The organism is Photorhabdus sp. RW14-46 (genome assembly GCF_963887965.1).
Lineage (GTDB): Bacteria > Pseudomonadota > Gammaproteobacteria > Enterobacterales > Enterobacteriaceae > Photorhabdus > Photorhabdus laumondii.
In genome coordinates, this window is the sequence record NZ_CAWPHH010000011.1 from 57,672 (window position 1) to 141,644 (window position 83,973).

The 83,973-nt window shown below is 42.7% G+C and carries 78 protein-coding genes and 2 pseudogenes (1 of these 80 cut by a window edge); 41 read left to right on the forward strand and 39 right to left on the reverse strand.

All coding sequences use genetic code 11. The features are described 5' to 3' along the window. Positions 1 to 1,124, reverse strand: the beginning of a protein-coding gene (gene hrpB, locus AACQ38_RS11515) for an ATP-dependent helicase HrpB (RefSeq protein ID WP_165578173.1). It extends 1,315 nt beyond the left edge of the window; only the first 1,124 of its 2,439 coding nucleotides appear in the window; it begins with the start codon at positions 1,122 to 1,124; its stop codon lies beyond the left edge, outside the window. Positions 1,125 to 1,463: 339 nt separating this feature from the next. Between hrpB and AACQ38_RS24085 the strand changes: the two genes are divergently transcribed. The 13 genes from AACQ38_RS24085 to panD all read left to right on the forward strand — a co-directional run bounded on the left by AACQ38_RS24085 (position 1,464) and on the right by panD (position 10,800). Continuing rightward, positions 1,464 to 1,730 carry a carbapenam-3-carboxylate synthase domain-containing protein gene (locus AACQ38_RS24085; RefSeq protein WP_165578209.1) on the forward strand — a complete coding sequence of 89 codons (267 nt, stop codon included), beginning with the start codon at positions 1,464 to 1,466 and terminating at the stop codon, positions 1,728 to 1,730. A 2-nt stretch (positions 1,731 to 1,732) separates the two neighbouring features. After that, positions 1,733 to 2,548, forward strand: a complete 816-nt coding sequence (cpmF, locus tag AACQ38_RS11520) for a carbapenem biosynthesis protein CpmF (RefSeq protein WP_242685572.1) — start codon at positions 1,733 to 1,735, stop codon at positions 2,546 to 2,548. After that, the gene (gene cpmG / locus AACQ38_RS11525) at positions 2,538 to 3,074 is read left to right on the forward strand and encodes a carbapenem biosynthesis protein CpmG (protein ID WP_165578175.1); all 537 of its coding nucleotides are present in this window, start codon (positions 2,538 to 2,540) and stop codon (positions 3,072 to 3,074) included. Before cpmF ends, cpmG begins: the two co-directional genes overlap by 11 nt. Then, positions 3,071 to 3,619, forward strand: coding sequence for a carbapenem biosynthesis protein CpmH (gene cpmH / locus AACQ38_RS11530; protein WP_165578176.1), 549 nt, complete (start codon positions 3,071 to 3,073; stop codon positions 3,617 to 3,619). Before cpmG ends, cpmH begins: the two co-directional genes overlap by 4 nt. A 63-nt stretch (positions 3,620 to 3,682) precedes the next feature. Next, positions 3,683 to 4,078: a hypothetical protein gene (locus tag AACQ38_RS11535; protein ID WP_165578177.1), complete on the forward strand. Its 396-nt coding sequence runs from the start codon at positions 3,683 to 3,685 to the stop codon at positions 4,076 to 4,078. A 45-nt stretch (positions 4,079 to 4,123) separates the two neighbouring features. Continuing rightward, positions 4,124 to 4,831, forward strand: coding sequence for a DNA/RNA nuclease SfsA (gene sfsA, locus AACQ38_RS11540; protein ID WP_165578178.1), 708 nt, complete (start codon positions 4,124 to 4,126; stop codon positions 4,829 to 4,831). A gap of 195 nt (positions 4,832 to 5,026) precedes the next feature. Beyond that, positions 5,027 to 5,482 (forward strand): RNA polymerase-binding protein DksA, encoded by a 456-nt coding sequence (dksA, locus tag AACQ38_RS11545; protein WP_011145244.1) that lies wholly within the window; start codon positions 5,027 to 5,029, stop codon positions 5,480 to 5,482. A gap of 62 nt (positions 5,483 to 5,544) precedes the next feature. Then, on the forward strand, positions 5,545 to 6,495 hold the full coding sequence (gene gluQRS / locus AACQ38_RS11550) for a tRNA glutamyl-Q(34) synthetase GluQRS (protein WP_165578179.1): 951 nt from the start codon (positions 5,545 to 5,547) through the stop codon (positions 6,493 to 6,495). Between the two features lie 90 nt (positions 6,496 to 6,585). Beyond that, positions 6,586 to 8,088: a polynucleotide adenylyltransferase PcnB gene (gene pcnB, locus AACQ38_RS11555; RefSeq protein ID WP_228957153.1), complete on the forward strand. Its 1,503-nt coding sequence runs from the start codon at positions 6,586 to 6,588 to the stop codon at positions 8,086 to 8,088. A 5-nt stretch (positions 8,089 to 8,093) separates the two neighbouring features. Then, positions 8,094 to 8,609: a 2-amino-4-hydroxy-6-hydroxymethyldihydropteridine diphosphokinase gene (folK, locus tag AACQ38_RS11560; protein ID WP_058588552.1), complete on the forward strand. Its 516-nt coding sequence runs from the start codon at positions 8,094 to 8,096 to the stop codon at positions 8,607 to 8,609. 70 nt (positions 8,610 to 8,679) lie between these two features. After that, positions 8,680 to 9,471, forward strand: a complete 792-nt coding sequence (panB, locus tag AACQ38_RS11565) for a 3-methyl-2-oxobutanoate hydroxymethyltransferase (RefSeq protein ID WP_058588551.1) — start codon at positions 8,680 to 8,682, stop codon at positions 9,469 to 9,471. Positions 9,472 to 9,497: 26 nt separating this feature from the next. Continuing rightward, on the forward strand, positions 9,498 to 10,352 hold the full coding sequence (panC, locus tag AACQ38_RS11570; protein WP_011145239.1) for a pantoate--beta-alanine ligase: 855 nt from the start codon (positions 9,498 to 9,500) through the stop codon (positions 10,350 to 10,352). Positions 10,353 to 10,419: 67 nt separating this feature from the next. Further along, positions 10,420 to 10,800: an aspartate 1-decarboxylase gene (gene panD, locus AACQ38_RS11575; RefSeq protein WP_011145238.1), complete on the forward strand. Its 381-nt coding sequence runs from the start codon at positions 10,420 to 10,422 to the stop codon at positions 10,798 to 10,800. A gap of 78 nt (positions 10,801 to 10,878) precedes the next feature. On the opposite strand, the gene AACQ38_RS11580 is transcribed toward panD, so the two are convergent. Continuing rightward, positions 10,879 to 11,649: an ABC transporter permease gene (locus AACQ38_RS11580; RefSeq protein WP_011145237.1), complete on the reverse strand. Its 771-nt coding sequence runs from the start codon at positions 11,647 to 11,649 to the stop codon at positions 10,879 to 10,881. Positions 11,650 to 11,660: 11 nt separating this feature from the next. Continuing rightward, on the reverse strand, positions 11,661 to 12,572 hold the full coding sequence (locus AACQ38_RS11585; RefSeq protein WP_011145236.1) for an ABC transporter ATP-binding protein: 912 nt from the start codon (positions 12,570 to 12,572) through the stop codon (positions 11,661 to 11,663). A 187-nt stretch (positions 12,573 to 12,759) separates the two neighbouring features. Between AACQ38_RS11585 and can the strand changes: the two genes are divergently transcribed. Beyond that, on the forward strand, positions 12,760 to 13,413 hold the full coding sequence (gene can, locus AACQ38_RS11590) for a carbonate dehydratase (protein ID WP_011145235.1): 654 nt from the start codon (positions 12,760 to 12,762) through the stop codon (positions 13,411 to 13,413). A 596-nt stretch (positions 13,414 to 14,009) separates the two neighbouring features. On the opposite strand, the gene AACQ38_RS11595 is transcribed toward can, so the two are convergent. After that, positions 14,010 to 14,138: a hypothetical protein gene (locus AACQ38_RS11595; RefSeq protein ID WP_255563026.1), complete on the reverse strand. Its 129-nt coding sequence runs from the start codon at positions 14,136 to 14,138 to the stop codon at positions 14,010 to 14,012. An 870-nt stretch (positions 14,139 to 15,008) separates the two neighbouring features. Here AACQ38_RS11595 and AACQ38_RS11600 point away from each other — a divergent pair. Together AACQ38_RS11600 and AACQ38_RS11605 are read left to right on the forward strand one after the other, a co-directional pair. Next, complete coding sequence (locus tag AACQ38_RS11600) at positions 15,009 to 15,290, forward strand: type II toxin-antitoxin system RelE/ParE family toxin (protein ID WP_109791351.1); 282 nt, start codon at positions 15,009 to 15,011, stop codon at positions 15,288 to 15,290. 10 nt (positions 15,291 to 15,300) lie between these two features. Beyond that, positions 15,301 to 15,579: a HigA family addiction module antitoxin gene (locus AACQ38_RS11605; protein ID WP_011145233.1), complete on the forward strand. Its 279-nt coding sequence runs from the start codon at positions 15,301 to 15,303 to the stop codon at positions 15,577 to 15,579. 108 nt (positions 15,580 to 15,687) lie between these two features. Here AACQ38_RS11605 and hpt read toward each other — a convergent pair whose 3' ends face one another. The 5 genes and pseudogenes from hpt to cueO form a co-directional block, all read right to left on the reverse strand. Further along, positions 15,688 to 16,224, reverse strand: coding sequence for a hypoxanthine phosphoribosyltransferase (gene hpt, locus AACQ38_RS11610; protein ID WP_011145232.1), 537 nt, complete (start codon positions 16,222 to 16,224; stop codon positions 15,688 to 15,690). Between the two features lie 608 nt (positions 16,225 to 16,832). After that, a pseudogene (locus tag AACQ38_RS11615) lies at positions 16,833 to 16,970 on the reverse strand (ClpX C4-type zinc finger protein); the annotation flags it as partial. A gap of 285 nt (positions 16,971 to 17,255) precedes the next feature. Beyond that, positions 17,256 to 18,077, reverse strand: a complete 822-nt coding sequence (locus AACQ38_RS11620; protein ID WP_165578180.1) for a hypothetical protein — start codon at positions 18,075 to 18,077, stop codon at positions 17,256 to 17,258. 6 nt (positions 18,078 to 18,083) lie between these two features. Then, positions 18,084 to 18,254: a hypothetical protein gene (locus AACQ38_RS11625; protein ID WP_207631840.1), complete on the reverse strand. Its 171-nt coding sequence runs from the start codon at positions 18,252 to 18,254 to the stop codon at positions 18,084 to 18,086. A 322-nt stretch (positions 18,255 to 18,576) separates the two neighbouring features. Beyond that, positions 18,577 to 20,121 (reverse strand): multicopper oxidase CueO, encoded by a 1,545-nt coding sequence (gene cueO / locus AACQ38_RS11630; RefSeq protein WP_165578181.1) that lies wholly within the window; start codon positions 20,119 to 20,121, stop codon positions 18,577 to 18,579. On the opposite strand from cueO, the gene AACQ38_RS11635 reads away from it, so the two are divergent. From AACQ38_RS11635 to speD, 4 genes are all read left to right on the forward strand, one after another. Next, a complete protein-coding gene (locus tag AACQ38_RS11635) occupies positions 20,116 to 20,352 on the forward strand; it encodes a hypothetical protein (protein ID WP_165578182.1) in 237 nt (78 codons plus the stop codon). The two genes, cueO and AACQ38_RS11635, sit on opposite strands and share 6 nt — an antisense overlap. A gap of 95 nt (positions 20,353 to 20,447) precedes the next feature. Continuing rightward, positions 20,448 to 20,795: a YacC family pilotin-like protein gene (locus tag AACQ38_RS11640; RefSeq protein WP_011145216.1), complete on the forward strand. Its 348-nt coding sequence runs from the start codon at positions 20,448 to 20,450 to the stop codon at positions 20,793 to 20,795. 112 nt (positions 20,796 to 20,907) lie between these two features. Further along, complete coding sequence (gene speE / locus AACQ38_RS11645; protein WP_165578183.1) at positions 20,908 to 21,777, forward strand: polyamine aminopropyltransferase; 870 nt, start codon at positions 20,908 to 20,910, stop codon at positions 21,775 to 21,777. 38 nt (positions 21,778 to 21,815) lie between these two features. Next, a complete protein-coding gene (gene speD / locus AACQ38_RS11650) occupies positions 21,816 to 22,610 on the forward strand; it encodes an adenosylmethionine decarboxylase (protein WP_011145214.1) in 795 nt (264 codons plus the stop codon). Positions 22,611 to 22,701: 91 nt separating this feature from the next. On the opposite strand, the gene AACQ38_RS11655 is transcribed toward speD, so the two are convergent. The 10 genes from AACQ38_RS11655 to agaR form a co-directional block, all read right to left on the reverse strand. Beyond that, positions 22,702 to 23,241, reverse strand: a complete 540-nt coding sequence (locus AACQ38_RS11655; RefSeq protein WP_165578184.1) for a cysteine hydrolase family protein — start codon at positions 23,239 to 23,241, stop codon at positions 22,702 to 22,704. Positions 23,242 to 23,328: 87 nt separating this feature from the next. After that, on the reverse strand, positions 23,329 to 25,233 hold the full coding sequence (locus AACQ38_RS11660; RefSeq protein ID WP_339367043.1) for an enterotoxin: 1,905 nt from the start codon (positions 25,231 to 25,233) through the stop codon (positions 23,329 to 23,331). A 39-nt stretch (positions 25,234 to 25,272) separates the two neighbouring features. Continuing rightward, on the reverse strand, positions 25,273 to 26,133 hold the full coding sequence (locus tag AACQ38_RS11665) for a tagatose bisphosphate family class II aldolase (RefSeq protein ID WP_011145211.1): 861 nt from the start codon (positions 26,131 to 26,133) through the stop codon (positions 25,273 to 25,275). 9 nt (positions 26,134 to 26,142) lie between these two features. Then, positions 26,143 to 26,577, reverse strand: a complete 435-nt coding sequence (gene agaF, locus AACQ38_RS11670) for a PTS galactosamine/N-acetylgalactosamine transporter subunit IIA (RefSeq protein WP_011145210.1) — start codon at positions 26,575 to 26,577, stop codon at positions 26,143 to 26,145. A 22-nt stretch (positions 26,578 to 26,599) separates the two neighbouring features. Further along, on the reverse strand, positions 26,600 to 27,493 hold the full coding sequence (locus AACQ38_RS11675; RefSeq protein WP_011145209.1) for a PTS system mannose/fructose/sorbose family transporter subunit IID: 894 nt from the start codon (positions 27,491 to 27,493) through the stop codon (positions 26,600 to 26,602). Beyond that, positions 27,483 to 28,280 (reverse strand): PTS N-acetylgalactosamine transporter subunit IIC, encoded by a 798-nt coding sequence (gene agaW, locus AACQ38_RS11680; RefSeq protein ID WP_011145208.1) that lies wholly within the window; start codon positions 28,278 to 28,280, stop codon positions 27,483 to 27,485. The genes AACQ38_RS11675 and agaW overlap by 11 nt, the downstream gene beginning before the upstream one ends. A 10-nt stretch (positions 28,281 to 28,290) precedes the next feature. Continuing rightward, positions 28,291 to 28,773 carry a PTS N-acetylgalactosamine transporter subunit IIB gene (agaV, locus tag AACQ38_RS11685; RefSeq protein WP_165578185.1) on the reverse strand — a complete coding sequence of 161 codons (483 nt, stop codon included), beginning with the start codon at positions 28,771 to 28,773 and terminating at the stop codon, positions 28,291 to 28,293. Beyond that, complete coding sequence (locus AACQ38_RS11690; RefSeq protein WP_165578186.1) at positions 28,739 to 29,956, reverse strand: AgaS family sugar isomerase; 1,218 nt, start codon at positions 29,954 to 29,956, stop codon at positions 28,739 to 28,741. Before AACQ38_RS11690 ends, agaV begins: the two co-directional genes overlap by 35 nt. Beyond that, positions 29,953 to 31,248, reverse strand: coding sequence for a D-tagatose-bisphosphate aldolase, class II, non-catalytic subunit (locus tag AACQ38_RS11695; RefSeq protein ID WP_165578187.1), 1,296 nt, complete (start codon positions 31,246 to 31,248; stop codon positions 29,953 to 29,955). Before AACQ38_RS11695 ends, AACQ38_RS11690 begins: the two co-directional genes overlap by 4 nt. Positions 31,249 to 31,283: 35 nt before the next feature. Then, a complete protein-coding gene (gene agaR / locus AACQ38_RS11700) occupies positions 31,284 to 32,057 on the reverse strand; it encodes a transcriptional repressor AgaR (RefSeq protein WP_011145204.1) in 774 nt (257 codons plus the stop codon). Positions 32,058 to 32,456: 399 nt separating this feature from the next. On the opposite strand from agaR, the gene ampC reads away from it, so the two are divergent. From ampC to fbpC, 14 genes are all read left to right on the forward strand, one after another. Continuing rightward, complete coding sequence (ampC, locus tag AACQ38_RS11705) at positions 32,457 to 33,614, forward strand: class C beta-lactamase (protein ID WP_165578188.1); 1,158 nt, start codon at positions 32,457 to 32,459, stop codon at positions 33,612 to 33,614. A gap of 244 nt (positions 33,615 to 33,858) precedes the next feature. After that, positions 33,859 to 35,073: an ADP-ribosyltransferase gene (locus AACQ38_RS11710; protein WP_278249241.1), complete on the forward strand. Its 1,215-nt coding sequence runs from the start codon at positions 33,859 to 33,861 to the stop codon at positions 35,071 to 35,073. A gap of 609 nt (positions 35,074 to 35,682) precedes the next feature. Beyond that, on the forward strand, positions 35,683 to 35,943 hold the full coding sequence (locus AACQ38_RS11715) for a hypothetical protein (RefSeq protein WP_165578144.1): 261 nt from the start codon (positions 35,683 to 35,685) through the stop codon (positions 35,941 to 35,943). 42 nt (positions 35,944 to 35,985) lie between these two features. Continuing rightward, complete coding sequence (locus AACQ38_RS11720) at positions 35,986 to 37,344, forward strand: VRR-NUC domain-containing protein (protein ID WP_165578189.1); 1,359 nt, start codon at positions 35,986 to 35,988, stop codon at positions 37,342 to 37,344. Positions 37,345 to 37,358: 14 nt separating this feature from the next. Further along, entirely contained in the window at positions 37,359 to 38,504 is a 1,146-nt protein-coding gene (locus tag AACQ38_RS11725) for a DUF3396 domain-containing protein (RefSeq protein ID WP_165578190.1), read from the forward strand. 36 nt (positions 38,505 to 38,540) lie between these two features. Beyond that, positions 38,541 to 39,686: a DUF3396 domain-containing protein gene (locus AACQ38_RS11730; protein WP_165578191.1), complete on the forward strand. Its 1,146-nt coding sequence runs from the start codon at positions 38,541 to 38,543 to the stop codon at positions 39,684 to 39,686. 3 nt (positions 39,687 to 39,689) lie between these two features. Then, complete coding sequence (locus AACQ38_RS11735; protein ID WP_109791345.1) at positions 39,690 to 39,962, forward strand: PAAR domain-containing protein; 273 nt, start codon at positions 39,690 to 39,692, stop codon at positions 39,960 to 39,962. A 141-nt stretch (positions 39,963 to 40,103) separates the two neighbouring features. Further along, positions 40,104 to 40,283 carry a hypothetical protein gene (locus AACQ38_RS11740; protein ID WP_125026214.1) on the forward strand — a complete coding sequence of 60 codons (180 nt, stop codon included), beginning with the start codon at positions 40,104 to 40,106 and terminating at the stop codon, positions 40,281 to 40,283. Positions 40,284 to 41,863: 1,580 nt separating this feature from the next. Beyond that, positions 41,864 to 42,496, forward strand: coding sequence for a response regulator transcription factor (locus tag AACQ38_RS11745; RefSeq protein ID WP_011145189.1), 633 nt, complete (start codon positions 41,864 to 41,866; stop codon positions 42,494 to 42,496). Beyond that, positions 42,493 to 44,037 (forward strand): MASE1 domain-containing sensor histidine kinase, encoded by a 1,545-nt coding sequence (locus tag AACQ38_RS11750; RefSeq protein WP_165578192.1) that lies wholly within the window; start codon positions 42,493 to 42,495, stop codon positions 44,035 to 44,037. The genes AACQ38_RS11745 and AACQ38_RS11750 overlap by 4 nt, the downstream gene beginning before the upstream one ends. Before the next feature lie 73 nt (positions 44,038 to 44,110). Then, entirely contained in the window at positions 44,111 to 45,451 is a 1,341-nt protein-coding gene (gene uhpC / locus AACQ38_RS11755; protein WP_082303107.1) for an MFS transporter family glucose-6-phosphate receptor UhpC, read from the forward strand. Between the two features lie 16 nt (positions 45,452 to 45,467). Continuing rightward, on the forward strand, positions 45,468 to 46,499 hold the full coding sequence (locus AACQ38_RS11760; protein ID WP_041379924.1) for an ABC transporter substrate-binding protein: 1,032 nt from the start codon (positions 45,468 to 45,470) through the stop codon (positions 46,497 to 46,499). Positions 46,500 to 46,620: 121 nt separating this feature from the next. Then, the gene (locus tag AACQ38_RS11765) at positions 46,621 to 48,687 is read left to right on the forward strand and encodes an ABC transporter permease (RefSeq protein WP_011145185.1); all 2,067 of its coding nucleotides are present in this window, start codon (positions 46,621 to 46,623) and stop codon (positions 48,685 to 48,687) included. A 15-nt stretch (positions 48,688 to 48,702) separates the two neighbouring features. Beyond that, positions 48,703 to 49,758 carry a ferric ABC transporter ATP-binding protein gene (fbpC, locus tag AACQ38_RS11770; protein ID WP_011145184.1) on the forward strand — a complete coding sequence of 352 codons (1,056 nt, stop codon included), beginning with the start codon at positions 48,703 to 48,705 and terminating at the stop codon, positions 49,756 to 49,758. 66 nt (positions 49,759 to 49,824) lie between these two features. Here fbpC and AACQ38_RS11775 read toward each other — a convergent pair whose 3' ends face one another. The 9 genes from AACQ38_RS11775 to AACQ38_RS11815 all read right to left on the reverse strand — a co-directional run bounded on the left by AACQ38_RS11775 (position 49,825) and on the right by AACQ38_RS11815 (position 62,909). After that, positions 49,825 to 50,169: a type II toxin-antitoxin system HicB family antitoxin gene (locus AACQ38_RS11775; protein WP_236548230.1), complete on the reverse strand. Its 345-nt coding sequence runs from the start codon at positions 50,167 to 50,169 to the stop codon at positions 49,825 to 49,827. After that, positions 50,166 to 50,420 carry a type II toxin-antitoxin system HicA family toxin gene (locus AACQ38_RS11780; protein ID WP_046395863.1) on the reverse strand — a complete coding sequence of 85 codons (255 nt, stop codon included), beginning with the start codon at positions 50,418 to 50,420 and terminating at the stop codon, positions 50,166 to 50,168. Before AACQ38_RS11780 ends, AACQ38_RS11775 begins: the two co-directional genes overlap by 4 nt. A gap of 39 nt (positions 50,421 to 50,459) precedes the next feature. Next, on the reverse strand, positions 50,460 to 50,588 hold the full coding sequence (locus AACQ38_RS11785; protein ID WP_278249242.1) for a hypothetical protein: 129 nt from the start codon (positions 50,586 to 50,588) through the stop codon (positions 50,460 to 50,462). Between the two features lie 48 nt (positions 50,589 to 50,636). Next, the gene (locus AACQ38_RS11790; RefSeq protein ID WP_165578193.1) at positions 50,637 to 55,052 is read right to left on the reverse strand and encodes a Tc toxin subunit A-related protein; all 4,416 of its coding nucleotides are present in this window, start codon (positions 55,050 to 55,052) and stop codon (positions 50,637 to 50,639) included. 48 nt (positions 55,053 to 55,100) lie between these two features. Further along, entirely contained in the window at positions 55,101 to 58,046 is a 2,946-nt protein-coding gene (locus tag AACQ38_RS11795; protein ID WP_165578194.1) for a Tc toxin subunit A, read from the reverse strand. Positions 58,047 to 58,307: 261 nt separating this feature from the next. Continuing rightward, complete coding sequence (locus tag AACQ38_RS11800) at positions 58,308 to 60,617, reverse strand: hypothetical protein (RefSeq protein ID WP_165578195.1); 2,310 nt, start codon at positions 60,615 to 60,617, stop codon at positions 58,308 to 58,310. A 474-nt stretch (positions 60,618 to 61,091) separates the two neighbouring features. Then, the gene (locus AACQ38_RS11805) at positions 61,092 to 62,060 is read right to left on the reverse strand and encodes a threo-3-hydroxy-L-aspartate ammonia-lyase (RefSeq protein ID WP_109791339.1); all 969 of its coding nucleotides are present in this window, start codon (positions 62,058 to 62,060) and stop codon (positions 61,092 to 61,094) included. A 140-nt stretch (positions 62,061 to 62,200) separates the two neighbouring features. Further along, entirely contained in the window at positions 62,201 to 62,764 is a 564-nt protein-coding gene (locus AACQ38_RS11810; protein ID WP_339367044.1) for a helix-turn-helix domain-containing protein, read from the reverse strand. Next, entirely contained in the window at positions 62,733 to 62,909 is a 177-nt protein-coding gene (locus AACQ38_RS11815; RefSeq protein WP_339367045.1) for a hypothetical protein, read from the reverse strand. The genes AACQ38_RS11810 and AACQ38_RS11815 overlap by 32 nt, the downstream gene beginning before the upstream one ends. Before the next feature lie 272 nt (positions 62,910 to 63,181). On the opposite strand from AACQ38_RS11815, the gene AACQ38_RS11820 reads away from it, so the two are divergent. After that, entirely contained in the window at positions 63,182 to 64,393 is a 1,212-nt protein-coding gene (locus AACQ38_RS11820) for a Tm-1-like ATP-binding domain-containing protein (RefSeq protein WP_165578197.1), read from the forward strand. A gap of 347 nt (positions 64,394 to 64,740) precedes the next feature. Here AACQ38_RS11820 and mtr read toward each other — a convergent pair whose 3' ends face one another. The 3 genes from mtr to tnaC all read right to left on the reverse strand — a co-directional run bounded on the left by mtr (position 64,741) and on the right by tnaC (position 67,717). Then, entirely contained in the window at positions 64,741 to 65,985 is a 1,245-nt protein-coding gene (mtr, locus tag AACQ38_RS11825; RefSeq protein WP_011145174.1) for a tryptophan permease, read from the reverse strand. Between the two features lie 110 nt (positions 65,986 to 66,095). Next, positions 66,096 to 67,496: a tryptophanase gene (gene tnaA / locus AACQ38_RS11830; protein ID WP_011145173.1), complete on the reverse strand. Its 1,401-nt coding sequence runs from the start codon at positions 67,494 to 67,496 to the stop codon at positions 66,096 to 66,098. Positions 67,497 to 67,618: 122 nt separating this feature from the next. Next, positions 67,619 to 67,717, reverse strand: a complete 99-nt coding sequence (gene tnaC / locus AACQ38_RS24090; protein ID WP_113026027.1) for a tryptophanase leader peptide — start codon at positions 67,715 to 67,717, stop codon at positions 67,619 to 67,621. Between the two features lie 1,152 nt (positions 67,718 to 68,869). Between tnaC and AACQ38_RS11835 the strand changes: the two genes are divergently transcribed. The 6 genes from AACQ38_RS11835 to AACQ38_RS11860 all read left to right on the forward strand — a co-directional run bounded on the left by AACQ38_RS11835 (position 68,870) and on the right by AACQ38_RS11860 (position 75,647). Continuing rightward, positions 68,870 to 70,210 (forward strand): MATE family efflux transporter, encoded by a 1,341-nt coding sequence (locus AACQ38_RS11835; protein WP_011145172.1) that lies wholly within the window; start codon positions 68,870 to 68,872, stop codon positions 70,208 to 70,210. Between the two features lie 910 nt (positions 70,211 to 71,120). Then, positions 71,121 to 71,897, forward strand: a complete 777-nt coding sequence (locus tag AACQ38_RS11840; RefSeq protein ID WP_011145171.1) for a HisA/HisF-related TIM barrel protein — start codon at positions 71,121 to 71,123, stop codon at positions 71,895 to 71,897. Between the two features lie 2 nt (positions 71,898 to 71,899). After that, positions 71,900 to 73,102 (forward strand): phosphoribosyltransferase, encoded by a 1,203-nt coding sequence (locus AACQ38_RS11845; RefSeq protein ID WP_165578198.1) that lies wholly within the window; start codon positions 71,900 to 71,902, stop codon positions 73,100 to 73,102. A gap of 2 nt (positions 73,103 to 73,104) precedes the next feature. Continuing rightward, positions 73,105 to 73,764 carry an HAD family hydrolase gene (locus tag AACQ38_RS11850; protein WP_165578199.1) on the forward strand — a complete coding sequence of 220 codons (660 nt, stop codon included), beginning with the start codon at positions 73,105 to 73,107 and terminating at the stop codon, positions 73,762 to 73,764. A 178-nt stretch (positions 73,765 to 73,942) separates the two neighbouring features. Next, a complete protein-coding gene (locus AACQ38_RS11855) occupies positions 73,943 to 75,202 on the forward strand; it encodes an adenylosuccinate synthase (RefSeq protein ID WP_165578200.1) in 1,260 nt (419 codons plus the stop codon). A 16-nt stretch (positions 75,203 to 75,218) separates the two neighbouring features. Then, positions 75,219 to 75,647: an NUDIX domain-containing protein gene (locus AACQ38_RS11860; protein ID WP_011145167.1), complete on the forward strand. Its 429-nt coding sequence runs from the start codon at positions 75,219 to 75,221 to the stop codon at positions 75,645 to 75,647. 122 nt (positions 75,648 to 75,769) lie between these two features. Here the strand turns inward: AACQ38_RS11860 and AACQ38_RS11865 are convergent, their stop codons facing one another. The 8 genes and pseudogenes from AACQ38_RS11865 to AACQ38_RS11900 all read right to left on the reverse strand — a co-directional run. After that, the gene (locus AACQ38_RS11865; RefSeq protein WP_165578201.1) at positions 75,770 to 76,924 is read right to left on the reverse strand and encodes a hypothetical protein; all 1,155 of its coding nucleotides are present in this window, start codon (positions 76,922 to 76,924) and stop codon (positions 75,770 to 75,772) included. 92 nt (positions 76,925 to 77,016) lie between these two features. Beyond that, positions 77,017 to 79,659 (reverse strand): fimbria/pilus outer membrane usher protein, encoded by a 2,643-nt coding sequence (locus AACQ38_RS11870; RefSeq protein WP_165578202.1) that lies wholly within the window; start codon positions 79,657 to 79,659, stop codon positions 77,017 to 77,019. Between the two features lie 82 nt (positions 79,660 to 79,741). Next, positions 79,742 to 80,584, reverse strand: a complete 843-nt coding sequence (locus AACQ38_RS11875) for a fimbria/pilus periplasmic chaperone (RefSeq protein ID WP_165578203.1) — start codon at positions 80,582 to 80,584, stop codon at positions 79,742 to 79,744. A 30-nt stretch (positions 80,585 to 80,614) separates the two neighbouring features. Next, on the reverse strand, positions 80,615 to 81,295 hold the full coding sequence (locus AACQ38_RS11880) for a fimbrial biogenesis chaperone (protein WP_242685573.1): 681 nt from the start codon (positions 81,293 to 81,295) through the stop codon (positions 80,615 to 80,617). A 102-nt stretch (positions 81,296 to 81,397) separates the two neighbouring features. Continuing rightward, positions 81,398 to 81,970 (reverse strand): fimbrial protein, encoded by a 573-nt coding sequence (locus AACQ38_RS11885; protein ID WP_011145162.1) that lies wholly within the window; start codon positions 81,968 to 81,970, stop codon positions 81,398 to 81,400. Continuing rightward, entirely contained in the window at positions 81,970 to 82,686 is a 717-nt protein-coding gene (locus AACQ38_RS11890; RefSeq protein ID WP_165578205.1) for a fimbria/pilus periplasmic chaperone, read from the reverse strand. The genes AACQ38_RS11885 and AACQ38_RS11890 overlap by 1 nt, the downstream gene beginning before the upstream one ends. 101 nt (positions 82,687 to 82,787) lie before the next feature. Beyond that, positions 82,788 to 83,348 carry a fimbrial protein gene (locus AACQ38_RS11895; RefSeq protein WP_165578206.1) on the reverse strand — a complete coding sequence of 187 codons (561 nt, stop codon included), beginning with the start codon at positions 83,346 to 83,348 and terminating at the stop codon, positions 82,788 to 82,790. Positions 83,349 to 83,671: 323 nt separating this feature from the next. Then, a pseudogene (locus AACQ38_RS11900) lies at positions 83,672 to 83,973 on the reverse strand (hypothetical protein); the annotation flags it as partial.

Here is an 83,973-nt window from a genome sequence, read left to right on the forward strand (position 1 = left end):
AATTGAGAAATATCATGACACCCCCACTGCAATAAGGAGAGCCATAAGCTACTGAGATCAGCATTCAGAATTTCGGGCTCACTATGCTCTACCGCTCTTTCTGCCTGTTCTTGGCTGAATAGATGCCAACACACACCGGCTTCTAACCGTCCTGCCCGACCAGCTCGTTGTGTCATAGAAGCTTGACTGATACGTTGAGTGATCAGGCGAGTCAGACCATTTTTGGGTTCAAAACGCGTCGTGCGTTCAAGACCACTATCAATCACCAACCGAATACCTTCAATCGTTAAACTGGTTTCTGCAATATTAGTCGCCAAAACAACTTTACGGCGTCCAGATGGTGAAGGTTCGATCGCTTTTTGTTGCTCAGCCAATGACAACGCACCGTATAACGGGCACAAATCGGTATCCTCAGCCACTCTCCCGCTAAGCAGTCCAAACACCCGTTGAATTTCCCCGCTACCCGGCAAAAACAACAGCACAGAACCTTGCTCCTGTTGGAGTAACCGCAATACAACGGTGGCGATACTCTGTTCAAAAGGTTGGTGAGCAGACAAAGGACAATAATGTCTGGTCACAGGAAAGCTTCGCCCTTCTGAAATAATCACTGGTGCATCAGGTAATAAAGAACAGAGCCGCTGATTATCCAGCGTCGCTGACATGATCAAAATGCGCAGATCATCCCGCAGCCCTACCTGTACATCCAGCAACAATGCCAACGCCAAATCAGCCTGCAAGCTGCGCTCATGGAATTCATCCAGAATCACCAGAGAAACCCCTGTCAGCATAGGGTCCTGCTGTAATATTCGGGTTAAAATGCCTTCTGTTACCACTTCAAGGCGAGTAGTTACACTCACTTTTGTTTCTGAACGCATCCGGTAACCCACGGTCTGTCCGATATTTTCATTCAGTTGAGCGGCAAGGCGATTAGCAACACTGCGAGCGGCAATCCGCCGTGGTTCTAACATTATGATACGCCCGGAAAAAGCGGCTTTTTTCAAAATTTCCAATGGCAAAGCCGTCGATTTCCCTGCACCGGCCGGAGCATGAAGCAGGACCTGTTGTGAATTTTTCAACGCACTCAGGACAGGTTCGACGATCTCATATACAGGCAATAAAGACACAAATACTCCATACAAAGAAAGTTAACTTTCAACCGCCTGCATTGTAGCATTGCCTGCTTCAATCTTATGCCATCCGTCATTAAGGCGTTTTTATGAAATTCTATCCACTGTGCCAATACAGGGTACAGAGAGAATATAATCATGCATAATTGCCATTGATACAGTAATATTGCGGTTTCTGTTTTTAAAAACAAATAGTTAGATTGGATATATAAATAATTTTAATGTCAAATACATTGATAAATTCATTTAATGTACTAATATTTTAATTACCTAGATTCTTAATTATTTTTACAAAGTCATGAAAGGAGTTTAAAATTAGGCTTTGAATTTTGCTTTATAAAATATGGTTTTGATAAAAATTTAAATGAATTAACAAATGAGTTTCAATTTGATGAGTTATCTACCGGAAGAATACTCTTCCGTAATACAACAAATGTATCTAAATTTAAAAGTGAAAGATATACCCAATGGATTTCAAGATGCATCGCGACGGCAAGGGAGCGAATCCCCGGGAGCATAGATAACGATGTGACTGGGGTGAGTGAGTGCAGCCAACAAAGAGGCAACTTGAAAGATGACGGGTATATTTGTTTTTATCTATAATAATGTCATCAAAAGCATATTCATTTGATAACATGAAACTCAGCTTTGTTGAAGGCGGTGATTTTTACGTTGGTAGTGTGTTTGGCGCTCAAAATTATGAATCTCATTCTAATGTTACATTAAATTCTTTTTATATCATGAAGAATGAAGTTACTTATTCAGAATATAAAGAGGTATATGAATGGGCTATATTAAATGGTTATGATTTTGATGATGGATGTAATGGGGCACATTATGAAGATTGCCTTCCTCCTGAGCAGGATGAAGGCAGGCATCCTGTGACTAGTATTAAATGGTTAGATACCATTCTTTTTTCAAATGCATTAAGTGAGAAATTAAAACTCACTCCAGTATATTTTCAAAAAGGAAATAAAATTATTAGAAAAAAAGACAAAAACTTAGAGATCTTTATAAATACAAACGCTAATGGCTATCGTTTACCTACCTTAAATGAATGGCATGTTGCAGCAAGGGGCGGAAAGCCTGCCTTACGATTAGGAAGATATGGATACTATCACTCTGGAAGCAATGATTCTAAGAAGGTGGCATGGTATCCAGAGTTTAATACAAGTAATTTTGGAACACAGGTTGTAGGTAAATTATCTCCAAACGACTTAGATTTATACGATATGAGTGGAAATGTTTCTGAATGGGTCTATGATAGTTATGAACTTGGTACAGTTAAGTTGTACTATTTTTGTGGTGGAAGTTATCTTTCCCATGCAAACAGCTTATCCAGTTGTGATAACCATAGTTCAGGATATATTATGCCAGATGTTGGATTTAGATTAGTTAGGAGCTATTTAAATGAAAAATAAATTTTACCTTATTTTTATTTTACTTTTCTCGTTTGAGGCATTTTCTCATTGCGGAAATAAGGTAAATCTAAAGGATGGAATCAATCTTATAGATTTGAATGGTGATGGAAAAAAAGATGTAATTTTTTATGCCAAATTTGAAAACAATACATCTCATCCAAGTAACACATTAACTGTTTTTATAAAAAATAAAAATGGGAAATTTAATATAGTTCCACTCCCAAATGATACTGGTTTTACTTGGTTTGATTTTAAATTATCTGCTTCTGAAATAAAAATACAAGATTACGAGCTAAGGGTAAAAAATGGAGTTTATTATATTACTTTTTTTCGCAAAAAAAATAATGATGATGACATATTTGGAGAATACCCAGTAGAATTTATTAAATATGATATAAAATATAACAATGAAGTGCCTGGTATTTCAAATTATTATTGGGATTATACTAAATCCTATCTTACAAAGAAAAAATATAAAAATGTTAGTGATGCCATGACAGAATATAATATGGAGTGTAGTTTATGAAATTTTTTTTATTTTTTTTTTTTGTTTTTTTATCTTTTTTTTGTCATTCAGGAGAAAATGAATCTTTTAGAAAAAAAATACAAAAAAAAATTGACGATAAAATATTATTATGCCTAGGTGAAACTGAATGGCCAGTATCAATTAATGAAAATTCTATATGGGTTAATGCGAACATGGAATCTCTTGTTGATGCTGGATTAGTGAAATTGGATTTTAAAAGAGGAAAAAATAAATTATGGAACTTAACCAAGTTAGGAAAAAAAGAATTTAATAAAAATGGTGATTTTTGTTACGGTAGAATGATGTTAAAAGACATTCTAAGTATAACTTACATAAATAAAAAAAGAGGGTTTATAGTTTTTAACTACTATGTGCATTTATTACCTGAATGGGCTAAAAGCAAATCAATAAGATTCGCATATTCTTATCTAGATAATATTATTACAGGCATTGACAATGAAAAATATCAAATTGAATTTGAAAAATCTGACACTGGGGTTATTAAAATAATAAGTGATCCTGTTCAACTTGAAATTCTTTACTAATTTTAAGCGATAATAGGGGTTTCAAAAGCAACGGAATAATACACTCCGTTAAATAACTATTTAATGGCAGATTCGACTAAATATACATTACACCTGCTGGATAGTCTTGGTATTCAGCATAAAAACAGTTTTATGAAACATCGTTCAAAAGCAGTTATTTCGGATAAAGATTACTCCAGCCAATCATTACGTAGCCGATTAAAAAAATCAGGGAATAAAAGTGATAATTCCGTATATACCCTATGGATTTCAAGATGGATCGCGACGGCAAGGGAGCGAATCCCCGGGAGCATAGAGAACTATGTGACCGGGGTGAGTGAGTGCAGCCAACAAAGAGGCAACTTGAAAGATGATGGGTATAAATCAAACGAAAAATCCCGGTCAGATAGACGGGTAAAATTCGACCATAAGACGAAATGTTGTGGAAAGATGTTTTGGTCGACTGAAAGAACATTGTAGCATTGCCTGCTTCAATCTTATGCCATCCGTCATTCAGGAGTTTTTATGGAATTCCATCCACCTTTACAATCTGCCACGCTAATTCGTCGCTATAAACGCTTCCTGGCTGATGTCATCACACCGGAAGGTGAAACACTGACTATCCACTGTGCCAATACAGGTGCCATGACTGGCTGTGCGACACCGGGAGATACGGTTTGGTATTCCACCTCCGATAATCCAAAACGTAAATACCCAAACAGTTGGGAATTGACAGAAACACCGGCTGGTCACTGGATTTGTGTCAATACGCTCAGAGCAAATGATTTAGTCGCCGAGGCTATTGCACAAAATGCCATTCCAGAATTTTCTGAATATAAAAAAATCAGCCGGGAAGTGAAATATGGCGAAGAGAACAGTCGGATAGATTTACTGTTACAAGCAGAACAGCAGGTTAATTGCTATATTGAAGTGAAATCAGTGACACTGCTCCAAGAAAATTGTGGCTATTTCCCAGATGCTGTCACGACCCGCGGACAGAAACACTTGCGGGAATTGCAGCACATAGCAGAACAAGGGCAAAGAGCTATTTTATTTTTTGCTGTTCTGCATTCTGGGATCAATCAGGTCGCGGCGGCTGCACATATTGATCATAATTATTCATCTCTTTTGGAACAAGCGCAAAACTCTGGGGTCGAAGTTATCTGTTACCAGGCCAACATGACGGGAAAAGGGATGGTTTTAGGCGATAAGTTAACTTTTTTACTGAAATGATTAACTTACCGACTCACCTAATATTTGCAGCCCGGTTGTACAAGGTGTAAAGGCGTGCAATACATTTGCTTTCACACCATTGTGAAACTAATGGCAGGAACAATTGCCAACCCATGCTCCATCTGCTATTTATAGCGGCCTGTTTTTTTCCCCCGCTAGGGGTTTGTTTGATAGTGCGTGTGTAGGAGAAGTATTATGCAAGAAGGGCAAAAACGTAAAACCTCGTCCTTAAGCATTCTCGCCATCGCTGGGGTAGAACCTTACCAAGAAAAGCCAGGTGAAGAATACATGAACGATGCCCAGTTGGCGCATTTCAAGCTAATTCTTGAAGCATGGCGCAATCAGCTCAGGGATGAAGTAGATCGTACTGTATCTCATATGCAAGATGAGGCAGCGAACTTCCCTGATCCAGTTGACCGTGCGGCGCAGGAAGAAGAATTCAGTCTTGAATTACGTAACCGCGATCGTGAACGTAAATTGATTAAGAAGATCGAGAAAACCCTGAAAAAAGTCGAAGATGACGATTTCGGTTTTTGTGAATCCTGTGGCATCGAGATCGGCATCCGTCGTTTGGAAGCCCGTCCAACCGCAGATTTGTGTATTGATTGTAAAACCCTAGCCGAAATCCGTGAAAAACAGATGGCTGGCTAATTAATGGTGTTCCGAATACGGCGTCTTTATGACGCCGTATAAACAACCCCGCTGATCTCCATATGATAAAATCTGAACGTCCCCAGGCTTATATTGGGCGTTTCGCCCCATCACCTTCTGGTGACCTGCATTTTGGTTCATTAATCACTGCCATTGGCAGCTATTTGCAGGCCCGTGCTTGTCAGGGAAAGTGGCTGATACGTATTGATGATATTGATCCGCCTAGAGAAGTTCCCGGTGCTGCCGGCCGTATTCTTCACGCACTTGAGCATTACGGTTTACATTGGGATGGTGAAATTCTCTATCAATCTCAGCGCCATGAGGCCTACTGTCATGTCCTTAATCAATTGCAACAACAAGGTTTAAGTTATTACTGCACCTGTACCCGTCAACGTATTCACCAGATTAATGGTCTTTATGATAGAAACTGCCGTGAATTAAATTTACCCATTGATCATGCAGCAATTCGATTCAAACAGCGTCATCCGGTTTACGGTTTTGAAGATAAATTGCAAGGATATCTGAACGCCGATCCGGTCATGGCTGAAGAAGATTTTATTATTCACCGTCGTGACGGTTTATTTGCCTATAATTTAGTGGTTGTTATTGATGATGATTACCAAGGGGTGACCGAAGTGGTAAGAGGGGTTGACTTGATTGAACCAACCGTCCGTCAGATTGCGCTTTATCGGCAGTTAAATCTCAAAATACCTGACTATATTCATTTACCACTCGCTCTGAATAAGGATGGCAATAAACTTTCCAAACAGAATCATGCTCAGCCGATCCCATTGGATGATCCCCGACCATTACTGATTGAGGCATTATCTTTCCTTAATCAATCTGTTATAGAAAACTGGCAAGATCTTTCTCGTGATCAATTGTTGCAAAAAGCAACAGCACATTGGGATCTGGACCGAATTCCACGACAAGGTAAAATACACATAGATAACATGAATAAAGTTACGGTTAGTCATAACAACCATTCTCAAAAAATACACAGTAGGCTATGATTAGCCGCTGTTTTTTATTTGTTTTACATGATTAGTTACTTATCGAGGTGTACCATTTTTAACCGAGTAGCAAATTTCTGCCGTAACTTATTGATCCGCGAAGGGAAAAATAACCGCGAACTACAGGCAGCCAGTGAAAGGCCAGTCACCGGATCTGACCGTTCTGCTCAAGAAGAGTACGTAACTCTTCACTCTAATCGCCAAGCCCCTTATCAACCCTTATCTAATGTGGAGATACCAAGGGAGGTTGAACAGGAGAACCCTCATTCGGATTTATCGATAACGATAATTCCACGGGAACAACATCGTATTTCCCGCAGAGATATCAGTGAAAATGCACTGAAAGTCCTTTACCGTTTGAATAAATCCGGTTTTGAAGCCTATCTGGTTGGCGGTGGTGTCCGTGACTTATTACTCGGTACGAAGCCGAAAGATTTTGATATTGCCACCAATGCCACGCCAGAACAGGTGCGTAAATTATTTCGCAACTGCCGTCTGGTTGGACGCCGCTTTCGCTTAGCTCATATTATGTTTGGTCAGGAGGTGATTGAAGTCGCAACATTCCGTGGTCCACATGAACAAACGGGTTCTGATGATAAAAATCAGTCACAACAAGCACAAAGCGGTATGCTACTGCGGGATAACATCTTCGGTTCAATTGAAGAAGATGCTATGCGCCGCGATTTCACCATAAACAGCCTCTATTACGGTATCAATGATTTCTCTCTGCGTGATTATGCCGGTGGCCTTCATGATCTGGAAACCGGTGTTATCCGCTTGATTGGCGATCCTGAAACCCGCTATCGAGAAGATCCAGTAAGAATGCTGCGCGCGATCCGTTTCGCTAGCAAACTGAATATGACCATCAGCGAAGGTACCGCCGAACCTATTTCTCGTTTGGCTTTTCTGCTGAGTAATATTCCACCTGCCCGTCTGTTTGAAGAATCTTTAAAACTTTTACAAACCGGTCAAGGCTACAGCACTTATCAACTTCTGCGCGAATACCGCCTATTTCAACCACTTTTCCCATTGATTCAACGCTATTTCACCGAAAATAACGATTCACCAATGGAACGTATAGTCAATCAGGTTTTGAAGAATACCGATTACCGGTTACAAAATGATAAACGGGTTAACCCGGCGTTTTTATTCGCCGCAATGCTCTGGTATCCACTGATCGAACATGCGGAAAAGCTATCTCAAGAAGGTGGTCTGGCTTACTACGATGCTTTTGCATTGGCGATGAATGACATTCTGGATGAGCAATGCCACTCCATTGCCATTCCTAAGCGCCTGACAACCATCATGCGTGATATCTGGCAATTACAGTTACGTCTGCCACGCCGTCATGGTAAGCGGGCAAATAAGCTGATGGAACACCCTAAATTCCGTGCTGCCTATGATTTGCTGGAACTGAGAGCCAATGTTGAAAATCGCAATGAGCTCAAAGAGCTTGTCCATTGGTGGGGAGAATTTCAGCAAGTCAATGCATCACAGCAACGGAGTATGATTTCCGAACTGGGCAGTGAGATTGTCCGTCGTCGTACACGACCACGCCGTCACTATAAACCAAGACTGAGCAGGAACGGCTGATAATTATGGCTCGTGTTTATATCGCTGTTGGTAGCAATCTGGCAGAACCTATGCAGCAAGTAAAAAATGCACTTGCTGCATTAAAAGATTTACCGGAAACAGAATGTATTGCCTGCTCCTCACTGTATCGTACTAAACCGATGGGGCCGCAGAATCAACCTGATTTTCTGAATGCGGCAGTCGCACTGGAAACCACGCTAACACCGGAAGAATTACTCAATCACACTCAGGCGATTGAACTGACCCAAGGACGGGTAAGAAAAGATGAACGCTGGGGGCCAAGAACACTTGATCTGGATATCATGCTATTTGGTGATCAAGTGATTAATACCGAACGCTTAACGGTACCCCACTACGGACTAAAACAGCGCGAATTTATGCTCTACCCGTTAGCTGAAATTGCCCCTGATCTTATATTTCCTGATGGGGAAGCTTTATCTGAAAGACTGAAACACATCCCAGAAAACGGCTTGGCACTCTGGCTGCAACCGCAGTCCTCTGATTCTAATCACTACATATAGGGATCTCAGTTCAGTCCGTGGCCGATTTCTGTACATAACAAGAAAAATTGCAGGAGAAGGAAGATAGATAATGAAACCAATGACCATGACTGATCTGAATCAGCTCAAGAAAGAAAAACGTAAATTCGCGACTATTACCGCTTATGACGCCAGCTTTGCCCACCTGTTTGCCGAGCAAGGTATCGATGTCATGCTGGTTGGTGACTCACTGGGTATGACTGTGCAAGGGGCTGATACCACCATTCCAGTGACGGTTGAAGATATTGTCTATCATACTCGCTGTGTCCGTGCCGGAGCACCTTATACTTTTATCATTGCCGATATGCCCTTCATGAGTTATGCCACGCCAGAGCAAAGTTGTGAAAACGCTGCCAAGCTTATGCGTGCTGGCGCTAACATGGTGAAACTTGAAGGCGGTAGCTGGTTATACGATACCATTAACATGCTTACCGAGCGTTCGGTACCCGTTTGCGCCCATTTAGGGCTAACTCCTCAATCAGTCCATATTCTTGGCGGTTATAAAGTTCAGGGACGTGATGAAGTATCAGCGAATCAATTGATAAAAGATGCCATTACCTTAGAAAAGGCGGGCATACAACTGCTAGTACTAGAATGCGTACCCGTTGATTTAGCTAAACGTATCACCGATGAATTACAGATCCCGGTAATTGGTATTGGTGCCGGTAATGTGACTGATGGGCAAGTTTTAGTGATGCATGACACACTGGGCATTACCGTAAGCCCCCCTAAATTTGTGAAAAACTTCCTTGAAGAAGCAGGGAATATACGTGATGCCATTCGCCTATATAAAGAACAGGTGGAAAGTGGTATTTACCCTGGTAAAGAACACTCATTTTATTAATAAATCCCCCTAAGGAGTATTAAGCAATGCTGATTGTCGAAACTGTACCGATTCTACGCCGTGAAATCCGCCGCTGGCGTCAGGAAGGAAAACGCATTGCACTAGTGCCAACAATGGGTAACTTGCACGACGGCCATATGACGTTAGTCGATACAGCCAAAGGGCAAGCAGATATTGTGATCGTCTCTATTTTCGTCAATCCGATGCAGTTTAATCGTCCAGATGATTTGGCAAAATATCCTCGTACCTTACAGGAAGATTGCGAAAAACTTCATCAACACGGTGTCAATCTGGTATTTGCTCCTGCTGATAAGGAAATATACCCTGATGGTATGGAACATCAGACTTATGTTGATGTTCCTGAGCTTTCTACCATGCTGGAAGGGGCCAGTCGTCCCGGTCATTTCCGTGGTGTTTCAACCGTAGTGAGTAAACTGTTCAATCTGGTACAGCCAGATTTAACCTATTTTGGCGAAAAAGATTTTCAACAATTACAACTTATTCGCAAAATGATTGCCGACCTGGCTTATGATATTACGCTGGTTTCAGTACCCACGGTGCGTGACCAAAATGGCCTGGCTCTCAGTTCACGTAATAACAATTTAACCGCCGATGAACATCGAATCGCCCCAGAACTCAGCAAGATCATGCGATCTATCGCTGAAAAAATGGCACAGGGTGAACGTCACACAGAACAGTTGCTCACTCAAGCTTCTTCACAGCTACACGAAGCGGGCTTTGTACCTGATGAGTTGTTTATCCGTGACGCTGAAACATTGGCACCGTTAAATACCGAAAGCAAAAAAGCCGTTATTCTAATGGCTGCCTGGTTAGGGCAGACCCGTATGATCGATAATCAGCAGGTAGATTTAACGCAATAATCGCCGTTGTATCAGGCGTTATTGATGCAAAAAGGTTCTAATTTGTCATCGAATCAGGAGAAAAACCATGTTGCGTACGATGCTACAGGGGAAATTGCACCGGGTGAAAGTCACTCAGGCAGATTTGCATTATGAAGGTTCCTGTGCAATGGATCAGAATTTCATGGATGCAGCCGGTATTCTGGAATATGAAGCTATTGATATCTATAACGTAGATAACGGTGAGCGCTTTTCCACTTATGCTATTGCCGCTGAACGTGGTTCTAGAATAATTTCAGTTAACGGAGCAGCCGCACGCCGTGCTGCGGTAGGTGATAAGCTAATTATTTGCTCATATGTACAAATCCCTAACGAAGATGCCCGTCACCATAAGCCTAATATCGCTTACTTCGATGGTGATAATATTATGAGGCGGATCGCCAAAGCCGTGCCGGTTCAAGTGGCTTAAATTAAATTTAGTCCCCTAAAATTAGCCAGCAAAATTTAGGGGACTTCAAAAATAGAAACCGTTAATAAATTACCGAATTTAAGTCCTCAATCCCCGCCCTGTTTCAATTAAATACCAGGCAACAAGATAAAAAGCCACAATAAATGCAGTCAAAACACTCAACGTAATTATCAAAGAAACATCAGTAATCCCCAGGAAACCATAACGGAAACCACTAATCATATAAACGATCGGATTCAACTTGGAAACCGCTTGCCAAAATGGGGGTAATAATGTCAATGAATAAAACACCCCACCAAGATAAGTCAGTGGCGTTAATACGAAAGTCGGAATAATGCTGATATCATCAAACGTTTTAGCAAAAATCGAATTCAGCAACCCCCCTAGTGAGAACAAAATGGAGGTCATCAACAACGTGACAACAATCATCCACCACGCATGAATATGAAGCGGCACAAAAAATAGAGAAACCAATGTCACCAGAATACCGACGCAGACACCACGGGCAACACCACCACCAACAAACCCCACAATAACTATATGTGTCGGAACCGGCGCTACTAATAATTCCTCAATACTGCGCTGGAATTTCGCACCAAAGAAGGAGGAAGAAACATTGGCATAAGAGTTAGTAATCACCGACATCATAATAAGGCCAGGGACAATAAACTGCATATAATCGACACCGCCCATTTCCCCAATACGCGAACCAATCAAGCTACCGAAGATAATAAAATAGAGCGACATGGTAATAACCGGTGGTAATAAAGTCTGTACCCAGATACGACCAAAACGGGTAATTTCTTTAATCCAGATAGTTTTTAGCGCCACCCAGTACAACTGAATCATTTACTATCTCCTTACTTATTGTTCACCAAGCTGACAAATAACTCTTCCAGACGGTTCGCTTTATTACGCATACTTAAAATATGAATACCCTGAGCACTTAATTGGGTAAATACGCTATTTATTCCCTGACCACGCTGAACATCCACTTCCAAAGTAGAGGCATCCAGCAGTCGATAATCATATCCTACTAGTTCAAGAATTGGGTTTTGTGTCGCCAGATCGAAGAAGAATGTTTCAGACTCCACCCGACTGAGTAAATTTTTCATACTGGTGTTTTCCACCAATTCACCATGCTGAATAATACCAATATTACGGCACAGCATTTCTGCTTCTTCCAGATAGTGAGTCGTTAGAATAATTGTCGTTCCTTGGGCATTCAGCTCTTGCAAAAAATTCCACATAGAGCGACGAAGTTCAATATCAACACCAGCAGTCGGTTCATCAAGGATCAATAACTTAGGCTGATGCATCAACGCTCGTACAATCATCAAGCGTCGTTTCATCCCACCAGACAGACGAATCGCCCGTTGGTTGCGTTTTTCCCACAGATCTAACTGCAACAGATAAGTTTTCGCTCTGGCTTGCGCTACTTTTCGCGGTACACCATAGTAACCGGCCTGATTGAGAACAATCTGCAACACCGTCTCAAACGGGTTAAAGTTAAATTCCTGCGGAACAAGACCTAACTGGCGTTTAGCATTGACAATATCAGTATCAATATCATAGCCAAACACCTTAACCTTACCGCTGCTTTTGTTTACCAGAGAGCTAATAATGCCGATTGTGGTGGATTTCCCTGCACCATTCGGACCTAATAATGCGTAGAAGTCTCCAACTTCCACATTCAGATCTATCCCACGCAGTGCCTTAACACCATCAGTGTAAGTCTTAGTAAGCTGCGTTAACTCCAATGCATAAGTCATAAATTACAAAACACCTTTATTATCTGGTCGCTTTTGCGTGTAATGTGGAAACATAATGCTGTTTTTCTGCCTGACTTGCTTTACAAAAACAGTAGAAAGATTAAAAACAAACAGCAATAAAATATTAAAATTTCAATTGATGTTGTATATGATTCTATCTTAAAGAAACACTACCAGGCTATGAATCATGATGAAAAAAATAGAAGAGCTGCTTGCCAATAACAAGCAGTGGTCAGAATCGGTTAACGAAGAAAATCCAATTTTTTTCAAAGAATTAGCAAAATCACAAAAACCTCATTTCTTATGGATTGGTTGTTCAGACAGCCGGGTACCAGCAGAAAAACTAATTGATGCCGCCCCCGGTGACTTATTTGTTCACAGAAACGTTGCAAACCTAGTTATTCATACTGACTTAAATTGTCTTTCAGTTATTCAATATGCAGTAGATGTACTGGAAGTTGAACATATCATTATCTGCGGACACTATGGTTGTGGTGGTATCGAAGCTGCAATTGATGGCACCGAACTGGGATTGATTAACAACTGGCTGCTACATATTCGTGATCTTTGGTATAAACACAGTTCTATGCTAGGTGAATTACCCCCTAATGAGCGTCTGAACCGTCTGTGCGAAATTAACGTTGTTGAGCAAGTATATAACCTTGGTCACTCAACCATTATGCAAGCAGCATGGAAACGAGGCCAAAAAGTGATGATCCACGGTTGGGTTTACGGTATCCATAATGGTCAATTGCAAGATCTGGAAGTCACGGCTGACAGCCGTGAAAAACTGGAGCTTGCCTATCGCCAGACAATATCCAAACTGACGCATAAGAAGTGATTTTTTAGATCATTCATAAAATACGCTGTAGAAAAGGTTATATTTAACTTTTTCTATAGTGTAATTAAACGAAGATTTTCAATTTATAGATTATAGATTATAGATTATAGATTATAGATTATAGATTATAGATTATAGATTATAGATTATAGATTATAGATTATAGATTATAGATTATAGATTATAGATTATAGATTATAGATTATAGATTATATTAAAAATATATTTTAATTTTTTCTCAGACTTAAAAATTATATTTTACCCTTTAAACTCATGATAATATTTTTCTCCAGAGATATTATCTAAACTAGAGTGGAAAGTTTACAACATAGGTTCGCGAAGCCTTTTGCCACTCTATCTATTAAATCCCGATCCTCTTGCCTAATCCTCAAGTTGAGTGTCTTATTTTTACGATTCTCACTTATTACGTTCATTTCAAATCTCCTTATGCTATAGGTGAGCTAAATAATACACAAACGTAACGCCATTATCATCACATTTCTAGAGGAGAGAATTCCCATTAGGCATAGAGGCTTACATCGGCTTTCGCTAATACAAATGCAATATACCGAATGAACTTCAAGATGCTTGAGCCGTCAGACATAAAAACATTTAAATTCAACAACATAATCGTTTTTCAAACATGCACTTTGAAGTATCTTGAGTATATACCCGTTATCTTTCAAGTTGCCTCTTTGCTGGCTGCACCTATTCACCCCAGTCATATAGTTCGCTACGCTCCCGGGGATTTGCTCCCTTGCCGTCACGATGCATCTTGAAATCCATAGGGTATAGCCATTTAAACCTCAAATAGCTATTTTAATTTTTCGAATGGATGCATGAGGTAATAAGAAGAAAACAAAATAACCCATGATAAACATAATATAAACATTCATCATGATATATAGTCATTGAATTAATAAATATCCATCCGATGTATTAAAATATTATTTTCCAATTAAAACTGACATATTTCATCTTAAAGTTTATTTCTATATGAACAAGAAAAAAAATATAAAAAACTGGAATAAACAAACTAACATAATTACTGAAAATATTTTCATAAAATGGACAATATGACGATACCACACCTATTCCCCCAAGAAAATAGGTATTAATGAGCTCCTAAAGATCAAAAAACAATGGAATATCTGAATGAAAATAAACGATAGTAAGTTAAAATGAATATGAAAAATGATTTTATTAATATTAAGATGTAAGAAATTTTTAATTTATTTTCATAAGGTTATAAAAAATCATCATCAATGTAAAATTCAGTATTTTTTTGATTGAGTCAACACACTAAAGCATAATAGTAAAAACTTTTAACATACAGAAATAAAACACCCAAAAGTTAATTAATCCATTAAATTAATCAGGTGAATCAGACTACTTTTATAATATTTTTGACAATTTTTACAATTATTTTTAGAATAAGAAAATTACTTATCCTCAATAATGTAAAATGAGTAATTAATCTAAATACTAATTAATTATCATTCATTGAATACTTAAATATTACAGAAATTATATGTATTTGTTGACATGCCATGACGACCTCCGCATAGTGTGCATATACAGTATACGAGACTAGTATGATTAAAAGCTTCAAACACAAAGGATTGGAAAAATTTTTCAAAACTGGTTCTACCGCTGGCATTCAGCCTAAGCATGCCCTAAAGCTGCAAATCCAGCTAACTGCATTGAATACGGCTAAAAAACCAGAAGATATGAATGCCCCTAGCTGGAAACTTCACCCACTAAAAGGAGCAAATCTTAGCGGTCACTGGGCAATATCTGTTAACGGTAATTGGCGTTTAACATTTAGATTTGAGGGCGAAGATATAATTCTCGTTAATTATCAAGATTATCACTGAGGGCAACGAAATGAAAATGCATAAACCTGCACACCCAGGCATAGTTTTGCGTGAATATCTTGGTGACATATCTGTCACGGAAGCAGCAAAGGCTCTCGGTATAACCAGAGCTGCACTATCCCGCATATTAAACGGCAATGCAGGAATATCTGCTGATATGGCCCTGCGACTGGAAGCCGCATTAGGTACTAGTGCCGAAATGTGGACAGGAATGCAGTCCCAATATGAACTGTGGATTGCCTCACAGCACAAAAGACCAGAAATAAAACCAATACTGGCTCACTCCTGATAGCGTAATAAGAGGGCTTTACTTAGCCAGCTACAACACTACACACCATGCCTGAATCACAAAGCAAAAACGGCAACCCGAAAGTTGCCGTTTTCAAATACGAGAAAACTACTCTTCTAGCAAAACCACATGGCCGATATAAGGCAGATGACGGTAAAGTTGCGCATAATCGATACCATAACCCACCACAAATTTATCCTCAATTGAGTAACCAATCCACTCCACCGGAACATCAACTTCACGGCGGGAAGGTTTATCCAGCAAGGTACAGATTGCCAGTGATTTTGGCTCACGCAACGCCAAAATTTCACGCACTTTATTCAGGGTATTACCTGAATCAATAATATCTTCCACAATCAGTACATGCTTACCACGAATATCCTCGTCCAGATCTTTCAGGATTTTCACATCACGAGTGGAATTCATACCGCTACCGTAACTGGAAGCCGTCATAAAGTCGACTTGATGAGGGATCTGAATTTCACGGCATAAATCAGCCATAAAAATAAATGAACCTCTCAGCAACCCGACCAATACCAGCCCACTACCACTGTCACAATAGTGTTCAGTAATCTGTTTTCCCAGTTCAGCAATACGTTGTTTAACCTCCTGTTCGGAGATCATAACTTCTACAGTGTGTTTCATTATAAAGTTAACCAATTGTTTTTAATGATAATAATCAAGATAAAGATCAGTGAAAATCATGATTATTAGTATGTCGATTGATACACCGTTCTTTTGAACGGATAAAATAACACTTAGAAGCATCATTACAAATAAAATTGAAACAGGAAACTTTACGCCCCCTTTCAGTAATGCATAAATTCCGAACAACTACAATCGAATGGTAATTATCAAAAGTTCTTCGAAAATATGGGGTATCTCAAACAAAGATTAAAGATGGTTTCTGATGATCACTATGTCTATGGCAACATCTTTAATTTGGGATTAGGTTGTAACAAAACATTAGCGGCAACTCTGTAAAGCTTAGTTTCTTCATCATAAGTTTTACTTATATTTTTCCCACTCACAAAATATAACGTCATCCCATCAGCACAAGGTAGAATTTCTATTAATTTTTTCCTTTTAAGAGTTCTAAGAGCCTTATGTAAATCATCAATGCTTATTTCCAATGTTTCTGCAAGGATTTCATCGGAACAAATAACCGAACTTTCAATAAAACAGCCAGAATTATATGCCAAAAACGTATACAGTGAGGCTGAGTGAGGATGACTTACTGCTAAAACTTTAAGCTTTTTTTCTTCATCAATGATTCCCTGACTCAAAGCAACACATTCATTGCAGATGTAAACGCTTGGACCAGCAATTAATTTAGCTACTTCATCTTGCTTTTTCCCACAAAAGGAGCAGTACAAACATTTTTCAGTCATGATGCCTCCACCATTCAATAACTCATGACAAACTGAAATACTCCAGGTAGCGCCAGTTGTTACTGCTATTCTTTACTCATAGAAAACGCAAAGTTTCTATATTCTATCTGCCATGTATTGAACAACATTAAAAAAAGAGACTACCAAGTCTATCTTGTTAAATTTCTTCGGACTGATGAACTACAAAACCTATTTGAGACGTTTTACCTCAATTAGATTTATACCCGTCATCTTTCAAGTTGCCTCTTTGTTGGCTGCACTCACTCACCCCGGTCACATCGTTATCTATGCTCCCGGGGATTCGCTCCCTTGCCGTCGCGATCCATCTTGAAATCCATAGGGTATATCTTTAATAACTTCCTGGAACTTATCATAGGTTTCAGGATTAAAAAGCGATAGAGACTCTATCTGCTCAAGCGGAAGAACATGACGAAACTGATACACACTCAAAGGCTTTGAAGTTAGTGTAATACCTTCATTCCTGTAATGATCAGCATAATTATGCTCGGCACAAAATGTCAGCGTATCTTTATCTCTGTAACCACTCATAAAAGGAATGATAACGATAGTATCGGTATCCAAATGATGAAATCTCGCTTCATCAACCATTCCAACATAAACTTTTCTCGACTTTAAAGTAATTAACAGCAACAGACCACTTTCAATTGATTCCAAAAGAAGGCTTTCAATAGCACTATTAGATGCAATTTCTTTAAAAATACCATTGCGCTTTTCAGGATTTCTAAAATCTTTCTCTGCGTTATAGGATGCACTGATACTGATCAACACGGTAAAACTTAAGATGAGAAAAGAAAAAATACTCGTCCCCACTAACCGAGAGTTGAATAAATCATGAGCAAAAGTAAAAGGGATATATTTTGCACCAAAATATACAGGGATGTTCAGTAGCATCATAACAGCAAAGATTAAACAACTCAGTGTTAAAGCCAGACAAAAACCTGTAATAAGAAAAAAACCACCTTGTCGTGCTACTTCAAAGTAAGCGTTCCAACCAATGGCTTTATTTTGCTTAAATCTAGAGGGTAGATGACTATTTGTATAAACATAACCACATACTAAAACAACAATAACCACAGCTGCCCACATTGATAGCTATCCCTCTTTTTTAGTACTCAACCACTCAACGTTTAAAGCGAAAGCCCGTTGAACATCAGGATTACAACGATTCAGAGTAACTGTTCCAGAACGATTAATGATGAACTTTTCATCTTTCTGATCAGCATCAGAACAAGTTTCTTTATGTGCGCCAACGAGGCGTGCCATCACCCTTTCCGGAGAAACAAGAGCATATCCCATATTCTTGAAAAAACTAGACATTTCACCGCTCCTTCACTGAGTAACAAACAACCAACTGTATCATAGTCTAATACCTGCGGTAATCACTAACAATACTTTGTTGTGTCCATTTACTGCTGATTAAGCATCTATCAACACCAGTTCATAGTAGAAGCAATTGCGTATAACCTTTGTTCTATAATGTACATCCTATAACAATAATTCATTGAAAAGACTACATAACTACGGACTATAAGGCACAGTGAGGCCGACTCTGATAAGCCAAACCAGAGTCAATCTGTTAACAAAATTATTTACTAACAGTAAAACCCAGCATCATACCGGTATCTTCATGTTCTAGTAGATGACAATGCGCCATAAATGGATGCTTCACTCCCGCAGTATGCTTGAACTGAACCAGCACTTCACTCTCCTTGCCTTCCACATGAACAATGTCTTTCCAACCGCTACGGTGAGCCGCAGGCTTGCGGCCATTTTCACTCAAAATACGAAAACGGGCACCGTGGATATGGAACGGATGCAGCATCATATCGCCAACGCCCGAAATCACCCAACGCTCATATTGCCCCTGTTTCACATCAAAAGCGGGTTCTGTTATGGAGAAAGCCTGCCCATTAATGGTGTTCGCACGATGGAAATTTAATTCACTACCATGATGCATATCTCCGTGGTTCATATTCCCATGATCCATCCCCATACCCGGCATAGCCTGCTCACCATAGCGCTGAGACATCATCATCATTCCCTGCATATCCAGACGACTGTCCATCGCCAGATGTAAACGACGCCGATTCAAACCGGTAAAAGAGGGTAATGCAGGAAGCGTGGCAAGCTGCTCCGACAGTATTGTGCGGCTAGAAAAAAGCTGAGGTTGAATACGTAAAACCGGCAACGGTTGATCAAATGGCGGTAATGTCATTCCTATCTGAACCACAGGTAACGTCACCAGATCGAAAGATTTGCCATCCGAAGCGTCTATCACCACCTCAAAACGCTCTCCCGACAGAATCGGTAACTCATTAACCGCAACCGGTTCTGCTAACAAGCCACCATCACTGGCAACAACATACAATTGACGGCCATCACTGGTCGCAATATTGAGGCTACGAGCGTTACAGCCATTTAGCAAACGCAAACGTAACCAGCCGCGTGGTGCAGTATGTTGGGGTAAAACAACACCGTTGGTCAGCATCATATCGCCAAACCAACCAACAGCGGCACTCATCACATCCAGTTGATAATCAACCTGACCCTCGTTATTCAAGCGCTTATCCTGCAATATCACCGGAATATCATCCACGCCCCACTGATTTGGCAAACCCGTATTAATACTGTTCTCATCTTCAATCAGTACTAATCCACCAAGCCCCATTGCAACCTGATAACCCGTTTTGCCATGCGTATGTGGATGGAACCAACAAGTCGCTTCCGGTTGTTCAGGCGTAAAACTGACCGTCCGGCTCCCGCCGGGCGCAATCATCGCATGCGGGCCACCATCGGCTTCCCCAGTAATCTCCAGACCATGCCAATGAACCGTGCTCTCTTCCGGTAGATGATTACGAATATCAATAGTGACAGGTTTACCTGACATCAATTTCAGTGCCGGACCGAGTAAATCACCGTTGTAACCCCAAGTTTTAGTCACCACTCCTGCTTTAAAACTGGATTTTCCCGCTTTGATTTCAATAGCAATTTTACCTGCCGCATCTGGCTCTAGTTGTGGAGGAATAGGTAATACCGGATAAAATTCAGCAAAGGAGAAACGACTCCATACAGGCAACATACTGGATAGGCCCATAACGGCACTTAATCTGATAAAATCACGTCGTTGCATATTCACCTCCTAGTCAAATCAACCAAAAAATCGCTAAAAAACATCCCATATACCCTATGGATTTCAAGATGCATCGCGGCGGCAAGGGAACGAATCCCCGGGAGCATAGAGAACTATGTGACCGGGGTGAGTGAGTGCAGCCAACAAAGAAGCAACTTGAAAGATAACGGGTATAAAAGAAACATAAGGGCTACCCTTACAGGAAGGTCAAGCGAAGGGAATGTGATTTAAGTCGATCTTTACAGTAATTTTAAAAAATAAATTTTTCCTAACAAAGATATTAATATGTTAACGTACTATGACACTGGTTGATTATAATAATACAAATGCGAAAATTAGCTCTCTTGACTTACATACTCGTTCTTTTCGGTCTTTCCCACCCCGCAAAAGCGCTGACAGAAAATGAAGCTGAAGATCTAGCCGATCTGACAGCCGTGTTTATCTACCTGAAATATGACTGTGGTTACAGCCAAATTCCTGATCGGGAAATTAAACGAGCCATTATTTATTTTGCTCAACGCAATAAGTGGGATTTAACTAATTACAACAGCCAATTGATGGACAAGCTCAATGAAGAAAGCTACCAAGATCTCAAAGGAATTTACCTGTCCAATGCGATAAAGTGCCATGCTCTCGCCAGAGATTCGCTGAGTTTATTCGCCTACGTTAAATAGTGCTTTTCCTCATCCCCCTAAAGGGGTAAATTTCACCGTGCAACTGTGAGAATTGTTGGCTATTATGTGCACACAATTTTCATGACTGTCACAGTGGAGGAAAAGCCGGAATATGTCACAAAAAGAAATTTGGTCCGAAACCCTGCACGCCAACTTTGGTCAGTATTTTTCTGTCGATAAAGTGCTTTATCACGATAAAACTGAGCATCAAGATTTGATTATCTTTGAAAATGCGACATTAGGCCGCATTATGGCGCTAGATGGCACAGTACAAACGACTGAACGTGATGAATTTATCTACCATGAAATGATGGCTCATGTTCCTTTGTTCGCCCACGGGAACGCCAAACGAGTACTGATTATCGGCGGTGGTGATGGCGGTATGTTACGTGAAGTCTGTCGTCATCAATACCTTGAAAGCATCACTATGGTTGAAATCGATGCCGGTGTCGTTGAATTCTGCCGTCAGTACCTGCCTAACCATAATGCCGGTGCTTATGATGATCCACGCTTCAATCTGATCATTGACGATGGTGTTAATTTCGTTAATACCACCGATCAGAAATTCGATGTCATTATCTCTGACTGCACGGACCCGATCGGGCCTGGTGAAGGATTATTTACCTCTGAATTCTATCAAGGTTGCCAACGTTGTCTGAATGAAGGTGGCATCTTTGTTGCTCAGAATGGTGTTTGTTTCCTGCAACAGGATGAAGCAGTCACCAGCCATAAAAAATTGAGTAACTATTTTGCTGACAGCGGTTTCTATCAAGCTGCCATTCCAACCTATTATGGCGGAATAATGACCTTTGCCTGGGCAAGCCAGAACCCGGCACTACGCCATGTGGATCTGGCAACATTGCAACAGCGCTTTGACAACGCAGGTTTTACCTGCCGTTACTATAATCCAGCCGTTCATGTAGGTAGCTTTGCTCTACCACAATATTTGCTGGATGCACTATTTACTGGATGCACTATCTGAGAACCCATAATCACCCATTAGCCAGGAGGTGAAATAAATTGCACAAGCTGAAATTGCACGGTTTTAATAACCTGACAAAAAGCCTGAGTTTTTGTATTTACGATATCTGTTATGCCAAAAGCCAAGCTGATCGGGATAGTTATATCGCTTACATTGACGAACAATATAACGCTAACCGTTTAACGGAAATCCTCAGCGAAACGTGTTCGATCATTGGTGCAAATATTTTGAATATCGCCCGTCAGGACTATGATCCACAAGGGGCAAGCGTTACCATACTTGTCAGCGAAGAACCGATGGACCCGAAGGATGTAGACAACACTGAAAACCCAGGTCCGTTACCTGATTCTGTCGTTGCCCATTTGGATAAGAGCCATATCTGTGTTCACACTTATCCAGAGAGCCATCCCGGCGGCGGTATATGCACTTTCAGAGCTGATATTGAAGTATCAACCTGCGGTGTTATTTCACCTCTCAAGGCGCTGAATTATCTGATCCACAAATTAGAATCAGATATTGTCACGATGGATTATCGTGTCCGTGGTTTCACCAGAGATGTGAATGGCATGAAACACTATATTGATCATGAGATCAGTTCTATTCAGAATTATATGACTGAAGAAGTGCAATCACAGTATTACATGATGGATGTTAATATTTATCAGGAAAATCTATTTCATACAAAAATGATGTTGAAAAGATTTGACCTGAATGATTACTTATTTAATGCCACACCAGAGCAACTCAGTGAAGCTGAAAAGCAGGAAATTACCCATCTTTTGAAAAAAGAGATACAAGAAATTTATTACGGCCGTAATTTACCCACTGTTTAACTTTCACTAACTTATTATTTAACTGGCAGATACCCATATTTACAAGTATCTGCCAGATCAATTTCTAACTGTATTAACAGATTATCCCAATTTACATGACTAATGCAGTACTCATTGTAATTTCAGCACCGTAAATGGTTTTAAGGTAATTAATAGCATCTTGCTGATCGACACCGGGAAAAACACACACAGCATCTGATGGAACCTTGATTTGATAACCGCGTATAAACGCGCCATAAGCGGTATGTCTGACACAACAATGAGTATGTTGGCCGGTTAACACCACTTCCGTCACACCATATGCTTTAAAAACCTCTTCCAGATCGGTTCCATCGAAAGCCCCATAAAATCGCTTAGGCAAAACAATTTCACGATCTGCGCCAACAGGAGCCAATGCTTCAATGACATTAGCACCTGATGTTCCGGCCATTGCATGTCTGCCCCAAATACTCATTTCTCGATCATCAGCTCGATGAGCGTCATTAGCATAAACCACCAGCCAATCACGATGGCCCCGAGCATGATCAATCAGCCGCTTGATTACCGGTACGATCTTCATCGCATCCGCCTCATTGGCGAGTGCTCCTGTGACAAAATCGTTTAACATATCGATCACGATCAACGCTTTCATTAGTTTTGTCCTTTAAATGGATTCTTAAAAAAATAATCACTGCCCCGAATAAAGTCGTTTATTCAGGGCAGTTTAATAACACTGTGATTATTTCGATGGGGTCAAAGAAAAGGTCAGTGTCTCTAACGGTTGAAGCGTAATCAACGCCGTTTTATTGATAAGCTTCGGCAGCGAGCTGTTCTCGCCATAATCGATATTAACGTCATATACCGAAGGTTGATCATCAGGCAATTCGAGATCACTTTGCAAATCCAGATAATATTGTTTCACTTCATCAGCAGGATTGCGCAAAGTAATAATCGACTTTTTCGGACTCCAGGCTCCCCAACCATACACCGCTAGATCGGTAGGATCTTTACCAATCCAATGGGTATCAAACAGCACATCTTTATTTTTCTCTGACCATTTCGCCGCGTTTGCCAGTGTATCCCAATCCTCTGTGGTCAACAGGTCAGGCGTAACATACATCTCTTGTAACTGAGTGCCGCTGCCAAAATAGCTCCAAACCTGATCGGCAAAATCTTTAGGTGACTGTTTATCCAGATGCTTGGCCTGTTTGGCATAAACAATGCCATGCAGCATCAACGAATTCAGAGGGAACAGCGGCCCATTTCTTACGACATTACGATAAGTTTCTGCATCACGATAGGTAAGCCACTGCTGCACTTTAGAACCTGTACCGTGAAACTCCACATCATAACCACCACGCCAAATAGAATCGGCGAAAAACAGCCAGGAAGGCGTGGCTTTGGTGCCGGTGGTCAAGTTGATAAACAGATCACTTTCCGTACTGCGCATATCGTCAATCAGATGGATAGCGGCATCAAAATCACTGGTGAATGAGCTCCCTTTAATCACACGATCAGCATTGCCGGTGCCATCCAGCTTAAACATGGATACATTTTGTTGTTGAATCAAGTTGAGTACCCGCTTATGGAAATTGGCGTAGTAATTAGGGCCAGAGAGCGCAAATCTGCCATCTATCACTTCATAACCAAACTCCTCCGCATGAGAAACACGTTGCTCACCCGGTTTACCATAACCGCCCCAAGGAGAAAGCCAAATACCTAAGCGAGCACGATATTGATCTGCTGCCTGTTTAAGATTTTTGAACTCATGGGGAAATGCCTGACTAAAACCCCAATCTCCTTTGAGATTATCCCAACCATCATCAAACAGATAACCACTCAACTTCACACCGCGCTTAGTCACCAACTCCTGCCCAAACTGATTGATACGGGTCAACGCCTCTTGTTCGGTATAAGGCGTGAAGTAACCAATATCGTACCAAGAGTTGTAATGTAGGTAAGGACTATATTCACGCGGACGAGCATTGTTCAAAAACTCATTGACGTTGCGCCGCAATTGCCCTTCCTGATAAACACCAATATACGTCTTATAACTTAACGTCTTCCCCGGCTCTAACGGGATAGAGAGCGCAATTTTTTGCGAAGCGCTCCCTTTATACGCCTCAGTGGTAATCAATGGATTACCGGGAACAATAAAGAAGCTATCGCTGACAATCGGTGAACTGACGATAGAACCGTGAACAAAAGGGGTTTTAGTGCGAAATGGCATCAACGAGACAGAGCTGAGCTCCAACGCATTTTCCTGCGGTGTAATAGTGATTTCAAACGAGCCGTACTTATCTTTATCCTCCACAGTAATGATATTTCTTACCTGAATGTCGCCATGTTTCAGGGAGACAACAATACGATTGTGCTTTTTGCTAATATCAGTAATCTGAAAATCTTTAGCCGTGAGCTTTTCCCCTGATTTCAACGTGATTTCAAACAGATTGTCGATAATGATTTGATCGTGGTTTTTGGGATTTTCAAATTTTAATTGCGTCACTTTACTGTGTTCGTCGCTAACAGTTACATGGTAATTGTTACCGTCCAACAGCCAGCTATCTGCCCAGACTGGGGTGTTATACAACATGGAACTCGCTAATAAACTCAACGTAATTTTATTTAACGTTCTTATTTTCACAGCAGTTTCCTTCATAGTCAGGATGAAAAAACAGAACCTTCACGAATACAGCTTGCCTACACTGCCACAAATCCGGATCTTTTCTTCTACTACTGCCTGCATAGCCTGTTTTCCCGGCGCGATATATTTACGTGGATCATTCGCATCTGGGTGCTGAATGAAATAACGCTTTACCGCATCAGCAAAAGCAATTTTCAGATCGGTCGCCACATTGACTTTGCATACACCAAGACCAATCGCCTGCTGTATCATCACTTCAGGAATACCCGATGCACCATGTAGCACCAACGGAATATCCACCTGTTCACAGATTGCCGCTAGTCGATCAAAATCCAAATGCGGTTCACCATGATACAAACCATGCGCAGAACCAATCGCTACCGCCAGAGAATCAATACCGGTACGGGCAACAAAGGCTTTTGCTGCCAGCGGATCGGTAAAAAAACTATCGGCACTGGAAACCTGCAAATCATCTTCCTGCCCGCCTAGCCGCCCCAATTCCGCCTCAACGCTAACATCGTAACGATGGCAAAATCGTACCACCTCAGCTACCTTACGAATATTCTCTTCAAAGGGTAAATGCGAGCCATCAATCATTACCGAGCGCACACCCGCGGTCACTTTATGACTGATATCTTCCAATTCCTCATGGTGATCGAGATGCAACGCCAGCGGCAGATTGTGGCGACGAGCAGCATCCTGACAGATTGATACTAGGTAGTCAGTCCCCGCATAACTGAAAGTACTCGGCGTACCAGCCAGAATAACCGGTGATGCCAAGCGTGCAGCGGTTTCCGCCACCACCTGGACAGTTTCCAGATTATGGACGTTAAAAGCAGGAACCGCATAGCCTTCACGCAGGGCCTTTTTCAACATTTGACGACTGGAAATCAGGTACATATAAGCTCCTCAAATGCCATCCAGATTCGGGCTGTCATACCCTCGTTTCTGCTGTTCGTGCCACAGGCTGGTTAATCCCCGCCGCCCACACTCCAGCGCCGTATCACGAAATGTTTCCAGCGTCATACCTTCACGGTCCAGCATCATCTCTACCGCTAATTGCATATTGGTACCGGCAATAACTTCATAACATGGATTAGCGATTGCCAGTTGCGCCGCCTGCCGAAACGGTGATCCACCCAGTAAATCACTGAGAATAATGATACCCTCACCACTATCACAGGCGGTGCAGGCCGCCTCCAACGACACCAATAATTGTTGCGTACTGATCCCCTCGGGAAAATCGACAGCACAGCACTGCGGTTGTCGTCCGACGACTTGTTCCACTGCCTGTAACAATCCACTGGCGAAATGCCCATGACCGGTGATTACAATACCTAACATTCCCTCTCCTCAGTGCCGTTTATTAAAGAAAACCCACAAACTTCCCTACAATACCGATCACAACCGTCAAACCAATTAACTTGACCGGGGAAAATCCTTTTTTCATCAACCAAAACACCAGCAAAGTGAAACACAACGGCAACAAATTAGGCATCAGTTTGTCCAGCACATCCTTCTGCAACGCCACACTGGCCTTACCGGCGTTTATCACCACCGGCGTCGAGAGATGAACATAGGAAGCCACTAACGCCCCGATTACCGTCATTCCTACTATCGAAGCAGCATGGGAGATCTTTTTGGTATGCTTTTTCAACAATGCCAACGCACTGGTTCCTGCACGATAACCATAATGCGCTAAACCAAAACGCAAGCCGAAATGCACAATGTTGAACAACAACAAGAATATGATGGGACCAAACAAGCTACCCTGTAGCGCCAGAGAAGCCCCGATACCCGCGCAGATGGGTAGCAGAGTCAACCAGAACAATGCATCACCAATCCCCCCTAACGGCCCCATCAGCGCCACTTTTACGGCGCGAATAGTGGAAATTTTCTCTTTATTTCGCTCCATTGCCAGCACCAACCCAGACAGGAAGGTGACATCAAACGGATGTACATTGATAAACTCCATATGCATCTTCATCGAATTCGCCAGATCTTGCGGATGCTTGTGGATCTTACGCAGACCGGGGATCAAGGTGTACAACCAGCCTCCTGCCTGCATACGCTCATAGTTAAACGACGCCTGTAGCAACAAAGAGCGCCACGCCATACGATTCAAATCGCCTTTGGTCAGATCCTCACTCGGTATCGTGTCCTGATAGTCATCCTGCTCAACCTGACTGGTTGCCAGCGCCTGCGCCATCCTGTTCTCAGCTTTAGCTGCCATAGCCGCATCGGTGTCGTTAAATGCCATCTTCCATCTCCTGAGATTGAGTGTGAGATTGAGTAGTAGATACGCTGCGTTCAGCGGCCTCTTCCATACGGGAACGGTTAAAGAAATCGATCAGTGCAATCGCAAAAGCGCCAAGTGCTACAGCAATAATCGGCATATTGAGGAATGTGACTGAAATGAAACCCAGAATGAAATAAGCGATATAACTCTTTTTCATCATGATTTTCATCAGCATGGAAAAACCGATAGCAGGCATCATGCCACCCGCAACCGCCAGACCATCCAACAACCATTGCGGTGCCTTTTGTACCATGACACTGGCAGCGTCAGCACCGAAATAGACCGGCAGAAATGCCACGATAAAGTAGAAGCAAAACAGAATGGTGATACCCAGATAATTCACACGCTCCACGCCACGCCAGTTCAACGCTTTCACCATCTGATCGCATTTATGCATCATGGGTGAGAACAGGGTAAACAGCAGGGTGATGCAGCCTTGCACCGCAATGGAAAATGGCACCGCGATACCAATCGCGACTTTAGGATCAGCATGAGTCAAAATGGCAAATGCCGTACCAATCACACCACCAATCACCACATTTGGCGGCTGAGCCCCTGCCAGTGGCACCATTCCCATCCAGACCAGCTCCAGTGTCCCCCCGACCAGCAAACCCGTCTGTACATCCCCTAAAATCAGCCCAACCAACGGCCCAATCACTACTGGACGATGAAAATGAGTCAACCCATCGAACAGATCCACCCCGGCCAATCCGGCCAGTAACCCAATCAATATCGCATCAATCAGCATAACTCACCCCTCAAACCAGCAATTTGGCGATAGGTTCTCCCGCTTCATCCGGCACACGCCGAATTTCGCAAGTGACGCCCAGTTGCTCCAGCTCATGAAACACCACCACGTCGCTGTCATCAACCGAAACCGTCTTATGGATTTGACGCTTTCCCTCAGCAAAATGCATATTACCCACATTAACAAAACGGATCGGTACACCACCTTTTACTAACGTCAGTACATCCTGCGGCGTTTTACAAACGATAAAAATCTTCTGGCGCTCAGCCGCTTTATGAATCACATCAATGGTTTTTTGCAGGGTGAAATAACGCGTCTGAACCCCATCAGAAACCACCATATCCATCAGATTTTGCTGCATCAAATCACCGGCAACGTGATCGTTAGCCACCAATACCAAATTGGCCCCCAGTGAATTGGTCCAAGTCACACCGACTTGACCATGCACCAACCGGTTATCAATTCGGGTCATTAAAATATTCGGTATCGACATAATCACTCCTGCTACATTTTATTCTTGGTGAATACGGTGGATGATAAGGATAAATTTCCACCCCCTTCACCACGCGGTTGACTTCCCCTGTCGGACATGGATTGTCTGGCGTTATGCCCAGTGCCAGCGAGGTTTCAAACGCTAACATCTGCAAAAATATCAAATAGGGGAACAACAGCCAGATATCATCTTGTTCACTGTTAATCACCGTGAACCCTTTCCCCTGAGTGCCACTCAGTGCAACAATTTGACACGCCAATCCGTCATGATTCAGTTCATGCCACAGATCGAGATCATAACGACGACGATACTGATCAGCGGAGAGCATCATGACCACCAGCGTATCCCGTTCGATCATAAACTTCGGCCCATGACGCACCCCCATTGATGAATCGTAACGGGTGGTGACATGCCCGGCAGTCAACTCCAGCATCTTGAGCGCTCCCTCCTCCGCTATTCCAGTAAAGCAACTGGAACCCAGACACATCATGCGGTTAAAACCGCTGCATGCCAGCCGCTTAATCTGTGTCTGCCACTGTTCCCTTTCCCGCTCACACAACGCGATCATCGCCATCAACGGCTCATCACACTGTTCCAACGTCAACGGCCCTAGCAGCAGCACTGTTGCTAACGTCATACAACTGAAGCTGGACGTCATAGCAAAACTTTGGTCATGAGAACCCTGGGGCATATTCAACGAACAGACGTGAGAGCGCCCTTCGGCATAACGTGCTAACGCACCGCCGGGATTACAAGTCAGCATCAGGTGATAACAGCGTGGCAGGTGCTGATCCGCCAGTTTTACCGCCGCCACGCTCTCCGGGCTATTGCCCGATCGTCCATAAGAAATCAGCAAGGTTGAACGTGTCGGATCGAGATATTGCAAAGGAGAAGGCACAATGTCTGTGGTGCTGTACGCGACCACATTCAGTCCACACTGCTCACGCAACCAAGGTGCCAGCGTGCGCCCGATAAACGCGGAGGAACCTGCACCACACAACACTATCTGTAACTCTGGATCGGATAACAAAGGCTGCAAAAAGGGTCGCCATAACGCTTCCTCACGTTGCAGATTTTGATATAACTGACGCCAAAGCTCAGGCTGTTGATGAATTTCTCTGGCAGTATGCAGAGCATGATGCTCACGCAACCAAGCTTCGGTATAGGAAAACAGTTCATTCATACTAAAACTCCTTGTACCTCGGGCTCACAAGCCAGCGCATAGCTCAAGAGCACAGAACGAATCTTATCCAACACCCATGAGTGTGGGTCATTATCCAACCTTCCGGCATTAACCGCCTGCGCCTGCTCAGGCAAGTACTGACTCAGCAGTGAAAGGGAAACCGGGCGACCACGCAGGTTATCCATCAAGGTATTCACTGCCTGTTGTACCTGCGGATGCGGCCAGTAGTAACGAATGCGATCACTCAAACTGTATTGACGATCAATAAACTGTTGATGTGGTGTACCGTGGTAATAGCGATTCCAATGCTCCGGCTGCTCAAGCATGGCCTGTTCCAGCGTGGCACGCAGATGAGCCGCGCCCTGTTCCCCATTCCATTCACCATCGATTTTATCGAGTGCGAACAGCGCCTCACGTAAAGCAAAAGTCAAAGCCGGACCGACTTTCAGAATGGCAAAGTGATCACGTACCAATTCACGGTAAGCTTGCGCCGTTTGATAATCGGTGGAATGGGCTTCATAGACTAAATAGGGTTGAGATTCAATATATTGACTCAGTGCCGCTGCACGTTCAGGTTGATAATGTTCGATACAATGGTGATCGAACTCCACCCCGGGTTGCACCACCAGCGCAATCACCCGTGGCCATACCGGTTCCAATCCAGCCAACTGCCAAGCTTGTTGATGTACACTCAACGTTGTCGCCGCAGCCTGAGGCGTCGTGACTTGCATTCCTGCTAATGCTTCTTTCGCTCCACCCGGTACCGGCACTTCGGTACCTATCACATAAACCGGTGGTTCTCCCCCCACCTGCTGCCAACAACGTTCTGCTACCTGACACAAACGAGCCGCACGTACCGCAACCTCCTTGTCGCCAAGCGGCGTTGGATCATCCAAACAGGACATTGAACAATCGAGATGTATCTTACGAAACCCCGCCGCCACATAATCGTGTATCAACGTTTCAGCCAGTTTCATTGCCTGTTCAGCGGGAAGATCCTGCCAAGCATTGGGTCCAAGATGATCGCCCCCTAACCAGACACGATCACGCGGTAAACCAATGCAATCGGCCTGTTGCCAAACTGCATCCCGGAATTGAGCCGGTTGCATCCCGGTATAACCACCAAACTGATTGACCTGATTAGAGGTTGCTTCAATCAGTACCGAAGTCTTACGCTCTTTAGCGACGCGCAAAGCACTTTCCAATACCCAGGGATGAGCGGAACAGACCGAATAGATCCCCACGGCTTCACCTGATTTATGACGACGGATAAGTTGTAATAGCGACTGCATGGTGCCTCCCATGCGGGCAAGAATCTCGGTAAGAACTATTCGTCGGCAATAACCACATCCACGCCGAGTTCAATTAATGCCCGCCTGTAGTTATCAGGGATCCGACTGTCAGTAATCAGCCGATGAATCTGTCCGGCCTGACGGATCAGGCAAAAGCTTCTGCGCCCAAATTTACTGGCATCCGCCACCGCGATAATTTCATGCGCCACCTCACACATTACGCGATTAAGGTGGGCTTCACCGGGATGTGGCGTGGTTATCCCTGCTTCCAGATCAAAACCATCGACGCCGAGAAATAGAGTGTCAAAGCGATATTGACGCAATTGCTGTTCCGCCGCCGGACCATAAAGCGAGTAGGAGTTCTGGCGTACACTCCCGCCAAGCACCATCACCTCCATCCGGTCAAACCCCGCCAGCTCATAGGCGATATTCAACGCGTTAGTCATGACGACCAGATCACGCCGCTCTTTAAGAAATGGCGCGATTTGCGTAGTCGTCGAGCCGGAATCAAGGATCAGAGCATCACCATCCTGAACAAACTGTGCCGCCCTAGCCGCAATGCGCGATTTCACATCACGATTGATCCGGCCTTTATCTTGCAAGGGACGATCAAAGGCGAATTGCTGATTCAACATGGCACCGCCATAGGAACGCAATGCACAACCTTTTTGTTCCAGATAACGCAGGTCATTACGGATAGTGACGCTGGAAACCCCAAAACGGGTGCTCAAATGTTCAACACGCACGCTGCCCTCATGGCACAGCAAGTCGATAATCTGTTCACGTCTTTTTACGGTATCCACAGCCATTCCGTTATACTCCTCAGATTTTCAGCAACAAATTTATGTCGCCTGTGATGAATTGCTTTCCCTCTCTTTCGATTTAATTACAGCAAAAGCAACCAAACGAAATTGTGATCGCTATTACAGTCTATTATATAGACAAAAATCGGCATAAAAGGTTTCGATTAGAAACAAAGCGAAAGAAAATATTAAATTTTCTGATTTCTGGCTATTTACCCAAAAATCAGTTTTCATCCACCTTTTGGGTAACAATTGACATCAAGAAACGAAAGCGCTTGGTTTTCAATCCGCAACCGCAAAGTTTTATTTTGTCAGGTGATAGAGATCACAAATTTTGTGATTGGGTATACAAATCCTGATAAAATCCAAGCCTGAAAGCTCTCACTGTAATTAAGGACACACCACATGACAAAACGATTTTCGGTGCTGACTGGCGGATTGCTGCTTACCGCTTCTCTCGGCGCTCAAGCCTCGAATACCGCCGATCAGACCCGTCTGACAAATACTGTTGATAAGACCATACACTCCCTGATGCAGGAATATGACATTCCAGGAATGGCGATTGCAGTGACTTTCCACGGTCAACATTTTTTCTATCAATACGGTGACGCATCAAAAGAGAGCAACACGCCGGTCACCAAAGAGACAATCTTTGAATTAGGCTCGGTCAGCAAAACCTTTACCGGCAGCCTGATTTCTTGGGCGCAGGTGACAGGAGCCATTTCCTTCTCCGATAAGGCCAGTCAGCATTTTCAACCGCTTGCAGGTAGCGCCTTTGACAACATAAACTTGCTGAATATTGCCACCTATACCGCGGGTGGCCTGCCATTACAGTTCCCTGATGAGATCGACAGCAATAACAAAATGGTGGACTGGTTCCAGCACTGGCAGCCAACGTACACGCCCGGAACCTACCGCCAGTACTCTAATCCCAGTATTGGCCTTGCGGGTTATATCGTTGCCCAACGCCTTGAAAAACCTTACTCAAAACTGATGGAAAACCAGATCCTTTCACCGCTTGGTCTGCACCATACCTGGTTTAACGTACCCGCACAGGAGATGAAAAATTATGCATTGGGTTATTCAAAAGAGAATAAACCGATTCGCATCAACCCCGGTGTGCTGGATGAGGAAGCCTATGGTCTGAAAACCAGTGCACAGGAGCTAATTGGCTTCGTAGATGCAAATATCGATCCTTCCCGCGTAGGTGACAGCAAGCTGGCACAGGCCATTCGGGCAACTCATACCGGTTATTACCGGGTGGGGGAGATGACGCAAGGGCTGGGCTGGGAACTTTATCACTGGCCTGTTACCCTTGAGCAGGTACTGAGCGGCAACTCGGCGCAGATCGCTTATCAGGCCAACAAAACCACGGAACTAGCGCTACCAGAGCCGCCAACGGATGCGCTTTTTATCAATAAAACCGGTTCCACCAATGGCTTCGGCACGTATGTTGCGTTTGTGCCGCAAGAGCAAATGGGCATTGTGCTGCTGGCCAACAAAAACTACCCCAACGAGGCGCGTATTAAAGCGGCCTGGCAAATCCTCAACGCGCTGAAATAAGGTGCAATTGCGTTAAATACTGTGTCTATTAGCAGTAACAGCGCCTCCCGCAGGAGGCGCTGTCCTAACATATCAAGTCATTAAGCCAGTAAAGCTTCCAAACCTGCTTAAAAATATAAAATCTCACCCTGTACCTAAAACCTAAAACCTAAAGTAAACAAAAGCCTAGTCGATTCTTTACATAAACAGGGCAAGAAAAATACTAAGATATCCCTAATTAACTCAACCTATTTTGGAAAAGATAATGCCAATCTCACCTATTAGCGGCCATATGCCGCTTAGCCAAATACAAGTTCCGCAACATGCCACAACTTCTCCTCTACTCGAACAGGGCAATCGTCTGTTCGAACAGTCTGTTCGGCGTGGCCCTCTTCACTTTCAGAGTTCGTCGCTCAAACATTTGTGCGCCGAGCTGCGCCAATTGCAGAATGCTCCCAGCAGTATGCAAGCCCGGCGGGTGCAGGATGCTATTCAGCACTGGGAGAACCACCACCCCAAAGAGGTGATGGCCCGTAGTACCCGCCTTGCTGAACTTAAACAGGCTCTGGCAGAACAAGGCACCGTGGGGCGCACTCTACAATCAAAGGTGATGGCAACCGGTCCCCAAGTAATATTAAAACAGCCCATGCCGGCCTTACCACAATCTATCGCCGCTCAGATCACCAAAGCCCAGACTGGCTGCACCACCACCTTGGTCTCCTCCGCGACAGCCGAACTGATAAAGCACAACCAAAGCGACCAACAGCACATCAAAGACAGTGATGGACGAAAGCCTGTTAATAACATGCCACCGCCCCCACCACCACCAATGGCAGATAAAACGCAAAAAGTAAAGAAATGGGTAGTCAATACGGACTCTAAGCAGCTCCAGGCACTCAGGTATTATTCCGCACAGGGATATAATCTTATAAATACCTACCTGCGTGGAGGAGAGTACGTTAAGCATCAAGCTATTGAGACATTATTGTCGAGAAATTACTTACACAGTAATGAACCAACGCCTCAAGAATTTGATGCAGGAATGCGTGCATATATTCAAGACGTCACAGAGGGATTAAATGAGCTTGCTATCACGGATCATAAAAAAGTTTATCGCGGGTTAAAATTCGATAAATCAGAACTTAAGAATTTACTGGATCAATATACTACAGAGGGAAACATCATTGCGGAAAAAGGGTTTCTTAGTACCTCGCCAGATAAAGCCTGGGTCAATGATACTATTCTGGTCATAAATCTTGAGTCAGGCCATAAAGGTCGTATTTTAGGGGACGCAGCTCATTTTAAAGGAGAAGCAGAGATGCTATTCCCCCCTGAGTCAAAAATGTTAGTGGAGAAGGTTTTGAATCGCGATGATAAAGAATTTGATTCCCACTTTTCAAATCTGAGACTAACAGATGATGCGTCAGCAGATACCACAAGGATTAAAAGGATTATTAATATAAAAATGCTGAACGAATAAAATCACCCGCCCAGAAAACGGAATTTCAGGGCGCAAAATTTTATGTGAAAACAGAGATATTAAAGATTTTATACCTTATGGATTTGAAGATGGATCGCGACGGCAAGGGAGCTACTTATTTTATTGCAGGTTAACCCTTTTATTATTAACCAAATTAAATCTACTTGATGTTATTTCAACACGCCAAACGGGCACGTTGTCATTGTGCCAGATATTGTGACTGCTCCCCGCCGTAAAGAGGATGTCGCAAAAGGCCAGCATTGAAAATAAACCCGCAGAGATGTATTAATTAAAGAATTCAATATGAAAAATCGGAATTAATAGCGATTAATAAGCCATTTCATGTGATATTTATCACATTTTTTTATGTCCATATGATAAATATCATGATCTTGTGGTCATAATATTTAGAGAGCGAAATTCTCTGTTATTTGTCTCCACTCCATCCTACTCAGTTGGACGCGGTCTATTGTTCTCTCTAACGCCACGTATTAAGTGATGGCTATTTTACGCTGTCATTTTTTACCGCGGAACAGACCGGCGCTATTTAAAAGAGCCGCATGTCATGGCTCGTTTAATGGCTTCTTGCGTTATCCCCGTCTCAGGATAATGGTTCAATTATGTAGGGTTTCAAATATGGATGGATTAGTTTTCACCTGCCGAATTGGCGCACTGCCCCAAACCACCTTTCAGGTAGCGCAATTTACCTTGCAGGAAGAGCTGTCACAGCTTTATCGCCTGACGTTAAAGGTGGTGAGCTCACGTGATGACATTCCCCTGAATGAACAACTGGGCAGAAGAAAATCTGCAACTGCGTTCACCGGAAGCAACCCCCAAGCCGAAGCTAACCTTATACCGTGCCAGCAGTAACACGCCGGTAGAGTATGCGATGGAATTTATGGAAATATAAGTATGGCAATATCCAACAATGACAAGATGTGCCCGGCTGTCACATCAATCACCTGTACGATGGAAATCGGCGTCTTTCCTGCTGATGAAGATCCCTGTTATCTGGCGAGAAAAGCCGAATACGCTCTGCGTTTGCCGGCAATGATTATGACCAAACTGGGGGCTATTCGCTTTCTTAATCAAGTCATTATGAGTGGGTTGATTAAGGTTGAAGAACTTAAACATGACTTTCTGTGGCCCTATAAAGCAGAAGTGGTGTTTGCTATCCGAGGAGAGCAGGATGTCCCTTTACCCATGCTGGCGGCCAGTCAAGACTCTAAACAGCGTTATGGTGATAATTTACCGCAATCCAGTAATCCGTTTGCCCGGCCTTCTGCCGACGACGCGGAGAAATTTGGTGTTTTACGCATTCGCCGCCCCGATATTATTCTGGTTAAAGAAGAAGCTCTCCGCTGGCCGGGCAGAAATGCCACCTACTTCGATGGCTCCGTACACCCCGATAATCTAAAAATGCTGATTGAGGTGAAATTTCCGGGCGATGACCTAACTCAGGCACAACAAGCTGATTACATCCAGATTGCGACAGAAAAACGTTTTGGGGTGATGCGTATCATTGATAACCGTACTGAGGAACAAAAACAGTATGATGAAGCATGGCGAAAACATTATCAGCCCGGTTCCCAACATTATAAAAATCCGATCCCACTGGCCCCACTGCCGCCCGGTTCGCCTCCTGATGATGAAGCTTTACCCACCCCTCCCGCAGAGGGTGTGCCGGGGACCATTCCGCAACCCCTGACAAAAAATCCACCGCTTCTCAGCACTTCCCGCTGGTCGTTTTTACCCAGCTATGAAGACTGGGTTGTTCTTGGGCAGGAGGTGGCGGGTCTGGCCGAAAATGGGCTGAATTATGTCCGCGACAGTACCCGGGAGCTTCTTGCCCAGTTTGGTACCTGGCTCAATCAAACCGGCAAGTGGGTGTGTGAAGAGATTATTGACCCGATAAGCCATCAGATCAGTTACGCGTTTTCCTGGGTTAATGAACAAACAGGGAAAATCGTTACCTGGACGGAGAGTGAGATAAAAGCCCGGTGGCAGACTGTACAACAAGGCTCAGATATCACCCTGGAAGAGCTAAAAAACATTAGCTGGATGCAGATATTGAAAGAGGTGGGGGAAGGCATGCTGGAAATGGTGGTGATTATTGCCGGTGTTGCCGTTGTTATCCTGGTCACTCTTGCCGTCGCTGCCGCGCTGATTGCACTGGTGGAAATTTTAGCTGCCGCTGCCGCAGTTAGCGCCGCCGCGTTAGCTGCCGTCCTGGCAATATTGGCGAGTGTGACATTCGCCACCGCTTCATAATTAACGGAGAAAATATGGATACTGTAGATTACTTTGCCCAGTTGAAATCACAACTGACCGCATTTACCTTCCTCAATGGCGATGGGCTGACTGTTTCTCGTCTGGGCCTCTCGATTACCCTGTTTTTTAAACAGGGCTACACCCAGGAGAAAAAACAGCGCATTCTGGCCTGTTACCGGCGCTTTCGGGAGGAGTTCGGCACTCACCTGCGTTTTCACCGTCATGAATTTAAAGGGTTAAAAAAATATTCCCCAGAAAATATTGCCAAAGTGGAAGAAGGCATTCTTAATCAGAAAAAAAACCAGCCTTGTGGTTGGGTGGTCAGTGATGCCAAAAATGAAGATGAGGCACCTCATTACCTGATGCGTTATCTGGATTCCGATGAAGCTAATGGTGATAACAGTAGTTCATACCTTAGTCTGGTGTTGCCCTGGGATTATCTGAAAGAACAAGAGGGCATGGCTCGCTTTATGGCCTGGTTGGAGTTTCTGTGTGAACAACTCGAACCGGACAGTGGTGACTGTGGCTACTGTCTGGTCTTACCCAATGACTTCTATGACTACTTTCCTTTAGAGTATCAACTGGCACAACGTTACCCTTCCTTGCAAGTGAACTCCGCAGTGTTCACAGCTAAATTACAGTATGGGCATTCCATCCGTGGCATTAATTGGATCACCCTGCTGTCCAAACGATTTGTAAACCGATTGGGTGGAGAATATTGGATACGCCGCACGCTGCGCCCCTACCGGGATGTGGAGATTACTTCTTACCGTGATGGTCTGATTATCCGGGCCGGTCAATACCCGGACTTAACACCACTGCCGGGCAGTGTCCCGGAGAGTTATTTTGCTATTAACCAACTGATACGCCCAATACGAGTCATTCCCCGTGAGGGCCATTCCCTGCACTTTTATGGTGAAGGTCATTTTGATGATATTTCCACACTGGCTTGGTATGCCCGTTATGACCGGGGACCGCTACAAGTGACCCCTTTGAGAGGTGATCATCCGGCACTGGTCAGCGGGATCTGGCAAACCGACAGCCTGCCTGGCCAGCAGTACTTCTTTGCTCAGGGTGCGATGTCTTTTGATGTTGAAGGTGCAGAGACGGGTACAACTATCTGGCATCTGATTCGGGAAGCGGCAAGTATGTGGGAATAACAGATTATCCACCGACTCATCACTCACGGAGAAAATATGGAAACTGTAGATTACTTTGCCCAGTTGAGATCACAACTGACCGCGTTTACCTTCCTCAATGGCGATGGACTGACTGTTTCTCGTCTGGGTCTCTCTATTACTCTGTTTTTTAAACAGGGTTACACTCAGGAGAAAAAACAACGCATTCTGGCCTGCTACCAGCGTTTTCGGGAGGAGTTTGGTACTCACCTGCGTTTTCACCGTCATGAGCTGGAAGGGCTCAAAAAATATTCACCGGAAAATATTGCCAAAGTGGAAGAAGGTATTCTTAATCAGAAAAAAAACCAGCCTTGTGGTTGGGTGGTCAGTGATGCTAAAAATATCTATGAAGCTCCTCGCTATCTGATGCATTACTTGGATTCTGATGAGGATGATGGTGACGATGATAGCTCTTACCTCAGTCTGGTATTACCTTGGGATTATCTAAAGGAACAAGAAGGCATGACCCGGTTTATAGCCTGGCTGGACTTTCTGTGTGACCAGCTCGAACCCGATAGTGGGGACTGTGGTTACTGCCTAGTCTTACCCAATGATTACCATGACTACTTTCCCTTAGAGTACCAGCTAGCGCAACGTTACCCCTCCCTGCAAGTCAATTCTGCGGTTCATACTGCGGTATTACAGTATGAACACTCTATCCGTGGCATTAACTGGCTCACCCTGCTGTCCAAACGCTTTGTAAACCGACTGGGCGGGGAATTCTGGATACGTCATGTGCTGCGCCCTTACCGAGATGTGGTGATTAGTTCTTATTCCAATGGTCTGATGATCCGGGCCGGTCAATACCCAGATTTAACGCCACTACCGGGCAGTGTCCCGGAGAGTTATTTTGCTATTAACCAACTGATACGTCCGATACGGGTGATACCTCGTGAAGGCCATTCATTGCACTTCTATGGTGAAGGTCATTTTAATTCAACTTCCACCCTGGCCTGGTATGCCCGTTATGACCGGGGACTGCTGCAAGTGACCCCTTTGAGAGGTGACCATCCGGCACTGGTCAGCGGGATCTGGCGAACCGACAGCCTGCCTGACAAACAGTATTTCTTTGCTCAGGGTGCGATGGCTTTTGATGTTGAAGGTGCAGAACCGGGTACAACCGTCTGGCATTTAATACGAGAAACGGAAAATACAACGGAGTAAATAATGCGCAGTGTAGTGGAAAGTAAAAAAATTATCCTTAAAGGTGATACCACAACAACCGGAGGTGAGGTTTTAAAGGGTTCCGATTTGGTAAACCAACAACTATCGGTTGCCTGTAAAGGTGACCCGGTGTTTTGTCCCGCCTGTAAACAAACCGGCGCGATTGTGGAAGGTTCTAACTTGTTCAATATACAAGGAACACCTGTCGCGCTGGAGGGACATTTTGTTAATTGTGGTTGCCCGACTGGCGTTTGTCGATTAAAGGTACGGTCATAACTATCAAATGCTAAAGCCTTTAATTGGAATACCCATAAAACCGGAGCCGGTTTTAAACTGTGATTAAAAGTTATTTTTTTAACCTATGATTTTAATCGATATCTGGTTTTAATCTTTTTTTATCTTTTGGATATTAGCTTTTTGCTAAATTTAAACATTATGATATATACCCTATGGATTTCAAGATGCATCGCGACGGCAAGGGAGAGAATCCCTGGGAGCATAGATAACGATGTGACCGGGGTGAACGAGTGCAGCCAACAAAGAGGCAACTTGAAAGATGACGGGTATATCGTGGTTTTACGTTTAAACGAACGTTAATCATATCCGATTTATTTTGACTGGCACTGTTTTACCGATGTTGTTTTACCAATATTTTTTTACCAATATTGTTTTACTGGCAATTCTGCGAGCTTTTATAAATTATCACCTTTTGTTTTTTCTTTATTAAATCACTAATAAATAGTTTTCTAGTATAGAGATACCATTAATGTTTTTTAGGATAACGCCTTTTCAGCGCTTAAATCCAGCTAAATTAATCGTTTTATCGCTTCTTTAATCGCATTTTTATTGATTTTTTCGTAAAACGATGGTGAAAAAATACTTTAATGTCAATCTATTCTATTAATGTTATTTTACGTGATTATTGCTTTTCAACCCTCGGTTAATGGTTAATGGTTAGTGAATTTCGACTAAATGTCATTAATCACGCTACTGAAAACTTTTATTTCCTTGGTTAAATCAGTCTGTTTAATAAAGTGATTAATTTCTCTGTTTGTCTTTTTAAATAGTCATGACTGGTTAGGTAAATGTAAAATAAGTGGAGGATAGTATTACCGATTTACCGATAAATGGATTAAACATAGCAGAGAATAGGTTGTTTTTAGTCACTTTATGTTTTTTAAAAAATTGGCATCAATGGTCTACCTATTTTTTAACCCTTAGTTGATTAATCACCGGTAAAAGGGAAATGTAAGTTAAAAAAATAATGTTAAAAATATGATAAGCTTGTACTGTGGTTTTCATTCTGATGGGGTGCTTATTTTTAATTGTAAACCTGTTATGACGAACGGTTTTTATTGCTTAATTGTGGTAAGTTTAATAGCTTTTACATTTTCTGAATCGTATTTAACCTCCTTGTTTTCATTAAACTGATATTTAGGTTTTCTCGTTTTTCTGTATTTGATTTCTCAGGTTTAAAACCAGTGAGGGTGGCAGAACTGCTAACGGCATTAAGATTAACACAAATTTCTTTAATCATTTTTAATATTACTAAACACTCTTGCTTTTCTGGGGTTAATCTAAAGGCCGCTCGGTTTTGTCTCTGATTTTTCGTAAACTTGTTGCAGTCAGGCAAAACCTTTTATTTAAGAAAATTGGTTTAATACTGTTAAAGCTGTTAAAGCTGTCATTTTTTCCACCTTATTTAATCAACTTAAAACCTGTTTTTCCTGATGTTTTCTCTTCCAATGTCAGCATGACATCGGACTTTTTACCCGCTTTTAAAAATCCTTAATCAATTCTTTTTACTTTTGATGATTAACGTTTTTACCTGTTTTTTCGTGGTTAGCCTGGCCTCTTTTCCAGCTTTTAAAACCACACTGATAGATAAAAAAGGCTTTTTTTAACAATTGCCCCGTAAATCCTAGCCCTAATGGAGGGTTTACGGCGATTTTTGCTAATCCCCATTTTTCTGGCTTTCGCCACGCCAGTACTCAGAGCATAAAGATGGCTCATAAACGCATAGTTAACAAACAATCCTTTCCCTCTATCTACTTAGTCATCCATCAACTCACTAAATCTGTTAGCTTTCTTGCAGATTTAGTTGATTAATTTGCACAACCTGCCTTTTCCTGCACATCATGCAACTTATTGCATTTACCATTATTCATTAAAAAATCATGATTAAAGTTGCACTTATTGACGACCACGTAGTCGTCCGTTCCGGTTTTGCCCAATTACTCACGCTTGAGAATGATCTTGAAATCGTCGGGCAATACGCCAATGCCAAAGAAGCCTGGTCGGGTTTACTCAGAAACCCGATTGATGTTGCCGTGATGGATATCGCTATGCCGGATGAAAGTGGTTTGCACCTGCTCACCCGGTTACGGCAAAAACGGCCTGATTTTCGCACTATTATTCTCAGCATTTATGACACCACAGCATTTGTTCAAAGTGCGCTGGATGCCGGTGCCTGCGGCTACCTCACCAAACGATGTGGCCCAGAAGAATTAGTACAGGCAGTACGTTCCGTACATCAAGGCGGGTGCTATTTGTGTGCCGATGCACTAAAAGCACTGCGTCAAACATCACAGAAGGTTACAGCACTGCAAGTCCTAACCCCCAGAGAACGGGAAATATTTGATCTGCTGATCAATGGCATTAATGTTAAAACTATCGCAGAACAACTCTATCTCAGTCATAAAACGGTTCATGTACATCGTGCCAATATTCTCAGCAAACTCCAGTGCGATAGCACCATTGATCTGGTCCATTACGCTCTGCAACACCAGATTCTCATGGGGAATCCATGAACAGAGGATCACGATTTGGCCTGTTATCACTCTTTCTGCTGATTTTTTATTCGCTGAGCTGGCTTGCTCTGTGGACCATCAGCTTCTACCTGAATGACAATGGGCAACAAGCTGCACTACTTCTGCCACAAGGGTTGCGGCTAGCGCTGTTTATCCTACTGGGGCGTCGTTACTTACCCACCTTGTTAGCCACTGAGATTACCATTTTGCTATGGCTTAACAGCGAACAACTTATTACTCACAATATCATTCTGTTATCCCCCTTTCTCAGCCTAATACCCACCTTTATCGTGCAACAATTTTGGTGGCGCTATCCCCTATATTGGCAACGACTCTCAATTCTGCTGGCTGGCGTCGCCGCCAATAGCGTATTGCAGGCTATTTGTCTGGGATTTACGCTGACTGCCGGTGCCAGCCACCTGTTTCTCACCTCGTTAACCGGTGGCGTTTTATTGTCACCTTTTGTTTATCTGATCTATGAATATCTACGTCAGCAACATCTAAAAAATATGTTGCAACCGAGTGACCCTGATCCGCAGTTACGCCCTTCGTTGTTGATGTGGTGTTGTCTATTCTGCTTGCTAGGATTAAGCGCCCAGATCTTTATGTCACCAGAAATTGAAAGCCTTTTGGTGATTCTCATATTTATCCCTAATGTCTTTATGGCCTACCGCTACGGCTGGCAAGGCGGCGTACTGGCGGCTTTACTCGGGAGCCTAATGATCACATCAGCTCGACAATTCAGTGGCGCTTTTAACGATTTAGGTGAGCTGGAAATGTTCCTGACTATTCAGGCTTTATTAGGCATAGGTCTGGGGATAGCCATCAGCCGTCAACAACAGCTCGCTGAAAATTTACAACGTTACCGTGAACTCTTAGAGCAGGAGTTAACTGCCCGCCATAATCTGATGAAGAAACTGGTTCACACAGAAGAAGACGTTTGTAAAAGTATTGCCCGTGAGTTACATGATGAAATTGGTCAGAATATTACTGCCATTCAAATTCAGGCAACGCTGATAAAACGTACCGCCACCACCCCGGCAACAGAAATGATCGCAGAACAGATCAATAACCTGGCCCAACAAATTCATCAATCCACCCGTCAATTATTACGCCAATTGCGCCCGCCGGTTCTGGAAGAGATGTCCTTAGAAAAAGCACTTCACCATCTGATCCATGAATTGGCATTTAAAGAACGAGATATTGATTGTCAGTTGAATTACCAGCTTCCGCAAAATCCAACCAATGAAACGGTGGTTTTTACCCTTTACCGTCTGGTTCAGGAGTTACTGAACAATATCAGCAAACATGCCAAAGCGACTCGAATCGCTATCATCCTGCGACAGCACCGGGATGTGATTGAACTCAGAATCAGTGATAACGGCATCGGCATTACAGAAGATAAAAGAAAAGGTGGATTTGGCCTCCAAGGTATTGAAGAACGTATCCGTGCGTTAGGTGGCGATTGGCAGTTAAGCAATGATAACGGCACGCGTATAATTGTTAAGCTGCCCACAAATTCTGATGAAAATCAGGCATAACTAAGAATGATTCCTAGTTGCCTAAAACCTTATCCCATCCATTTTCATCAACCTTTCTTTATATTTCCTTCTCATGGAGGAGCCGGGTATGCAAGCCACCAGTCAGGAACAGATTTCACAACACTATCGCCGCTGGCGCAGCCGTTTGCTGATTTCCATGATCATTGGCTATGCCGCATTTTATCTGACGCGAAAAAGCTTCAACTTTGTCATGCCAGTTATGCAGTTGGAACTGGGACTGGATAAAGGACACATTGGCTGGATAACCACTCTGTTCTATCTGGCTTACGGCAGCTCAAAATTTATTTCCGGTGTATTTCATGATCGCACCGGCTATCGCTGGTTTATGGGTGCCGGATTAGTGATGACAGGTGTGTTAAACATTATCTTCGCTTTCTGTTCATCATTTTCTGCCCTGCTGATCATTTGGACACTGAACGGCTTCTTTCAGGGCTGGGGATGGCCCCCCTGCGCCAGATTGCTGACACACTGGTACTCCCGCAATGAGCGCGGCTTCTGGTGGGGATACTGGAATATCTCCATCAATATTGTTGGCATTACCGTCCCAATGCTGTCCGCTTTTCTGGCGACAACTTATAGCTGGCAAACAGCGCTGATGATGCCGGGAATTATCGGCATTTTATTAGGCATCTGGCTTTGCTATCAGTTATGTGGCACCCCACAACAGCACGGTTTGCCCAGTGTAGGACAGTGGCGACAGGATTCATTGGAGCTTCGACATGAACAGCTATCACACCCCATGCCGATGATGCAGATACTGCGGGATACCATCTTAACTAACAGAACTATCTGGTTGCTAGGATGCTCCTACATTCTGGTTTATCTCATCAGAATGGCGATTAACGATTGGGGAAACCTGTGGTTGTCAGAAACACATGGTGCCAATCTGCTCAGCGCTAATGCGACGCTCTCACTGTTTGAACTCGGTGGTTTAACCGGTGCTCTGTTTTCCGGTTGGGGATCTGATTTACTGTTCCGCGGCCAACGCGCCCCGATGATTCTGCTGTTTGCTCTTGGGCTATTTATGGCTGTCACCGCATTGTGGCTCACTCCCATTCATCACTACACGCTGTTGGCAGTCTGTTTTTTCAGTATCGGTTTTTTTGTATTTGGCCCGCAAATGCTGATTGGGCTGGCTGCAACAGAATATTGCCATAAACAAGCCGCCGGCACCGTCACGGGTTATCTAGGATTGTACGCCTATTTGGGCGCAGCAATCGCAGGCTGGCCGCTAAGTCAGGTGGTTGCCCACTACGGCTGGTCCGGGATGTTTGCCCTACTCACCGCCGCAGCCGCCATGATGGGTTTGCTGTTGATGCCAATGTTAATGGCAGACGTGAGTAAAAGGGAACATGGAGTAGCATCGCGACTTTCCAATAATAAGCAGTTTTGAATATAAGGATAAAATGATGAAACTGAAACCTCTCTCTACACTTATCGCAGCCGGTCTGGTCGTTGCTGCATTTACCAATAGCGCTCAAGCCGCCGGACGTTTGATCGTTTATTGCAGCGCCACTAACGCCTTGTGTGAAACTGAAACCAGAGCATTCGGTGAAAAATATAATGTAAAAACCACTTTTGTCCGTAATGGTTCAGGCAGTACTCTGGCAAAAATTGAAGCCGAAAAACGCAATCCACAAGCAGATGTCTGGTACGGCGGGACTCTGGACCCACAATCTCAAGCGGGAGAGATGGATCTGCTAGAACCTTATAAATCCCCTAATCTGACACAAATCATGCCGCAGTTCCGCGACCCGGCTAAACGCAAAGGTAACTACAGCTCCGCCGTTTACGTCGGTATTCTTGGTTATGGCGTCAACACTGAACGTCTAAAAGAGAAAAATCTGCCGATTCCAACCTGCTGGAAAGATCTCACCAAACCGATATATAAAGGCGAAATTCAGATTGCCGATCCTCAAAGTTCAGGCACCGCTTACACCGCGTTGGCAACCTTTGTTCAATTATGGGGCAAAGATCAGGCATTTGATTATCTGAAAAAACTCAATACCAATATTTCTCAGTACACCAAATCCGGTATTGCCCCAGCCCGAAATGCCGCCCGTGGCGAATCTGCGATTGGTATCGGTTTCCTGCATGATTACTCATTAGAAGTAGAAAATGGCGCACCACTGAAACTTATCGCGCCATGTGAAAGCACCGGTTATGAAATCGGCGGCGTAAGTATCATCAAAAATGCCCGCAACATGGACAACGCCAAACGGTTTGTTGACTGGGTGTTATCCAAAGAAGCACAAGAATTGAGTTGGAAGAAAGGGAAAGCTTATCAGATCCTGACCAATACCACGGCAAAAGCTTCTCCTTTGGCGCTTAAATTATCCGATCTGAAACTGATCAATTACGACATGGATAAATATGGTGCCAATGATGTACGCAAAGAGTTAATTACCAAATGGGTGACAGAAGTGAAAATGGCGAAATAAAGTCAGTCAAGGGCGGATCACCTCCGCCCTTAGAAGCTATCCGTCAGGCTACTTTATGTTCCCGCACCAATGGATAGCTTCTTACTGCTGCTACCACACAATAATAAAATGGAAGGAAATTATGTCTCACGCATTCAGACAAAAGCAGGATGCCGTGTTCTGGTGGATTGCCCTAATGTGGTTGGCCTTCGCGCTTCTGCCATCATGGAGCCTGGACTACGGCCTTTTTGAATCTACTCAAGATGAACTGCTCGCCGCCTACGGCTGGAACGGATTAAACATCAGCTTACTGTGGTTCCTGCTGCCTTCAGCGCTGCTATTACGTCCACTCACACCAGCAAACCGCAATCAACCTTACCGCCACTATTTTGACGCGGGTTATGCCTTACTATGCGCGCTATTTGTGGTTATTAGCGCGGCCATTATCGGTCGTGGGCTGGGCTACGCTACGATTTTCCTGTTTATCTCACTGGGCGCGATGATTACTCTAGCCCTGTCTCGCCTTGAATGGCTAGGTGGTGATAGTTTTGTTATCGGTTCATTAGTCGCAGTTATTGCCCTCATCGGCCTATTTATCCTTTATCCGAGTATTGCCATCTTTATTCCGATGTTTACGGATGATGCCGGTCAGTTTGCCCCATTTGCTTTTATATCGATCCTGGGGCAAGCACATATTATTCAGGTTATCATCAACTCTGTTCTACTCTCGCTGGCGGTTGGCGCAGGTTGCACCTTCTTCGGGTTGGTACTGGCAATTTATACCGCCAGAATCGCCCGCCGCTCCGCCATTATTGGCCGAGTATTCTCCATCTTACCCATCGTCACGCCGCCGTTTGTGGTCGGTTTAGGCGTCACCCTGATGATGGGCCGTTCCGGTTATATCACTGAATTTATGGCAACCTGGTTTGGCCTAACCAACACCAACTGGCTGTATGGCTTTACCGGCATCTGGCTGGCGCAAGTGCTAGCCTTTACGCCAATGGCATTTATGATCCTTGATGGCGCAATCAAAACCATCCATCCCTCATTGGAAGAAGCGGCTTATACTCTGCGTGCCAATCGCTATCAGACCTTCTTCAATGTTTTTATTCCGCTGTTGAAACCGGCACTGGCGAACGCTTTCCTGATTGTCATTGTCCAGTCGCTGGCTGATTTCAGTAACCCATTGGTACTGGGCGGTAGCTTTGACGTACTGGCGACCCAGATCTATTTCTATATCACTGGTTCTCAACTCGACTATCAAGCCGCCAGTACTCTCGGCGCTTCGCTGCTGGTTTTCTCGCTGCTGGTCTTCTGCGTGCAATATCTGTGGATTGGTAAACGTTCCTACGTCACGGTTTCCGGCAAATCCTACCGTGGTGATGTACAACCGTTGCCAACGTCACTGGTTTGGGGAGTCTGTGCCATCCTATTTATCTGGGTTGTGTTCAACATTTTGTTATACGGCAGCATCTTCTACGGCAGTTTCACCGTCAACTGGGGAGTGGATTACACCCTGACCTTAGATAACTTCATCAAACTATTTGGTCAAGGTATGCACGATGGCGCATGGCCATCATTACTGGATACCCTACTCTACGCCGGTATCGCTGCCCCCATTACTGCGATCCTCGGTCTGTTGATTGCTTACATTGTTGTACGCCAGGAATTTCGCGGTAAAAAAACCATCGAATTCACCACTATGCTGTGCTTTGCCGTACCGGGTACCGTCGCTGGGGTTTCCTACATTCTAGCCTTCAACGATTCACCTTTTTATCTCACCGGAACCGCGGCAATCGTCATTATCTCCATGACCATGCGCAATGTGCCGGTAGGTATCAGGGCAGGGATTGCCGGTCTTGGACAAATTGATAAATCACTGGATGAAGCTTCACTCAGCCTGCGCGCCGGATCGATGAAAACCATCCTTCATGTTCTGTTACCCTTACTGCGCCCGGCGATTTTATCTGCACTGATCTACAGCTTTGTTCGTGCGATTACCACCGTCAGCGCGATTGTCTTCTTGGTCACACCCGACACCCGCGTAGCAACCGCTTATATTTTGAATCGAGTGGAAGATGGAGAATACGGGGTGGCTATCGCTTATGGCTCGATCCTGATTGTGGTTATGCTGGCCATTATTTTCTTATTTGACTACCTGATTGGCGAAGCGCGGATCTCTCGTTCCAAAGCCAAAAATACACAGTAATCACGGAGTGACGACATGACACAACAAAATTTTGTCGAACTGAAAAATGTAACCAAACGGTTCGGTAACAACACCGTGATCGATAATCTGGAACTCTCTATTCCGCAGGGACATATGGTCACGCTGTTAGGACCATCCGGCTGCGGTAAAACCACCGTATTACGTCTGGTTGCCGGGCTGGAGAAACCTAGCGCAGGTAAAATTTTCATTGACGGTGAAGACGTCACAGATCGCTCTATTCAGCAACGAGATATCTGCATGGTATTTCAGTCCTATGCTCTATTCCCGCATATGTCACTGGGGGAAAATATTGGCTACGGGCTGAAAATGCTAGGGCAGCCTAAAGCAGAAATACGCGAACGGGTTAAAGAGGCGCTGGAGCTGGTGGATTTAGGCGGCTTTGAAGATCGTTACGTAGACCAAATCTCCGGTGGTCAACAACAGCGTGTTGCACTCGCTCGCGCACTGATCCTCAAACCTAAAGTGTTACTTTTCGATGAACCGCTGAGTAACCTTGATGCCAATCTGCGCCGCAGTATGCGCGAGAAAATCCGCGAATTACAGCAGCAATTTAATATCACCTCGCTATACGTTACTCATGATCAAAGTGAGGCATTTGCAGTTTCCGATGCGGTACTGGTGATGAATAAAGGTAAAATCATGCAAATCGGCACGCCACAAACACTCTATCGCCAACCGGCGTCTGAGTTTATGGCAAGTTTTATGGGAGATGCCAATATCTTCCCGGCGACTTTGGCTACTGATTATGTTGAGATTTTCCAATATCGTCTGCCACGACCAGCCAACTTCACCACCAACCGGCAATCGGTAACGGTAGGCGTCAGACCGGAAGCTATCACCCTGAGCCGTAATGGAAATATTAGCCAACGCTGTACCATCAGCCATGTGGCTTACATGGGGCCACAATATGAAGTCACAGTCGATTGGCAAGGACAAACTCTGTTGTTACAGATTAACGCCACCCAATTGCAACCCGATGTTGGCGATAATTATTATCTGGAAATTCATCCGTTTGGAATGTTTATTTTGACCGAGAAAAATAGCGGTTAATTTGATCACAAAAAATCCTGACTTTTAAATCAAGAAGCTAGGCCGCCATCTGGCGGCCTATAATCCTCAAGAATGCTTTTCAATGACCAAATCAACACCCTCATTAAGCAGTTCATTGATAGATTGATTAGTAGATTGTGCAGTGATAGCAAGCGTCCGATGACGCTCTGGTGACAAACGCGTGGTTACTTTGCCGCTATACAATTTGTAAGGTTCTATACCATCTTTTTGACACTCTTCAAAGAAGATCGCCAAAGATTTAGTTCCTTCTTTCTTCAACTCATCGACGCTATAGGCGTAAAAGTCTGCGCCACCATTCAACCCAACAAATTCACCACGAAACATCTCGATTTCTGGATCAAAAGTGATAACAGCCACATGGCCGTCAATTTTTAACGTATTGTTCATCATGGCCTAATTCCTAAGCTATCCAACCATATCCTAATAGAGTTAACAGCCCCTTTGTCAGTAGTTGGTCGTGGGTGAGGCCGGTGAAAAATCCGTTTTTGATTTTTCAATAGCACTGCAACCCTCGAACCTTCCCTTTCATGTATCTCCGCTCCTAATGCAATAAAAAGTGCCTCAATATCAGACCACTTTATAGAACTGTTGACAGGTCGGGTAAATACATCTGACAGCGTTTTGTAATGTCGTTTATTCATGAGTCTATAGTATCACTTTATGACACTACCACAAGATTTTTATGATTCTAGGAACAACAATTTCAAGTCACGACTAAGCTTTTCCATACCTGCCATAGCCGGTTGTTTAACATCAAGAGCCAAAACAACCTTCTCCCGGGGATTCGCTCCCTTGCCGCCGCGATGCATCTTGAAATCCATAGGGTATAGATACAAAAACAACAATAAATAAATGTATTATTTAAGTAGTTCTCTTACCTGACCAGAAAATGCCTCACCGCCATCCTTCGCGGTATAACGTACATGCAAAATAATATCTGACAAATTATCCAGAATATCTCGCTGTATATTGTCTGTTGCCGCTGATGGGAAAGTGAGCTTCCAGTCAGAAACCGCCCCCGTTCCTTCAAAAGGTAAATAGCGATCATCACCAAAATTAAGATTAAATGTACCGCTATCATTAATCCCTGATGAAAGTGCGATTTGTTGGCTCGCTCTCAAATTCGTGACAATTTGTTTATTATCGCCCTCTTTATTTGAAAGTAAATATTTCACACCATTAATATCCGGCGTTTTCAATGTATAACATTTCGTTTGAGTTAAAGTCGCTTTAATATCCTGATAAGGACCCATTAATGTCGGCAGCGTGACCGATACAGACGTGATCTGGCGTAAATAATGCCCGGCATAATCTTGATCAAATAATTTCTCGTTCAGTATAAATGTAACTCCCTCACCGGTTTTAAGCTCAGATTGAATATCATCCCATTTTTTCGTACCAGATAATAGATTTTTTAACGAGATCGTTTTAGTTAACTCTAAACGACGTTCATTACGATTCAAATAAGCCGATTCCATTTTCAGTAGATTCAGTTTAATCTTTTCTCCTACCAATAAACCATTATGGTTATCGTCCCAACTATTTTGCACAATAAATTGTGTGGCAAAATCCCCCATTTCATATTGCCAGCATGCTTGTGCATTTAAACATAGCGAAAGCACTGCATCGTAAGCCTGACGATATAATGACATCATCTGATCATTCAGCCATTGATAAAGCGAAGATTTCGTTACCCTGGTCACAGTAAAAAACTGATACATATCCTGCTCTTTTTGCAGTTGAGCCTGAGATTGTTGTAATGTTGTATTCGCGGCGGAGATTTGTGCCTCTTGCTGTTCAATCTGTTTTTTCAACATTTCCAGCTCACTTTCCGCCTGTTTATATTGAATTTCCCACTCTTCACGTCGCCGGTTATAACCCGCTTTAACACTCAACGTATCACTCGCCATTTGCATGATTAATGATGCAGTACGTGTAATACCCGCAGTACAAACAAGCGGCATATGCCATTGTTGTCCACCAAATGATGTTCCCGCTATGCTAGGAATCAGCGAAGCGGCACCGGCGGCGGTTAACATTCCTTCCTCAACAGAAGAAATAATTTTTGCCGTACCTTGTAAATTCAGAGCATAGGTTTCATCTGTAGAAATATTTTCATCATAAAGCGCCTTATAATGATCAATCCGTTGTTGTAATGTCTGCTGACTTTTTAATAATGCCTCTTTTCCTTTTTCAGCAATTACGACAGCATCTTTCTGCAATGAAATGGCGAAAATAGCTAACTCTTTCAAATGTAATTGATTCAACTCTTCCTGTTCCGCACAATCTTTACGTTCTTGCGCACTTAAAAGTAAATCACCAAAATGACTTAATGTATCTACCGCATGATAAACACTGGGTAATAATGCCCGGAAACGATAAGGCGGTATATTCAAAATACCGGTACTGCCTGCTGCCAATAACGATCCACCGTTTGCCAGTAAAGCAAGCAAATTTTTTGGATCGACCGGTGTTGCATATAATGGTAGCGACAAAGGTTTACCATCTAAAGTTAAATTATGGCGCAAATTATAAAATCTGCTAGATAAAATATCCCAATACCACAGTAAATCATTGTTCAAAGGCACTCTGAATATCGCATTATCAACCACCGTATAAGCACTGACTTTAGTGGCTGGAAGATCAATTAATATATCAAGATCAATATTACTCTCAAATTCGCGTAATTTATTATTCTTTGAAGAGGTGACATCTGCCAACTCAAGCGGTAGCCAATGACTAACTAAATCAAAATCGGGTCTTGGGCCAAGTAATTGCTGTGCTTGAAGGTAGCGTAATTTAGCATTATTAAGTCCGTCATTGGTCAGAAAGCGATAAAAACTATCACCAAAATCAATTAAGTTCTGTACATACATTTGAAATATGGCTTTCTTATAATGTACCGGATCGGCATAAGCTATCGCATCTGGATCTTGTAATCTTTTTAATTGTACTGAGCTATCTTGAGAAACCTCTAACAGGCTGCAATTCCAATAGCTTGGGCTACCATTAGCCTTATTTTTTACTCCTGGGTTGAAAATATAGTGCAACCAGTTTTGGGCATCCTGATATTGTTGTGAAGCATTGAGTTGATACGCAACTAAATAAGGAACATGGAAGAAAAGCTCCCAGAAATAAATACTATTCGCCCCGTTAAGCGCAGAATCATTATTTTCACCACCCCCCAGAATAAGCGGTTCCTTAATATTTTGCGCCTCCCAACTCAATACATCAGCAATAGAATTGTTAGCCCGTGAAATAAGCTCCTTGCCAAATAGGGTATTTAATCTGATAGATCGATATTTAAATTGTAATTCAGTAATATCCAGATACTGTGCTTGCGTTTTTTTATTATAGGTCAACAGCAGGTTAGGATAGGAAGTTTTACTTAGTTTAACTTCATAATGGTTATAACCTAAGTCCGCATCTTCGCCCTCTTTCTTATAACCTAATTTTAAAAATACACTCGAATCCTTACCATTTATTTTATCGAGATCAAGTTCTACAGTAGAAATAATACTCTTTCCATTGAGTAATTGGCGTTCTGAATATAACAGACTATCGCTCCCCCCGTTAGTATGCCATAAACAGAAATCGGCCTCCCGATAACCTGAATGGTCAATATCCACTTTTGGCGTTCCCTCTCCAGAAGCAACAAGCTTACCACCCGATTTATTAAGTTCGGAACTAAATACTTTAGCTTCTTGTAATCCAGATAGAGGCACTTCCATTTCTTTAGTAAAATGATAAACATTACCTTGTTTTTGTCCCCATTCAGAAAAATTAACATTCAACTCAGGATAACCACTCTGACTAGAATTAAACATAATATAAAAATAGTCACCTGATGCATAACTATTATCATTGATAGTCACCGCGACAGAAACTGTTATTTTTCCATTGTTTTCTTTAGCACCATCCGCGAGTGAAATATTAACCTTTCCTGTTTCACTAGATTTACTTTTAAGATTAATATCACATGCTACAGATTTAATAATCTCTTTCCCAATCGACAAACTATTATTACCACTGAGACGTAGTTTTCCACTACCCATTTCAGCAAATAGTGTCATTTTCTTTGTCGCAAGCCCAGGGTGACTTCCTGACGCCAGATAAACAGGCTTATCAACTAATTTATATGCATCGCCAAAATAGGCTGACAACATATTTGATTGTGTCAGATCTTGCGTAGGATTAGATTTAATCTGTTGATAGATATAGAGATCTAATGACTTTTCACCCACCAGAGGCACAGGAACTTCGTTAAATAGTAAATTACAGGAGTACGGATAATTCTTTTCTCCCGATGTATTATTTTCTGTTTTTACTGGCTTACAAATAGCAGAAATAACTAATACAGGCTCAGCTCGCAAATCCATTAATGCAATGAGTTCAAAACTATCATTAATTTTACTCTTATCACCCGTAAAAGTCCGTAATTTATTTGGAAGACTCCATTCACCATTAAATTTTCGATATATCAAATTAATACTATAATAATTTTCTTCTTTACTATTATCTGCTTCATGTGCCAACCAAACGATATGAAGACGACCATTAATAACGACTGGGCGGATCTTAATCACTTCCCCAGTAGCAGGAATACCAATTTTTTCCCACTCTTTCCAAGCCGTAGGATTAATGACATCTTGCACATTTCGATTAGCCATATTCAGCGATCGCCAATAATATTGACCTGGCGTAATATTCATTTTACCAATAAAATAATATTCAGCCTGAGCAGGAGCTAATTCTTTAGTCGCATTAATATAGCCACTCATCAGCTCTAAATTACTTATTTCTTCAAATTTATTCAAATAATTCAATATGACTTCCTGAACAACCTCATCACTCAATTTACCTTTATTTAAATTATCCTCCAACTCTTTAAAATCACTTGTTTTACCATGGCGTAATATAGGGCTAATATAATTCTCTGGATAATTAGATAACTGTTGAAAACCAGCCCAAATATTATATTGGCTTAAAACATTATTCCATGTTTTTACTTTATCTTCATATTGATAATCATACCCTGGTTCCATGTTAAGCATAATGCCATTAATATATTGCTGAACACTGGAAATCGCTTGTGCAACGACACTGGTATTAACCTGACTAGATACCTGATTATCAATAAGTAAATATTGATACAAATCATCCGGCGTTTTTAAATCAGGTACATTAGCTGTTTTTGAAATATGCCCCAAGTAATAACCAACCAATCCATCACGAACACTCTCAGCTAATTTTTTAGCAACAATATTTTTCATATCCTTAACCTCTATTAAAATTTTTTTATTCCACTATGACAATTACTTTTACAGAGTTGCTACCATCGCTATACCAACCTGCTTATAATCCTGATAAGAGGAATGAGCATTGATATTTATCGTTGCTAATAATGAATGCATGGAAAGTGCCATTTCCTCAGACCAAAATTTAAGTCTCATCATGATATCTATTTCAGCCAATGTTTTTGCTGTATTATCTTCCTTGCCAATAATATGTGAATTAGCTGATAGCACTTCATCACGCTGCCATGACAATAGTTCAGTTAATATTTTCACCATATTAGTTTTATCGTTACTTTGATTATTCGTATTAACTAACTCCAAATAACGCAATATTTTATCTTCCGCGTTATCTAAAGAAGCAACTAATTTTATCCAATCTCGGTAGCGACTTAAATAATAAATAACCGACAAAGAAAGTTGCGTGTTCTGGCAGCCAAACCATTCAGGATGTTCAGAAAAATGATGCAACATCACAGTACTCAGTCGGAAAGTCTTAATCACTGAAATATATCGCGATAAATCATACATCAGTATCAAATAATCCTGACTGATCATCTCTGGCTGTAAATTTTTCTTATCAAACAGTTCAAATGACTTCAATAAAAAATCATAACTACTTAAGCCGATCCAGTTTAGAATAAATAAAGGAAACGGTTGTGATAGCTGAAATGCATTTGCCAACATACTGGCCGATATTGCATTTTGTGCAGATTGAGCTTGATTAATAATTGCAGCCCATTGCTCAGTAATAGATACTTTGATTTTATCATCAAGTAATATATTTTTTATCGTTTTATTAATTTCATCAATAATATTAACATTATGCTTAACTAAACCATATTTTTGATGAGATACTGCATTTAAAACAGTTTGACGTGGAGTTAACCAATCAATCAAATTATCATTATCGTCTAATGCTGGTAAGATATTTGACGATAAACTTTCCAGAGTTAAAATTTCCGAATTACGATGCAATCCCACTTGATTAATAAAGGCCACCTGCGCCGCATTTCCTGTCATAATAACTTCATTAGCCGGTAATAAGAATAATTGCAGAGTACCAACAGATAATTTATTTATTCTCAACCATTCTATGGTTTGCTCCATTGCAATCATAATATCCAAAATATCTGTTTGCCTATTATTTCCTGATTGCGATAAATAAGGAATACCCGTGACCTGCTTTAATACTTTATTTCCACCGATTAATGTTAAAATAACCACACCTTCCTGTGGTGTTAACCCTAAAATTCTCGACAATTGCACAATACGATAAAACGCAGAAACAACAGAAAGTGAACATGTTAAACTCTTTTTACCCATCGATTCAGCAACTAATGGTGCTAATAAAGAAAAATCTTTTTCTTTAATTTTCAATCCAGCACATAACTTATTAATGATATTATCATCCTGTTTTGTCTCTGAATAAAACTCACGATCATCAATCACCAATGGTGCATCAAATAGCGAAGATAAATTGAATATCTGATCAAAGAAAGGAATATCTTTACCCATCGAAAAAGGAGTAATTTGATATATCAACGCGGCAAAATCATCAGGTGAAATATGATATTTTTTGCTCCAATGATGGAAAATACCTAGCATACGTAAGGTATTCTCATTCATCTGTAATTGCTTATTTGCATCCCCTTCTGCCCGCATCGTTGCCGTCACCAATAAATCAATTTTATCTACCGGCAATTTAATCCATTTCCACAACCGTATCATGCGATTTAGCCTATCAAAGCGTTCATGATTCACACCTGATAATTTATTTACCGCTTGTGGTAAATTATCATTTGAGACAAACTCACGATACAAATGTAGGAAATCACTCCCTTTTGCCTTCGGCCCATTAATAAAAACGGCACCATAATGATAAGGAGCCGCAGGTAGACCTAAATTAAGCACATTTTGAGATAATCTCACATTATTTTGCTCTAATGCCCCCCCTTTATTGGTAGATATCCCTTTCACACATAATAATTGCTCAACCTCTGCGACAGAAAGAGCCGTTTGTGCAGTAAAAATCGATAACAATTCAAGTAAGCCTGCACTATTAACACCGTAATTATCCCGATAGAATTGTTTATTAGATGGTTTTAACGGCTCATTGATTATTTTTTGTTGGGAAATACCTAGCTGATTTGCTAAAGGTGTGACAAATTCTCCATTAGCAGTATTCAGATTGGATTTAAGAAAATAAGGATAACTCTTATCTGTCTGTTGCATCATTTTCAGACAAAAAAGTTTTCTATTATCAAATGTTAGATTAATTTGGTTTTGTGCATAATCATAAGGAAGTTGAAATGGATAACGTACATTAGCCAAAAGATCATAACTGGATAAATTTGTCTTTCCTTGTTGTTTTAACATAGCTTCCAAACGTTGACTTAGCATAGTATTAACCAAGGACAGTGCTGAAATCTCCTGGTTAATACTCACTTCATCCAGCATTAAATGCGCTAAATCAGCGCGGCGCTCATCTATTTTAATGGCCTCAGCATCCGCATTGGATTCAATATCCATCGCTAATTTATAAATCTCTGCTAAATAAGCAACCGGTGAATTATTCGCTTCCGGTGCGCCATTTGGACAATATTGCTGCCAGTTATCCTGAAATAAAGATTGATATTGAGGAACTTCTTTTAATGAAAGAGAAGAATAACTTCTGGCATATGTATTATGAACGTAACGCTGGCGGAGAAATTTACGGTCCACTTGACGACTGGTATATGTATTATGAATATAATGCTGCTGGCGAAATTTATGGGATATTTGTATAGCATAGCTGTTTGCTGTATCATAAATATCTGCTACCTGATGATTTGAATTATACTTCTCTAAAAATAGATGACGGGGTGTTCTTATAATATCAAAAATAGATTTATAACCTGATTCAATTATCTTATCGGTGAAGTTATATTTATCACCTAATCTCTTTAACAACGGGCTGATATCATTAGTCATAGGATCGCCTTTATTTATCGGAAATATACCCATCATCTTTCAAGTTGCTTCTTTGTTGGCTGCACTCACTCACCCCAGTCACATAGTTATCTATGCTCCCGGGGATTCGCTCCTTTGCCGCCGCGATGCATCTTGAAATCCATAGGGTATATACAGGATGAATATTTTTTTATAAAAAAAACAATAAATTAGATAACAGAGATGCAATAAATAATAAGAAATTTATTGCATCATCTGGCGGTTATTAAAAGTCGTTAACGATTAGCTGATTTTCGGCTCAAGTGTAATCAAAGCATATCCCGCACGATTGGGTTTATTTTTATGTGTCACTCTGAGTAAAACAATTTCTGAACAAGTAATATCACTTGGTGCAGTATAAGTTGCAGTATACTTTTCGATGTCATTACCAAACTCATCTTTTGTGACTTCTGGTTCACCTACCTTAATATTTCCTCTTTCTGGCATAAGACTCCATTCACTTGGAGAAGTCAAATCATTACCAACAGAAGAGAATTTCATTACGGCATCGGGTGTTAATAACTCTTGATTATAGCTAGGATTAATCGTGAACTCAGCTTTCGTGTTTTTACTGATAAGCAGGATATTAACTTTATCTAAATCGCCATTATCAGCAACAGCCGTCACCGTAACCATATTATATCCAGCCGGGAAAGCGGCTGGAGGCGTATATTTGCCATTCGCATCAACAACACCATAGCCAGTACCCGTTTCCACACGCCAATTCACTTTTTTATCGCCATAAACAGTAAAATTGGCATTCTTATTAACATCATTTTCATTGATAACAACAAAAGAAGGACTAATCGATACTGAGGAAGGCACCAAAATTACAACCGCTGAAGCTTTAGCGTTTGTATTTGGGTCTGTCGCAGTAATTGTCACAATTTGATTATTCCCTTTTATCTTAGTCGGTGCCATGTAATCTCCTGTATCCGCATTAATACTCCCCAATTCTGCTGGAGTAATAGACCAATTTACCGTTGCCTTGGTGTTGATTGTAAATTTATGCTTAGCTTTCACTGGCATAGTTAGTTGAAGATCATTAATTCTAAATGCAGTTGATGTTAGTGAAATATCACCAAATAGCACCATATCCCCAGGCACATATACTTTATCAAATTCAAGATAATTGCTTTCAGGAAAAAGAAGATGCTTAACTGCAAATAGACTAATGCTATCTAATTTAATCTTTGCAACGTTGGATAAATTATTTTCAACAATACCTTTAACAACTTCTGCTGTTTTATTAATAAACTTTTCTTTAGGGTAAAAGTGTATTCCCCAAACAGGTTCATCTTGTTTATCATATCTGGTGTTCATTCTATTATTTAATTTTAATTCAATCTTATCATTAGATTTTACATGAGGCGTAATATCTATTGAACCATCAATATAAAAATCAATCTTAGAGTCGTTCCAACCACCACTTATTGCTGAATCGTAAAAAACACCAAATGTTTGGATAAAATGATAAGAGTGACCATTATTATCCTCCCCAGAAAAGATAATTTTTTCCTTCTCAGGCTTAATATACATCCCAGAATAAGGAATTTTTACCTTCTCCAGCCAAATATTAGTTTCACCTTTAGACAATCCTGTCCATACTTTATACCCTCCTCCTTCATATTGTACAGGTTCATCGCTCTCAGCATACCCACTTGTTATCTTCAAATAGCTAGCTGAATCATCTGATTGACTATCTAACTTAACTAATTCTAAATTTACACTCGTAGAACTCGGTAATAAACGCTCATATTGCGGCTTAAGAATATTCTCAAAAAGTGTCTTATTACTGATAATTAGCATCGCAGAACGATTATCTGGTATCAAATAAGGAAAATTACTTGAGCTAGTTGGTAATACTCCACCGTTAGGATTATAGTTTGTTGCAATAAATAACAACACTGCCCCATGACCATAATTATCAGAACTACGTGAATTAGCACCGGGTGCCGGTTGCGTTCTAATTTTAAACATTTTTGGGACTAATCCAGTCGTATTATCCAGCTTCAAAATACCTAACTCATAAGTGACATCATTATCTTTGAGCCAATTACGGAAAAACTCCTTAACTTCTGCTGGCGCATCGTTGATAACATTGACTACCCCCAAAATTCCTTTTTTAAACTCCACGACAACTTTCCCATTATTATCAACAGAACCTGTCGCCGCAATCAAGTCTACGGTTATTGTCATATGGTAATTATTATTCGGGGTAATTCTTTGATAATTCTTTACTCTACCATCATCATAAAGTTCTATTATCGTGCCAGAAATAAAATTTAATTTTACCGTTGCCTGAGAACCTTCAATTGATGAATTTTCAAAGGAAATTAACGGCACTCCCAATATCAAGTTGTCAAATTTTATCTTTTTATTTTCGCTTTCCCAGAAAATAGGTGAAAAATGTGCACCTTCACTTACTTTTCTTACATATTGCTGTTCAAACAGCATATTTATTTTAGTTCTATCATAGGCAGCAACAATATCCCATCCAAGAGTCTTTGTTTTACCGTTAAAATCATCAATAATGCTATCTTCCGTGGACATATAATCACCTATTTTAGACGTCATAAAAGATCTGTTATTAGAGGAAGCGTATTAGACAATAGCTTCCGCCATCATATTAATTCAATAATATACCCATAAGTCGAATGTAAAATATATATTATTCAATTTACCCTAATAGATTAACAATCAATTAGGATATATATGATAAGCATAACATATATTAATGAAAATATAATACCGTGAAACATTAACAAAAAACATGTAACAGCTAATATATAATATTAGCCATATAATTAATATTCAAATACAAAAAGCAATAATTACACGGTAAAACATAGATTATATACCCAATAGATTTCAAGATGCATCGCGACGGCAAGGGAACGAATCCCCGGGAGCATAGATAACTATGTGACCGGGGTGAGTGAGTGCAGCCAACAAAGAGGCAACTTGAAAGATGACGGATATAAGTTCTGAGAATACCAAGAGCCCCTTCTGCGTGACTTATTACGTCTAAGGTTGTTTTGCCAGCAACGAGCAGTAACGTTCGATATCCACATTACCGCCACTGACAATAATCCCTACCTTTTGGCCTCGCAATGACTCACACATTTTGCGGGCAGCGGCAAAACTCAAGCAGCCAGTCGGTTCGACAATCATCTTCATTCTTTCTGCATAAAATCGCATTGCATCCACCAATTCTTCATCAGAAACAGTGAAAATATCATCAACATTTTTTCGAATAATATCGAAAGTATATTGCCCAAGATGTTGAGTTTGTGCGCCATCAGCAATAGTTTTAGGCGTATCGATGTGAATAATTTTGCCCTGACGAAATGATTGCTGAGCGTCATTACCGGTTTCCGGCTCTACACCATAAATTTTACATTCAGGAGAGAAATGGCGAGCTGCAAGCGCACTGCCTGAAAGCAGCCCTCCTCCACCGAGACAGACAAACAACGCATTCAGTTCACCGACCTCTTCAAACAACTCTTTTGCCGCAGTTCCCTGTCCGGCAATAATATGCGGATGATCATAGGGAGGAATTAAGGTCAATCCCTGCTTTTCTGATAATTCACGGCTAATTTGTTCACGATCGTCCGTATAACGATCATAGAAAACAATTTTGCCACCATAACCTTCGGTCGCGGCAACCTTAGCCACTGGCGCATCGAACGGCATGATGATTGTCGCCGAAATATTCAGTATACGAGCCGCCAATGAAATTGCCTGAGCATGATTACCCGATGAATAAGTGACAACCCCATTGCGGCGCTGTTCATCATTAAATTGTGATAACGCATTAAAAGCACCACGAAATTTAAATGCTCCCATTCGCTGATAATTTTCACATTTGAAAAATAACCTGGCTCCTGTCATTTCATTAGCAGTGCGGGAAGTTAGGACTGGCGTACGGTAAGCATAAGCTTCTATTCGCCGGGCGGCGGCAATGACATCATCATAAACAGGAATATTTTTCATAGGAATAACCGTAAGTTATATAAAATATTAGACAAAATATCCACACCAGAAAAATTCGTCAATAGTAAAGGTTGTGACTAAATTTTGACTTACCACAATACCTATAAATAATACCTATAAATAATGCCTATAAACAATGCCTATAATTCAGAATCTCTGTGCGCTTGATTAATTATCGCTTTTGCCATCCATTTAGTGATCTCAATAATTTCCGCATTATCCATCTGCCAGATATCTTTCATCACCAGAAAGACCTCGGAGCCATAAATTAGGGAAAAAGACCGAATGACATTTTCCAAAATATCCGGCGGAAAATGCCCTTTTAATGGTTCAACAACCATTGCCAGGATATCTTTACGATGCCCACGTACCAATTTCTTTTCCTGCTTACCCTCAGATAAACATCCCTGAGCCCATTGTTGCAAGGAAACTAACAGAGCAGCTCGCAATGCACCTTCGTATTGAAACATTCGGGGATAAGCAAAGTCCAACAACTCCGTAATCCGCTCCTCAGTCTTTTCACTAGCAGGCTTCCAAGTGAGGATCGGCCCAAGGCTGGCACCAACAATCGCATCAATTAAATCACTTTGTGTCGGAAAATAGCGGTATGCTGTTGCTCTGGAAACACCAGCATGCATTGCCAATTCAGAAACCGAAGGTATCGCTCTCTGTTCAAAAAGCGCCAATGCCGTATTGATTAGCAATGTATAAGTTTTTTTCCGAGTACCAGTAAAATGAGTTTTCGTCTTCGAATCTATCATTGCCATGACTCTTCACAATAAAAATTGCTATATACCCGTTATCTTTCAAGTTGCTTCTTTGTTGGCTGCACTCCCTCACCACGGTCACATCGTTCTCTATGCTCCCGGGGATTTGCTCCCTTGCCGTCGCGATCCATCTTGAAATCCATAGGGTATATTAACACTTATGGTTAAAATATTTTTTCGCTATCATCACTCTACTCAACCATCTACAAAACGACCAAATTGATTCATTTTATTTATCAATAAAATGAGATGACAGTCTCAATTTGGTAATACAACAGTGATACTTGAGTCTCATCTTGACTATAATCTGTCCATGAATGAGTAGTCAGCACCAGGGAAGTATTCATAATTATAATGAAAAAAAGCCAAGGCTATGTTTATATCGCTACTATTTTTGATACCAAGCGCACAGAAATTTTCTACGTCAGGGATCTGATCAAAAAAGCGGGCCTTGCCGTTCGAACTGTGGATTTGACTACTCAATCTGACTCGCCGCAAAGAGGTGCGGATATTACCGCCCAAACAGTAGCAGAGCATCACCCGCAAGGCAAAGAAGCTGTTTTCTGTGGTGATCAGGGGCAAGCCATTTCCGCAATGTCAGTCGCCTTCAATCTCTTTTTATCAAAACAACCTGATGTTTTAGCCATTCTAGGTCTGGGAGGTTCCTGCGGTACAGCACTGATTACACCGGCAATGCAATCTTTACCGGTAGGTATACCAAAACTTATGGTTTCTACTATGGCTTCCGGCGATGTTTCTGGCTATGTAGGTGTTAGCGACATCTCTATGTTGTATTCAGTCACGGATGTCTCTGGTCTTAACCGTATCTCTCGCCAGGTATTAAAAAATGCGGCCAACCAAATTGCAGGGGCAGTCTATTTTCACGAAGAGAACACTATTGAAGATAAACCGGCTATCGGCCTGACAATGTTTGGCGTGACAACACCTTGTATACAATTATTAACCAGAGAGTTGGAACAACAGTATGATTGTCTGGTTTTCCACGCAACCGGCAGCGGCGGTAAGACAATGGAAAAACTCGCCGAAAGCCGTTTGCTTTACAGTCTACTGGATATCACAACCACTGAAGTCTGCGACTATCTGTTTGGTGGTGTTCTTGCCTGTGATGCTGACCGTCTGGGGGCAATAGCCCGCACGCAAATACCTTATATTGGCTCTTGCGGAGCGTTGGATATGGTGAATTTCGGTCATCTAAATTCTATCCCGGAACGCTACAAATACCGACAATTTTACCGCCACAATTCGCAAGTAACATTAATGCGCACTATACCCGAAGAAAACCGCCAAATGGGAATTTGGATCGCTGAAAAACTCAATCAATGCGAAGGAAAAGTAAAATTTATTATTCCAGAAGGTGGTTTTTCTGCTCTGGATATTAAAGATGGGCCATTCTGGAATCCTGATGCTAATCAATCATTTATCAATGCTTTTGAAGCAACATTGATAGAAACGGAAAACAGACAACTGATTAAAATCCCTCATCATATAAATTCACCTGATTTTTGCCAACAAGTGATTAAAGAATACCGGCAAATGATGGCTTAGCGCCGGCGGTAATACCGTTGCAAAAACAACACTGACACTGAAAGATTATATACAACTAATTAATGACTAGGCAAAAAGTTGCCAAAAGAGGGCATTCTAATGCTATTGTTCTATCAGAGATGAATTTACGACATGTCTGTCAGGACGTTGCACTAAAAGAAATTAAAGCAGTTAACTATTCGTGTTCTAAAGGGAAGCCATAAGAACTTCCTGTTAATAACCTTGCTATAAGATGTTAGGAGTTAACAAACTAAATTAACACATAAAAATACCGGCTTTGTTCTCTCCCTTTCGGAGCTTATTTCCGTCAACACCAGGCTCCTGCGGCCCCCACCGCAGGAGTTTTTTTATGAATAAACGGGCAGCAGGTTAAAATTTGACAAGATATGGGCCGCAGCATTTAGTACGCCAAATAGCAAAATCAAGCCGATCATCACATTACCTCCCCAAACTCGATACATAGGGCTACCAAATCGTTTACGGGATGCTCTGGCAAGTAATGCGGGAACAATAGCCGCCCAAACTGTTGCAGCAAGGCCAGCAAAACCTATCGCATGAATAAAACCATTCGGATAAATCATTCCACCAACCATTGGCGGAAGAAACGTCACTAATGCCGTTTTAAAGCGCCCCAGCTTGGTGTCATCAAATTTAAGCAGATCAGCCAGGTAATCGAACAACCCAAGCGTGACACCAAGGAATGAGCTGGCAACCGCAAAGTTAGAAAAGAGAGTCAATAATAAACCCAGAGCAGAACTGTTCAATCCTCCACTTAATGATTGAACCAAAACATCAATATTGCCCCCCTTTGCGATGATTTCGACAAAATCAGGCCGGGAAATATTTCCCATTGTTCCAATCAACCAGATCAAATAAAGCACCAAGGCCATTGATGTCCCAATAAACAAGCATCTCTTTATTTTCTCTGGTTCTTTTCCATAATATTTCATCAGGCTAGGAACATTACCATGATATCCAAAGGAAGCCAGACAGAAAGGTAAAGTCATTAATACATAAGGCCAGTAAGTTGGATTAACTTCAGTTGTATTAAACAATACCGCTGGTTTAACGTTATAAACCAAACCGCCGAACGTCATAAAGAAAGTTAATATCTTAGCACCAAGAATAATCGACGTCATCCGGCTAACCGTTTTAGTACTTAACCAGACAATAAATGCAACAACAAGAGCAAATAAAAAACCAGCAAACCCAGGTGAAAAATCTATCGATACTTCTCGCATAGCATGTTGAATAATCGATCCGCTCGCGGAAATATAAGCGTAAGTCAGTATATATAAAACAAAAGCAAGGGTAATACCATTAATGATATTCCAACCATTGCCCAACAGATCTTTTGTTATAGTACTGAAACTTGAGCCAATTCGATAATTAAGATTGGCTTCCAATATCATTAATCCTGAATGCAACATGCAAAACCAGGTAAAAATCAAAGTGGCAATTGACCAGTAAAACCATGCCCCTGACATGACAACTGGTAAAGAAAACATGCCCGCACCAATAACCGTTCCACCAATGATCATGGCACCGCCAAATAAAGATGGAGACGATTTTTTTATCGGCAAAGTAGCCATATGCGTTACCCTAGCGTGGCTTTATACCCGTTATCTTGAAATCTATAGGGTATATATAGTAAGCAGTAAAATTGGGGATGCTCTTAAACAAGGGAGCATCCCGATCTTTATTATTTAATTGGTTTTAATCTTGCAACGAAATGACGTAATACGGACGGTTCATAAGTAAACGTTAATCCTTTAATCTGAGGAATTCTCTCCTTCAAGGAAATAAAGGCTTCTACAACATAATCCATATGATCATTAGTATAAACGCGACGAGGAATAGTTAATCGCAAAAGTTCCATTGGTGATGGTTTCTGTTTTCCGGTTTTTGGATCACGACCTAATAACAAAGAACCAATTTCCACACTTCTTATTCCCGCCTCCAGATATAATTCATTATTCAATGCATGAGCGGGGAATTGTTCCCCTGGAATATGCGGTAATAATAATTTAGCATCAACAAATACAGCATGACCACCGGTTGGATATTGAATAGGAATACCTGCATCTCTTAATCTATTACCTAAATAAGCCACCTGATTAATACGATATGCCAGATAACCCTCATTCATCCCCTCTTCAAGACCAATTGCCAATGCTTCCATATCGCGCCCGGCAAGACCGCCATAAGTCACAAACCCTTCCATTGGCACACAGCGGGTACGCACTTCATTAAAGAGATCTTCATCATCACGGAAACAACAAAGACCACCAATATTGACCAAGGGATCTTTTTTAGCTGACATGGTTAACATATCACCATATTGATACATCTCCTTGACGATCTGCTTAACGGATTTATTTTCATAACCCTTTTCTCTTTGCTTAATAAACCAAGCATTTTCACAGAAACGGGCTGAATCAATCACCACAGGAATATCATGTTGCTTTGCAATCTCATACACGGCTTTCATATTAGCGAGAGAGATAGGCTGACCACCGGAACTATTACAGGTAACCGTTGTGATAATCGCGACAACATTATCAGCGCCATGTTCTGCTATCGTTTTTTCCAATTCATCAATATCAAAATCGCCTTTCCAATCATAATAGGTGGTTGTATCAAAGGCTTTTGACGTAACAACATTAATCGCTTTCGCGCCATTTAATTCAACATGAGCCGCTGTCGTATCAAAATGGAAATTAGAAATAAAGACCGGATGCGTTGCACCACCTTGCGCTTTTTTACGAGCAATTAATGTCGGAAATAAAATCTGTTCTGCTCCACGCCCTTGATGGGTTGGAATAGTATATTGGTAGCCAATTAATTCATTGACTTTATCACATAGATGATAATAGTTACGGGAACCTGCATAAGCTTCATCCCCCATCATTATCCCCGCCCACTGGCGATCACTCATTGCTCCAGTGCCAGAATCTGTCAGCAAATCAATATAAACCGCGTCACTGGGTAATAAGAATGGATTATATCCGGCTTCTTCTAATGCTTTTTCACGTTCGGCACGAGTAGTCATGCGAATATTTTCTACCATTTTAATACGGAAAGGTTCTGGAATACGTTTCATATATATTTTTATCCAATAATTGGCTATACTACATAATTCAGACAAATTTCCAAAAACCGACAGAAATACGCCAAAATAAATGTAGTGATTACAAGATTTAATTTTAAATATAACCAGAACAGTTAATTAGGGAAAAAATGAGAAATACGGTGATCGACATTAAACCATGCCTGCATATTACAAGAACAGATAAAATAATAACGTAAAAATATAGAAATCATAAAATTAACTTATTCCCTGATTAAAATCAGCCATTAAGATATAGATAATATTTAAATTATCCGTGACCAATTCCACAAAAATAGAAAACATCAGAAATATAATTTTATATATAGATTCAATTTAATTAATCAGATAAATCAACAAGAAAAACAGATAATAAATTGATTTTAATAAATATAACAATACAATTAACCATATCAATTAAATAAATTACTAACACAGAAAACCACCCCATAAGGGATTAAAAGAACAAATTAAATAACATAAAAATTAATAGAATTATTTACCCGATTTTTACAGGAATAAAAAATAGCTTTATAAAAAACCGCCCTTTATTAAAGGGCGGAAAATAGGAAAAAAAGAGGCAGAATTCCGCATAACGCGATAATATCACACAATAATATTACACAATAATTATGCTAACTGAATATCAATAGAATTCCATTTTCGGTTAGCTATTTTTTTCAGTTCCAATAGACATTGGATAATTAGAAGCTAAATGATTAGGTGCTTGAGAACCGATAATACATGTTGCAGTATGAGATGAAAAGATAACGCATTTTACCGCACATATAGGAAAGTGCGGGTACAATATACAAGCATGGGTAGATGTAGAAAAAGCAGAAAAGAAAGTCAACGTTAAAAGGGCCAAAAGTAACTGGTGTTGTAGTCTATTTATCATCATATCACCTCGCTGAATGGTATATTTTCATTTCCTTATATTCGACTCCTTTAAATTAATTATAGAGCAAAATTTAACCACAAAAATTTTTTTATCACTCCGTTGATAAATCGTTTAAGTTATCATAAAAAGCTGAATGATCAGATTTGGAAAATCCCATAATCCAACAAAATTATTCAGCAATATAAAATCATAAATAAAATTTAAATAAAATTACCTAATGATTCATTATACCCATGGATTTCAAGATGCATCGCGGCGGCAAGGGAGCGAATCCCCGGGAGCATAGCGAACTATGTGACTGGGGTGAGAGAGTGCAGCCAACAAAGAGGCAACTTGAAAGATGACGAGTATATACCTCATCTCTATTAACGGATAAATAAACCATGTACAATATCTGAATATTTTCTGAGTATGCGGCATCTCAAGAAATAATTCATTTACCTTTTTCAATAAGTAGGTTTTTCAAATGCATCAAACTGATGTTACTGAGCGCTCGCTCTTTTCGTTAAGCTGGCCGATTTTTATTGATATTCTTCTCCATCTGGCCACTTTATTAATTAATACTTATATGGTGAGCCATGTTTCTACTTCTTATCTGGCTGCTATGGCTGTAGGTAATCAGGTATTTGATCTGTTTATCACTATCTTCAACTTTATCAGTGTTGGTTGCAGTGTCGTTATTGCTCAATATATTGGTGCAGGCAAACGGGATAAAGCCAGCCAGGCGATCCATATTTCTATTGCATTCAACTTCTTGCTTGGGTTTAGCTGTGCGCTGATTACTATCTTCTTCGGCTATAAGATCTTGTCTATCATGAATATGCCGGAACATCTGATGGAAGATGGTTTTAACTATCTACACATTCTGGGTATCTGTCTTATCCCCGAAGCTATTTCGATTATTTTGGCTGCTTGTTTGCGGGTTTATGGGAAATCAAAACCGGCAATGTATGTTACTTTGATTGCTAACTTGCTGACAGTGATAGGTAATATGATCGTCCTGTATGGTTTCTTCGGATTACCTAAATATGGTCTGGAAGGCGTCGCCTGGTCTACAGTCTTTGGCCGGATTGTTGCCGTGATCCTATTATTCTGTCTGCTCAGTTATGGCCTGCGGATCAAATTTACGCTGGCGGGTTTCCTACGCTGGTCACAGGGTATGTTGGGCAAAATCTTATATATCGGTTTACCCGCTGCGGGTGAAAACGTCGTGTGGATACTGCAATATATGGCGGCCATAGCATTCATTGGACTGATGGGTGAAATTTCACTGGCAGCACAAACACTCTATTTCCAGCTATCACTGTTTGTGATGTTATTTGGCATTGCCACCAGCATTGGTAATGAAATTATGGTTGGTCATCTGGTCGGCGCTAAGCGGTTTGAAGATGCTTATATTCGTGGCATTAATAGTCTGAAAATCGGCTGTATCGTCACTATTGGCGTGGTCACTGCTTTCTGGCTGTTGAGAATGCCGATTCTGCATTTTCTGACGCAAGATGAAGCTATTATCAAACTGTTGTTGCCGCTATTCTTGCTGTCCGTTTTTATGGAACCAATCCGTACCGCGAATATCATTATGGTGAACGCATTACGCGCTTCCGGTGATGCGCGTTTTCCACTATATGCGGCCATATTCTTTATGTGGTGTATTGCTATTCCAGTGGGATATTTTTTGGGGATCAAAATGGAAATGGGCATTTTAGGTATCTGGATCGGTTTCTTCTGTGATGAATGGCTGCGTGGGCTCACTAACATCTGGCGTTGGAAATCTAAAAAATGGCAAACTAAGCGACTCGATATTTGAATGATTAAAATATCCCCGTTATCTTTCAAATTGCCTCTTTGTTAGCTACATTCGCTCACCCCGGTCACATAGTTATCTATGCTCCCGGGGATTCGCGCCCTTGCCGCTGCGATCCATCTTGAAATCCATTGGGTATATACAACCATATAGAATCACAAATGAAATTATATTATAAATGATTGTTATCAACAATAAACTATTTTATAAAAATCACCTATGCAACATGTTTATATACAATATATAAAATAGAAAATAATTCCACGAAATGAATAGAATGTAATTGCATATTAATCATCGGTTACTATTTTAAATTCTCGGTAATTATATTTCCCTTATAATTAGAATTAACCACTTTAATAAATTCAATTATTAATATAATTTATTTTAGATAAATTAGAATATATTGAAATCATTACCTAAAAAAACAGATTTATATTATTTTCAATAATTAAAATATTAGATAAACAACACGAAACTCCCCCTATAAACATTAGCAGAATTCATTTCCTATATATTTAATCCGAATCTCTATTTACCTTCCCCTAAATTAACCCCTCTTAAGTAAATATAAGATTAATTAGCTGAACAAAGTTATCCAAATTGTTATATTTAGCTAATAACCTTATTGAGAAATTTTTCCTTTCCTCTATTATGAGTCGATGAACGGTTATTAAGCTCATTAAATTAACCCTCATATTCCTGGGCATATTTATTGCATTACAACTTGTAATTTCATTAATCACAAAACGTTATTAATTTATTTATATACCTTATAGATTTCAAGATGCGTCGCGACGGCAAGGGCGCGAATCCCCGGTCACATAGCTAACTATGTGACCGGGGTGAGTGAGTGCAGCCAACAAAGAGGCAACTTGAAAGACGACGGGTATAATTAATTAGGATGCATTTAATGATAAGTAAGGAAACATTCGAGATATTTCCCTCGGTAGATATTGTTGACGGAATAGCAATGACATCGAATTCCGCAATTCGATTAACCCGAGGTGAAAGCTCAACATTACGGAGACCTTTAGGTACCCCGGCAGAAGTAGCACTAGCCTGGCAAAATGCCGGGGCAAAATGGATTCATGTTGTTGATCTTGATGCTGCGTCAGGACGTGGCTCAAACAGCCATCTTATTGCTGATGTCTTGGCTGCGGTCGATATTAACGTACAAGTCTGTGGCGGAATCAGAGATGAAACCATCTTGCGCAAAGTATTAGCCACTGGATGCCAGCGAGTTAATTTGGGGACCGCAGCATTAGAAAATCCAGATTGGTGTGCCCAAGCCATTGCAGAATATGGCGATAAGATCGCCATTGCTCTGGATGTAAAAAGCACATCGGAAGGTTACCAATTGGCAACGCATGGATGGAATGTCAGCAAAGGCAATCTCTGGGATCTCCTTGAGCGCCTAGACAAACAGGGTTGTCAACGCTATGTCGTCACCGATGTTGAACGGGGAGGCATGATGAGTTCGCCAAACTTCACGCTATTACAGGAAGTCTGTGCGAAAACGTCATCACCCGTGATTGCCGGCGGCGGCGTATCGAGCCTGGATGATCTCCGCGCTTTAGCCGATTTGTCCACTATCGGTGTCGAGGGTGCCATTCTTGGTCAAGCGCTACATATTGGTAAGGTTCCTCTCGAAGATGCCCTTGCTGCAACACAATCACCGAGACGTTGAATATGTCTGAATCTTTATCTCCTACATTGGATCTTCGCTCTATTGGTTTACTGGGCGAATTGCGCGGCGTACCTGAAACAGACTATTTAACTAAAGAAGTGATGGCGCTGCCTGGTTTACTCACGGAGAAGCCAGCATTCGTCGGATCCCGCGGTGCGGCCTATTACGAACAAAAATCTTGTCACGAATTACTGATGACGGCGAAATATTACACAGAATACATCGCTCAACTTGAGTGTAGCGATAAGCTGTGTACTGCCCCATCAAAATACATATTGGCCGATCATAGCTTGGCAAAATTGCTCAGAATTGTTGATAGCTTATTAAGTTCTCCGCAGACGGTTAACGAAGATATTGTGTCATTTATCGATGGGATCAAAGAGTGTGCAAAAGTCGTCAGCTCAACGCTGATGGGCACACCATTTACTTTTTCACCCTCGCCGATCCATAACTTGAAATTGCCGTTGGCTACGGAACACAAAATGCCCAGACCATTTATTGAAGGGGATAATCATCTGTTAACTTTGGCCGCAGCCCAAATTGACAAATGCCCCAACTCCTCTGTTGTTGGCATCATGTTAGGAGGATCAGCGGCAGCGGCAGTCACAGCCGCAGCATGGGATAGTGAGCTCAATTTAGTGAAAGTTTCACGTTACGATGATACGTCTCACAAAAGCAGCCATCTCTGGGGGCGCAAAATTCCATCAGGGAGAACCGTGACAATTATTGATGATAATTGCGGAACAGGCGACACCTTACGTCAGGCAACCAATCTGGTCATGGCCCAAACCGGACAACGTCCAAAGGCCCGTGCCGTCGAACTACATTGGGAAAAATTATTACGTACTCGCGTTTATGGGCATGCTGATCGTGTATTCAACCCTGAAACTCTAGATGTCTTGACGCCTTGGTGTTTCAGGCATCATCAGGTCCTGAATCGTTTAATTGATCAGCCTTTCGCTGATGATAAATATGTTCATACAACTACGGCGGATTGGGTTGCCTATTCATACAGTTTATTGTCTGTCCTTCATGACACCCTGACAAACTCAACATGGGCAGCCAAATTATTGCGTTTTTTATTAAATCTAAAAGCACAAACACCGCTGAATTATGAACAACCAATCGATGCATTTAAGGCCCTGGCACATCAATGTCCTGAATGTTCAGCTCGCAAAAACTCGTTTGGAAAAGGAGTTAATTGATTATGACAACAGCACATATTATTTGGGATTGGAATGGCACATTACTTAATGATGTCAATGTTTCATTGAGTGCAACCAATTTCGCATTGGCAGAAATGGGTATTAACCCTCTAACGCTGGAACAATATCGCGAATATTATTGTGTTCCAGTACAAACTTTCTATAAACAAGTGATTGGCCGTGAACCCTCATCTTCTGAATGGTCAGTGATCGGAAAAATATTTAATTTTCACTATCGACCGGGTATTCAGAAAGCCAGTTTAACGGAAGGTGTGAGCCAGCTCCTCGCTTCCCGCTATGAAACAGGTGCAACCCAATCATTATGTTCACTGATGGAGCATAATGAATTAGTCCCTATGCTTGATAATCATGGTATTGGCAAATTCTTTACCCAAATAGATGGTAGAAATACGCCATTATTGACCACCGGCAAATCAGAGCAGTTAGCTAACCATCTCAAAAAACTCAATGTTGCTCCTGAGCAAAGTGTGGTTATTGGAGACGCTACTGATGACGCAATTGCCGCATTAGCGGCAGGAACTCATGCCATTCTTTATACCGGAGGAACCCACAGTCGTGTCAGTCTTGAAACTGCCGGTGTTCCCATTGTTGATACATTAAGTGAAGCGTTATTAATAGCTGACTCTCTAATCCAGAAATAATCATAAAGGATTATTCAAAATAATCGGATAAGAAAAGGGATAATTTATAACGATATATGAATAGATAGTTAGCATATTAGTTTTAAAAGAGCAGATTATTCATCTTAAAAAGATTATCCAAACTGGATTATTTAACTATTATTTAGAGTAAATCAATAAATAATTAAGGAACAGATTCATGTTAACGGCTGTAGTTGGACTCCAATTTGGAGATGAAGGTAAGGGAAAATTTGTTGACTATTTATCTGGCAACATCAATAACATTGCTCGATTTAATGGCGGCGCTAATGCAGGCCATTGTGTGCAACATGGTAATCTAAGAGGCTCATTTTCTCAATTACCGGCCTCACTCAACAAAAAGAACTTATATATCTGCCAAGGTGCTTTAATCAGTCTTCCCATTCTGGTTAAAGAGATCGACTTTATACAAAAAGAAAACATTGATTCTCATATATTTATCGATCCGCGATGCCATATTGTCTTACCATTACACTCCGAGTTAAATCGAGCGTCAGAAAAATATAAAGGTAAGCAGAAGATCGGCTCAGTGGGTGTCGGTGTCGGGGCCTGTGTTGAAGACAAAACCAACCGTCATGGCATTCGGCTTATTGATACACTTGATAAAGAGAAATTAAGGAGTAAATTAGAATTTCTTTGGAGTATTAGGGAAAAGCAGATTAACCATGTTTTTAATGCACAAGCTTCATTAGATTTTGAAGAGATGTTAGAAACAACACATCAATATGGCAAGAGGATAGAACCCTATTTCACATTCACTAATGAAATTATTGGTGACTTACTTAATTCGGGAGAAGATGTTTTACTTGAGACATCACAAGCTACCTTCTTGGATAATAGCTTTGGTACTTATCCTTATACCGTGGCATATCAGACATTAGTGCAAACCTGCTTTGCCATGATAGGTATACCGGCACAGAAAATGCATATTGTCGGTGTGATGAAATCCTATATGATTCGTGTCGGCAACGGGCCATTCCCCACCGAATTATTGACAGAACAGGCTGATTATATTCGAGAGCGTGGGAACGAATATGGCACCGTTTCAAAAAGGCCAAGGCGTTGTGGCTGGCTGGACTTATCCCTGATTAAACACGCGGTGAAACTCAATGGTGTAACAGAACTCGCGATAACGAATGTTGATGTTCTTGCTGATTTAGATGAAATAAAAGTCGCTATCGCCTATGAAATTGATGATAAACTCGTCTGTTGTGATGATGCATTATTGCAGCTCGATAGAGCCAAACCTATCTATAAGACATTTAAATCCTGGAACGCACTTAACTCATCCTATACAGATTTAACGGAGCTACCTATTGAACTGATTGACTTCTTATCTTTTATTCAAGACTATGCTGGTGTCCCAATTAAATATATTTCATATGGACCAGACAGGAATCAGACATTAGTAGTGAAATAAAAGCGTGGAGAAAATAATGATTAACTATGTAACAGGATTTATGTTTTCTAAAGATAAAAAACATGTCTCGCTAATTTCAAAATTACAACCCAGTTGGCAAAAAGGGAAACTCAATGGGATTGGTGGAAAAATAGAAGCGGGAGAAAGCCCCCAACAGGCAATGGCAAGGGAGTTTGCTGAAGAAGCTGGCATTGAAACACGTCCTGAAGAGTGGCGACTATTTACCGTATTAACTCGTCCTGATGTTTATCAGGTAAATTTTCTCTATATGTATGATGATCGTGTCTATTCTGTCAATTCTATTGAAAAAGAGATCGTTAATATCTATGAAGCAAATTCATTACCCGATAATGTGATCTATAATTTACGTTGGTTGATCCCTATGGCGGCCGATGAGCATTTACGCTTCGATAAAGAAATAGAAATAACAGAAATGCGGGGTTAGATACGGTATCTAATTAACGTTTTGACGTTCTAATAAACACAGAAACACCTGCGCTTGAAATAGGTGCTTCTGTGAAATAGAAAACAACATCGTCACCAAACCATTTCGATAAATTCCCCAGCCTAAGCAGATGGCTCAACGAAGTTAATATCCGACCACACGGAAATAACCGCGACGGCCTTGGCTTGCCCGCCGGCACCGTCAGTCTTCAACAGAATCGGTACCACAGACAGTTGCGTTGAAGCGGTATAACTATCGCCCCCCAGCTTTACGTATCTCGCCGACTGCCCTGCACCTCGGTGCCCGGTACTGAGTGATAAGGGTTTATTGGCAAAATCGAAGAACGCGAAGGCGACCTGATCTATTGACGAGGCCAGCGCATGCGGTTTGCCCGGCACGAAGGGTCCATCGATCCGGTAGAGCAGGCGTGAATTTTGGAATACCGCGTCATCACCAGAACAGGTGCTGCTTATCCCGATCTGTCTGGCCGGTGCCAGTGGGTCTCCCGCCTGTTTACCGGCTCTTTTTACCGTTCCCCAATCCACCGATGAGGGCGTCAGGACAACCGCACAGGTGGACGGCTTTTTAACAGATGAAAGGATGACTGTGGTCCACAGGGGTTTCAGCCTCCCGTTAGAACCCGATATGGCGGCGGGAATCCAGCCGATCGCGCCCACTGACAGGGGGCTGCCTCCTGCCTTCGCATTGAAATTGCCGTCACTGTCCGGGTAAATTGCGCCTGTCACGGTACGGACACTGACATCAACCAAGCCGTTAGCATCGGGAACACAGGGAATATTAACGCCGGCACTCCGCCCTGTCAGACTGGCAGAGCGATACGTACCGGATAAACCGTGCGTCTGGCAAGAGAGTGAAGATTGCCCGATATCAACCATAAAGTCGCCGGATCGTCCCACTCGGACGTGACTCGGTGACGACGAAGAGATTAATGGGTTCGTTCCAGATTCCACCGTGTAGGCCATAAACTGCGTTCCAGCCGGGACGCGACAAGTTGTCGACCAGTCAAGGGGGCCACTGGTGGTATAACCCACTATCTCATCACGTGAGTAATCACGTTTATCTTTGTTGTTTGGCACCGTGGCATAACCCGTAACATGACGAACCATCTGTACCAGTTCAATCTCGCAGTCCTGATAACGCTCTGCCGCTTGAAGGGGCAAAGCAGTCAATAAAAAGAGCAGTGATATCCCCAAGCCTATGAGGGTTGGAACGGGGTTCTCTACATGACAGCCCCACAAACGTTCAGTGTTTAACATTCTTCTTCTCTCCAAATAACCCATCTGTTCAAATCGCTGACTTTAACTGGCGGGATAACCTCACTTTTAGTGGTGCCCACATGAAGTAACGCTTATAGACACACGGCATCTGCCTGCACCAGTTGCCCGGGGGTATCGGGCGGCACCTGATAACGAGTAGTGCATTGTTGCGCTGCCCCGTTTCCCCATTTGACTTTCACGCGACCGGCGGGAGGCATGCCGCTCAAATAAACTCGGCCGTTATCGCCCACAATGCCGCTGCCGGCCTGAGTGGCATTCTCTTCCAGCGTCGCGGTGGCACCAAAAGGTACCGGTTTGCCATGATGTATCAACGTCAACAGTAACTGGCTGCCTGAGCGAACCTGATAATTGGCCAGCGTCACTGCTCCCCTGGTCGGATAAACATTCTTGCTGGTCTGGTCAATATCGACCCCTTCCGACAGGGTGGACGGGTCCAGATTGATGGTGTTTTTGTGGTAGACCGATCCGCCCGGCAGTACGGCATAGCCACGCCAGTCGGTCTGCACGTTGCCGTCACCGACCGTCACCCCTTTCGCTCCGGGTGCACGGACCAATACGGCTTCATCACCCAGTGAACGTGATAGCGTCATGCCGTAAGGGTGGATTAGGAGGGCACCGGAAGCCCCGTAAGTGAAATGATGGCTATTGGTACTGTCGTTGTAGCCCAGATTAACGTTGCCCTGACTGCCCTGATAACTCAGAGACAAAGCCCGACTGTTTTGCTGGCCACGATTCCCCCAACCTTGCTGGAGGTTATAATTCAGGCGGTTATCCCATAACATGCCACTGATGCCGGTCTGCTGAGTCAGGTTACCTTGCGAGTCGCGCGAGGCCGTATAGCGGCTGTAAACTCCCCGTAGCGCCGACGATGATCCGAAGAGACTAAGTGGGACCTGCATATTGAATGACACCTGACGATTCTCCGACCAGTTGCCTGCCCCTTCCATGCGATAAATGTTATAACTCAGGTTATAGCTGATCCCCATTAGCATCGCGTTATAACCCAAATTCAGATTGTTGTCGGTACGGCCATTCCAATAATCGTTGCGCGTCCCGGAGGCGTAAAGACTGCCCCAACGTCCCAGCGTTTGATGCAGACTCAACTGCCAAGTGTTTTGACGTCGGTCAAGCGCCCACGGCACTTGATATTCATTCAGGCTGTACCCCATGCTGTTAACATCGCTGAAACTGTAATAATGCTGAGTGGAATAACGATAGGCGGCCAGATCAATGTTGGTGCCGGTACTGATCAAATTCTTGGCATATTTCACCCGATAAGCTTGACCCTGTTGCCAGCTATTTTCCTGTCCCTTAACCCCTTGCAACTGGGCACGGGCAAACGTCACATCCGCAGACAGTGCGCCTAATGCCCCCAGTGACACGCCCGAGCCGAATACACCTGACTGATAATTGCCCGCGGCCAGCCCCCCGCCATACAGAGTGATATTGTGTGGCAAACCATAGATCAGGCTGCCCAGCGCAAATACCGGGGAACGGCTGCCATCAGTGAGGTTGCCGCCGTGATATTGACCAGCCGTCAACTCATATTTAATGCCACCGGGACGCTGCATCATCGGGACAGATGAAGAGGCGAGGGTCGAGACACGGGAACTGCCATCTTCCTCTTTGACCGTGACCGTCAAGTCGCCAGAGTCCCCGGTGGTGTACAGGTCGGTGAAACGAAATGGCCCCGGCGCTACCGTGGTTTGATACACGGTATAACCATTCTGGGATACCGTCACCTGCGCATTGGAGCTCGCCACACCGGTTATCTCCGGGGCAAAACCGCGCTGACTTTCAGGCAACATAGCCTCCTCAGAAACCAATTTCATGCCACGTAACGGGATGCTGTCAAAAATATCCCCACCGGTATAGATTTCACCGGCCGTAAACTCACTGCGCAGTGACTGCACATCACGTTGCAGATAGGTATTACTCACCTGCCATTGGATCTGCGTAGAGGGGGAAAAACCAGCGGGACCTCCGTTGCGCTGGCGATTGTAACTGTAAGTTTGCGTACTACGCAGACGCCACGGCCCCAGATTCACCCCATTACGAAAAGAGGCAAACAGGTTACGGGAGCGTGATCCACCGCCAGCTTCCTGACCGTCATAACGACCTTCCGAACCATTGACGGTGTAGTTCATCAAAAAGGCCGAGATCCCGTTATCCCACAGTGATGGGTCAACCATCCCGGAATGGTGGGGCTGCATAGCTGCTTGAGGAACACTGAGGTCCAGACGTAAACGGGCGAAATCCAATATCGTGCTGGCATGTGGGATCTGTTTCGTCAGATCCGTGATGGGGCTGTCACTCGCTTTTCCCTGGAAAGCCGGTAACCCACGAATATTGACCCCATACTCTTCGAGCTGTGCAACCGTTAATACCGGTTGCAGATGATCATCCACCAATCTAAATTCAATCTCGCGATTATCCACCTTATTTTGGTTCATGTAGATATCCACCAGATAGCGTCCCGGTGCAACATAGCCCGCGTTTTCATACGCCGAAAGATCGATATGCTCCTGCTCCCCCGTCGACCCCATCAGGAACGCCGGATTAAAGTATTCCCGCGCGGAGGTGGGCAAGGTTGTCGCCGTCAGTGAGCATAACAGACAGACATATACAGGACGGAGCCGGAAACTGCCCGGCTGACCGGGCGAACATTGGCTACCCGTCGGCCGCACAGACGAAAATAAAATGTTTATTGTCATAGCTCATCTCTGCTTCTAACTTAAGCCTATGTGGTTAATCTTGAGGTCACTTTGCCGGTCATCGCCCGCAGATGAGGACAGGTCATAACGGAACATGGCGATCCTGACTATCGCCGGGAAAACGCCAAACCAGCGGCCCCGATCTTCCAGCGGTAAACGAATGGGTCTGAAACGAATGTGTTTGAAACGAATGTGTTTGAAACAAATGGGTTTGAAACGAATAGTTTTGTATGCCTTTCGGGGGCACCATTGCCTGACGGGTACGGTCATCTGCCTGTTGTCCGCCGACTTTCAGGACCGAAAAGGTCAGAAAATAGGGTGTGGGGTTTTCCACCCGTAACTGCGTCCCTTGAAGGGAAAATTTCACCTGTTTAGCCACCGTGGCGTTATCCCGAGCAGGTACCCCTTGAGGGCGATAAAACAGTCGGATATTCATTTGTAAGGCGACCTGCACTTGCGAATCTTTGCCGGTCTGGCGCTCTGGTGCTCCCATGTCCGGTACAGCGACGCCGGGGATAGCCCGCAGCGAGACCACAAAGGCCGATTCCCGATCCTGCGGTAATTGCCCGCCAAGCTGGCGAATACGGAACGAAAATTGCTCGCCAGCCTCAACCCGTTTTAACGGCGGCAGAACGATAAAAGGGGGAACTTGCCCGGTTTGGGTGTCAAAGCGACCGGTATCGGGGTCCATCGGGCTGACAAATCCCTGTACCAGATAGTTCTGTGCCGTGTGATTAATCATGCTGAGGGTCACGCCGCGCGGGCTATCGTTAGCCACATAAGATAACTGCATCGGGGAGAACGATAACCCCGGATTCTCCGCCGCCTGCACCTTTAACAGGCCACCTAACAGCAGGGCGAAACAGAAAGGGTAAATCATTGATCCACCGGGTGCTCGCCCATTCCCGTTACTGACTCTCTTCACTTTCCACCTCTGGATAAAACAAGGGCGAATTTAACGCGCCACGTTGGCGGTAACCACTTTGGCGGTAAATAGGTTTGAAGCCCCGCCGTAATCGTTAATCATCGACCAGCTCACCGAGCTTTGACTCACTTGCCCAACATAGGTCACACAATCCTGCGGCGCTATCATGGAGGGATAGCGGTTCAGATCGAGCGCCTGTCCATCCAGCGTGAGACTGTCCAGCGACAGAAAATACGGGGTGGGATTGCACGCCTTGATGCCATCGGGTTGCGACTGAAAGCGCAACTGTCCATACGCCGCTTCCGGCAACAGAGGCAAGCTACGCGGTCGCCAGAAAAACTTAATTCGCATCCCCACGCTCATCGATGCCTGTTCCCGAACAGACTCATCCGTCATCTGTTGAGTCGCAGGAATAGCGTTCATCTGTACATACCCGAGCGATTCCCGATCCATCGGAAAAGGGGGCTGATTAAAGGTTGGCAAAATACGCAGGCTGTTCCGACTGTTGGCTTCCAACCTGAACAGCGGCGGTGTCACCACAAACGCCGGAGTGGTTTTCTCCTGATCTTCCATTATCCTTACCTGCACCAGCCACGCCTGAGGTGTGGTGTTAACCACCGTCAGCGTTTGTGCCCGTTCCCCTTGGGTAAAAATCACCCGGGTTTTATTTAGGCTGATACCGGCGGCTCGACAGGATTCTGTACCACTCATCCCTAACCCTAGCCAGAACACCAATAGCACCAACCGGTACCACGCAGGGCGTACCCGACCTGTTTCCACAACGCCTCCTGAAACCTGTTACCTGAATCACACTCAGTGATAGTCAAATTGAAATTGAATGTGCGCAGTCAGTTCACCGGGAGTCGGCACAGCCGTGCCGGATTCATGCCGCATATCCATCAGGAAGGTAATTTGACGGTCTTTAACGGCGTTACCCGATGGTGCCAAATTCACATAATCGCCATTTTTCAGGTAGATCCCCAACCCGCCTCCCGGCAATTGATAGCGCAGGCCAAATCCCACATTTCCCGCCACCGTGGACGCTTTATCCCGAAATAACGTCGGGTGCTCTTCTAGCGTAGTGCCGGCTATTTTAATCGCCGGGGTACGGCCTGCTCTGGCTGATCCCGCACAACCTGACAATGCCAACGTAATGGGTTTGCTGCCCGCCGCCGCAATATGTTGCGTGCTATACCGCACCTCGGTGAGTGGTACGGATGAAAACACCACATGGGATGTCTGCATGTAGAGCTCACAGGTTGGCTGCTCCAGCGTCAATGCCAACGTCAGTTCTGCCGTGTTTGGGCTCGCTCCCCCGGGCAGGGAAACGGTACAGAGCAGGCCAGCTAATGTTGTCTGTCTGATAAGAACCCACGGTTTGCGCATTACGGTATCTCCCCCTGATAGGTGGATTCTCCGCCGAAGTCATTAATCACCGTCCAGCTTACTTTGGCTGGATAACGCCCTCCTTTAAGTAGTAAAGAGAGGTCAGAGAACGGGGAGACCATGTTCGCTTTCTGCTGCGTCATCACCTCCTGTCCACCCACTTTTAGGGAGGTTAAAGTGATGTAATAAGGTGATGGATTGGTGACCGTGATTCCCGCGGCTGTCGGTTTGAAGCGCAGTGAACCAAATCCCTGCTCCGGCGAAACCGATAGCCCTGAAGGGCGATACATCAGCTTAATCGTGTTGGCTATAGCAAACTGTATTCCGCCGGAGACATTCCTCTGAGAGCGATTATCGGATTCAGAGCTTAACGGAATGGCCTTCGCCGTAAACCAGAACAGCGATTCCCGGTCGGCAGGCAGCGACGGACCCGTTTTGATGATGCGCACCTGATTCTGGCTGTCTGGTTCCATACGAAACAGAGGCGGCGTCACCAGAAATGGGGCGGTTTTATCTCCCGTAGAAGTAGAACTGACTGTCGCCTGTATTAAATAGACCGTCTCTTTACTGGTATTGCTCACTGAGGCGGTTGTCGCGCGGCTATCCGCTGGATAGATAATGCGGGTAGTGTTGATCCCCACTCCTTCCGCCTGCGCGGAAGTGGCCGGGCAGCCTAACAGACCGGCCACTATCATTGCTGTCATCAATCTTTTCACTGACTCACCTGAAAATATCTGGGTTGGTATTGCGTAAGTAACAATTGGACCTCCCTGTCCAATTCCACAACTATGTGTTTCTAACGCCTGACAGCGTTAAATTAGTCATACGCGACTTTCACGGTCAGGCTCGCTTTGGAGTCTGCGGCTTTTACCGCCGTCGTACCAATCCTAGCCAGCCCTACCTTAAGCGTGATGGCATTATCACCGGCTACTGCGGGGGCATATTGGGGATCTTTTAGATTAATTCCTGCATTTGGTGGTACAACCTTATCGTTTAACGTCAGCAGAACCGCATGGTCGGCGATTGCCGTATTACCCGTAGTGTTAATAAGCTGAAAGTAATTATTGGATGCTGCTGTTGCGGTACCGGCAACCGTTAATTTAACGCTTTTCGCTGAACTCCACAGAGGGCATTTTTCTGTTTTAATCGTGACGAATTTTTGCGAGTTAGCTAAGATTGCGCCACTTCCTAACGCAGTAAAATCAGATACCAACGCGGTGAGACTAACAGGCTCTATTGCTGCAAACTTACACGTCTCCGCAGTCACTGAAGAGCTCACCGCCAAGGTGCCGGCACTCACTTCCTCCGCCATAGCCTGCGACATTCCCCCCAGACACAGTGCCGCTATTGCACAGGTCTTCAAAATTTGTTTTTTCATTTCATCGATTCCTTTTATCTATTCGACACATTTTGCGTGAAACAACATCACGACAAGTTAAACAACCAGATCGCTAACGCGGTGCGTTTTACTTGTCATTTGAGTTATTTTGTTTGCTGATTAACTTCTGAAGTTTGGTTCAACCGTCGATAACATATCGATTTCTGAGCGGGAAATATTGACAGGCAGTTTGTTCCTTTTTTGAAACAATCAATTATTAGCTTTCGATATATAACCTATGGATTTCAAGATGCATCGCGGCGGCAAGGGAGCGAAAAAGCTGGTTTATGCAGCGCCGATCGGCGCTGCAACGATAGCAATAACTAAGCAGAGGGGTCGACGAAGTTAACATCCGACCACACGGAAATGACCGCGACGGCTCTGGCCAGCCCTCCGGCGCCGTCAGTTTTCAACAGAACCGGGACCACAGACAGTTGGGTTGAAGCGGTATAACTGTCGTCCCCGAGCTTAACATATCTCGCTTCCGCCCCTGTACCCCGGTGCCCGGTACTGAGTGATAAGGGTTTATTGGCAAAATCGAAGAACGCGAAGGCGACCTGATCTATTGACGAGGCCAGCGCATGCGGTTTGCCCGGCACGAAGGGGCCATCGATCCGGTAGAGCA

Excerpts from the sequence above, each read along its gene's own strand:
- cpmF (WP_242685572.1), top strand. The coding sequence starts at position 1,733 with ATGTCATCAAAAGCATATTCATTTGATAACATGAAACTCAGCTTTGTT.
- cpmG (WP_165578175.1), top strand. The coding sequence starts at position 2,538 with ATGAAAAATAAATTTTACCTTATTTTTATTTTACTTTTCTCGTTTGAG.
- cpmH (WP_165578176.1), top strand. The coding sequence starts at position 3,071 with ATGAAATTTTTTTTATTTTTTTTTTTTGTTTTTTTATCTTTTTTTTGT.
- AACQ38_RS11535 (WP_165578177.1), top strand. The coding sequence starts at position 3,683 with ATGGCAGATTCGACTAAATATACATTACACCTGCTGGATAGTCTTGGT.
- sfsA (WP_165578178.1), top strand. The coding sequence starts at position 4,124 with ATGGAATTCCATCCACCTTTACAATCTGCCACGCTAATTCGTCGCTAT.
- dksA (WP_011145244.1), top strand. The coding sequence starts at position 5,027 with ATGCAAGAAGGGCAAAAACGTAAAACCTCGTCCTTAAGCATTCTCGCC.
- gluQRS (WP_165578179.1), top strand. The coding sequence starts at position 5,545 with ATGATAAAATCTGAACGTCCCCAGGCTTATATTGGGCGTTTCGCCCCA.
- folK (WP_058588552.1), top strand. The coding sequence starts at position 8,094 with ATGGCTCGTGTTTATATCGCTGTTGGTAGCAATCTGGCAGAACCTATG.
- panB (WP_058588551.1), top strand. The coding sequence starts at position 8,680 with ATGAAACCAATGACCATGACTGATCTGAATCAGCTCAAGAAAGAAAAA.
- panC (WP_011145239.1), top strand. The coding sequence starts at position 9,498 with ATGCTGATTGTCGAAACTGTACCGATTCTACGCCGTGAAATCCGCCGC.
- panD (WP_011145238.1), top strand. The coding sequence starts at position 10,420 with ATGTTGCGTACGATGCTACAGGGGAAATTGCACCGGGTGAAAGTCACT.
- AACQ38_RS11580 (WP_011145237.1), bottom strand. The coding sequence starts at position 11,649 with ATGATTCAGTTGTACTGGGTGGCGCTAAAAACTATCTGGATTAAAGAA.
- AACQ38_RS11585 (WP_011145236.1), bottom strand. The coding sequence starts at position 12,572 with ATGACTTATGCATTGGAGTTAACGCAGCTTACTAAGACTTACACTGAT.
- can (WP_011145235.1), top strand. The coding sequence starts at position 12,760 with ATGATGAAAAAAATAGAAGAGCTGCTTGCCAATAACAAGCAGTGGTCA.
- AACQ38_RS11595 (WP_255563026.1), bottom strand. The coding sequence starts at position 14,138 with ATGACTGGGGTGAATAGGTGCAGCCAGCAAAGAGGCAACTTGAAAGAT.
- AACQ38_RS11600 (WP_109791351.1), top strand. The coding sequence starts at position 15,009 with ATGATTAAAAGCTTCAAACACAAAGGATTGGAAAAATTTTTCAAAACT.
- AACQ38_RS11605 (WP_011145233.1), top strand. The coding sequence starts at position 15,301 with ATGAAAATGCATAAACCTGCACACCCAGGCATAGTTTTGCGTGAATAT.
- hpt (WP_011145232.1), bottom strand. The coding sequence starts at position 16,224 with ATGAAACACACTGTAGAAGTTATGATCTCCGAACAGGAGGTTAAACAA.
- AACQ38_RS11620 (WP_165578180.1), bottom strand. The coding sequence starts at position 18,077 with ATGTGGGCAGCTGTGGTTATTGTTGTTTTAGTATGTGGTTATGTTTAT.
- AACQ38_RS11625 (WP_207631840.1), bottom strand. The coding sequence starts at position 18,254 with ATGGCACGCCTCGTTGGCGCACATAAAGAAACTTGTTCTGATGCTGAT.
- cueO (WP_165578181.1), bottom strand. The coding sequence starts at position 20,121 with ATGCAACGACGTGATTTTATCAGATTAAGTGCCGTTATGGGCCTATCC.
- AACQ38_RS11640 (WP_011145216.1), top strand. The coding sequence starts at position 20,448 with ATGCGAAAATTAGCTCTCTTGACTTACATACTCGTTCTTTTCGGTCTT.
- speE (WP_165578183.1), top strand. The coding sequence starts at position 20,908 with ATGTCACAAAAAGAAATTTGGTCCGAAACCCTGCACGCCAACTTTGGT.
- AACQ38_RS11655 (WP_165578184.1), bottom strand. The coding sequence starts at position 23,241 with ATGAAAGCGTTGATCGTGATCGATATGTTAAACGATTTTGTCACAGGA.
- AACQ38_RS11665 (WP_011145211.1), bottom strand. The coding sequence starts at position 26,133 with ATGTACCTGATTTCCAGTCGTCAAATGTTGAAAAAGGCCCTGCGTGAA.
- agaF (WP_011145210.1), bottom strand. The coding sequence starts at position 26,577 with ATGTTAGGTATTGTAATCACCGGTCATGGGCATTTCGCCAGTGGATTG.
- AACQ38_RS11675 (WP_011145209.1), bottom strand. The coding sequence starts at position 27,493 with ATGGCATTTAACGACACCGATGCGGCTATGGCAGCTAAAGCTGAGAAC.
- agaW (WP_011145208.1), bottom strand. The coding sequence starts at position 28,280 with ATGCTGATTGATGCGATATTGATTGGGTTACTGGCCGGATTGGCCGGG.
- agaV (WP_165578185.1), bottom strand. The coding sequence starts at position 28,773 with ATGTCGATACCGAATATTTTAATGACCCGAATTGATAACCGGTTGGTG.
- AACQ38_RS11690 (WP_165578186.1), bottom strand. The coding sequence starts at position 29,956 with ATGAATGAACTGTTTTCCTATACCGAAGCTTGGTTGCGTGAGCATCAT.
- AACQ38_RS11695 (WP_165578187.1), bottom strand. The coding sequence starts at position 31,248 with ATGCAGTCGCTATTACAACTTATCCGTCGTCATAAATCAGGTGAAGCC.
- agaR (WP_011145204.1), bottom strand. The coding sequence starts at position 32,057 with ATGGCTGTGGATACCGTAAAAAGACGTGAACAGATTATCGACTTGCTG.
- ampC (WP_165578188.1), top strand. The coding sequence starts at position 32,457 with ATGACAAAACGATTTTCGGTGCTGACTGGCGGATTGCTGCTTACCGCT.
- AACQ38_RS11710 (WP_278249241.1), top strand. The coding sequence starts at position 33,859 with ATGCCAATCTCACCTATTAGCGGCCATATGCCGCTTAGCCAAATACAA.
- AACQ38_RS11715 (WP_165578144.1), top strand. The coding sequence starts at position 35,683 with ATGGTTCAATTATGTAGGGTTTCAAATATGGATGGATTAGTTTTCACC.
- AACQ38_RS11720 (WP_165578189.1), top strand. The coding sequence starts at position 35,986 with ATGGCAATATCCAACAATGACAAGATGTGCCCGGCTGTCACATCAATC.
- AACQ38_RS11725 (WP_165578190.1), top strand. The coding sequence starts at position 37,359 with ATGGATACTGTAGATTACTTTGCCCAGTTGAAATCACAACTGACCGCA.
- AACQ38_RS11730 (WP_165578191.1), top strand. The coding sequence starts at position 38,541 with ATGGAAACTGTAGATTACTTTGCCCAGTTGAGATCACAACTGACCGCG.
- AACQ38_RS11735 (WP_109791345.1), top strand. The coding sequence starts at position 39,690 with ATGCGCAGTGTAGTGGAAAGTAAAAAAATTATCCTTAAAGGTGATACC.
- AACQ38_RS11745 (WP_011145189.1), top strand. The coding sequence starts at position 41,864 with ATGATTAAAGTTGCACTTATTGACGACCACGTAGTCGTCCGTTCCGGT.
- AACQ38_RS11750 (WP_165578192.1), top strand. The coding sequence starts at position 42,493 with ATGAACAGAGGATCACGATTTGGCCTGTTATCACTCTTTCTGCTGATT.
- uhpC (WP_082303107.1), top strand. The coding sequence starts at position 44,111 with ATGGAGGAGCCGGGTATGCAAGCCACCAGTCAGGAACAGATTTCACAA.
- AACQ38_RS11760 (WP_041379924.1), top strand. The coding sequence starts at position 45,468 with ATGAAACTGAAACCTCTCTCTACACTTATCGCAGCCGGTCTGGTCGTT.
- AACQ38_RS11765 (WP_011145185.1), top strand. The coding sequence starts at position 46,621 with ATGTCTCACGCATTCAGACAAAAGCAGGATGCCGTGTTCTGGTGGATT.
- fbpC (WP_011145184.1), top strand. The coding sequence starts at position 48,703 with ATGACACAACAAAATTTTGTCGAACTGAAAAATGTAACCAAACGGTTC.
- AACQ38_RS11775 (WP_236548230.1), bottom strand. The coding sequence starts at position 50,169 with ATGATGAACAATACGTTAAAAATTGACGGCCATGTGGCTGTTATCACT.
- AACQ38_RS11780 (WP_046395863.1), bottom strand. The coding sequence starts at position 50,420 with ATGAATAAACGACATTACAAAACGCTGTCAGATGTATTTACCCGACCT.
- AACQ38_RS11785 (WP_278249242.1), bottom strand. The coding sequence starts at position 50,588 with ATGCATCGCGGCGGCAAGGGAGCGAATCCCCGGGAGAAGGTTGTTTTG.
- AACQ38_RS11790 (WP_165578193.1), bottom strand. The coding sequence starts at position 55,052 with ATGAAAAATATTGTTGCTAAAAAATTAGCTGAGAGTGTTCGTGATGGA.
- AACQ38_RS11795 (WP_165578194.1), bottom strand. The coding sequence starts at position 58,046 with ATGACTAATGATATCAGCCCGTTGTTAAAGAGATTAGGTGATAAATAT.
- AACQ38_RS11800 (WP_165578195.1), bottom strand. The coding sequence starts at position 60,617 with ATGTCCACGGAAGATAGCATTATTGATGATTTTAACGGTAAAACAAAG.
- AACQ38_RS11805 (WP_109791339.1), bottom strand. The coding sequence starts at position 62,060 with ATGAAAAATATTCCTGTTTATGATGATGTCATTGCCGCCGCCCGGCGA.
- AACQ38_RS11820 (WP_165578197.1), top strand. The coding sequence starts at position 63,182 with ATGAAAAAAAGCCAAGGCTATGTTTATATCGCTACTATTTTTGATACC.
- mtr (WP_011145174.1), bottom strand. The coding sequence starts at position 65,985 with ATGGCTACTTTGCCGATAAAAAAATCGTCTCCATCTTTATTTGGCGGT.
- tnaA (WP_011145173.1), bottom strand. The coding sequence starts at position 67,496 with ATGAAACGTATTCCAGAACCTTTCCGTATTAAAATGGTAGAAAATATT.
- tnaC (WP_113026027.1), bottom strand. The coding sequence starts at position 67,717 with ATGATTTCTATATTTTTACGTTATTATTTTATCTGTTCTTGTAATATG.
- AACQ38_RS11835 (WP_011145172.1), top strand. The coding sequence starts at position 68,870 with ATGCATCAAACTGATGTTACTGAGCGCTCGCTCTTTTCGTTAAGCTGG.
- AACQ38_RS11840 (WP_011145171.1), top strand. The coding sequence starts at position 71,121 with ATGATAAGTAAGGAAACATTCGAGATATTTCCCTCGGTAGATATTGTT.
- AACQ38_RS11845 (WP_165578198.1), top strand. The coding sequence starts at position 71,900 with ATGTCTGAATCTTTATCTCCTACATTGGATCTTCGCTCTATTGGTTTA.
- AACQ38_RS11850 (WP_165578199.1), top strand. The coding sequence starts at position 73,105 with ATGACAACAGCACATATTATTTGGGATTGGAATGGCACATTACTTAAT.
- AACQ38_RS11855 (WP_165578200.1), top strand. The coding sequence starts at position 73,943 with ATGTTAACGGCTGTAGTTGGACTCCAATTTGGAGATGAAGGTAAGGGA.
- AACQ38_RS11860 (WP_011145167.1), top strand. The coding sequence starts at position 75,219 with ATGATTAACTATGTAACAGGATTTATGTTTTCTAAAGATAAAAAACAT.
- AACQ38_RS11865 (WP_165578201.1), bottom strand. The coding sequence starts at position 76,924 with ATGTTAAACACTGAACGTTTGTGGGGCTGTCATGTAGAGAACCCCGTT.
- AACQ38_RS11870 (WP_165578202.1), bottom strand. The coding sequence starts at position 79,659 with ATGACAATAAACATTTTATTTTCGTCTGTGCGGCCGACGGGTAGCCAA.
- AACQ38_RS11880 (WP_242685573.1), bottom strand. The coding sequence starts at position 81,295 with ATGAGTGGTACAGAATCCTGTCGAGCCGCCGGTATCAGCCTAAATAAA.
- AACQ38_RS11885 (WP_011145162.1), bottom strand. The coding sequence starts at position 81,970 with ATGCGCAAACCGTGGGTTCTTATCAGACAGACAACATTAGCTGGCCTG.
- AACQ38_RS11895 (WP_165578206.1), bottom strand. The coding sequence starts at position 83,348 with ATGAAAAAACAAATTTTGAAGACCTGTGCAATAGCGGCACTGTGTCTG.